This is a genomic window from Falsiroseomonas sp. HW251, assembly GCF_050563545.1.
Classification (GTDB): domain Bacteria; phylum Pseudomonadota; class Alphaproteobacteria; order Acetobacterales; family Acetobacteraceae; genus Falsiroseomonas.
Map to the genome: position 1 here is coordinate 1 of NZ_JBNXUM010000031.1, position 82,070 is coordinate 82,070.

The following is an 82,070-nucleotide window of genomic DNA, read 5'->3' on the forward strand; positions in this document are numbered from 1 at the left end:
CCGCCGCCCGCGCCGCCGCCGCCGCAGCCCACCCAGACCGCGGGCACGGGCCAGACGCCCCCCACGGCCCGCCCGCAGGAGGACAGCCGCAGCGTGCTCAACACGCTGGAGCGCCTGCGCCAGCAGCAGGCCCAGCAGACGCCGCCGACCGCGCGGCCGAACCCGCAGCAGGGCCGCCCGACCGCCGGCGGCGGCGCACCGAACGGCACCGCGCCGCTGACCCAGGGCGAGATCCGCGGCCTGGCCGAGCAGGTCTCGGAATGCTGGTCGGTGGATGGCGGGATGCTGAACCTCGACCAGATCGTCGTGGAGCTCCGCGTCCAGCTCGACGGGCAAGGAAACGTGCGCAACGTGGTGCCCGGAGAGCGCGGCATGCCGAGCGACCCGCGCGCCCGGGCGGTCTATGAATCCGCGCGCCGCGCGCTGATGGCGCCGCAGTGCAACCCGCTGCGCGTCCCGCCCGACAAGATCCAGACGCTGATGGCGTCCACCTTCCGCTTCAATCCCAGGGGACTCGTCCGATGACCCTCAAGCTGCCTTCGGTCATCACCCGCCGCCATGCGCTGTTCGGCGCCGGCGCCGCGATGGTGGCACCCGGAATCCTGACCTGGCCGCTGATGTCGCGTTCCGCGATCGCGCAGGGCGCGGTGATCGACATCACCCGCGCGCGCACCGATCCGATCCCGATCGCGATCCCGGCGATGGCCGGCGCGGGCGGCGAGGCACAGCGCTACGGCCGCGACATCGCAGGCGTCATCCAGGCCAATCTCCGCAACTCCGGCCTGTTCCGCCCGGTGGAGCGCCAGGCCTTCATCCAGTCGCCGGAAGCCGCGGCCGAGCGCCCGCGCGCGCAGGACTGGCGCGTCATCGGCGCGCAGGCCCTGACCACGGGCCGCGTGGATGCGCAGGGAGACCGGCTCCGCGTCGAGTTCCGGCTCTGGGACGTGCTGGCAGACACGCAGCTCCAGGGCACCGCCTTCACCGCGCCCGCCGCGCAGTGGCGCCGCATCGCGCACCTGATCTCCGACGTGATCTATGAGCGCATGCTGGGCGAGAAGGGCTATTTCGACACCCAGCTCGTCTACATCGCGGAAAGCGGGCCGCGCGACCGGCGCAACCGCCGCCTGGCGATCATGGACCAGGACGGCGAGAACCACCGCTTCCTGACCGATGGCAGCTTCCCCGCGCTCACGCCGCGATTCCACCCCTCAGCGCGCCAGATCGCCTTCATGAGCTACAACCGCAACGAGCCGCGGGTCTACCTGTTCAACCTCGACACCGGGCAGCAGCAGATGCTCGGCAACTTCACGGGGATGACGCTCTCGCCGCGCTTCTCGCCGGATGGGCGGGGCGTGGCGCTGTCGGCGATGCGCGGCGGCAATGCCGACATCTTCGTCGTGGACCTGGCGTCGCGGCGCGAGAGGCAGCTGACCAATGGCAGCTCGCTCGACGTCTCGCCCTGCTTCTCGCCCGACGGGTCGCAGATCGTCTTCAACTCCGACCGTGGCGGCGACCAGCAGCTCTATGTCATGTCGGCGGATGGCGGGAACGTCCGGCGCATCTCCTTCGGCAACGGGCGCTACGCGACGCCGGTCTGGTCGCCGCGCGGCGACCTCATCGCCTTCACGCGGATGAGCGGCGGGCAGTTCGCGATCGGCGTCATGCGCCCCGATGGCGGCGGCGAGCGCATCCTGAGCGAAGGCTGGCAGATGGAAGGGCCGACCTTCGCGCCGAACGGCCGCGTGCTGGCCTTCTACCGCGAGACGCGGGCGCGCGATTCGCGGGGCTCGGGCTACAGCTCGCGGCTCGCGCAGATCGACATCGCGGGCTTCAACGAGCGGCAGATGGTCACGCCGACCGACGCGTCGGACCCCGCCTGGTCGCCGTTGCTGTCGTAACGAATCAGCGAAGCGCGCCATGCCGGCCCCACGAAGCGTCGGCACTTTGCTTGACCTTGCGACGGGGGGCCGTTACGGCCCCGCCGTCATGACGAATACAGGGGGAATGATGAACATCCGGATGCTCGGCCTGATGGCCGCTCTCGCGCTCGGCGCCTGCTCCTCGAATTCCGATCAGAACGCGAATGCCGACGGCGCCGGCGGCGCCGGCAGCGGCTCCGGCTCGGTCCGGCCGGGCAGCCAGGAGGACCTGGTCGCCAATGTCGGCGACCGCGTGCTGTTCGACTTCGACCGCAGCAACATCCGCGCCGACCAGCGCCCGATCCTGGAGCGCCAGGCCGCGTGGATGGGCCGCTATCCGCAGGTGCAGGTGATGGTGGAGGGCCACACCGACGACCGCGGCACGCGCGAATACAACCTCGCCCTCGGCCAGCGCCGCGCCAATGCGGCGCGCGACGTGCTGGTCGCGGGCGGCGTCGCGTCGTCCCGCATCAGCACGATCTCCTACGGGAAGGACCGCCCCGCGGCGCTCGGCTCCGACGAGCAGGCCTGGGCGCAGAACCGCCGCGCGGTCACGGTCGTCCGTTGATGCAGCGGTCAACGTCGTTGACCGCTGCATCAACGTCCTTGTGCCCTCAGGCGCCGGGCGCGGCCTCCGGCCGCTTGGCTCGCCGGACTCCCGGCGGACCGCATTCGCGGCCCCGGCCCGCTTTGCGGGCGGCGTATGCGTAGCAACTGCGGAGGAACCGCCATGCGACGCCTCGGCGTCGTCCTCGCCCTGATCGTCGCGCTGCCCGGCGTCGCGCTGGCGCAGATGGACAGCCGCGAGGGCATCGCGCTGCAGAACCAGATCCTGCAGCTCCGCCAGGAGATCGAGGCGCTGCGCCGCGGCGGCGTCGCTGTCGCGCCTACGCCGTCGCGCCCGTCCTCGGGCGGCGGCGGATCGAGCGAGATCGTGCAGAGCCTGCTCGACCGCGTGCAGCGCATGGAGGAGGAGGTCCGCGCCATCCGCGGCCGCGCCGAGCAGGCCGAGTTCGCCCAGCGCCAGCTGCGCGAGCGCGTGGAGAAGCTGGAAGGCGACGTGGATTTCCGCCTGCAGCAGGTCGAGGGCCAGCGCGGGGGTGGCACGCCCGCCGTGCCGCCGCGCGGCGCGCCGCCCCCGCCGCCGCCCGTTGCCCCGCCGAGCCAGCCCGCGGCCAACGCGCCGCGCACGCCGCAGCAGGCGCTCGCCGCCGGCCAGGCCGCGCTCGGCCGCCGCGAGTTCCAGGCCGCCGAGGCCGCGGCGCGCGAGGTCATCGCCAGCCGCGACGCACCGCGCCAGGTGGATGCGCAGATCCTGCTCGGCGATGCGCTGATGGGCCGGCGCGACTTCTCGGCCGCGGCGATCGCCTATGACGATGCGCGCCGCCGCAGCCCGCAGGGCAGCCGCGCGCCGGAGGCGACCGTCGGCATCGCCAATGCCTTCATCGGGCTGAACAACAACCGCGACGCCTGCACGCTGCTGAACGAGCTGCGGAGCGCGAGCCCGAACTTGGCCGGTGCCGTCGCGGAGCGGGCTACTGATGCCAGGCGGCGGGCCCAGTGCCGCTGATCTAGCCCTCTCCCCCGCTTATGGGGGAGAGGGTTGGGTGAGGAGGACATCGAAAAGGATGTCTGGCTCCGCGGCTCGGCGCGCCCCCGTCACCCATCCCTCTTCCCCCTGCGGGGGGAGAGGGCTTGTCCGCTAACCCGCAATGGCGGTCCCGCTGACCCAGGACGACTTCGCGGCGCTGATGGCGCCGCTCGGGCCGTTCGGGCCGCAGCCGCTTCTCGTCGCCGGCGTCTCCGGCGGGCCGCACAGCCTGGCGCTTGCGCTGCTCGCCGACGGCTGGGCACGTGCGCAAGGCGGGTCGCTTCTTGTCGTGATCTGCGACCATGGGCTGCGGGCCGAAAGCACCGCGGAGGCCGCCGGGGTCGCCGCGCTGCTGGCGGGGCAGGGGATCGCCGCCCGGGTCGTCCCGCTCCGCCTGTGCCCCGGCGCGGGCATGCAGGCCCGCGCACGGGAAGCCCGCCTCGCCGCCTTGCTGGAGGTCTGCGCCGACAGGGGCGCGCCCTGGCTGCTGCTCGGCCATCACCGAGCCGACCAGGCGGAGACGGTGCTGCTGCGCGGCCTCGCCGGCAGCGGGCCGGCGGGGCTCGCCGCCATGGCGCCGGCGCGGGCGCAGGGCCCGGCGCTTGTGCTGCGGCCCCTCCTCGGCGTCGCTCCGGCGCGGCTCGAGGCCGTGCTGGCCGCGCGCGGGATCGTTCCGGTCCGCGACCCCTCCAACCGCGATCCCCGTTTCGAGCGGGCGCGGCTCCGCGCGGCGCTCGCCGACCCCGACGGGGACGGCGCCTCCACGGCCGCCCTGGCCGAGGCCGCGTCCCGCCTGGGCGCTCGCCGGGCCGGGTTCGCCCGCGACATCGCCGTTCGCCTGGCCAAGGCTTCGCTCCTCCACGAGGCCGGCTTCGCCCGGCTGGACCTTCCCGCCCTGGGCAGCGACGGGGTGGCCGCCGCGGCGCTCGCGCTGCTGATCCGCGTCATCGGCGGCGGCGCGCACCTGCCCGCCGCGGCGGCGGTCGCGCGGCTGCTGGCGGCCGGGCAGGGGACGCTCGGCGGCGCCGTGCTGCGCCGCTCCGGCCTGCTGCTGCGGGAGGAAGCGGCGCTCGCTCCGCCCGTGCCCGCCGAAGGCGGCGCGCTGTGGGACGGGCGGTTCCGGCTGGAAGCCGCCGGACCCGGCCTCGATCTCGGCCCCGCTGGGCCGGCGGCGCGGAGGCTGCCCCGGCCCGCCTGGATGCCGGCCGGCGTCGCGCCGACGCTGCCCGCCCTGCTGCGCAACGGAGAACTGGCGGTCGTGCCCGCCCTGGCCTATCCTGATGCGACGATCGCCGTCTGCCATGCGTTACGTTTCGCACCGCTGGCCGGGCCGGGCGCCTGATCCGACCGGAATGCTGGGCCGGGCGCCGTGATTTGCCGCGTGCGGGCCGGATGGAAGAAGGCCCGGGGCGCACTATCTGTGAGGAGGCGCCGCCCCCGGGGGCGGCGAGGCATGGGAATCACCAGGTGAACAATTTCGGCCGGAACCTCGCGCTCTGGGTCATCGTGGCGCTGCTGCTGGTGGCGCTGTTCAACCTCTTCCAGCCCTCCACCGGGCCGCGCAACGCGCAGCAGCTCGCCTATTCCGACTTCCTGAACGAGGTGAACGCCGGCCATGTCCGCGACGTCACCATGACGGGACGGCAGGTGAGCGGGCAGCTCAGCGACGGGCGCAGCTTCACGACCTATACGCCGGAAGACCCGACACTCGTCAGCAAGCTGACGGACAAGGGCGTGCGCGTGGTCGCCCGGCCGGAGGACAGCGAGGTGAACCCGCTCTTCCACTACCTCCTCTCCTGGTTCCCGATGCTGCTGCTGATCGGCGTCTGGGTGTTCTTCATGCGCCAGATGCAGGGCGGCGGCGGACGCGCCATGGGCTTCGGCAAGTCCCGCGCGCGGCTGCTGACGGAAAAGCAGGGCCGCGTGACCTTCGACGACGTCGCCGGCATCGACGAGGCCAAGGGCGAGCTCGAGGAGATCGTGGACTTCCTGCGTGACCCGCAGAAGTTCCAGCGGCTCGGCGGCAAGATCCCGAAGGGCGTGCTGCTGGTCGGCCCCCCCGGCACCGGCAAGACGCTGCTGGCGCGCGCCATTGCCGGCGAGGCGAACGTACCCTTCTTCACGATCTCGGGCTCCGACTTCGTCGAGATGTTCGTCGGCGTCGGCGCCAGCCGCGTCCGCGACATGTTTGAGCAGGGCAAGAAGAACGCCCCGTGCATCATCTTCATCGACGAGATCGACGCCGTCGGCCGCCATCGCGGCGCGGGCCTGGGCGGCGGCAATGACGAGCGCGAGCAGACCCTGAACCAGATGCTTGTCGAGATGGACGGCTTCGACGCGAACGAGGGCGTCATCATCATCGCGGCGACCAACCGGCCGGACGTGCTGGACCCGGCGCTGCTGCGCCCGGGCCGCTTCGACCGCCAGGTCGTGGTGCCGAACCCCGATGTTGTGGGGCGCGAGAAGATCCTGCGCGTGCACATGCGCAAGGTGCCGCTGGCCTCCGACGTCGATCCCAAGGTCATCGCGCGCGGCACGCCGGGCTTCTCGGGCGCCGACCTCGCGAACCTCGTGAACGAGGCCGCGCTGCTCGCCGCTCGTAACGGCCGCCGCACCGTCGGCATGCACGAGTTCGAGATGGCGAAGGACAAGGTGCTGATGGGCGCCGAGCGCCGCTCGCTCGTGATGAGCGAGGACGAGAAGCGGATGACGGCCTATCACGAGGCCGGCCACGCCCTGGTCGCGCTGCACGAGCCGGAATGCGACCCCGTACACAAGGCCACCATTATCCCGCGCGGCCGCGCGCTGGGGCTCGTGATGTCCCTGCCGGAGGGCGACCGCTACTCCAAGCACAAGTCCAAGCTGAAGGCGGAACTCGCCATGGCGATGGGCGGCCGCGTCGCGGAGGAGCTGATCTTCGGCGCCGACAAGGTCTCCAACGGCGCCTCCGGCGACATCAAGATGGCGACCGACCAGGCTCGCCGGATGGTGACGGAATGGGGCATGAGCGAGAAGCTCGGCATGATCGCCTATGGCTCGAACGACCAGGAGGTCTTCCTGGGCCACAGCGTGACCCAGTCGAAGAACCTGTCGGAGGAGACCGCGCGGCAGATCGACGCAGAGATCCGCGGCATCATCGACGGCGCCTATGACCGCGCGAAGAAGACGCTGTCGGAGAACATCGACGAGCTGCACCTGCTGGCCAAGGGCCTGCTGGAGCACGAGACGCTGTCCGGCGACGAGATCCGCAACGTCATCCGCGGCGAGCCGGTCGTGCGCAACCGTCCGGACGAGCCCGCGCCGCAGCGCGGCAGCGTGCCGTCCTCGGGCCGCGCGCCGCGACCTTCGGCCGGCCCGTGGTCGGGCGCCCCGGCCCCCGGGACGTAACAACTTCGCTCCCCCGCTTGCGGGGAAGCGCCAGTGCAGGGAAAACCGCAGGGCGGGGACGAGCCATCGTCCCCGCCTTTTCCTTGCCTGCACGGGGACCGCCATGCCCGACACCTGGGTCGAGCCGATCGGGCTGTTGCGGGGCCGCGATGCCGCCGCGGCCATCGCCGCCGACCTCGCCTTGCCGCTGGGCGGCGGGCCTGCCGCCTTCACCATGGTCCGGCTGATCGGCCCGGGCGCACCCCAGGCGCCGCTGCCGCTGGCCGACGTGCCGGAGGAATGGCAGGCGCAGGTCATCGCGCTCACCAGGGGGGCGGTAAGCTTCGCGGGCTTCGAACTGACGCGGCCGCTGGTCATGGGCGTTCTCAACGCCACGCCGGACAGCTTCAGCGATGGCGGGCGGCATCTGGACCCGCGCGCCGCCATCGCCGCGGGGCATGCGATGCTGGAAGCTGGCGCCGACATCCTCGACATCGGCGGCGAGAGCACGCGGCCCGGCGCCGAGCCCGTCGGCGCGGAGGAGGAAGCCGAGCGCGTCCTCCCCGTGATCCGCGAACTCGCCAAGGCCGCGACCGTCAGCGTGGACACGCGCAACGCCCGGACCATGCGCCTGGCGCTGGAAGCGGGGGCGGAGATCATCAACGACGTCTCCGCGTTGCGCCACGACCCCGATGCCGTGCGCGTCGCCGCCTGGTCGGAATGCGGCGTGATCCTGATGCACATGCTGGGCGATGACCCCCGTACCATGCAGCAGGACATCCGCTACGACGACGTCGCGCTGGAGGTCGCGCAGTTCCTCGCCGAGCGCGTGGAATGGGCCGAGGCGAACGGCATCGCGCGATCGCGGATCGCGCTCGATCCCGGGATCGGGTTCGGCAAGCGGCTGAAGCAGAACCTGGAGGTCACGCAACGCCTGCCGCTGCTGGCCGGGCTCGGCCGGCCGGTCGTCTTCGGCGGCAGCCGGAAGCGCTGGATCGGGGAGCTTTCGGGCGTCGAGGCCGCCGAACGCCGCGTTGCCGGCAGCGTCGGCGCGGCCGTCGCCGCCGCGCAGCGCGGCGCGTCCATCCTGCGCGTCCATGACGTCGCCGAGACCATCCAGGCGCTCGCCGTCCTGGGCGCGGCGGAGGCCGGCGCGGTCCAACCGGTGGACGCAGAGCCGGCGGAGGAATAATCAGCGTCCATGAGCACGCGCCGCTATTTCGGCACCGATGGCATCCGCGGCACCGCCAACCGCCCTCCGATGGATGCCGCGACCGCGCTGCGTCTCGGCCAGGCCGCCGGGCGCTTCTTCAACAGGGGTGCGCATCGTCACCGCGTCGTGATCGGCAAGGACACGCGCCTGTCCGGCTACATGCTGGAGCCCGCGCTGACCGCAGGCTTCATCGGCGCGGGGATGGACGTGATGATCGTCGGGCCGATGCCGACGCCGGCCATCGCGATGCTGACGCGCAGCCTCCGCGCCGATCTCGGCGTGATGATCTCGGCGTCCCACAATCCCTATGAGGACAACGGCATCAAGCTGTTCGGCCCCGACGGCCTCAAGCTGTCGGACGACGAGGAAGCCGCGATCGAGGCGATGATGACGGCGCCCGACAGCTGCGAGGGCTTGGCCGCGCCATCGAAGCTCGGCCGCGCCAGTCGGATCGAGGACGCGCCAGGCCGCTACATCGAGGCGGCGAAGGCCAGCTTCCCCAAGGGCCGCAGCCTGGAAGGGCTGCGCATCGCCGTGGATTGCGCGCATGGCGCGGCCTACAAGGTCGCGCCGACCGTGCTGTGGGAACTCGGCGCGGAGGTCGTGCCGGTCGGCGTGACGCCGGACGGGCTCAACATCAACCGCGAATGCGGCGCGACGGCGCCGGGCAAGCTCGCGGAGCTCGTGCGCGAACGCCGCGCGGATCTCGGCATCGCGCTGGATGGCGACGCGGATCGCCTGGTGCTGGCCGACGAGCAGGGCGGCATCGTGGACGGCGACCAGATCCTGGCGCTGATCGCGGGGTCCTGGCACCGCGACGGGCGGCTGCGCGGCACCGGCGTGGTCGCGACAGTGATGTCGAACCTCGGGCTCGAGCGGCATCTCGGCGGCATGGGGCTTGCGCTTCACCGCACCAGGGTCGGCGACCGCTACGTCGCGGAGCGCATGCGCGAGAGCGGCTGCAACCTCGGCGGCGAGCAGTCCGGCCACATGATCCTCTCGGATTTCGCGACGACAGGCGACGGGCTGGTCGCGGCGCTGCAGGTCCTCGCGCTGCTGGTCGAGGAGAAGCGCCCGGCGAGCGAGGTCTGCCGCCGTTTCGCGCCGCTGCCGCAGAAGCTGGTCAACATCCGCTACGCCGGCGCCTCGCCGCTGAACGACGAGGAGGTCGCGGGCGCGATCGCGGCGGCGGAAGCGTCGCTCGGCAGCCGCGGCCGCGTGCTGGTGCGTGCGAGCGGGACCGAACCGCTGATCCGCGTCATGGCGGAAGCCGAGGACGAGGCCGAGGTCACCGCGACGGTCGAGGGCATCGCCGGCGTCATCCGCGCGCGCGCCGCGGCGCTGGCCTCGCGCAAAGCCGCCGAGTGATGCCCGGCCAGGGGCGCGTGCTGATCTGCGCCGGATCGGATTCCGGCGGCGGGGCAGGCATCCAGGCCGACATCAAGGCGGTGACCGCGCTCGGCGGCTTCGCGATGACGGCGGTGACCGCGCTGACCGCGCAGGACACCACCGGCGTGCATGGCGTGATGGGCGTGCCGGGCGACTTCATCCGCCTGCAGATCCAGGTCGTGCTGCGCGACCTCGGCGCCGATGCGATCAAGACCGGCATGCTGGCAGACAGCGCGACGATCGCAGCGGTCTGCGACGCGCTGGCGGCGTTCGGCCCCGGCATTCCGCTCGTCGCCGATCCCGTGATGGTGGCGAAGGGCGGCCATCCCCTGCTGGCGCCGGAAGCGGTCTCCACCCTGACGGCACGGCTGCTGCCGATGGCGGCTGTCATCACGCCCAACATCCCGGAAGCCGAGGCGCTGTCCGGCGTCGCGATCGGCGATGTCGCTGGCATGCACCGCGCCGCGGAGAGGTTGCTCTCCATGGGCGTGCGCGCCGTGCTGCTGAAGGGCGGCCATGGCAGCGGCGAGGTGCTGACCGACCTGCTGGCGACGCCGGACGGCACAGAAGCGTTCGAGAGCGCGCGCCTCGTCACGCGCCACACCCATGGCACGGGCTGCACGCTCGCCTCCGCGCTGGCCTGCGGGCTTGCTCAAGGCATGGCGCTGCGCGACGCCGTGATCCGCGCGCGCGCCTATGTCCGCGCCGCGATGATCGCAGCACCGGGCTTCGGCAGCGGGCACGGGCCGCTCGGCCATGGCGTCACCGTCGATCCCTCGCGCATCGAGAACCTGTCTTGAGAACCTACCGCTTCGTCACGCTCGACGTCTTCACCGACACGCGCTTCGGCGGCAATCCGCTCGCCGTCTTCCCGGATGCACGGGGCCTGAGCGACGCCGAGATGCAGAGCCTCGCGGCCGAGTTCAACCTCAGCGAGACCACCTTCGTCCTCCCGCCAGAGGACCCCGCCAACACCGCCCGCGTGCGCATCTTCGCGCCGAAAGTGGAACTGCCATTCGCGGGCCATCCGAATGTCGGCACCGGCTTCGTGCTGGCTACCGAACGCGGCGGCGACACGCTGCGCTTCGAGGAGCTCGCGGGACTGGTCGAGATCCGCATTGCGCGCGACGCCGCCGGCGCGGTGACGGAAGCGATCATCGCTGCACCTCAGCCGCTGACGCTGGCGGAGGAATTCACGCCTGTCCAGCTCGCGGCCTGCGCGGGGCTCGAGCCCTGGGAGGTCGTGACGGAGAACCACCGCCCCGTCCGTGCCAGCGTCGGCAATCCCTTCGTGCTGATGGAGGTGACGCCGGCCGCGCTGACCCGCGCGGCGCCGGACAGCGCCGCCTTCCGCCAGGTCGCGCAGGCCATCCCGGCGCTCGCCAGCCGCGCGGCGATCTACCTCTATGCCCGCGACGGCGCGGGCGTGCGCGCGCGGATGTTCAGCCCCGCGCTCGGCGTCGGCGAGGATCCCGCGACGGGTTCCGCCGCCGCGCCGCTCGCTGCCCTTCTGCTGCACCTGTCGGGCGCGGAAGAGGGCGCGTGGGACATCCTGCAGGGCGTCGAGATGGGACGGCCCAGCGTTCTGCGCACCACCGCCCGGCGCACGCCCGGCGGCATCCGCGCGACCGTCGGCGGCGGCTGCGTGCCCGTGCTGGAAGGCGAGGCGCGGCTTTGAACCACGCCGCGCGCGTCGCCGCGCGCCCGACGCTGGAGCATCTGCCGCTGCCGCTGCTGGCGATGCCGATGGGCACCGGCGGCGTTGGCCTGGCCTGGCGCCAGGCGCATCACTGGCTTGGCGCGCCGGAACCGATCGGCGAGGCGCTGCTGGCCTTCACCACGCTGCTCTGGATCGGCCTTGTCGCGCTGCAGCTCCTGCGCCTGGTGCGATACCCGGAAGCCGTTGCCGCGGAGTTGCGGCACCCCGTTCGCGTCGCCTTCGGCGCGGCGCCGACGGTCGGGCTGATGATCGTCTCGGCGGCGCTGTATCCGCATGCGCCGGCGCTGGGTGCCGCGGTCTGGGTGGTCGCGGTCGCGGCTCATCTGATCCTGGCGACCATGCTGCTGCGCCGCGTCGTCGCGGGACGCGGCGAACCCGCGATGCTGGCGCCGCCGCTGCTGATCCCGCTGGTCGGCAACATCCTGGCCCCCGCGCTCGGCGCGCGGATGGGATTCGTGGATGCGTCCTGGATGATGTTCGGCGTCGGGCTGATCCTGTGGCTCGCGATGCTGCCGCTGCTGCTGCACCGGCTGCTTGCAGGGCCGCCGCTGCCCGAAGCGTTGCGGCCGACGCTCGTGATCCTGCTGGCCCCGCCCGCCGTCGCCGCGCTGGCGGTGGAGGCGCTGACGGGGCGCGCCGATGCGGTGGTGCTGTCCTTCGCCGGCGTCGCGCTGCTGATCGCGGCGGTGATGGTCTCGCTGGCCGCGGAGTTCGCGCGCGTGCCCTTCGGCCTGCCGTGGTGGGGCGTCACCTTCCCGACCGCGGCCTTCGCGGTGATGCTGATGGCGCTGGGCGCGCCGGGCTGGATCGCTTGGCCGGCCCTGCTGGCGACGACGGCGCTGACGGGCTGGGTGGCGTGGGGGACAGTTGGGATGGCCCGGGCCGGCGTGTTCTTCCGGCCCGAGCACTAACCTACCGCTACTGCGGCTGGATATTCGCCGCCCTCACCAGCGCGGCATACCGTTCGCTCTCTTCCCGCAGGAACCCCGCCATTGGCCCCGGCCCCATCGTGGACGGCGTCTGGCCGAGGTCGCGCACCCGCTGCTGGAAGGCCGGCTGGGCCAGCGCCTCGGCGGCCGCGGCGGAGACGCGCGCGACGAAGGCGGGGTCGGTGCGCGCCGGCGCGAACAACCCCTGCCACACCTCCATCACCAGGTCGGTGCGGCCGGTCTGCTCGTTGAAGGTCGGCGTCTCCGTCAGGAAGGGGCTGCGCTGCGCGGTCGAGATGCCGAAGCCCTTCACCTTGCCGTCCTTCACCAGCGGCGCGGAGCTCGTCAGCGTGCTGACCGCGAGGTCGAGCTGGTTGCTCATCACCTCCGTCAGCATCTGCGCGCCCTGGCGATAGGGCACGTGCTCCATCCGGATGCCGGTCTTCTCCACCAGCAATTCGCCGAACAGGTGCAGCGAGGTCCCGGTGCCGGAGCTGCCGAAGCTGAAGGGGTTGGCCGCCGCCTTGCTCGCGGTCACCAGCGCACCGTAATTGGCCGCGGCCAGGGCGGGCTTGCCGATCAGCAGCAGCGGCAGCGTGGCGACCATGTGGATCGGCACGAAGTCGCGCAGCCCGTCGTAGCGGACAGTGGACGGCGTGACGAGCTGCGCGACGTTGATCGTGCTCTCGACCGCGAGCAGCAGCGTCGTGCCGTCCGGCGTCGCGCGCGCCGCGCGTTCCGTGCCGATGGTCCCGCCGGCGCCGGTGACGTTCTCGACCACGACCTGCACCCCGAGCCGCTGCCCAAGCTCCGGCGCGATCAGCCGCGCGATCGCGTCCACGTTGGTGCCCGGGCCGAAGGGGCAGATCAGGGTGATGGTGCGGCCCTGTGCCCTTGCGAGCTGCGGGGCTGCCAGCAGCCCGGCGAGGGCGGCGCGGCGGGTCAGGGTCGTCATGGGTCGGGCGCTCCGTTGCGGACTTGCGCAGCCTGCCATGCACGCCGCGCGCCAGCCCAGAGGCTTGCCGCGGGAAGGACGGCTCGCTAAGGCTTGTGGCGGGCCACGCCCCCCCACCGGGGCGCATCAGCTTCTGGAAGGGAGCACTCATGGCGATCGCCACCAGGCCGGACATCCGTCCGGCGAACCCCCGTTTCTCCTCCGGTCCCTGTGCCAAGCGTCCGGGCTGGACGCTGGAGGCGCTGTCGGGCGCGCTGCTCGGCCGGTCCCATCGCGCGAAGGACCCGAAGGCGAAGCTTGCCGAGGTCATCGACCGGTCGAAGGCGATCCTCGGCATGCCGGCGGATTGGCGGCTCGGCATCGTGCCGGCCTCCGACACGGGTGCCGTCGAGATGGCGCTGTGGTCGCTGCTCGGTGCGCGCGGCGTGGACATCCTGGCCTGGGAGAGCTTCTCCAAGGACTGGGCGACCGATGTCACGAAGCAGCTGAAGCTGGCGGATGCGAGGGTGATCCCGGCGGGGTATGGGAAGCTGCCGGATCTGGCGCAGGTCGATCCTCACCGCGATGTGGTCTTCGTCTGGAACGGCACGACGTCCGGCGTGCGGCTCGCCAATGCCGACTTCATCAGGGCGGACCGCGAGGGGCTGGCGATCTGCGACGCGACCTCCGCCGCCTTCGCGATGGAGCTGCCCTGGGACAAGCTCGATGTCGTGACGTGGTCCTGGCAGAAGGTGCTCGGCGGCGAGGCCGCGCATGGCATGCTCGCGTTGTCGCCGCGCGCGGTGGCGCGGCTTGAATCCCACAAGCCGTCCTGGCCGATGCCGAAGATCTTCCGCATGACCAAGGACGGGAAGATCAACGAGGGCATCTTCAGGGGCGAGACGATCAACACGCCCTCCATGCTCTGCGTCGAGGATGCGATCGACGGCCTTCGCTGGGCGGAATCGGTCGGCGGACTGAAGGGCCTGGTCGCGCGGTCGGAAGCGAACCTCGCCGCCATCGCGCGCTGGGTGGACCGCACGCCCTGGGCGGCCTTCCTGGCCGAGGATCCCGCCACGCGCTCCTGCACCTCGATCTGCCTGAAGATCGTGGCACCCTGGTTCACCGCGCTCGACGCGGACGGCCAGGCGGCGGCGGCGAAGAAGCTGGCGTCCTTCCTGGAGAAGGAAGGTGTTGCGCTGGATGCCGCGGCCTATCGCGACGCGCCCCCGGGCCTGCGCATCTGGGGCGGCGCCACCGTCGAGACCGCCGACATCGAGGCGCTGCTGCCCTGGCTCGACTTCGCCTTCGCGCAGGTCGAGGCCGAGTTCAAGAAGAAGGCGGCCTGAGCGATGCTGAAGGTCCTGATTTCCGACAAGCTCTCGCCCGCCGCCGTCCAGATCTTCCGGGACCGCGGCGTGGACGTGGATTTCAAGCCCGGCCTCAAGCCCGCCGAACTGCGGGAGATCATCGGCGAGTATGACGGCCTGGCCGTCCGCAGCGCGACGAAGGTCACGCGCGAGCTCTTCGACGCCGCGCCTCGGCTGCGCGTCGTCGGCCGCGCCGGCATCGGCGTGGACAACGTGGACGTCACGAGCGCCACCGCGCGCGGCGTCGTGGTGATGAACACGCCCTTCGGCAACGCCATCACCACCGCCGAGCACGCGATCGCCATGATGTTCGCGCTCGCCCGCCAGATCCCCGAAGCCAGCGCCTCGACCAAGGCCGGCAAGTGGGAGAAGAACCGCTTCATGGGCGTTGAGCTCACGGGCAAGACGCTGGGCCTGGTGGGCTGCGGCAACATCGGCTCGATCGTCGCCGACCGCGCCAACGGGCTGCGCATGAGGGTCGTGGCCTACGACCCCTTCCTGTCGGAGAAGCGCGCGCTCGAGCTCGGCGTGGAGAAGGTGGAGCTGGATGCGCTGATCGCGCGGGCCGACATCGTGACCATCCACGCGCCCTATACCGAGCAAACCCGGAACATCCTGAGCCGGGAGCGGATCTTTGCAATGAAGAAAGGGGCGCGCCTCATCAACTGTGCCCGCGGCGGGCTGGTGGACGAGGCGGCGCTGTACGACGCTCTGAAGTCCGGCCACCTCGCCGGCGCCGCGCTCGACGTCTTCGAGACGGAGCCCGCGACCGAATCCCCGCTCTTCGGCCTGGAGAATGTGGTCTGCACGCCGCATCTCGGCGCCGCGACGACCGAGGCGCAGGAGAACGTGGCCCTGCAGGTCGCGGAGCAGATGGCGGACTTCCTGCTGACCGGCGCGGTGTCCAACGCCATCAACATGCCCTCTGTCACCGCGGAGGAGGCGCCGCGCCTCAAGCCTTACATGGAGCTCGCGCGGCTGCTCGGTGCGCTCGCCGGCCAGCTCACCGCCGCGGTCGGCGACGAGATCCGCGCCATCCGGGTGGAATACGAAGGCCACGCCGCGGAGCTGAACCACCGGCCGCTGACCGCCGCCGCGCTGGCCGGCGTGCTCGCGCCCATGATGGGCGCGGTCAACATGGTCAACGCGCCGGCGCTGGCGAAGGAACGCGGCGTCGACGTCGCGGAGACCACGCTCGAGCGCAGCGGTGACTATGCCACCCTGGTGCGCGTCACGCTCGAGACCTCGGCCTGGACGCGCAGCGTCGCGGGCACGCTGGTCGGCCACGGCAAGGCGCGGCTCGTGGAGGTGAAGGGCATCCCCGTGGAGGCGGAATTCGCGCCGCACATGCTGTATGTCACCAACCAGGACAGGCCGGGCTTCATCGGCCGCTTCGGCACGACGCTGAGCGAGGCCGGGATCAACATCGCGACCTTCCACCTCGGCCGCGACAAGCCGGGCGGGGATGCGATCTGCCTGGTGGGCCTGGACGGGCCGGTGCCGGAGGCGGTGCTGGCGAAGGTGCGCGCGCTGCCGCTGGTGGTGCGCGCGGTGCCGCTGGCCTTCTGACTAAGGCCCGTTAGACAATGCCCGCGGCTGAGGGCTGGCGAGGGATTTTTCTTCCTGGGCAGGAAGGCGGCGCAGCCGATGGTTGTTTCATCGGCAAGCTGGCTGACGAACCCAGGGCGGAAAAGACCTGTCAGGCCGACCCGCGCGGCGTTGTCTAACGGGCCCTAGAGGCTTCGCCGGTCCTGCGTGATCGCCTGGTTCGCGGCGCCGGCGGCGTCGCGGACGCGGGGCAGGGACGGCAGGCTGGACAGGCGCCGCAGCGTTGCCTCGCCGCCGAGCGGGAACATCGGCCCGCTGAGCGCGGCGTCGGCGCGGGCCATGCTGCCGGCCTGGATCTCCGCCGCGGCTTCCCGCAGTTGCGCGATGACCAGCTCGGGCGGCGCATCCCGCGCGATGCCGATGGCGGCGCGCATCTCCGTCCGCCCCGCGCGGACGGTGGCCAGCGTCGGGCCGGTGACGCCGTTCATGTAGAGCGGGTTGATGCGGAACTGCTGGTCCAGGAATTCGAGCTGCACCGCGGCCAGCGCCGCGCCGGCGGGGTCGCCGCGATACCGCGCCATGTCGCCGAGCAGCCGCGGCGCGTTCAGCGCGGCGCCGCGCACGGGATCGCCGATGCCGCCGACCCAGCTGGCCGCGGGATCGGCGACGCAGCCCGCGAGCGGCAGGAGCAGCAGGAGGCGGCGGCCAATCAATGCCTGTCGCATGGCGGGAGAATAGCCCCCCGCCCGTCGCGCGTCGCGGTTCCGGCGGCCGCCGGAACGCTTCGTCACTTGCGGGATGGCGCCGCGGTTCGGCAGATCTTGGGCATGAAGAACACGCGCGCCGCCCTCCTCCGCCGTCCCCTGCTGTTCGCCCCGGCGCTGCTGGTCCTGCCGGCGCATGCGCAGGCGCCGCGAACGCCCGCGCAGATGGAGGGGCCCTACTACCCCCAGGCCATTCCCGCCGATGCCGACGCCGACCTGCTGCAGGTCGCGGGCCAGCCGAGGCCGGCGCGCGGTATCCCGTTGCTCCTGACGGGCCTGGTGCGCGGGCCCGACGGCGCGGGGCTGGCCGGCGCCCGGATCGAGATCTGGCAGGCCGATGCGCAGGGCATCTACCTCCATCCCCGCGACGCGCGCCTCGATCAGCGTGATGCCGGCTTCCAGGGCTATGGCCGCGCGGTCGCTGACGGCGCCGGGCGCTATGCCTTCCGCACGATCCGCCCCGGCCTCTATCCCGGGCGCACGCCGCATATCCATCTGCGGGCTCAGCCCGCCGGCGGGGGCGCCGCGCTCACCACCCAGATCTATTTCCCGGGCGAGCCCCGGAACGAGACCGACGGGCTGCTTCGCTCCATGCCGCCGGCCGCCCGCGCGCTGCTGATCGCCCGGGTCAGCGCGGTCGATGGCGGGCAGCGCGCGGAGTTCGACCTCTTCCTCGCCTGAGGCATTCGCCGCTTGCGGGTTGCCCGGGGCGGCCTGGGCTGGCAGGACTGCCGCCCGCGATGACCGACGACCCGCCCAGCCCGGCCCTGCTGCCCGCCGGCCTTGCCGACCTGCTCCCGCCCGAGGCGGAGCGGGAGGCCGCGCTCGTCGAGGCGATGGTCGAGGTCTTCGCCCGCCACGGCTACGAACGCGTCAAGCCACCGCTGCTGGAGTTCGAGGACAGCCTGTTTGCCGGTTCCGGCGCGGCGCTGGCCGACCAGACCTTCCGGCTGATGGACCCCGTGAGCCAGCGCATGATGGGGCTGCGGGCCGACACCACGCCGCAGGTCGCTCGCATCGCCGCGACCAGGCTCGCACGCACGTCGCGGCCGTTGCGCCTGTCCTATCACGGCCAGGTGCTGCGGGTGCGCGGCACGCAGCTCGCTCCCGCGCGCCAGGTGCCGCAGGCCGGCATCGAGCTCATCGGCCCCGACCTGCCGGAAGCCGATGCCGAGGTCGCGGCGGTGGCGGCTGAGGCGCTGGTCGCGCTTGGCGTGACCGACCCCTCGCTCGACATCACGCTGCCCCGGCTGTCGCCGGCCCTGCTGGACGCGGCTGGCGTCGAGGGCGAGGCGCGGCGCCGCCTGGCCCGCGCGCTGGATCGCAAGGACGCCGCGGCCGTGGCGGAGCGCGTGCGCGACGCCGGCCGGGCCGCGCATGTGCTGCCGGCGCTGCTGGCCGCGGCGGGGCCGGCCGATATCGCGCTCGAGGCGCTCGAGGAAGCCGATCTGCCGCCGGCCGCACGCGCCATCGCCGACAACGCGGCCGCGGTGATCGCGGCGATCCGCGCGCGGGCGCCGGTGCTGCGCATCACGCTCGATCCCGTGGAGTTCCGCGGCTTCCGCTACCACACCGGCGTCGCCTTCACTGTGTTCGGCCCCGGCGCGACGGGCGAGCTCGCGCGAGGGGGGCGCTACATGTCGGGCGAGGAGCCCGCAACGGGCATGACGCTCTATCCCGATGCGGTGCTGCGCGCGGTCCCCGCTGCGCCGCGCCGGCCGAGGGTCTTCCTGCCGGCGGGCGCCGATGCTGCCGCTGCGGCAGCCTTGCGCGCGAAGGGCATGGCGACCGTCGCGCAGCTCTCGCCGGACGACACCGCCCGATCGCTTCGCTGCACGCATGTCCTGGACGCGGCCGGCGTGCCGCGTCCGATCAAGGAGTAGGGTCTTCTGGCTTGCGTTGCCGCGTCGCGGCAACGCTCTCAGACGCCGGCGCGGCGCATTCGCGCCGCTTTGCTTCGCGGCATTCGCCGCGGGCCGCAGGTCGCAAGGAAGGGAGTAGGTCGTTATGGCCAACGTCGCCGTCATCGGCGCCCAGTGGGGCGACGAGGGCAAGGGCAAGGTGGTGGACTGGCTGGCCTCGCGCGCCGATGTCGTGGTGCGCTTCCAGGGCGGCCACAATGCCGGCCATACGCTGGTCGTCGGCAACCAGACCTACAAGCTGTCGCTGCTGCCCTCGGGCGTGGTGCGCGGCAAGCTCGGCGTGATCGGCAACGGCGTCGTGCTCGACCCCGAGCACCTGCTGGTCGAGATCGAGAAGGTCGGCGCGCAGGGCCTCAAGGTCGGCCCCGACAACCTCCGCATCGCGGAGAACGTGCCGCTGATCCTCCCGCTGCACCCCGCGCTCGACAAGGCGCGGGAGGCCGCGCGGGGCGAGAACAAGATCGGCACCACAGGCCGCGGCATCGGCCCGGCCTATGAGGACAAGGTCGCGCGCCGCGCCATCCGCCTGTGCGACCTGGCCGAGCCAGAGGTGCTGTCGCGCAAGCTCGACGAGCTGCTGCTTCACCACAACACGCTGCTGAAGGGCCTCGGCGCGCCGACCTTCGAGAAGCAGGCGCTGCTCGACCGGCTGCTGGAACTCGCGCCGCAACTGCTGCCCTTCGCCGAGCCTGTCTGGGAACGGCTCGACGAGGCCAGCCGCAGCGGCAAGCGCGTGCTGTTCGAGGGCGCGCAGGCCGTGATGCTCGACGTGGATCACGGCACCTATCCCTACGTGACGTCGTCGAACACCGTCGCGGGCAATGCGGCGGCGGGCGCGGGCGTGGGCCCCAACCGCATCGGCTATGTGCTGGGCATCGCCAAGGCCTACACGACGCGGGTCGGCAGCGGGCCCTTCCCGACGGAGCTGCACGACGACACCGGCCGCCTGCTCGGCGAGCGCGGGCGGGAATTCGGCACCGTCACGGGCCGGCCGCGGCGCTGCGGCTGGTTCGACGCGGCGATGGTGCGCCAGGCCGTGAAGGTCGGCGGCGTGGACGGGCTGGTGCTGACCAAGCTCGACGTGCTGGACGGGCTGCCGATGCTCAGGATCTGCACGGGCTACCGGGTGAAGGGCCAGGTCCTGAAGAGCCTGCCGGCGTCCATCGGCGCGCAGGCCGCGGCGGAGCCGGTCTATGAGGAGATCCCGGGCTGGCCTGGCTCCACCATGGGCGCGCGCAGCTACGCCGAACTCCCGGCCGAGGCCGTGAAGTACATCCGGCGCATCGAGGAACTGGTGGAGGCGCCGGTGGTGCTGCTCTCCACCTCACCGGAGCGCGACGACACGATCGTGCTGAAGGACCCCTTCGCGGGGTGAGCGACGGCTGCGCGGAGCGGCAACGGGCGACGTCGGCTGCTGAGCGTGACGCCCGGCTGAAGCGCGCCAGTTGGGCCGGTCATCCGGTTGCCGATCGGCCTGGGCCTTGCGAGGTTCGGGCATGGCCAGCCTCACGATCCGAGATTCCCGTCCCGACGACATCCCGGCGATCGCGCCGATCTACGGTCACTGGGTCGAGACGGGGCTGGCGAGCTTCGAGCTCGAGCCGCCCGACGAGGCCGAAATGGCGAAGCGCCGCGAGGCGGTGCTGGCCAACGGCTTCCCCTACATCGTGGCGGAAGCCGAGGGCGGGCGCGTGCTCGGCTATGCCTACGTCTCGCACTGGCGGACGCGGCCAGCCTATCGCTTTGCCTGCGAGAACTCGGTCTATGTCGCGAAGGACGCAAACCGCGGCGGCGTGGGGCGGGCGCTGCTGGAGGCGCTGATCGAGCGGTGCACGGCGCGAGGCCTCAGGCTGATGGTGGCGGTGATCGGCGACAGCGGCAACGCGGCGTCCATCGGGCTGCACAGGTCCTGCGGCTTCGCGATGGTCGGCGTGCTGCCGGCGGTGGGCTGGAAGCATGATCGCTGGGTGGACAGCGTGCTGATGACGCGGGCGCTGGGCGAGGGGGCGGCGACGCCGCCGGTTTAGGGTTTTGGCGCTTTAGGCTTTTAGCCCTAAAGAGGTCGTGGGCTTCGGACAAATGCCCGGCCCCGGGCAGGTCAACGCGGCAGCGGATTCACGGCTTCAAAGAGCGGCGGCCTCCTCGACAGAGACGATATTCCTATACTACGGACGCCCGGACTGCGACGTCCAGCAAAACCCGTGGGCTGCCCGCAGCGGCCTGGGACCGTCGGGCCGGGGCCTCACATGCCCGCTTTGTGGGCGTCCCTGGGCGAGGTCTGCATCGGTTGTGGGCGAGGTCCCGCTGACGTGCCCAATCCATGCGCGCATCGCCCTTGCGGCGGCCGCCCCACGCGCGCGAGATCGGCGCCATGCCGGAGAGCCCGCAACGCTCGCATGACATCGCCGCGCTGAAGGCCGCGCTGCCCGGCCTCGCCTTGATCGAGGACCGCGCCCTCGTCCGCCAGCGCTCGCGCGACTTCTTCTGGTTCAGCCCGATCCTTGAGCGCGCGCTCAGGCATAAATCGGCCGACGCGGTCGCCCTGCCCAGGTCGGAGGAGGAGGTGCTGGCACTCGCCTCGGCCTGCGCCAGGTTGCGCATTCCGGTCACCGTGCGCGGGGCGGGCACCGGCACCTATGGCCAGGGCGTGCCGGAACGCGGCGGCGTGCTGCTCGACATGACGGGGCTCGACCGCGTGGTCTTCGCCGACCGCGAACGGGGGCTCCGCGCGCAATCCGGCATGCGCATGATGGCCGCCGAGGACGCCGCGATCCCTGCGGGCGGCGAGCTTCGCATCCATCCCTCGACCAAGCGCATGGCGACCCTCGGCGGCTTCTTCTGCGGGGGGTCGGGGGGCATCGGCGCACTGCTCTGGGGCGGCCTGCGGGAGCCCGGGAACATGAGCGGCGCGCGCGTCGTCACGCTGGAGGAGACGCCGCGCGTGCTGGAGCTGCGCGGCGCCGAGTGCAACCTGGTCAACCGCACCTACGGCGCGACGGGCATCGTGACGGAGGTCGAGGTGCCGCTCGCGCCGCATCGCGACTGGCGCGACGCCGCCGCCGCCTTCCGCGACTTCATGGATGCAGCGCGCGCCGGCGATGCGCTGGCGCGCAGCGGTCTCGGCGCGAAGTTCTGCGACGTGCTGGAGGACACCGCGGCGATCGGCCTGCCCGCTGTGGTCGGCAGGGACGCCGCGCCGCCGGGCGCGCATCTGCTGATCGCTATGCTGCCGGCCGAGCAGGAGGCCGCCTTCGCGGCGCTGATGGCCGCGCATCATGGCCGCGTCACGCTCTGGGCCGGCAGCCGCGCGCGGGAGGCCGACCCGGACGCGACGCCGATCTACGAATGCGGCTGGGGCCACGCGACGCTGCACGCGCGCAAGGTGGACCGCACGCTGACCTACCTGCAGACGCTGAACCCGCCCGGGCGCGTGCTGGAGAGCATCGAATGGTCCTGGCGGCATTTCGGCGGGCGCGAGATGCCGATCCATCTCTGCTTCATCCTGTATGAGAACGAGGTCGCGGCGAACGGCGCGCATCTGCTGCGCCTGCCTGCCGAGCCCGAGGCCGCGCAGGCCAGGCTCGATGCGATCATCGCCGCGCATGAGGCGGCCGGCATTCCCGTCGCCAATCCGCATGTGAACACCGTGGAGGCGGGCAGCCGGCACAAGCGCGTGCCCGGCGACCAGCTCGGCTTCAAAGCGGAGGTGGATCCGCACGGCCTGCTGAACCCCGGAAAACTCGAGAGCTACGTGCCCGTGAGGCCATGAAGAAGGAGACGACGATGACCGTTCTTTCCCGCCGCCAGGCGCTGCTCGGCGCCGGTGCGCTGCTCGCGGCACCACGCATCGGCAACGCGCAAGCGCTGCCGCGCGTGCGCTTCACGCTGGACTGGACCTTCCACGGCTCCTACGCCTTCGCCGCCGCCGGCGAGCGCAACGGCATCTTCCGCGACCACGGCATCGACTTCTCCATCAGCCGCGGCTTCGGCTCGGGCCGCGTGCCGATCGACATTGCCGCCGGCACCTACGACATCGGCATCGGCGACATGACGCCGGCGATCCGCTTCATGGCCGAGAATCCGCAGCGCGACGTCGTCGCCGTCGCGATCGTCTACGACCAGTCGCCTGCCTGCTGCACCGTGCGTGCCGACGGCCCGATCACCGAGCCGAAGATGCTGGAAGGCAAGACGCTCGCGGCGCCGGAATTCGACGGCGGGCGCCAGATCTTCCCGGTCTTCGCCCGCGCCGTCGGCTTCGACGCGTCGAAGGTGAGCTGGAACTCCATCTCGCCCGAGCTCCGCGAGCCCATGCTGGTGCAGCGCCGTGCCGACGGGATCACGGGCTTCATCACCTCCACCGGGCTGAGCCTGAAGGCGCTCGGGATGGATTGGCCGCAGCAGCGCATCTTCCGCTACAAGAACTACGGGATGGATTTCTACGGATCGGGCCTGCTGACGACGCGGACCTTCCTGCGCGAGAAGCCGGAGGTCGCGCGCCAGGCGATCGCGGCGCTGCTGAAGGCGCAGATCTGGGCCTATCGCAATCCCGACCAGGCCATCGCCTTCCTCAAGCAGCGCGAGACGCTCACCGACGTCGCGATCGAGACCGAGCGCCAGCAGGTCACCTTCAACGAGATGATGGTCAGCGACGTCGTGAAGCAGCATGGCATGAGTCATTTCGAGCCTGCTCGCGCGCAGAAGCAGATAGACGCGGTGGTCGAGACCTTCGCGCTGCCGAACAAGCCGAGCGTGGACCAGGTCTATGACGGCCGCTTCCTGCCGCCGGCGAACGAGTTGCGGCTGACGGCCGGCGCCTGACGCAGGCAGCCCCCTCTCCCCGGTCGGGGCAGGGCGATCGCATTTGGATCTGGCGCGATGTCGCCCGCCCAGGACGTTCCCTCTCCCGCCTTGGCGCGGGGCCGACGCGCTGCGTCGGCGCCGGAACGGTTGGCTTCAGCCGACAATGCGAGGGCTGGTCAGGGTGGGGGTAGGGCGCGAAGCGTTGGCCGCGATGGTCTGACCAGCTTCGCGACCCCCTCACCTAACCTCTCCCCCTTCCAGGGGGAGAGGCAAAGAAAGGGGCAGCGCCGCCATAAGCGATTGCCCTGCGCCGCGGCGGGAGGGGCGAGCCCCGCCTCGGGTCAGCCGGCCTCGGCCAGTAGCGCGTTGAGGTCGAGCCGCTTCGTGACCATCGCCAGCGTGCCGTCGGCCTCGCGCGGCCAGTCCTCCCGCGGGCGGTCGCGGTAGAGCTCGACGCCGTTGCCGTCGGGATCGCGGAGATAGAGCGCCTCGGACACGCCGTGGTCGGACGCGCCTTCCAGCGGCCAGCCCGCCTCCACCAGGCGCTGCAGCGCGCGGGCGAGGGCAGGGCGGTCGGGATACAGCAGCGCGACGTGGTAGAGGCCCGTCGTTCCGAAGGGCGGGGGGCTGCCGCCGGCGCTCTCCCAGGTGTTCAGCGCGATGTGGTGGTGGTAGCCGTCGGCCGAGAGGAAGACCGCGTGGTTTCCCATGCGCTGCTGCTCCTCCAGGCCGATGAGGTCGCGCCAGAAGGCGAGCGCGCGGTCGAGGTCGGCGACTTTGAGATGGACATGGCCGATGCGCAGCCCGGTAACGGAAGGCGCGCGGGCAGGCGGGCTCAGGGGGGTGCGATCGAGGACGGCGGACATGGCGGGGCTCCTTGCGTGCTGGCGATGAGATGGAGCGGTGTCGCGCGCGCTTCCAATCCATTCACGGGATCGGGGCCATCACGGCGGCCGATGGCGATAACGTTCGCCGGCATCGCCGGCCGCGGCGGGGGTCCGAATGGCATGCGCCCGCGGGAGATTAGGCGCTTGCCGGACGACACTTCCGTGAGCGATACGACCGGGATGCGGGAGAAAAATAGGAGGCGCCGGGATGCGCGGTCGCCAGGGGCGGCGGCGTGAGCGAAGGCGAGCCGCAGACCGCCAGCGTCATCCTCTGCCTGCGCTGCGACACCGCGAACCGGGTGCCGGCGGCGCGCCTGGCCGAGCAGCCGCATTGCGGGACGTGCAAGCACCCCCTGTTCGAGGGGCGTGCCGTGCGGCTGAGCGAGCCGCGGGCGCGCCGGCATATCGCGCGCAGCGGCATCCCGGTGCTGGTGGAGTTCTGGGCAGCCTGGAACACGCGGTGCTGGTGGATGGCGCTTGACATCGCGCAGGCCGCCCGCCGGATCGAGCCGGGGATGCGGCTGGTGAAGGTCTCGGTGGAGGATGCGCCGAAGTTGGCGAAGGAGCTCGGCATCGTGGCCGTGCCGACGCTGGTGCTGTTCCGCGACGGGCAGGAGGTGAAGCGGAGCACGGAGTCGATGAAGGCGCCGCAGATCCTGACCTGGGCCGGCGCGGAGGATTGAAGGCCGTCGAGGATCGGGTGCGGGCAAGGAAAAGGGCCGGCGGATCGCTCCGCCGGCCCTTCGCCATTCGATGGTGCGCGATCAGCCGACCGCGAGCCTTCGCGATCAGCCGACCGCGAGCCGTCGCGATCAGCCGACCGCGAGCCTGCGCTCGACGATCTGCGTCTTCATGCTCTTCTGGAGCTTCTCGAAGGCGCGGACCTCGATCTGGCGGACGCGCTCGCGGCTGATGTTGTACTGCTGGCTCAGCTCCTCGAGCGTGGTAGGCTCGTCCTTCAGGCGCCGCTCGATCAGGATGTGGCGTTCCCGGTCGTTCAGCGTCTTCAGCGCCTCGCCCAGAAGCTGGCGGCGGTTGGACATGTCCTGCCGCTCGGCCAGCTCCTCCTCCTGGCTTTCGCTGTCGTCCACCAGCCAGTCCTGCCACTCGCCCTCGCTGTCGGCGCGGACGGGGGCGTTCAGGCTGTTGTCGGGCGAGGCCAGGCGCCGGTTCATGCTGACCACGTCGGCCTCGGGCACCTGCAGGGCCTTCGCGATCTTCTCGACCTGCTCGGGCTTGAGGTCGCCTTCCTCCAGCGCGCTCATCTGGCCCTTCAGCCGGCGCAGGTTGAAGAACAGCTTCTTTTGCGCCGCCGTCGTGCCCATCTTCACGAGCGACCAGCTGTGCAGGATGTACTCCTGGATGGCGGCACGGATCCACCACATGGCGTAGGTGGCCAGGCGGAAGCCGCGGTCCGGGTCGAACCGCTTCACCGCCTGCATCATGCCGACATTGCCTTCCGAGATCAGCTCGCCGACCGGCAGGCCGTAGCCGCGGTAGCCCATGGCGATCTTGGCAACGAGGCGAAGGTGGGACGTGACCAGCTTGTGCGCGGCCTGCTCGTCGCCTTCGTCCTTCCAACGCTTCGAGAGGGAAAGCTCCTCTTCCGGCGTCAGCATCGGGAACTTGCGGATCTCCTGGAGGTAGCGGGAGAGGTTGCCCTCCGGGGCGATCGGGATGGACATGGAAGCCATGGAGAGTATCTGCCTCCTGGGCCGGCCGTGCCCCCCGTGACGGCGGGGATCGGTGCGGCGATGTGGTCCGCCAACGTCATCCGGGCCCTCTCGTGCAATCCCCCTCCCGGTCACGACGGGGAGAGACGGCGCGAGGCCTTCCGTGGGCTGCGGGACCGTTTCGGTCCCGGCTTCGACAGGCGCAGCGGCACCCGTCTGTCGTTGACGGCGGCGGTTATAGACGATTCACGACCGCCGGTCCAGTAAAACCCGACTGTCACACTCGGTTTAGGTTTCGTAACCTTTGGATACGAAAGCGGCAAGCGCGTCGAGCAGGCCCGCCATGTCAGGCGGAGGTGCCGCGCGGAAGGACAACGCCTCGCCCGTCACTGGGTGCCTGAAACCGAGTGTTTCGGCGTGCAGCGCCTGGCGGGGAAAGGCGAGCAGCGCGTCGCGCAGCGCCTCCGGCAGGAGCTTCGCGGCGGCGGGGGTGCGCCGGCCATAGACGGCGTCGCCCACGATGGGGTGCCCAATATGGGAGAGGTGGACCCTGATCTGGTGTGTCCGGCCCGTCGCCAGCCGGCAGCGAAGGAGGGAGACGGCGGCGCCATGGGCGCGTTCCAGCTTCCAGCGGGTCAGGGCGTGCTTGCCGCCCCTCGTCACCACCGCCATGCGCTTGCGGTCGGTGGGGTGGCGGCCGATTGGGGCCTCGACCTCGCCGGCCGCGGTGGCGGGCAGGCCCCAGGCCAGCGCCAGGTACTCGCGGTCCAGGTCCCGGTTGGCGAAGGCGGCCGAGAGGGCGGTGTGGGCGCGCTCGGTCTTTGCCACGACCATCACGCCGGAGGTGTCCTTGTCCAGGCGGTGGACGATGCCGGGCCGGGCCTCGCCGCCGATGCCCGAGAGTTCCTCCCCGGCATGGGCGAGGACGGCGTTGACCAGCGTGCCGTCGAGGTTGCCCGGGGCGGGATGGACAACCAGACCCGCGGGCTTGTCGAGCACGATGAGGTCGCGGTCCTCGAACAGGATGGTCAGCGGGATCGCCTGGGCCGTCGGCGTCGCCGCGGCGGCCGGAGGGATCACCACGGCATAGGTCGCGCCAGCGCGGACGGCTTCCGAGGGGTCGGACAGCTTCGCGCCGTCGCGGGTCGCAGCGCCGGCCTCGATCAGCGCCTTGACCCGGGAGCGGGAAAGCCCCTCAAGGGCGCCGGCGAGGAAACGGTCGGCGCGGGTGCCGGCGGCTTCGGGCGGGGCGGTGACCTGGCGAAGGTCGCCTGCCGCGGTATCGGCGGGGGATGGCGTGGCGGCGCTCAAATGGCTTGTCGGCATCATGGGGGCGTTGATCGTCGCGGGGACCTTGGCCCTGGCGCTGGTGATCGTCCAGCGCGTCGGCGCGGCGGGGGAGACGGATGTCGGACTGCGGGCGCTGGGGCAGCCCGCTGGGACGCGGATCCTTTCGGTCGCATCCGCCGAGGGCCGGATCGCGGTGCTGGTGCAGCGCCCGGACGGGGAGCGCGTGCTGCTGGTGGACCCGAAGCGCGGCCGCGTGGTCGGCGAACTGCGCGCGGCGGACTGAGGCATGGCGCACCGCAAGCCGAACCTGCCGGAGAAGCTGTGCGCGGCCTGCGGGCGTCCCTTCGCCTGGCGGAAGAAGTGGGCGCGGGATTGGGAGCATGTGCGGTACTGCAGCGATGCCTGCCGGACGGGGCGGCATGGGGCTGCGCGAGAGATGCCTGCTTCGCCGCTTGATCCCGCGCGGAAGCGGGGATAGAACCCGCGCCTCGCCGCCGGTCCGCCGGAGGCGCCAGGCCAGGGTCCCATTCGTCTAGAGGCCTAGGACACCGCCCTCTCACGGCGGCAACAGGGGTTCGAATCCCCTATGGGACGCCAGTCTTTTCAAGCACTAAGCGGGCCCTGAGCGTCAGCGGTCCAATGCGGCGTCCAATATCGCCCCGGCAGGTGTCATCGCGACCGCGCTAGAATGCGCTCCTCCCCTGCCAACCAGATTTCGTCGTGCTGCTCCATCTGCGCTTCCCACGCGGGGAATAGCCGCGCGTAGGTGCGGTGCCGCGTCCATTTCCTTCGGGGCGGCGGCGGCTCGAGGCTTGAAGCCGGGTTGCCGCCCATCTTCCGGTTCAGCTGTGTCAGCCGGTCGTGGCTCCGCTTCAGCGGGCCGCCGTTCTGCGAAGAGGCCGGAGTGCGGTCCGGACCCAACGATATCGGCGTGACGCGTGCCTCCTTCGTGAAGTTGATCCGCCTCACCGTTGTACTGCAAGGACGTGCTGCCGTGCTGAGTCCATCACCTTGGCCGTGCTGCCAGCGCCACACCAACGATCGCCGCCAGTAGCCCCAGGCTCGCGCCGAAGTCCGGCCACTCACCCAGCAGCGCCAGGCCGAAGCCGCTCGCTGCCGCAGGGCTCAAGGCGCCGAAGGACGCTGCCCGCGCCGCTCCAACCCGCGCGACCGCGAACGCAAATGCTGTCGGCGCGAGCAGCCCCGACAGCACGCCCTGCCAAGCCAGCTGCCCTGCGATGTGCCCCCACCCTACGGCGCCCAGCCCCGGCTCCAGCACCGTCAGATACAATGGTGCGAAACCCAACATCGAGAGCAGACTGACCACCGCCGTCGCTTCCAGCGCCGAGATCCCGGCACCGCGCAGCGTCAACGTATAAAGCGCGGCGAGCCAGGACGCGCAGAGCAGCAGCGCCGGCCCTTGCCACCCCTCGCCCGCCACCAACGCCGGCCCCGCTGTCACCACCACCGCCGCGACGATCATCCCTAGCCCGAGCCCCTGCACCGCCCCCAGGCGCACGGCCCCATGGCTGGCCAGCATCGACGCCGCTGCCACCCAGAGCGGCACCGTCCCAGGGAGCAACGCGCCCGCCTGCGCTACCCCTGCCTCGCGCAGGCCCGCACCCGCTATCAGCAGGAAGGGCGCACCGCCGCCGGCAACCAGCATCAGCAGCCGCAGCCACTCCGTGCGCCCGAGGCGCACCACCACTCGCCACCCGATCGGCGCCAGCAGCGCCGCCGGCGGCAGGAAGCGCAGCAGCACCATGTCGTGCAGGCCGAGCGCTCCGGTCTGCTCACCGCCCGCCGCCACGCCGAGCCGGGTCATTGCCAGCGCCCCACCCCAGATGCTGGCGGCAGCGAGCCCCGCGGCAATGCCGGAGATTTCGTTGGACACGAGCAGCCTCGGCAACGCCCGCGGCGGCGAGCGCTTCAGCAGCCGGTACATTGGTTGGGTCTCCTCGCCCGCGCCTCGTGCCGCGGAGGCGTTAAGCCGCTCCGGAAGGGTTTCAGCGCCTCAGCACGCGCCTCATCGGGGGAGAGCCCGCTGTCGCGCAGCTCGCGGTGGTCCATCAGCGCGAGCGCCCGCCGCTCCTCGACACGGGCGTGCCAACGTCCAATCGCATGCCGCAGGCGCAGATCCAGGCGCCGGGTGCTCTTCGCATACGTAGTCATCGCCAGCTTCTCCTTTGCATCGTCGCCGCGCGATCGCGGAGGCCGCCTTGTGCCGCGACAGCGCTGGCGATGCTTGGCGACGACCTGGGCGTGGTCTTGAGATCTGCTGAATTTCCCGCATGGCTTCACGGCCGCGTTGCGGTGAAACGGCTCGTCAACCGCAGCAGCGAGCCGAGGTAGCCGCGCTCGATCCTCTCCGCGGGCGCCATTTCGGTGACGGCAGCGTAGCCCCCGGCGTCCAGTAGCCGCTGGTGTCGAAATGCGCCCGCCAGCGGCCGCGGCCATGATGGCGCGGCCAACTGGGATCCCGACCGGCCGTTCTTACGGCAATGGGTCGGCGAGAGCGCCCGCCCGTCCACGCCGAAGATCAGCCCTTTCAGCAGCGCCGACGCGTGATGCCGGTTCTGGCGCGGTCCTGGCCCGCGGGCTGACCTGTAGGACGGCATGCGCCTTGTCCCAAAGGTCGCGTGGCACGATTGCCCCGCGCTCGCCGGGATAGGCGCTGCCCTTATCCGTGACCTCGCCGACATAGGTCCGGAGGTTCAGGATCTTGTAGACGTCGCTTTTGTCCAGCAGCCGGCCGGACTTCGCCGTGATGCCTTCGGCTTGCAGGCGACGCACCGTCTCGACGCCGGAGCCGGTCTCGATGAACGGGTCGAACACGCGCCGGACCCGCGTGGCCTCGGCATCGTTCACCACCACCGCAGTCGACGGTTGCGACCAGGCTGTTCTTCAAGAGCGACTTCGCTACGGCTTGCGGCGCGGGGATCGGCAGGCGCTCGGGCGGGAGGGCGAGCTTGTCGGGGTGCGCTGGCCGGGCGCTACCAACCCGAGCCCCGCAGGCCCGAGCCTGTCAGGGCGGCGCCTTACCTGCCGACGCAGGACGATTCGCCCTATTCGCCACCGATGCCGAGGCGATTGTGCGCCGGCGCGCGAGATCGGCCACAGCAGCCGAGCGGCCGGCGGATCGGCCGCGCGACTCCGGCGTTCTGCCCAGCGAAAGCCCAGGAGGCGCTAATGTATCTCGCCCGCTTCTCCTACGACCTGTTGCCGGTCAATCGCGACCGCGCCCTGCAGTTCATCCAGCGCGAAGTGCAAGCGGCGCAGCAGAAGGGGCTGAATGCCCGGCTGCTTGTGCCGCTCACCCGCGGCGACGGCGGAGCTGCGCTGCAGTTCGAGGTCGAGCTGACTAGCCTCGATGACCTCGAGGGGCTTCGCCACCGCGCCGGCCCGGCGGAGGACACTCGCGAGTGGATGCGCGCGTTCAGCGAGATCCTCCTGCGCCCACCGGCCGTCGAGATCCTGCGAGTTCAGGAAGCGGAGGCGGGAGCTGGCCCTGCGGCGTGAAGCGGGGCCAAGCGCTTCGTTATCGGGAGCCGGTCGGCACAGAGGCACACAAGCAGGCGACGCTCGCCACATGCGCGGCGGCGCGGTCTGGATGCAGCGGGCCACGCCTCGCTGCCTCCGGCCGCATGCCAATGCGACCTACTCACCCTTCTTCAACAGAGCGCGGATGCGAGGTACGAGAGTCTCCATGGTGAAAGGCTTTGTCATCAGCCCCATGCCCGGCTCGAGGGAAAAGCTTCCGATCGCGGCGCTCTCAGAGTAGCCGGTGATGAACAGGACTTTGAGCCCGGGCCGGTATTGGCGCGCCGCGGCGGCCACTTGGCGGCCAGTCAGGCCTCCAGGAAGGCCCATGTCTGTGATGAGCAGGTCTACCCTAGTGTCTGATTGCAGCAGGCTTAGTCCGGCCGGACCGTTGCCCGCCTCCAGCACGAGGCAACCCATTTCCTTCAGCGCCTCGACGATCAGCATGCGCACGATGGTCTCGTCCTCCACGAGGAGCACCGTTGTGCCAGCATCTGCACCCGCTAGGGATTCGCCTGTAGCGATGCTGGCGGTCGGCGTTGTCGAGTCCCGCCTGCCTACGTGCCGCGGCAGGTAGATCCGTACCGTCGTACCTCGACCCACCTCCGAGACGATCCTGCTGTGCCCGCCGGACTGCTTGACGAAGCCGTAGATCTGGCTGAGGCCGAGGCCTGTTCCCTGTCCGATCGGCTTCGTCGTAAAGAAGGGATCGAAAGCGCGCGCCACGACGTCCGGCGGCATCCCGACTCCCGTATCAGTCACGCTGAGCCCCACATAATCACCGACGCTCATCTCGTGCTCGGCGGCAGCGTCGCTGCCGGCAAAGTGCAGGTTTTCGGTCTCGATCGTCAGCCGCCCACCGCCGGGCATCGCGTCACGGGCGTTGATCAAAAGGTTGAGGAGCGCGCTCTCAAGCTGGTTAACGTCGCAATAGGCAGGCCAAAGATCGGCCGCCAGCACAGTCTCCATTTCAATGGCCGGGCCGATCGTCCGGCACGCCAATTCTTCCATCGACGCGACGAGCTCATTGACGTCGACCGGCTTCGGAGCCAACGGCTGTCGCCTGGCGAATGCGAGGAGCCGGTGCGTCAGCCCGGCGGCGCGTCCGGCGGAGGTGATCGCTGCGTCAATATAGCGGTCCACCTCACTCGTCCGCCCCTGCTCGATTCTCGTCTTCAAGAGCCCGAGGCCGCCCACGATGCCCGTGAGAAGATTGTTGAAATCGTGCGCGAGGCCACCGGTGAGCTGCCCGATGGCCTCCATCTTATGGCTCTGGCGCAGGGCCTCCTCTGCCCGACGGCGCTCTTCCATCTCGGCGCGCAGCCGTTCATTTGCTGCGGCGAGTTCCGCCGTCCGCACCCTGACGCGCTCTTCAAGCGTCGCATTGAGGCGTCTGAGCTCATCCTCGGCACGACGCAGCCGCAGCAGGGCCCTGACGGCGGCGACGAGCTCAGACGGCTCGACCGGCTCCGTGAGATATGAGTCGGCGCCGCTCTCGAGCCCCCGGATGCGGTCGGAAGTCTCGACGAAAGATGCCGACGTCTGAAGCACCAAGGTGCCAGGAAAGTCGCGCTTGATCGCCTTGCAGACCTCGAGCCCGCTGATATCGGGCAGCTTGACGTCGAGCAGTGCCAGCGCCGGAAGGCCTTCGGCAACCCGCATCAGGGCCTCTGCGCCGGTGCCTGCCTCAATGACGGTAAAGCCCGCGCGCCGCAGCGTCCGCGTCTTCGCGTAACGTATCGCCTCGGTGTCGTCCACGTTCAGGATGATCTCGGGCGAGCCGCTCATTGCGCCTTTTCACTCCGCGCCAGCGCCTCGCCCAATGCCGAATGGAGTGTCTCCTGCGAAAGTGATGATTTCGCAATTACTGTCGCTGCCCGTGCAAGCCTTCGCCGCTCTGTGCTGCCCAGCACCGAGGAGGTGCACACGACGACCGGGATGGAGCGTGTTGCTTCGTCTTCGCCAAGCCGCTGCAACACCTCGAAGCCGTCCGGACCGCCTGGCATCCGGAGGTCGAGCAGGATCAGGTCAGGCCGGTCCGCCTGCGCTCGCCGCAGCCCCTCGGCGCCGTCGCTCGCTTCGATCAGCTCGACCGCTCCATAGCCGCTCGCCAGATGCCGCAGCACGTACCGGGATGGCTCTTCGTCGTCGACGATGAGGATCCGCGGCCCGGATCGTGCTGCTTCGGCGGGGCCAGGGGAGCGCTCGGCACCCGTCTCGGGCAGCTGCGCGGGAATGGTCAGGGAGAACACGGAACCTTTGCCGAGTTCACTCCGCACCGTCAGCTCGCCTTCCAACAACCTGGCCAGTTTGCGCGACAGCGACAGGCCAAGTCCGGTGCCCTTCACGCGCAGCTGCAGACGGGTCTCGACCTGGGCGAACTCTTCGAAGATGCGCTCCTGGTCCTCGGGCGCGATACCGATCCCGGTGTCGGTCACTGCGAAGGTGACAGATGAGAGGGTTGCGTCGCGATGCGCCGTGACGCGGACGGAGCCGCGCTCCGTGAACTTCAGCGCATTGGAGATGAGGTTGCGCAGAATCTGTGAGAGCTTGCCCTCGTCCGTGAACAGCGGCGCAACGTGATCGTCGTCATCGAAGACGAGCTCAACCGCATCAGTGGTCTGCAACGGCTTTAGCACGCCGCGCAGCGCGCCGAACAACTCGGCCACCGTGAACCTGCGCGGCCGCAGCTCCACCTTGCCGGCTTCCACCTTCGCAATGTCGAGCAGATCGTTGACCAGGTCCGTGAGGCTTTGTGCCGAGCGCCTGATGTAGCCGACCTGCCGCTCCTGCTCCGGCGTCAGCTCGCCATCGGCCCGTTCAAGCAGCAGGCGCGACAGGGCAAGGATCGAGTTCAGGGGTGTGCGGAACTCGTGGCTCATGTCGGAAAGAAAGCGGCTCTTCATCTCGCTTGCGCGCCGCAGTTCTTCGGCACGCTCGTCCAGCTCCGCGTATAGCGCGACGACCCCACGGTTGGTGTCCTCAAGTTCCGCGTTCAGTCGGTTTAGGTCGTCCTGCCGTGCACGCAGCTCGGAGAGGCTGGCGAGGAGTTCGCGATTCTGCTCGCGCGCCTCCGCGAGCGGGTCCGGTACGCCGTCCGCAGCAAGCGCCGCGGCGAGGCTGGCCAAGCTCTCCCGCCGAATGGCAGAGCCGCGAGGCAGTCGCTTGGCAAAGCGCACGACGGTCCCGCCGCCGGGATTGGGTTCGACCAGGAACCCGTCCATCAGGCGCCGAGTGCCGACGAGCCCGAGCCCCATCCCGGTCGGCGACGCATAGCGACCTTCAAGCACGGCATCGAGGTCGGCGATGCCGGGCCCCCGATCCGACACGCGCACCTCGAGCGCCTGCGCTCCTCCGGCCTCCTCGAGAGCGAACGCGACCTTTCCGCCGCCCGCATACACCACCGCGTTGCGCGCGATCTCGGAAACCGCCGTCGCGATGCGGGTCTGGTCCTGCGCTTCGAAGCCGAGGAGTCCCGCCAAGCGCCGCGCCCGCTGCCGTGCTGCGACAACGTCCTCTTCGCGGTCCAGTGTCAGCGTCAGCAGCGGCCGCGTCATGGCGCCGCCGCCTTCAGCACGGCGACGGTCACGTCGTCACGGCCGCGGCTGAAGTCGCGGTAGAGAAGGCTGGCGATCAGGAGAGGATCGCGTCCCATTACGCCGGGGTAGCGGTCCAGCGACCACGAGGTGAGCAGGCCGTCGGAGCAAAGCACGAGCAGGAAGGTACCGGCGACCGGATACCGGAACTCCCGCATGCGAGGCGCCGTGTGGCCCGCGGTGCCGCTCAGCGAGACCATGCGGCGGACCTCGCCCCCGCTCAGGATCGTGCCCGCGATGTTGCCGATCCCGCCGAACACCACTTCGCCGGACGGCAGGTCGAGCCGCGCGACGGCGACCGCAGCACCGCGCGTCGCCCGCAGGCCGCCATGCACGGTCTTCAGCACTTCCGCCGGAGGCCCGAGTGGCGCGCGCCGGAAGAGACGCACGGCTTCGCGTGACGCTGTCGCTGCGAGCGGACCGTGGCCGAGGCCGTCGGCGACGAACAGCGCGGCAGTGCCCGGGCCGGACACAAAACCCCAGGAATCGCCGGAGACCTCCTCCCCTGGTTTGGGGAGGTTCACCGCTCCGCACGACGCGCCGTTGTTCACGGATTGCACGACGGCGAGGCGCCCGCGCCGCAGCCGCGCAAGCACGGCCGTTCCCAATCCGGGCACCGACTGGATATCGAACGCCTCTGACTGGCGCTGAATTGCGCCGAGGCCATTGCCGGGCGTGCCAGCTGTGGAGAAGCCATCGCGCATGCACGCCGAGATGTCCGCCATGCCCGGACCACGGTCCAGGGCCAGGAGATCGACAGTGGGTACTTCGTCCTCGCTTCGCTGGATCAGGAACTCGCCACCCCTGCCGTGCCGGACGAGGTTGCCGGCCAGCTCAGTCGCGACCAGGGCTACGCGGCCTTCGTCGACATCGCCGAAGCCGGCCGCGCGCGCTGCCGAGGCCGCCACGCGGCGGGCGGCGGCAACGTCTGACTGGTCGGCAACCGGGACGCTCTGCATTGCCTAGCGCCAACGTGCGATGGTGATGCGCGTCCCTTTGCCGAGTTCGGTTTCTATGCGGAATTCGTTGCAGAGCCTCTTGGAACCACCCAGACCAAGGCCAAGGCCCCTTCCGGTCGTGAATCCGTCGCGAAGCGCCTGCTCCACATCGGGAATCCCGGGACCCTGATCTTCAAAAATCACCCTTACACCGCGACGTGCGCCCTCCTGCAGCAGCATGATCCGTGCAGTGCCGCCGCCGCCATAATCCAGCGTGTTTCGTGCCAGCTCGCTCGCTGCGGTCACGATTTTGGTCTGATCGACCAGGCTCAGCGCCGCCCGCGTCGCCATGGCCCGCACCTCCTGCCGGACGCGGACGACGTCATCCCCCGTCCGGATTGCGACGATGTCACTCGCTGTCGTGGACATCGGTGGCGCCCGCCGCTGCGTCCCCGTCCACGTCGGCCACGCTGCGATCGATCAGGGCCATCCCGCGCTCGGCGTTCAGCGCGGTACGAACCCCGGGAAGCGACAGGCCCAGTTCGACAAGCGTGATGGCGACCGCAGGCCGCATGCCCACGACCACCGTGTCAGCATCGAGCATGCGCGAGACGCTCGCGATGTTCGCAAGCGTGCGGCCGATGAAGCTGTCCACCACCTCCAGTGCCGAGATGTCGATCAGCACACCCTTTGCGCCGGCCTGCACGATCCGTTGGGTCAGGTCCTCCTCGAGCGCCATGGCCAGGCGGTCGTGCATGTCCACTTGGATCGTGACCAGCAAGGCATGACCGAGCTTTAGGATGGGGATGCGGTCCATGGCGGCGCTCGGCGGTTCAGGCCGTGCCGTTCGGACGCGGGCCGGCGACGGACCTGGCTGGCACCACGGCGCGGCCGATGCGCGCGAGCGCAAGGGCAAAGGCGTCGGCGAGGCTAGCTTTGGACACGACGTTCAGCTCGACGCCGAGATGGACCATGGTCTGCGCAATCTGCGGCCGGATGCCGCTGACAATGCAATCGGCTCCCATCAGCCGTGCCGCGGCGACGGTCTTGAGCAAGTGCTGGGCGACGAGGGTGTCGACCGTAGGCACGCCAGTGATGTCGATGATCGCGATCTCGGCACCGTTGTCCACGATGCTCTGCAGCAGGTTCTCCATCACGACCTGGGTCCGTGCGCTGTCCAGCGTGCCGATCAGTGGCAGTGCGAGGACGCCGTTCCAGAGTTTGACGACAGGCGTGGACAGCTCGGAGATCTCCTCCTGCTGCCGCGCAATGACCTCCTCGCGGCTCTTTTGGTACGCTTCGACGGTGTGCAGGCCAAGTTGGTCCAGAAGCTCCGTCACGGCCCACGTGTCTCGACCCACTGCATCCCCGTCCTTGCCATGCATCTCGCGCAAGCGGGCAAAGAGAGGCTGCTTGAGCGAGAAGACGAAGATCGCGGTCTCGGAAGGCGAAAATCCTTGTTGCGCTCGGGATCGGGAGATCGCGCCCAGCACGTCGCGCAGCCGCACGAAGGGGGCGCTTTCCATGCTGTTGAATGCATCGTCGCTAGCAGCCGCCTCGCGCAGCGCACGGAGAAAGTCGCGCGTTTGCGCCTCCAATTCGCCCCGGCCGATGCGGCCGCTAGTGTCTGCTTGCGATAGCAGCGCCAGCCACTCGGCAAGAATGCCCGTCTCATGCGAGCTAAGTAGCTCGGAGATGGCCGAAGCCGTCGTTCTTGCCATGCCTCGGCTTTCCCCCACTGAACGCAGGTCATTAAGTTAGGGACGGTTGAGCTTGCCGTGTCTGCTGTCAACCTGCCGATCATGCTTTGATGCATCAAGATGGCCGCCGAGCGAGGCTGGTGGGAGGACTGCCCTCACTGCTGCTTCTGGCGCGCCTTCGTCCCAGCCCGGCTGCTTCAACTTTCGTTGTCATGCTGTAGCGGCCGCGGTTTGAATGATGGCTGCCCAAGTCTTGGCGGCCCCAGTGCCTTGCAACCTGTCTTTTGGATGCGCCGCCTTCGCCGCGCCACGAGTTGCGCTTGCCCTTCGGCCGAGCGAGCGGAAAATCGGGAGGAGCATCAGGACATGAGGGGCCAGACCGCGTGCATCGTACCGTCCGCGCATCGCGCATTTCGCGCATTCGCGTTGCCCTGGTCGGCGTGGCGGCTGCCATGTTGGCCGCGCTGCTGCCCGGTAGCGCGCCGGCCCAGACGACCGTCGACACCATTGCGGCGATCCGCGCCCGCGGGCAACTCGTCTGCGGCGTCGGCGACGCCGCGGGCTTCGCCAGGCCGGACTCACGCGGCGAGATGCGTGGCCTCGATGTCGATGCCTGTCGCGCCGTCGCAGCCGCGATCCTTGGCGATGCCAACAAGGTGCGCTTCGTTCCGACAACCACGCAGATGCGCTTCACCGCGCTGCAGTCAGGCGAGGTGGACATGCTGGCGCGCAGCACGACCTGGACGCTGGGACGAGAGGCTCAGCTCGGCCTGGCCTTCGCCTCGATCAACTTCTACGACGGCCAGGGCTTCATGGTGAAGCAGTCCTCCGGCATCACCTCGGCGCGCCAACTCGACGGCGCGACGATCTGCGTGTCGCCTGGCACGACGTCGGAGCTGAACCTCGCTGACTTCTTCCGCACGAACAACATGCGCTTCACCCCGGTGGTGATCCAGCAGCCGGAGGAGATCCGCGCCGCCTTCATCGCGGGTCGCTGCGATGCTCTGACCAACGACGCTTCGGTGCTTGCCTCGCTCCGCGCCAGCCAGGGCGCGACAGGGGAGCAGTTCATTTTGCTGCCGGAGATCATCTCCAAGGAGCCGCTGGGCGCGGCGGTGCGTAAGGGCGACTGGCGCTTCTTCGACGTGGTGCGCTGGAGCCATTTCGCCATGGTGAGCGCCGAGGAACTCGGCATCACCGGCGCGAACATCGACAGTCACATGGGCAGCCAGAATCCCGACGTGCAGCGCCTGCTTGGTCGCAGTGCCGATTTCGGCCGCGCCATGGGGCTCGACAACGAGTGGGCTGTCCGGATCATCCGCCAGGTCGGCAACTTCGGTGAGAGCTGGGAGCGCAACATCACCCCGCTCGGCGTGCCCCGCGGGATCAACAACCTTTGGACCCGCGGCGGGCTCCAATACGCGCCGCCGATCCGGTAGGAGCGAGAAACGGGGCGCGGGGACCGGACCGCCCTCCCGCCATCCGCTGCCTGTTGCTCTCGTCGTGAAGCCGGTTCCGGCCGGGTGGCCGCAGCACGAGATTCTTGCCAGGGCCGGCAACGCGTCGGCATCATCGAGCTGTCGACCGGGAGAACAGAAATGCAGCGCCGCGCTCTCCTCGCTTTTGCAACCGCCGGGCTGGCTGCGCCTACTCTGGTGCGTGGCGCGGCCGCGCAGGGCCAGCGCCCGGCCGCCGAAGCCCCACCCGGCTTCCGCGTCACCTGGTACGACGCCAAGGCTCCGGGCCGCACCGGGCGCGTCGGCTCCCGCGACGTCACTGCCGCCGGCGACGGCACGTTCTGGTTCTGCGGTCAGCGCGACGGAACGCTCAACAGGCTTGATCCGCGCGACGGCTCCATCCGCGTGGTCGAGCTCGGCCAGGGCGCGGCGCCGCACGGCGTGATCCGCGGCCCGGATGGCGCGGCATGGGTGACCGAGGGCGGACAGAACGCCATTGCCCGCGTGGACCCGCGCGACCACCGCCTACAGCTCTGGAAGCTGCCGGATCGCTTCGCCAACGCCAACCTCAACACCGGCGTGTTCGACGATCGCGGCACCTACTGGTTCACCGGTCAGAACGGCATATACGGCCGCTTCACTCCCGCAGCCGAGCGGATGGATGTTTGGGAGGCGCCGCGCGGCCGCGGTCCCTACGGCATCACAAGGACCCCGCGGGGCACAATCTGGTACGTATCGCTGGCCGGCAACCACCTCGCACAGATCGAGGATCTGGACACGGGCCGCGTGCGCATCCTGGAGCCGCCAACGCCGAACCAGGGAGCGCGGCGCGTCTGGTCGGACAGCCAGGGCCGGCTTTGGATAAGCGAGTGGAACAGCGGCAACGTCTCGATGCACGACCCGCGCGACGGGTCATGGCGGGCCTGGAAGCTGCCTGGCGAGCGTCCGCGTGCCTATTCGGTTTGGGTGGATCCGCAGGACAAGGTCTGGCTGACTGATTTCCCGGCAAACGCCATTGTCCGCTTCGACCCTGCGGCGGAGCGCTTCGTGTCATTCCCGTCGGATCGGGCCAACGCGAATGTCCGCCAGATGGACGGCGTCGCCGGTCAGGCCTGGGGCGGGGAGAGCGGCACGGATCGGATCGTCCGGATCGAATACGGGCTGTGAGGCGCGTCATCGCCTGCGCCCTCCTGCTGGCGGCGCCGGCAGCAGCGCAGGACGGGCGGTTGGTGTTCGAGCGGAGTTGCGCGTCCTGCCACGCCGTGGCGAGCGACGCGCCACCCATGGCAGGGCCAAACCTGCAGGGCGTCCTAGGCCGCCGCGTCGCGGGCGATGCGGGCTTCGACTACTCGCCCGTCCTGCGCGAGGCGGGTCAGGCCGGAGACACTTGGGATACGGCGCGCCTCGCTCGCTTCCTGGAGGATCCGGAGGAGATGTACTCGGGCCTGTGGATGGGCGGGAACGGCCTCCGATCGGAGGCCGAGCGGCGGGCCGTGGTGGAATGGCTCACCACCAACGGCGGAGCGCGCTAACTTTGTCCCCAAGCGGCCACCGCCGTACCGGAGGCTTCGACAGGTGACAGCTCTCCCGGCCGTCCCCACGCGCAAGCCCTCTACACGCGTGACGCGCTTGCCGTGTTTCTATTACGCTGCGGTGACGTTCAGCTTGTAGCCGCCTTTCGTGGTTACCAGGAGAGCCGGCGTATTGGGGTCTGGCTCGATCTTCTGGCGCAGCCGGTAAATATGCGTCTCGAGCGTGTGGGTCGTGACCCCGCTGTTGTAGCCCCAGACTTCATGGAGGAGCTGCTCGCGCGGTGTGGTCTGGCCACCAGCGCGGAAGAGGAACTTGAGGATGCCGGTTTCCTTGCTGGTCAGGCGTATCTTGCGGTTGCGGCCGGGCTCATGGACAAGCTTCGCGCTTGGACGAAACACGTAGGGCCCGATGCTGAAGACGGCATCAACCGACTCGTCGTAGGTTCGGAGTTGCGCACGCACACGGGCCAGCAACTCTGGCACGCTGACTGGCTTCGCGATGTAATCGTTTGCGCCAGAGTCGAGTCCATGCACGACATCGGACTCGCCATTTGCACCGGTCAGCATGATGACGGGCATGTTTTTGCCCTCGCGGCGCAGCTTGGCGCAGAGGTCGCGTCCATCACCGTCTGGTAGCCCGACATCGAGCAGAATGGCGTCGAAGCGAGCGCTGCCGTCACCCAGCTTGGCTTCCGCTTCAGCAGCACTCTCAGCCTCCTCGGCCAGGAACTCGCCTTCAGAAGTCAATTGCTCGGCTAGAGTGGCGCGGAGCGCGGCATCGTCCTCGACAATGAGGATCGGGCGGGATTGAGCCATGGTGACCTCCGACGGTGTTGCAGCGCGATCCGCTCCCTTCGGAGACGTTACGGTCCGTATCCGACAAAACCGCCGATTGACGCGACGCGCAAGTCAGTGATGAATCGACACGATTCCGTGTGCCGATTTGTCGCAGTCTGCAGTCACAGATCAGCATCGCACCGCGCTGTGCGCGACATCCAATCCGCGGTGCAAATCTAGTCCGGCAAGTGATCTTGTTCGAACGCCTGGGCGGCGTCGGTGCCGACCAGTCGGTTCCGATCGGTCATGGTCGCCATCGCGCCGAAGCCCTCTGCCGTGCCGTGGTCCCGGATATGCGCTAGTATCGAACGGACGGCATGCATGGCGGCAAGCTGGGCATCCGCGGGAAAGATCACCACCCGGAAGCCCAACTCGCCGAACTCGCGCACTGTCAGCGGCGCGGTCTCACCCCGCGTCACGGCAATGAGCTTCGGCGCGGCGACGCGGCGCGCCACGGCCTCGATCTCCTCGCGCGCCTTGATGAACTCAAGATAGACGAGGTCGGCTCCGGCATCGGCATAGCGATTGACGCGGTCGATCGCGGCGTCCAGGCCGAGCGCCGGCCGGCTGTCCGTACGCGCGATCACCAGCGGGCCTTCGGCGCCACGTGCATGCAGCGCGGCGCGGATGCGGCCTTCCATCCGAGCCGGTTCCATGATGTCGGCGCGCGGGTCGAGGGAGCGGCGTGGGACCTCTCGGTCCTCCACATGCACCGCGGCGGCGTCCACGCGCGCCAGCAGGCGGACGGCGCGGGCCAGCGGGAGCGGGCCGCCGAAACCGCTGTCCACGTCCACGATGATGGGCAGGTCGCAGGCCTCGGTAATCGCGCCGATGCGGGCGACCAGCGTCTCGAGCCCGAACTGGCCGAGATCGGGCTGGCCGAGGCTGCGCACGATGCCGCCGCCGGTGCCGTGCAGCGCGGCGAAGCCCGCCTCTTGCGCGAGAAGCGCGGTCAGAGGATCCGGTGCGCCGGGCGCGACCACGGGATCGGGCTGCGTGAGAAGCGCGCGCAGGCGCTGGGCGGCGCTGGTCAATCGCGTTCCCCCGCGACGGCGCGGGCCTCCTGGCGGACGAGGGTGAGGACGTCTCGCTTGTAGGCGGTAAAGGCGGGCTCGGTGAGCACCTCGAAGGAGCGAGGGCGCGGCAGGTCGATCGTCACGTCCGCCATGATGCGGCCGGGCGCGCGGCTCATGACGATCACGCGGTCGGCAAGGAAGACCGCCTCCTCCACGTCATGCGTGACGAACAGGACGGTGCGATGGTGGCGTTCCCAGATCGCGAGCAGCAGTTCCTGCATCATGGATCGCGTCTGTGCATCCAGCGCGCCGAAGGGCTCGTCGAGCAACAGCACTTCGGGGTCGTTGACCAGGGCGCGCGCAATGGCGGTGCGCTGGCGCATGCCGCCAGAAAGCTCGTTGGGGTAGTTGTCGGCGAAGCGTGCGAGCCCGACCTGTTCCAGCAGCGCCCGCGCCGCAGGGATGTAGCTTGAGCGCGGGACGCGGCGCCGGCGCGGGCCGTAGCACACGTTGTCGAGCACGGTGAGCCAGGGGAACAGCGCGGCTTCCTGGAACACCACGCCCCGGTCCGGCGCAGGGCCGCGCACGGGCCTGCCGTCCAGCAGGACCTGCCCGGCGGTCGGTTTCTCGAAGCCCGCCAGAAGGTTCAGCAGCGTGCTCTTACCGCAGCCCGAGGGTCCGACCAGGCAGACGAAGGACCGATCCGCGATGGCGAGTGACAGTCCTTCCAATGCGGTGACCACCGACCCGCCGCGCGTCGGCTCGAAGCGTTTCCCGACGCGGTCGAAGAGGATGCGGTTGGCCACCGCTCAGCCCGGCCGGAAGCCCGCGGCGACGTCGCGTGCGATGAACTCGGCGGGGCGCTGTGCGGCGTCGCCATAGCCCGCGCCACCCGGTGTGCGGATCACCAGGCAGTCGCCGGGCTTGAGCATGGTGTGACCCTTGGATCGCGCGGGCTCGCCGGACTCCAGGAAGACCTCGCCTTTCGCGCCCTCGCCCCCGCCATCCAGGCCCTGCGGCGCGAAGCGGTGGCGGTCGGTCAGCATGGAGACGGTGATCGGCAGGTCGGAGACGTTGCGCACACGGACCTCCTGCCCGAAGCCGCCGCGGGTGCGCCCGGGGCCGGCTGAGTCCAGGCGGTATTCCTTGCGCTCGATGCGGACGGGGGCGGCTTCCTCCGCGACCTCGGCCGGAACGTTGGTGACGGTGGCGGGGAAAGCGACGGTGCTGACGCCGTCGCGCCCGTGCCGCGCGCCCATGCCGCCCGCGAGAAAGAGGTAGATCACGAAGCCCTCGCCATCAGGCTTGCGACCGGACAGCACTGCGATGGCGGAAGGCGATCCGCTGGCCGCGATCACGCGCTCCGGCATCACGGGCTGCAGCGCGCGGTAGATCATCGCCTGCAGGAGCTGCCCGTTGATGTGCCGCAGCCCGACCGGCGCGGGGTGCTTGCCATTGAGCACCGATCCCACTGGCGCCTCCACGCGGAAGGGCCGCAGCGTGCCAGAGTTGTTCGGCACCTCTGGCGCGATCGCGCATTTCAGGGGATAGACGGTGTAGGCGTATGTGAAGTTGTGTACGCCGTTCAGCGGCCAGGGCACCTGCGGCGACGATCCCGTGTAGTCGATGACGATGTCCTCGTGGGACACTGTTATCTCGCACTTCAAGGGGATCGGCTCGTCGTAGCCGTCGGCCGTGACCTCGGCGCGGTAGGTACCGTTCGGGATGCGGCGGATCGCGTCTCGCATCGCGATCTCGCAGCGATCCTTGACGTAGGCGCCGAAGGCGTCGAGATCCTTCAACTCGCCTTCGTCCAGCAACTGGCAGACGCCGCGCGCGGCGGCGTCGTTGGCCGACATCAGCGCGTGCAGGTCGCCGATCACCTCGTCCGGGACGCGCGTGTTGGTGCGGATGATGCCGAAGAAGGTCTCGTTGGGGCCTTCCGCGGTCTGGATCAGGGTGGGCGCGAAGCGCAGCCCTTCCTCGAAGATCTCGCGGGTCTGGCCGCCGAACAACGTGCCGCCGACATCAGAGATATGCGTGATCGCGCCGGCGAAGCTGACCAGCCGGTCGCGCCAGAAGACGGGCTGCACGATCGTCACGTCGGGCAGGTGTCCCGCACCGAGCCAGGGATCGTTGGTCAGCATCGCATCGCCCGGCCGCCATTTCTCCTTTGGCCGGACTTCCAGGATCGCCTTGGTCGTCAGCGGCAGCGTTGAGAGGAAGGACGGGATGGATTGGATGGATTGCGCGACGGAATCGCCATGGGTGTCCATCAGGCAGGCCGCGAAGTCGTTGGACTCCCGCGTGGGGAAGGAGAAGGCAGTGCGGCGGAGCGTGGCGCCCGCCTCGTCCATGAGCGCGCGAAGCCGCGCCCACAAGACCTGGTTGACCAGCGCCTGGTCGGTGTCGATGCGGTCACCGTCCATCACGCCGCCTCCTTCGCGCGGGCCGCGGGTGGCTGCACCACCAGCGTGCCGTACTCGTCAACGCGCACCGTCGCGCCGGGACCGACGACGAGCGTCGATTCCCGCTCCTCCACGATCGCCGGGCCCTGCAGCGCGGCGCCCGGCGCCAGCGCATAGCGGTTGTAGACCGGCGTAAGGACGTAGCCCTCGGCTTCCGGGAAATAGGCCAGGCGCTCGCCCTTCTGAGCGGCGCCCGCGGCGGGCTGTCGCAGCACGAGGTCGAGCGGCGGTGGCGGTGCACTGACCGTGACGCGCCAGTTCAGCGCTTCGACCTGCAATTCGGCGGTCCGGTGGAACAGGTCGCGATAGCGCGAGAAGAAGGCCGCGCGTAGCCTCGGGTAATCAGCCTCCGTCAGGTCGCCATCCGGCATGGGCACGGAAATGTCGTGCATCTGTCCGACATACTGCATGTCCGCCGACCGCGTGACGACCATGTCGGCCTGCGCGACGCCGGCGCTGGCCAGGAATTCCCGCCCCTTCGCCTCCATCTCCGCGAAGAGCCCGCGCAGCCGCGCGTAATCGATGCGATCGAGGCGCGTGACATAGGCACGCACCGCTTCCGACGCGATCGGCGCGACCAGGAAGCCGAGCGCCGAGGCGACGCCGGCGCGCGACGGCGCCAGCACGGCGGGGGAGCGCAGGATGCGCGCCACGCCATAGGCATGCACGGGCCCCGCGCCGCCGAAGCTCAGCAGGGCATAACGGCTGGGATCGCGGCCGTGTTCCATTGCATGGATGCGGAAGGCGTTGGCCATGTCCTCATTCGCTACGCGATGGATCCCCCAGGCGGCCTGGGTCACGCTGAGGCCGAGCGGGGTCGCGACATGTTCCTCGATCGCGCGGCGCGATGCCTCGATGTCCAGCGTCATCTCGCCGCCGAGGAAATAGCCGGGGTCGAGATAGCCCAGCACGAGGTCGGCGTCGGTCACCGTCGGCTTCGTGCCGCCGCGCCCGTAGCAGGCCGGCCCCGGCATGGCGCCGGCGCTGCGTGGCCCGACCTGCAACTGGCCGAGACGGTCGATCCAGGCGATGGAGCCGCCGCCGGTGCCGATCTCCTCGATTTCCACGCAGGGCACGCGGACGGGAAAGCCGCTGCCGCGCTTGAAGCGGTCGAGCCGCGCGACCTCGAATTCGCGCGCCACCGCGACTTCGCCGTGATGGATCAGCGACGCCTTGGCCGTGGTGCCGCCCATGTCGAAGGCAATCACGTCGCTCTGACCGGTCAGCCGCCCGAAGCGCTCTGCCAGCTTCACGCCGCCGGCGGGCCCGGATTCGATCAGCCGCGTCGGGAAGCGCCTGGCCTGTTCCGACGTCGTGAGCAATCCGCTGGAGAGCATGAGGTGCAGATCACAGCGCACCCCCATCGCCGCCACGCGTTCCGCCAGCCGCGCGAGGTAGCGGTCCATCAGCGGCTGGAGATAGGCGTTGATGACGGTCGTCGAGGTCCGCTCGTATTCCCGGATCTCCGGTGCGACCTCGCTGGACAGGCTGACATAGATGCCGGGCGCCATCGCCGCGATGGCCTCGGCCGTCGAGGCCTCATGCGCGCCGTTCTTGTGGGCATGCAGGTAGCAGACCGCGATGCTGGCGACGCCGGCCTCCTTCAGCGCCGCGATCTCCGCGGCCAGCTGGTCGCGGTCCAAAGGCTTCGCTTCGTTGCCGTCGCGGTCGATGCGTTGCGCGACGCCGCGGCGCAGCGGGCGCGGCACCAGCGCCTCCGGCAGTTCTATCTGCAGGTCGTAGTAGTCGTAGCGGGCCTCCCGCCGGATCGCGAGGACGTCGCGGAAGCCTTCGGTCGTCAGCAGTCCGGTCTTCGCGCCGGTCCGCTCGATGACCGAATTGGTGCCGAGCGTCGTTCCATGCACGATCTGCGTCAGCCCCTCTGCCGCGCAGCCGCTGGCCTTCAGCAGGCCGGCCAGACCCTCGATAACGGCGTCCGAGGGATCGGTCGGCGTGGTCAGCGTCTTGCCGAGATGGATCCGGCCCGTGCCGACCTCCTCCAGAACGAAGTCGGTGAACGTGCCGCCGATATCGACGCCCAGCCGGTAGCCCGCCATGGTCACCTCACATCCATCCGGAACACGCGCCGCATCAGCTGCAGCATAGGCCAGTCCGTCAGGACGCCGAGCGCGCCGATGATCACCATCAGCGCCATGATGAGCTCGGTATCCAGCGTCTCGCGCGCCTGCAGAAGGGTGGCGCCGAGGCCGGAGTTCACACCGGTGAACTCGCCCAGCACCATGTAGATCCAGGAATAGGCCAGCCCGATCCGGAGCCCGCTCAGCACGCCCGGGAACGCCGCGGGCAGCACGACGGTGCCGAGCAGCGCGGCTTGCGACGCGCCAAGGCTCCGCGCCGCCCGCAGCAGCACGGGATCGACGTATTTCACGGCCTGCAGCGTCGCCAGGAACACTGCATAGAAGGATCCCAGCGCGATCAGGAAGATCGCCGACGGCGTGCCGATGCCGAACCAGATCAGCGCCAGCGGCAGCCAGCAGATGCCGGGGATCGACCGCATAAGCTGCAGCGTCGGCTCCACGAAGGAAGCCGCGCCGCGGTAGTAGCCGAGGAGGATGCCGATCGGCACGCCGAGGCCCGATCCCACGAGGAAACCGCCCAGCACGCGCTTCAGGCTGGCCCAGAAGTGGATCAGGAAGGTGCCGGAATACGGCCCGGGCCCGTCGCCGAAGAAGAAATCGAGGGCCGCGTCCCACACCGCCCCCGGCGGCGGCAGCAGGTAGCGCGGTACTATGCCGCCATCGGTCAGCCCCGACCAGAGCGCGAGGACCCCCAGCGGGATGACCAGCGCGCGCCAGGGAAGGCTGGCGCGCCACACGACGTCCATGCTCAGACCCTGACGCCCTCCACGAAGGACTTCACCAGCAGCTTCGACATGTCGGGCTTGCGGGTGATGACGCCGAGCTCCTGCAGCCGGTCGATATACGCGCCGAGCTGGCTTTCAAAACGCGCATCGATACGCCAGCCCAGCTCGATGTTGTCGATCGAGCGTCGGGTCGCGGTGCGATCGTAGCCCCATTCGCGCGCGACCAAGTCGGCCCAACCCTCCGGGTCGGCCGCCAGCCTGTCGGTCGCCTTCGCATGTGCCTCCGCCCAGGCGCGCATCAGCTCCTGTCGTTGCGACGTGACGCGATCGCTGGACAGCACGCCGACATTGATGGTGCCGACGGGATTGTCATAGGGAAACATCAGCACGCGGCCATAGCCGCCCATCACGGCGAGCGTCGCGTTCGGCTCGTTGCCGGCGAAGGCATCGATCTCGCCGCGCTGCAGCGCGCCCGGCATGTCCGCGGGGCCGAGGCGGATCAGGTTGATGTCCTGGATCCGCATGTTTGCCTTGCGAAGTTCCTCGCGCAACAGGATCTCGTGGATCGCGAGCGGGATGTTGCCGACCCGCTTGCCGCGGAGGTCGGCGATGCTGCGGATGTCACTGTCTGCGCGGACGATGATCGCCGTGCCCTTGCCCGCGCCATTCGCGACGATGGAGATCGGCTGCTCGCGCGACCGTGCCACGATGCCGATGGTCAGGCCGATATACGCGAGGTCCACGCTGTCGGTGAGCAGCGCGTTGGACATGTCGCCGGGCGCGACGAAGGGCGTGAGGTCCGTCCGCCAGCCCGCCGGGAGAAACTGCTGCACCAGCAGCGCGGGCGCGAGGACCGTGGCGCGCACCACGGCGATGCGGATGGTCTGGCCGGCGCCCTGGGCGATTGATGGTGCCGGCAGCATCGCGACGGCCGCGACGAGCATCGCTCGGCGGCCGAACGGGGCGGGAGGGATTGGCTTCGTCATGACGCACGTCCTCCGTGATCGGATCCAGGTTCCGGCCCGACCAGGCCGGATGATGCGCGTAAGCGCGAAACCGCCGCAAGCGCACGAAAATCAGGTAGGCCTGATGCCGGCGGCGCGGGCGACCTCGCCCCAGCGGACAGTCTCTTCCTCGATGAAAGCGCGGAACTCTGCGCTGGTGCTGCCGATGGGGTCGAAGCCACGCTTGGCCAGTTCCTCCCCGACGCCGGCGGCCATCGCGGCGCGCACGTCTGTCTCGAGCCGCGTTGCGATCGGCGCCGGCAGGCCTGCCGGACCGAGGAAACCGGCCCAGCCGCCGCCGACGAACCCGGCCAGTCCGAGCTCCGCCAGTGTCGGGATGTCGGGCGCCTGCGGGCTGCGTGTGGCGGTCGCGACACCGATCGCGCGCAGCCGCCCGGCCTGGACCTGCGGCAGCACGGCGGAGACCGCGTCGAAGGCAATCTGCACGCGACCCGCCGCCAGGTCGGCCTGAAGCTGCGCCGTGCCGCGATAGGGCACGTGCTCGATATCCGTGCCGGTGCGCAGCTTGAACAGCTCCGTCACGAAATGCGTCGTGGTGCCGACGCCGGAACTCGCATAGCTCAGCGGCTGCCGCTTCGAGAGCGCGATCAGCTCATCGAGCGTGCGCGCGGGCAGGCTCTCGGTCACCACCAGCGCGAAGGGATTGCGCGCGATCAGGCTGATCGGCGTGAGGTCCGTGCGCGGGTTGTAGGCGAGGCCGGCCTGGGTATAGGGCGCGACAACCACCTCCGCTGCGGAGGAGACGAGCAGCGTCGTGCCGTCGGGCTCGGCGCGCGCGACAGCCTGGCCCGCAATGGTGCCGCCGGCGCCGGCGCGGTTCTCAATCACGATGGGCTGGCCCCAGCCCGGGGAGAGCTTCTCGCCGAGCAGGCGGGCCGCGATGTCGATCGTGCCGCCGGCCGCGAAGCCCACGAAGAAGCGGACGGGCTTGCCGGGCCAGGCCTGCGCCACGGCGGGCAGCGGCAGCGCAGCGCCGGCCAGCGCGACGAGGGAACGGCGACGCATCATGGTCCTGCTTCCTTCCTCATGCCCAATGCGCCCGATTTGCGCAGGGCGGCGATCTCCGCCGGAGCCAGGCCGGCCTCTGTCAGGATGGCGTCGGTGTTGGCGCCGAGCGCGGGCGGCGGCCGGTCCATCGCAGGGCCGTCGGCATCCGCGCGCCAGGCCGCGACGGGAATGGCGATCCGGCCGCCGGCGGAAGGCCAGCCCACCTCTGCCACCACGCCACGCGCGGCGGCGTCGCTGTCGGACAGCGCCTCCGCCAGGTCGCGCACGCGCACGGCCGGCACCTGGTCCGCCAGCAGCGCTTCCCAGGCCGCGGCGGGCCGGCGTCGCATCTCCTCGGCCAGGATCGCCGACAGCGCGGCACGATGCGGGTCCTGCCGACGCACGTCGGCGAAGCGCGGATCGTCCAGCAGGTCTGCGCGCCCGATCAGCCGGCACAGCGTTTCGAACTGTCGCTGCGTGCAGGCGCCGAGCATGATGAGCGCGCCGTCCGCGGCCTCGTAGCAGGACGCCGCGGCCAGCGCGTGTTCGTTCGCATGCGGCCGCGGCGCGCGCCCGCCGTTCAGCAGCGAGGAGATCACGGGCCCCATCAGCATAAAGGCGGTGTCGAGCATCGAGACCTCGATGTGCTGGCCCTGCCCGGTGCGTTCGCGCCGCAGCAGCGCCGCGGCCAGCGCGAAGGCCGCCATGGTCCCCGACGCGTAGTCCAGGATCGGCGCGCCGGCCTTCAGCGGGCCGGAGTCGGCCGTGCCCGTCATCGCCATCAGCCCGCACGCGGCCTGGACGACGTTGTCGTAGGCCGGGCGCCCGGCGAAGGAGCCGGCTTCGCCGAAGGCGTTCAGCGAGCACATCACCAAGCGCGAATTCGTCGCCGACAGCGCCGCGTAGTCGAGCCCGAGCCGCGCCATCACACCGGGGCGGAAGTTCTCCACCACCGCATCAGCGCGCAGCGCGAGCCGGCGCGCCAGCGCACGGCCTTCGTCCGTCTTCAGGTCGATCACGATGGAACGCTTGTTTGCGTTCTGCACGGCGAAGTGGTCGCCCATGCCCGCCCGCCGCAGCGCATCGTCGCCGCCGCGGCCGCGCATGTAGTCGCCGCCGGGCTCCTCCACCTTGATGATCTCGGCGCCCAGCAGGCCCAGCTGCGCCGTGCAGAAGGGGCCGGCGATGACATGGCTGAAGTCGAGGATCCGGATGCCCTCGAGCGCGCGCATCAGAAGCGCCCGCAATCCACGCGGATGCGTTCGCCCGTGACCGCGGAGGACGCGTCGGAGGCGAGGAACAGCGCGGCGTCCGCCACTTCCTCCGGCGAGAGCCAGCGACGCAGCGCGGCACTGTCGGTGTAGTCGCGGCGGATGATCTCCTCGGGCGGGCGGCCTTCCGCCGCCGCGCGCGCCGCGATGACGCGCTCCATCAGCTCGCCGCTGACCGCGCCGGGGCAGAGCGCGTTGACGCGCACGCCGCGCGGCCCGACTTCCCGCGCGACGGCTTCCGTCATGCCGATCAGGGCGAACTTGGTCGCGCTGTAGGCACTGCGCATGGGATAACCGTGCAGCCCCATGCGCGAGGACATGTTGATGATGGAGCCGCGCCCCTGCGCCGCCATGATCCTCGCCGCCACGCGCAGCCCGTGCATCGCCCCGAACAGGTTCACCTCGATGCAGGCGCGCCAGGCGTCGAGGTCCACCTCGGCCAGCGCGCCCACGGGGCCGGTCTGACCGGCATTGTTGACGAAGACGTCGCAGCTTCCGCCCCAAGCGAGCGCGCGAGCGAACAACGCTTCCACGTCGTCGAGCCTCGTCACGTCGCAGGTCACGGCGATGCCGTGTGTTTCCGCCGCCACCGCGGCAATCGCGGCCTCTCTACGGCCGGCGACGACGACGCGCGCGCCCGCCCTGGCGAAGCGGCGCGCGATGGCGCGGCCGATGCCGCTGCCGCCGCCGGTGACGACGGCGACGCGGCCCTGAAGCGCCGCGTCGCTCACAGCAGCCCGAGCTCCGCCAGGGTGCGGCGGAGCCTGTCGAGGTCCGCACCCGCCAGCGGCAGGACGGGATCGCGCGGCACGCCGGCCGGCCAGCCCAGCAGGTTCAGCGCCGCCTTCAGCGCCGCCGGCCAGGTGCCGGTGCCCATCAGCAGCTGGTACAGCACCGTCAGCTTCCGGTGCATCGCGCGGTATTCGTCGCAGGGCGCGCCCGCGCCGAGCGCCATGATCTCAGCGCATTCCGTCCCGAGCAGCTCCGGCCCCGTCGCGATGAAGCCGCGCGCGCCGAGCGCGACGCAGGGCAGGATGTAGTGCGACGGGCCTGTCAGCACGGAGATCCGGTCGCGCAGCCGGTCCAGCAGATGCGTGTGGTGGAAGAAGTCGCGGCTGCTTTCCTTGATCGCGACCACGGGCGCCGCATCGCAGATCGCCGCTATGTCGTCCACCGTCAGGTCGATGCCCGACCGGCGCGGCGTGTTGTAGGCGACGATGGGCAGGTCGACCGCGGCGGCAAGCGCGGCGAAACGGCGCAGCAACTCGTCCCGCGTCGCCTTCAGCACATAGGGCTGCGGCATGACCAGCAGCCCCGCCGCCCCGGCCTCCTGCGCCAGGCGGGCATAGGCGATGGTCGCCTTCGCGGTCGCCGCAGAGGCGCCCATGATCACCGGGACGCGCCCGCGCGCCTGCTCCACCGCCAGCCGCGTCAACCGCCCCCGCTCGGCGCCGTCCAGCGTCCAGGATTCGCCGTTGTCGCCGGCCACGCAGATGCCGCCGGCGCCGATTGCGATCTGGCGCTCCACGACGTCACGGAAGGCGTCGTCCATGATCTCGCCGGCCTCGGTGAAGGGCGTGACGACCGCGGGGATCGGCCCGACCGCGGTTTCGCGGGTCAGCTTCGCCATGGCGTCCTCAATCGATGCGAAGGTTCGTCTCGCGCGCGACGCGCTGCCAGACCTCGGTGTCGTCGGCGAGCAGCTTCGCCTGTTCCGCCGGCCCGCCGACCAGCAACGGCGTGCCCTGTTCGACGTAGCGCGCTGTCAGGGCGGGGTCGGAGGTTCCGGCTCGCAGCGCCTCTGCCAGGCGCGCGATGATCGGGGCTGGCGTGCCGGCGGGCGCGAACAGCCCTTGCCAGAACGTCACGTCGAAGCCCGGCAGCGTCTCCGCCACGGCGGGCACGTCCGGCAGCTGCGACATCCGTTCCTTCGACGACACCGCGATGGGCCGCGTGATCCTTTCCTGCATCAGCGGGCCGCCTTCGAGCAGCGAGGTGAACATCGCCTTGATCCGCCCGCTGCGCAGGTCGAGCAGCGCCGGGCCGGTGCCGCGATACGGCACGTGTTCCAGCTGGGCGCCGGCGCGATACGCCAGCAGCTCCACCGCGAGGTGGTTGAGCGATCCGATGCCGGCGCTGCCATAGGTGATGCCGCGCGGATCGGCCTTGGCCAGCGCGAAGAACTCCGCGAGCGTCGTCGCGGGCAGGCTGTTGTGGACGTGGAGGACGAAGATCGAGCGGTACATCGGCCCGATCGGCGCGAGCTCCCGCATCGGCTCCTTCGGCGTCAATTGCGGCTGCAACGCGGGATTGATCGCGAGCGGCGTCGCCCCGGCGAGCAGCGTGTAGCCGTCGGGCCTGGCCTGCGCGACATAGGTGCTGCCGATCGATGTGCCGGCCCCCGCACGGTTCTCCACCACGATGGGCTGGCCGAGCACGCGTTCCATGATCGGCCCGACCGCGCGCACCGCGGCGTCCGATCCGCCGCCCGGCGCATAGGGCACGACGATGGTGATCGGCCGCGTCGGCCAGGCCTGCGCGGCGGCGAGGCGCGGCGCCGCCAGCGCGGCCGCGGCCGCGAGCAGCGCGCGGCGGCCCAGGTCGTGGGTCATCGGTTTCCCCCTTCCTCGATCCTTGCGCGGGATGATGACTCCGGACCGTCCACCCCGCCAGCGTCCATCACGCCGCGGCCGCGACAGAGTTGAAGCGGCCGGGATCGAATAGCGGCAGCTCCGGCTCGCCGCCCAGGATCCGGGTGGCCAGCAGTTCGGAGATGCACGGCCCGATGGTGTAGCCCCCGCGCACGCAGGCCAGCAGCCAGGCGTCCGGCACGCCCGGCATGGCGCCGGCGAGCGGCAGGAAATCCGGCACGTGCGCCTCGTAGCCGATCCAGCTGCGGACGATGCGCGAGCCCCTGAGCGCCGGCACCGCGGTTGCCGCCAGGCGCAAATTCATCAGGAAGTTCTCCGGCACGATTGCGGTCTCGCCGCGTTCCGGGTCGCCGCGGCCCTGCCAGCCGCCGCCGATCAGCATGGTCCCGTTGTCCGACTGCTTGAGCGTCAGCAGGCCCGTGGCGTGGCCGATGGTCATCGTCGCCAGGCGCCGGATCCGCTCCGTGACCGAGACCATGTTGAAGCGCACCACGATCGGGAGTTCCACCCCGAGCATCCGCGCCAGGCGCTGCGTCCAGGCGCCCGCGGCGAGTACCAGGCGGCGCCCTTCGAAGCCTGCGCCGGATTCCGCCCGCAGCGCGAAGCCGGCGCCCGTGCGTTCCAGCGCGGCGACGCCGTCGCCTTCGAGCAGCGTCACGCCGGCCGCGACCAGCGCGGCGCGATAGGCACGGCCCGTCGCGGTGCTGTCGGCGTAGCCGTCGATCGGGCAGTAGGAGGCGAGCAGGGCGCGCGGCCCGATCGCGGGCTCCATCGCCCGCGCGCGGTCGGCCGGGATGATCTCCAGCGGCACGCCGGCCGCCTTGCGCTCGGCCATCCGCGCTTCGAGGATCGTGGCCTCGGCGTCGGTGAAGGCCAGCGTCAGGCCGCCTGTCATGTGGTAATTCACGTCCACGCCGAGCAGGCGGTGCGCGTCGGCCCAGCGTTCACGCCCGCGCAGCGCATAAGGGACCAGCGACGCCCGCTTGATCTGAAGGGACAGCGTGCCGGCGTTGACGCCCGACGCACCAGTGCCGAGCCCCTTGCGGTCCAGCAGCATCACGCGCATGCCCCCGCGCGCGAGGGCGAGCGCTGTGCCCGCGCCCATCACCCCACCGCCGACGACAAGCGCGTCGAACACGGCGCTACTCCGCGGCTTGCGCCTGGTCCAGCAGGCCCGCGCCGACCAGCGCGGCGCGGATCTTCGCCCTCTGCGCGGCGTCCAGCGACCGGATCGGCGGCCGCGTCGGCCCGCCCGGCCTGCCAAGCATGTCGAGCGCCGCCTTCACGCCGGCGGGGAAGGTGCCGATGCCGAAGAAGCCCTTCGTCAGCGTGACCATGCGAGTCTGCAGCGCGCGCGCGGCCGGCAGGTCGCCGCCCATCGCCGCCCGGTAGAAATTCGCGGACAGCCGCCCCATCACCGGCGTTGTGCTGTCCATGTAGCCCACGGCGCCGCAGGCCAGCGCGCCCAGCCCGAGCAGCGACGCATAGCCCGCGAAGACATTCGCGCGGTCGCCCACCGCGCGGATGATCTCCTGCAGCAGCAGGAAATCCTTCGATGATTCCTTGAAGGCCACGACCTTCGGATGGTCCGCGAGCCGGTCGCACATCTCCGGCGTCAGGTTGATCCCGGTGCGGCGCGGGATGTTGTAGATCACCACCGGCAGCGGGGTTTCCTTCAGCACCGCCGCGAAGTGGTCCATCACCTCCTCGAGGCCGGGCAGGATGTACCAGGGCGGCTGCACCAGCGCGAAGTCGCAGCCCGCCTCCGCGGCGTCGCGCGTCTTCTTCACGGATTCCGCTGCGAGCATGTGCCCGCAGCCCGCGACGACCGGCACGCGACCGCGCGCGGTCTCCACGGCGGTGCGGTAGACTGCGCGCCGTTCCTCGTCGGTCAGCGCCCAGCTCTCGCCGGTGCAGCCATTGACGAGGATCCCGTCCACGCCGTCGCCGATCACCGCCTCGATCAGCCGGGTGAAGGCCGGGAGGTCCAGCGACAGGTCCTCGCGGAACGGCGTGGTGATGGCGGGGACGACGCCCGTGATCCGGGACATGGCAGCGTTCCTCCTTCAGCTCGGGGCGGGCGCGGGAAGATCCAACGCGTCGTAGTCGAAATCGCCGATCAGCAGGTCGTAGGGCAGGGGCCGCAGGGGCGGACGACCAGTGAGCTGGCCCGCCGCCTCGCGCCCGGTGCCGCGCATCGCGACGAGTTCGCCGAGTGTCTCGCCGCACAGCCGGCCCTGGCAAGGGCCCATGCCGCAGCGCGTCCAGGACTTGGCCTGGTTGACGTCGCGGGCGCCGGCGTCGAGCGCCTGTTCGATCGTCGCGCGCGTGATGTCCTCGCACCGGCAGACCACCGTCTCCGGCGGGATCGCGGCATAGGCGCCGGAGCGCGGCCGCATCAGCGTCGAGATCGCCGCGCCGAAGCGCTCAGCGCGCCGGCGCGCGGCACGCGGCGCGGTCGCGGCGGCGGCATGGGCGGCGTCGCCCAGCCTTCCCGCATCCCGCGCGGAGGCCAGCCCGGCAAGCCGGCCACGCTCCTCCGCCGCGGCGGCGCCGCCGATGCCCGCGGCGTCGCCCGCGAGGTAGAGGCCGGGAAGGTTCGCCCGGAGATCCTCGTCGGTCGCCGCGATCCAGCCGCCCGCCTCGACGCGGAAGACATGCCGGGCCTGCAGCAGCCGCGTGACGGCGGTATCCGGCACCAGCCCATGCCCGAAAGCGCAGGCATCGGCCGCGATCCGCCGTCGAACCCCGGCGAGCGGGCGCCAGGTCGCGGCGTCCACCGGGGCGACCTCGACCTCCTGCAACTCGTCGGTGCCGTGCAGCGCGACGACGGCATGGCCGTGCAGGACTGGTACGCGCGATGCTGCGAGCCTCGCGCGCCAGGCGACGCCGCGCGCCAGCAGGTCTGGCCGCGAGGCCAGCGCGCCGAGGTGCGCGAGCCAGTCGCCCTGGCGCGCCAGGTCCACCACCGCCGCGACCTCGCCGCCCGCCTTCAGGATCCCCGCCGCAACGGCGAACAGCAGGGGCCCGACGCCCGCCACGACCGTGCTCCGCCCCGGCAGCACGGCCTCGGCTTTCAGCATCACCGTCGCGGCGGCGAGTCCGACGACGCCGGGCAGCGTCCAGCCCGGCGCAGGGATCACGCGCTCATGTGCGCCCGTCGCCAGGATCAGGCGCGGCGCCTCATGCACCTCCGGCCCGTCTGGGCCGACGGCGTGCACGCGGTAGCCGGGCTCGACGAACCAGGCGCAGCGCGACGGCAGGTGACGCGCGCCGCTGGCGGCCAGTTCGGCGCGGAGCGCATCGCCGCGCGCCTGCTCCACCGAGGGAGGCATGGTGAATACCGGGGCGCGATAGACCTGGCCGCCGGGTTTCGCCTGCTCGTCGAGCAGCGCGACCGCCAGGCCGCAGCGCGCGGCCTGCGTCGCCGCCGCCGTCCCGGCGGGGCCGGCGCCGAGCACGATGACGTCATGCCCGTGGCTCGCCGTCGCGTTCATCCCTGGCGCAGCCGCACGACGAGGCCCTCGGCCACGCGCGCCTGGCAGGACGGCACGGTGGCACCGTCGACCTCCACGACGCATTCCTGGCAGATGCCCATGCCGCAGAACATCCCGCGCGGGCCGCCGCCGGGGCTGCTGCGCAGGCGCCTGATGCCGTCGGCCCAGAGCGCCGTCGCGACGCTCTCGCCCGCGAAGGCCTCGACCGCGCGCCCGTCCACCGTGATTGTCACCGCCTTGCCGCGCGCGGCACCGGCGATGCGGAGAGAGTCAGTGGGCATGATCGCAGTCCGGCATCGCTGCTCGCGTCACCTTGGCATCGCCCCTCGAACCGTGGTTCCCATAACAACGCCAACACGGCGGCAGGACAAGACAGCATGACCTTCGACGCTCGGCGGGCTTCCGCGGTGCTGCATCGCGATCTCCGGCACACGCCGCCTGTCGCGGTGGCCGGCGAGGGCAACTGGATCATCGACGCAGAGGGCAGGCGCTACCTCGATGCCAGCGGCGGCGCGGCGGTGTCCTGCCTCGGCCACAACCATCCTCGCATCGTCGCGGCGGTGCGCGAGCAGCTCGGCCGGCTCGAATACATCCACACCTCCTTCTTCACCAACGAGCCGAGCGAGGCGCTGGCGCAGGCGCTGGTGGACCGCGCGCCGGCGGGCTTCGGCCAGGGCCGCGTCGCCTTTCTCGGCAGCGGGTCGGAGGCGATCGAGGCCGCGCTGAAGCTCGCCCGCCAGTATTTCGTCGAGCGCGGCGAGCCGCAGCGCGGCCGCTTCATCTCGCGTCGCGGCAGCTACCACGGCAACACGCTCGGCGCGCTCGCGGTCGGGGGGCATGCCGGGCGACGGAAACTCTACGCCCCGATCCTGATCGAGACCTCGCAGATCGCGCCCTGCTACGCCTACCGCGGCCAGCGCGAGGACGAGACGCTGGAGCAATACGGCCTGCGCGTCGCCGACGAACTCGACGCGGAGATCCGCCGGCTCGGCCCGGAGACGGTCGCCGCCTTCCTCGTCGAACCCATCGGCGGCGCGACGCTCGGCAGCGTGGTGCCGGTGCCGGGCTACCTCGCGCGCATCCGCGAGATCTGCGACCGTCACGGCGTGCTGCTGATCGCCGACGAGGTGATGTGCGGCATGGGGCGCTGCGGCGAGTGGTTCGTCTCCGGGCAGGAAGGCATCGCGCCCGACATGATCACCGTCGCCAAGGGCCTCGGCGCCGGCTTCCAGCCGATCGCGGCGATGATGGCGAGCGAGCGGGTGGTGCGCGCAATCGAGCAGGGCTCCGGCCTGCTGGCCCATGGCCATACCTATATGAGCCATGCCGTGGCCTGCGCGGCCTCGCTCGAGGTGATCCGCATTATCGAGGACGAAAGCCTGCTCGAGGCCGTGCGCGACCGCGGCGCCCTGCTGTCGCGCCGCCTGCACGAGGCATTCGGTCAGCATTCACATGTCGGCGAGATCCGCGGCCGCGGCCTGTTGCAGAGCCTGGAACTCGTTGCCGACCGCGAGAGCAAGCGGCCCTTCGACGCGCGGTTGCGACTGGCCGCGCGCATCAAGGCGACGGCGCAGGAGAGCGGCCTGATCTGCTATCCCTCCTCCGGCACGGCGGATGGCACCAATGGCGACCACGTCCTGCTGGCGCCGCCTTTCACCGTGACCGAGGCGGAGGTGGAGGCCATTGTCGCGATGCTCGGGCGTGCCATGGAGCGCAGCCTGCGCGCCGCCATGCAGGGCTGAAGCCCGCCAGCGGGCTGCCTCGATTCAAGGCGTGAACTCGTTGCACTCCGCCACCATCTCGCCGGAGGTCACTGCCGACCAGGTCTTGCGGATCGCGGCGACGTAGGCCGGGCCGACGGGCGACCGGATCACTTCGACCTCCCGTCCGTCCAGCGCCACGACGCGGCCGATCGGCTGGTCCTTCGCCACGATCGCGCCCGGGCCGATGAAGGCCTCGAACAGCCCGCCGCGCGTGTTGTTGACCAGCGTGCAGCGGTCCACCACGGCGCGGGCGCGCCGCACCGGCCGGCCGGGCAGGATGCCGATCGCGGCGGCGATGCTGCGGATGGACCGCGCAAAGAGATCGGCATGCTCGTCGCTGACCTGCGCGGCGCCGCCGCATTCGACGATCACCATCGGCACGCCGCGCCGAGTGGCCTGCGCCATCATGGAGTTCTGCAGCCAGATGTCCGTCGCCGCCCAGACGGTCGCGACGTCGGCCGCCCCGGCCAGCGCGAAGGCGCGCTTCGCGGCGTCCGACCCGTCGGCCCAGCAGAGCGAGTAGTGCGGCACATGCGACCGGTCGCCGCCGGAATGCAGGTCCAGGATGGCGTCGGATACGCTGCACGCAGCCTTGATCAGGCGATGCGCGACCTGGCGGGTATGCGGCCCGTCCTCGGCGCCGGGAAAGACGCGGTTCAGGTTCTCGCCGTCGAAAGGCGTGTTGCGCTGCTGAGCGAGGAAGGCGAGCGGATTGGCCGTGAGGACCCCGATGATCGTCCCGCGCATGCTGCCGAGATCCAGCGCTTCGATGAACCGGTGCAGTCCGACGATGCCGCCGACCTCCGCGCCGTGCACGCAGCACTGGATCCAGAGCGTCGGCCCGTCCTGCGCGCCGCCGAGGACGATCACGGGCGAGCCGATCGGCATGCCATCGGGCCCGTAGCCCAGCGTCAGTTGGCCATCCGTCCGCGCGCCGGCGCGGCGCTCCAGCCCCAGCGCGGCGATCGCGGCGTCACGCATCGGACCCCTCCCAGCCCAGCTCGTCGTTGAGCTCGCCGATCAGCGCGCCGGAATGGACGGGCAAGTAGGGCCGCCCGATCGCGGCGACGAAGGCCGGCTTCTTCGCGCGGATCACCTCGCGCTCGTCGCCGAACGCGTCGATGATCCGGCCGAAGACCGCGCCCTCTGCGAGCGAGGCGCCCACAGCGCATCCCGGCACGAAGAAGCCGCCCTGGCGCGAGAAGACCAGGTCGCAGGATCCGATGCGGCGGATGCGCTTCGCGCGCGGCGCCGCGCCGGGCAGGATAGACAGCGCGCGGGCCGCCCCCTCGATCGAGGTCGCGAAGGCCTCCACGTGCTCCTCCGGCATCGCGCCGCCGCCGCCGCATTCCACGATCACGGCCGGCATGCCGCGCGTCGTGAGCTGCACCATCATCGCGCCCGACAGCCAGGCGTCGGTGGCTTCCCACACCGTGTCCGCGCCGATCGCTCGTGCCAGGTCGCCGGCGCACCGCGACGCGTCGGATCCGTCGGCCCAGTACAGCGCGTAGAACGGCACCACGCATTCGACGCCGCCGGAGTGGAAATCCAGCACCGCAGCCGCGACGGACTCCGCCGCCGTCAGCAGGTGATGCGCCATCTGCCGCGTGACCGCGCCGGCGGGCGCGCCGGGGAAGACGCGGTTCATGTTCTCACCGTCCTGCGGCGTATTGCGGAGTTGCGCTCGGAAGGCCAGCGGGTTCGCCGCCAGCACCCCGACCACCGCGCCCGACATGCGCGCCAGGTCCATCCGCCGCAGCGCCCGCGCGATGCCCAGCGTGCCGCCGGTCTCGCCGCCATGGATCGCCGCCTGCACCCACAGCACCGGCCCGGGCCGCGCGCCGGTCGCGACCATGACCGGCGAGGCGATCGGGCCGGCGATGTGATCGCCGAGCCGAAGCTCGCCGCGCGTCACCTCGCCCGGCACAAAGCGCGCGGTGCCGACGCCCTCGGCGCGGAAGCCGGCGACCATCCTCAGACCTCCCTGGGGTCGAGGCCGATATGCACCAGCGTGTCGCCGGAGGAGACGACCGGCCCACCATTGACGGACAGCACGATCCCGGGATGCGGCGCGGTCGCCTGGCCGTCGATGTTGCCATAAGCGTCGTAATAGGTGCCGATGACCTGGCCCTTCTCCAGCCGATCGCCGCAGGCGACGCTGCGCTGGAACAGCCCGCCGCGCTGGAAGGTCACCCAGGCGAACGTGGAGAAGTAGTAGAGCTTGCCGTGGTCCTTCACGGTCCCGTCCAGCATGCCCAGCGCGCGCATCGCGTTGCGCGTGCGCTCCGCCGCGTCGGTCACGGCGTCGTCGGTGAAACCGCGCAGCTTGCCCCCGCATTCCGCGATGTAGGAGGCGATGCCGTCGCGCGCCGCCACCATCATCGCGGAGCCCGCAAGCAGCGTCGTCGGCGTCGGCAGCGTGGCGCGATAGCCGAAGGCGCGCGCGACGCGCTCAGACAGCGCCTCGACCTCGCCGCCGACCTTCGGGAACAGCGCCCAGCGCACATCGGGCGTGGAGGCCGTGTGGAAGTCGATCAGGACGTTGGCGTAGCGCTTCAGCGGTTCGTAGATGCGGTGCGCCATCTGCTGGGTGAAGCTGCCATTCGGGTCGCCCGGGAACTGCCGGTTCAGGTCGCCGCCGTGATAGATCTCATAGGGGCTCATCCGCTGGCGCGCCTGCGACGCCGAGATGTTCAGCATGGGCAGGGCGACGACCGTGCCCTTCAGCGTCTTCGGGTCGAGCGAGCGCAGCACCTCGTGAATGATGTAGGTGCCGCAGAATTCCTGGCCGTGCACGCAGCCATGCAGCCACAGGACGGGGCCGTCCGTCTCGCCCTGGACGATGACGACGGGTGCGTTGAGCGGCGACCCGTCCGGCGCGTCGGCGATGTGCAAGAAGCCCTTCGCGACGCCGGGGGCGGCGGAGCGGGCGGTGCCGACAATGATCTCGCGAGCCATGGCGTGCCTCCCTCAGGCCTGACGGGGATCGAGGCCGATATGCACGAGCACATCGCCCTGCGGGATGATCGGTCCTGGGTGGCATGCCAGCACGATGCCGCTGGCCGGCGCGCGGGCCTCCCCGTCAGGGTCGCCATGCAGCGTGCGGTAGAGGCCGACGACGTCTCCCTTCTCCACGCGCTGGCCGCATTTCACCGTCGGCGCGAAGATCCCGCCGCGCGGCGCGGTCGCCCAGTGGAAGTTGGAGAACAGCGTCAGCGGGCCATGGTCGGCGACGGCGCCGTCCAGCAATCCGATCGCGCGCGCGACGTTGCGCAGTCGCTCCGCCGCTTCCTTCACGATCTCCATGCTGAAGGTGCCGCCGATCCCGCCGGCCTCCACGATGAAGGCGGGAATCCCGTCGGCGCCGGCCGTCATCATGGCGGAGCCGTTGAGCGTGCCCGGCGGCGTCGGCAGCGTATGCGCATAGCCGAAGGCGCGCGCCATGACCTGCCCGACGCGGCTGACCTCCCCGCCGTGGTCGGCATAGAGCGCCCAGCGCGTATCCGCGGTGAAGGCGGTGTGGAAATCCACGAGATGCGTCGCGTGAGCCTTGAGGGGAGCGTAGATCGCGGCCGCGATCTGCTCCGTCGTGCCGCCCTCGGCGCGGCCCGGGAAGCAGCGGTTGAGATCGCCGTTGTTGAAGCCCTCGAAGGGGCTGACGCGGCGCAGCAGGCGGAAGCCCGACAGGTTCAGCATCGGCAGCGCGACGACCGAGCCCTTCAGCGTCGCGGGATCCAGGCTGCGCAGGAATTCGTGGATGATGTAGGTGCCGCAGTATTCGTTGCCGTGCACGCAGCCATGCAGCCACAGCACCGGCCCGTCGGCCGGTCCGCGCAGGACCACGACGGGGATGTCCACCGGCGCGCCATCGGGCATCCAGCCCGTGGTCAGGCGGCCTTCGTAGCGGCCCGCTGCGTCCGCGCGCACGGTGCCGACCTCGATGGGCTTCATGCTTCCTCCCTCTTCCCTTGCGCGGGCCCGCGTCACAGCCGCATGGCGGTGCGCAGGCCGACCAGTCTTTCGACCACCAGGCCGAAGACGATGATGAGCAGGATCTGCAGCGTGGTGATCGCCGCGACCACCGGCGAGCTCTCCCAGGAGATGAAGGCGAAGATCTCGACCGGGAGCGTGGTCATGTTCGGCCCCGACAGGAACAGCGCCATGTAGACGTCGCCGAAGGAGATGATGAAGGCGAAGATCAGTGCGGAGAGCACGCCCGGCGCGATCAGCGGCACCGTGACCTCTGCCAGGACGCGCAGGCGCGAGGCGCCGAGCGTATGCGCCGCGGCCTCCAGGTCCGGATCCACGCTCTCTAGGCTCGCGATGATGCCCGCGATGGTGAAGGGCAGGCAGATCATCACGTGCCCGACCACCAGCACCCACAGCTCCGGCACGGAGACGAAGTTCAGCGCGAAAAGCAAGGAGAGGCTGATGATGATGTGCGGCACCATCATCGGCAGCATCGTCAGGGACTGCGCGACGTTCCGTGCGCGGCCGAGATGCCGCACCAGCGCATAGGCCGTGAGGAAGCCGATCGTCGTCGCCAGCACCGCCGCGACTGCGCCGAGCCAGAGGCTGAACTTGAAGGCGGACAGGAACGAATCGTTCTCCAGGAAGTCGCGATACCAGCGCAGCGAGGCCTGGCTGATGGCGTAGGTGCTGCGCTGGTCGGGACTGAACGACGCGAAGACGACGATCAGGATCGGCAGCAGCAGGAAGACGTAGAGCAGCGTGATGAAGAGCCCGTAGCCGTAGCGCCAGGCCGGACCGAGGTTGACGCGCGGCTCCTCGATGCGGGGGATCGCGGTGGCCGCGACGGCGCTTCCATCATCGGGCACGGCCGGTTCTCCGGAAGTAGAGGAAGATGACGGAAAACTGGCAGGCCAGCAGCACGGCCGCGACAGCGGATCCGAGCGGCCAGTTGAAGGTGGACAGCACGAGTTCGTAGATCTGCTGCCCCATCATGCGGAAGTTCCGCCCGCCGAGCAGCGCCGGCGTCACGATGGAGCCCGCGGTCAGGGTGAAGACCAGCGCCGAGCCCATCACCATCCCGGACCGGCTGAGCGGCAGCGTGACTTCGAGGAAGGCGCGCCAGGGCCGCGCGCCGAGAGTGGACGCCGCCGGCACCAGCGAGGGATCCTGCGCGACGAGGGAGGAGAAGATCGGGAAGGTCATGTAGGGCAGCATGATGTGCACCAGCGCGACAATCACCGTGCCCTCGGTGTTCAGCAGCTGCAGCGGCTTGCTGGCGATCCCGAGCCCCACCAGCACCTTGTTCACCAGGCCTTCCGAGCCGAGCAGCACGATCCAGCCATAGGTGCGCACGATGACGCTCGTCATCAGCGGCGCGATCACGAGGAAGAGCAGGAAGCCGCGCAGCGCGGCCGGCGCGCGCGACAGGAAATAGGCCAGCGCATAGGCCAGCACGAGCGTCGCGACGGTGACAATGGCCGCGACCCGGAAGGTGTCGAGGACGATGCCGCGATAATAGGCGTCGAGGAAGAGCCGCGCGTAGTTCTCGCCGGTGAGGACCGGCACATAGAGCTGCGCCGGCGCGAATTTCATCAGGCTGACCGACAGGAAGTAGCCGAGCGGGGCGAGCAGGAAGACCGCGTAGATCAGCCCGATCGGCGAGAGCAGCAGCGCCGCGAAGCCGGCCGTGCGCGCTTCCGGATCGCGCGTCATGCGCCGCGCGCCGGTATGGCGCGGCTTTCGCGGAAGCGCGCACCGATCCGCGCGCCAGCGTCGATCGTGCGCGTCGCCTCCAGGTTCGGGACGGCGCAGTGGAAGACCTGGCCGGAACCGCCGGAGAGACCCAGCAGGATGCGGTCGCCCTGGAAGACGCGCCGCGTGACCGTGACGTCGGTCGTCTCCGGCGCGCCGGGCGGCGTGATCTCGATGCGCTCCGGCCGGATCATCAGGATGGCGCGGTCGCCGGCGGCGAGCCCCGGTCGCACGGGGCGCGCCGGCACTTCCAGCCCGCCCGCGGCGATGACCACGTCCTCGCCCTGCAGCCGCGTGACGGCTCCTTCGATCAGGCTGGCCTCGCCTATGAACTCCGCGGCGAAGCGGGTCTGCGGGGCGTCGTAGAGCTCGTCCGGCGATCCCACCTGCTCGACATGGCCCGCATTCATCAGCACGACGCGGTCCGACATCTCGAAGGCCTCGTCCTGGTCATGTGTGACGAAGATCGTCGTGATGCCGAGGCGCCGCTGGATGTCGCGCAGCTCGAGCCGCATGCGCTTGCGCAGCAGGGCGTCGAGGTTCGACAGCGGCTCGTCCAGCAGCAGGATGGACGGCTCGATCACCAGCGCGCGGGCCAGCGCGACGCGCTGCCGCTGCCCCCCCGAGAGCTGGTGGGGATAGCGTGCCTCCACGCCGGGCAGGCCGACGATGTCGAGCATACGCCGCACGCGCTCCGCGATCTCGGCCTTCGCGACCTTCCGCATGCGCAGGCCGAAGCCGACATTCTCCGCGATGGTCCGATGCGGGAAGAGCGCGTAGTTCTGGAAGACCAGTCCCATGTCCCGATAGGGCGGGGCGAGGCGCGTGATGTCGCGCCCGTCCAGCACCAGGCGCCCCTCGCTCGGCGTCGTTAGCCCCGCGATGATGTGCAGCGTCGTCGTCTTGCCGCAGCCGGAGGGGCCGAGCAGCGTCAGGAACTCGCCCTTCGCGACCTCGATGTCCACGGGCCCGAGGGCAGTGACGGGCCCGTAGCGCTTGACGACCTGCTGCAGGCTGAGGATCGGCTGCACTGCGCTATCCTCAGCGGGCCTGCAGCACCTCTCGGTTCCAGCGTTCCGCATACTGGTCGCGATAGGCGAACATCGTCATGTAGTCGGTCTGGCGCTGCAGCTTGCCCAGCAGCTCCAGGTCCTGATCCGTCATGCGCATCCGCGCGAGGTCGGGCGGCAGATTGCGCATCGCCTCCATGTTGGTGGGCGGATAGCCCGTGAGGCGCGAGAACTCGATCTGCCTCTCCGCATCCAGCGTCACGTCCAGGAAGCGCTCGGACAGCGCGATGGAGCCGGGCGGCCGGTTGGCGATCAGCGCGGTGTTCCAGATCCAGGACAGCCCGCCCTCCTTCGGAATGCGGAACTCCACCGGCGCGCCGGCGGCGGCGGCCTGTTCGATGCGGGCGCCGAAATGCGGACAAATCCAGACCTCGTCGGCCAGGATCAGCTGCCGCGCATGCTCGACGTTGTTCATGATCTTGACGTCGTTCTGCGCGAACAGCGCCTTGAAGCGCTCCACCCCGGGATCGATGTTCTCCAGCGTGCCGCCGATGGCGATGTTGATGGCGTGGAACACCTCCTCGCCCACCCAGTTCCAGGCGGGGAAGCCGACCTTGCCCTTGAAGGCGGGATCCCAGAGGTCGTTCCAGGAATCCACGTTCCGCCGGATCTGGCGCGTGTTGACCATCATGCCGTAGGGCGTGTGCACCTTGCCGACGAGGTGTTCGTAGCGGAAGGCCGGGTGGATCTTTGCGGTGTTCGGGATGCGGTCCGACGGCCAGGGCAGGTAGATGCCCATCGCGCCGAGCTGGCCGCTGCGCGTCTGGCTGGAATGGCTGACATCCCATTGCGGACGGCGCTGCTGCGCCATGATCATCGGCTCCTGCGCGATGCCGAGGCGCCAGACCAGCTCGATGCGCTGCTGAGCCGCGAAGGGCTCTGCGAAGGTCTTGCTGACGAAGTCCTTCCAGCTGCCGCCGGCCATGACGATGCGCAGCTCTCGCGCGAGCTGCTGCGCGAGGGCGGGTCGCGACAGGCCGGCGGCGCCGATCGTGGCGGCGCCCAGCAGCGTGCGGCGCGACAGCTTGTCAGGCGGGTTCTGCATGATGCGCTCCGTGATCCTGGTTTTCGGGAATCGGGTTGCGGTGCGCCGGCGCGCCGCGCGCCAGCCAGTTGCGGTCGCCGAGCATGGCGCCGATCGCATGCGCTTCCGCGCGCAGCCGTGCCGCGATGCGCGCGCGGGTGACGCCGTCCGCCGCAGCGGCCGGAAAGGAGACGGAGAACGCGACGGTCTCGCCGCTGGTGCTGTCGCGCACCGCCGCCGCGGTGGCCATGACTCCGGGCGTGCTGGTGCTCAGCGAGTTCGCGCAGCCGCTGCGCCGGATCTTGGCCAGCTCGTCCAGCGCCTCCGCCGCTCGCGGCGCCCATTCCTGGTCGCGCGCGATGACGGCCAACGCGCGCTCATCCGTGCCGTAGGCCAGCAGCACGCGCCCGGCGGAGGTCTGGAAGGCCGGCACGCGCTCGCCCACGTCGCGCACGAGGCGGAGCGGGTAGTGCCCGTGTCGGCGCCGCAGGATCAGCAACTCGTCCGTGTCGAGCTTGCAGATGTAGCCGACGAAGCCGAACTCGCCGACCAGCCGCTCGACCGCGGCGTCCACCTGGTCGAGCAGGCTGTTGCAGGAGAGATAGAGGCCCGCGAGTTCGAAAGCGCGTGGCCCCACGACATAGCCCGCCCCCTGGCGCTCCGGCGAGAGCATGCCGTGATCGGCCATGGCGCGCAGCAGGCGCGAGGCCGAGCTCTTCGGGATGTCGAGCGCGCGGCAGACCTCGCCGACGCGCAGCACGGGCCGCCGCTTGTTCAGCAGCCCCAGCACGCGCAGGCCCTTGTCCAGCGAGCTCATGCGGCAGATCGCGCCTCTCTATGGTGTTCCATATAGAGCAACGGGATTGACACATATGGTGCGCATCATCTTCGCTGTCGGTCAACGGCAGGGATGCGTGCATGCTCAGGATCGGCATCGACATCGGCGGCACCTTCACGGATTTCGCGATCTGGAACGACGAGGGCGATGGGTATGTCCTGATCGACAGCCGCAAGGCGCCGACTTCGCGGCCGAACTTCGCGGAAGCCGTGACGCGCGGCATCGAGGAGATCGTGACGGCTGCGGGCCTCACGCGCGACGATCCGCTGCTGGTGGTGCATGGCACGACGGTCAGCACCAATGCGGTGATCGAGCGGTCGCAGGCGCCGATCGCGCTGATCACGACGCAGGGCTTCCGCGACATCCTCGGCGTGGCGAGGCTGAGGCTCGACAAGCCCGTCGATCTCTTCAACCGTCGCGTCGTTCCGCTGGTCCCGCGCGAGCGCGTCTTCGCGGTGAGGGAACGCGTGCTGGCCGATGGCAGCGTGGACACCGCGTTGGACGAGGCCGAGGTGCTGGCAGCCGTCCGCACCGCGCTCGATCGCGGCGCCCGCGGTGTCGCGATCTGCTTCCTGCACGCGCACCGCAACCCCGTGCACGAGAAGCGCGCGATCGAGATCATCCGCGCCGCGCATCCCGGGCTGGAAATCATGGCCTCGCACGAGGTCTGGCCGCAGCAATCCGAATACGAACGCGCGGTGCTGACGCTGCTGAACGTCTATGTGAAGCCGCTGATGCAGAGCTACATCGCAGAGATCGACGGCTTCCTGCGCGACCGCTTCCCCAACGCCAAGCTCTACATCACGAAGTCGAATGGCGGCGTGATGTCGGCCGAGGAAGCGCGCCGCCTGCCGATCCACACGCTGCTGTCGGGTCCTGCGGCCGGCGTGACGGCGGCGCAGACGCTCGGCGGCTATCTCGGCCTCGATCAGATCCTGACGCTCGACATGGGCGGCACCTCCACCGACGTGTCGCTGATCGACCGCGGCCGCCCGCTGATCACCGGCCAGGCGGAGGTCGGCGACTTCCCGCTGCTGATGCCGGTGACCAGCGTGGAGGCGATGGGGGCGGGCGGCGGTTCGATCATCTGGCTCGATGGCGGCATCCTCAAGGTCGGGCCGCGCAGCGCGGGCTCGAAGCCCGGCCCCGCCTGCTACGGCATGGGCGGCGAGCAGCCCACGCTGACCGACGCCTATCTCCTGGCGGGCTATCTCTCTCCGGATGGCCTGCTCGGCGGCAGGCTGAGGCTCGATCGCGGCCTTGCGGAGGCTGCCTTCGCGCCCCTTGCCGCGGCGCTCGCCATGGACATCGTCGCCGTCGCGGAAAGTGCGATCGACGTCGCGACGTCGAACATGCTGGCGAAGATCAGCCCGTTTCTCGCGCGCATGGGGGTCGGGGCGAGCGACCTCACGCTGATGATCTTCGGCGGCGCCGGTGGCGTGCATGGTCCGATCCTGGCCGACGAGGTCGGCATCCGCCGGATGGTGGTCCCGCGCGTGCCCTCCGTCTTCTGCGCCTTCGGCGGCCTGGTGTCGGACCTCGTGCACGATGCCGTGCGCACGGTGCAGGGCGACGCGCTGGACGGCGACGCGCTGCGCACTGCCTATGCCACGCTGGACGAGGAGGGCCGCGCCTGGCTGCGGCGCCAGGCCCATGCCGGCCAGATCCTGGCGACCGAGCAGCTGCGCCTGGCGGAGATGCGCTATGCCGCGCAGTCCTTCACGATTCAGATCGACCTGACCGAGGCCCTGCGGGGTGGCGAGGCCGCGATGCTGGAAGCCTTCCACGTCGAGCATGAACGCCTCTTTGGCCATGCCAATCGCGAGGCGCCGGTCGCCATCGACACGCTGCGCGTGCGCACCACGGGCAGGCAGGCCAAGCCCTCCGGCGATCCGCTGCCGCCGGCCGACATCGCGCCGCCGACGCCTGTCACGCGCCGCGCCCTGCGCTTTGGGCGCGCCTGGGTGGACGACGTGCCGATCTACGACTGGGGTGACCTGCCGCGCGGCTGGCAGGCGCAGGGCCCGGCGATCGTCCAGCAGGACCTCGCGACCATTCTGGTTCCCCCCGGCTATGCCGTGCAGCTCGGCCTGCGCGGCGATCTCGAACTGGCGAGGCAGTGACCATGGATCCCGTCCAGACCGAGATCATGAAGAACCGCTTCACTGCGATTGCGGAGGAAGCCTCCACGGTCGCCTACCGCACGGCGCACACCACCTTCGTCAAGCAGACGCAGGACTTCCAGGTCGCGCTCGCCCGCGTCTCCGGCGAGTTCTTCGCCTTCCCAATGATGACCGGCGTCACCTCCGGCAGCGGGCAGACCATCGTCGGCCTCACGCAGCACTTCCCGCTCGAGGAACTGCGCGAAGGCGACGTGCTGATCTCCAACGACCCCTTCAGCACCTGGGGCGTGGTGACGCACATGATGGACATCCATCTCGCCCGCCCGATCTTCGTGGATGGCGAGTTGACGTGCTGGGCCTGGTCCTTCGTGCACGCCTCCGATATCGGCGGCGCAGTGCCGGGTTCGATCTCGCCCGATCTCTACGAATGCTTCCAGGAAGGCCTGCGGCTGCGCCCGACCAAGCTGGTCCGCGCCGGCGTGCTGAACCAGGACGTCGTTAACATCCTCAAGGACAACAGCCGCATCGGCGATGCCGTCTGGGGCGACCTGGAGGCGCTGATGGCCGCGATGCGCCTGCTCGACAGGCGCATCAACGAGCTCTGCGTCAAGGTCGGCAAGGAAGTCTTCCGCCGCGGCGTCGACGACGTCATGGCCTATACCGAAATGCGCGCGCGCCGCGTGATCTCCGGCCTGAAGGATGGCACCTATGCCTTCGCGGATTATGTCGAGGGCGATGATTCCGGCGAGGCCGTGCAGATCCATTGCCGGCTGACCATCAAGGGCGACCAGGCCGAGATCGATTACACCGGTTCCTCGCCGCAGGTGCATGCGGCCTTCAACTTCACCTGCGGTGGCCGCACGCATCCCTTCCTGACGCTGGGGCTCACCAACTACATCCAGACAGTGGAGCCCGGCATCCCGATCAATGGCGGGATCATGCGGCCGATCAGTGCCCATGCGCCGGCTGGCACGGTGATGAATGCGGAATTCCCGGCGGCGATGGGCAACCGCTTCGTCGCAGTGATGCGGACCTACGACACGCTGATCGGCTGCCTCAACCAGGCGATCCCGGGCGGCATCGCGGCCTGCGGCGCCGGCCAAGCCGGCATCATCGCGACGGGCTGGATCGAGCCCGACACCGGCCGCAACCGTGTCGCGGTGGTGGAGCCCTTCTGCGGCGGGTCCGGCGGCCGCGTGCGGGTGGATGGCGTGGATGCCACCGACACGATGATCGGCTTCCTCAAGAGCACGCCGATCGAGCATGTCGAGACCGAGACCCCGCTCGTCGTCCGCCGGCACGAACTCGTCCCCAGCCGCTTTGGCCATGGCCGCTACCGCGGCGGCGCCTCCATCGCGATCGAGTTGCAATCCATGGCGCCGGAAGCCCGCATCACCTGCCGCGGCCTCGATCGCTTCCGTTTCCAGCCCTGGGGCGCCTTCGGCGGCCATGCCGGCACCAACACCGTCACCACCCTGAACCCGGATGGCAACGCGCAGAACATAGGCCGCGTGAAGGTGCTGACGCTGCAGCATCGCGACGTCCTGCGCATGGTTTCCTCCTCCGGCGGCGGCTTCGGGCCGCCGGCGCTGCGCGATCCCGCGCTGGTGCTGCGCGACGTGCTCGACGACATGCTGACGGCGGAGGAGGCGCGCGCGATCTATGGCGTGGTGATCCGCGACCGCGCCGTCGACACCGCCGCGACAGAAGCGCTGCGCGAAACCCTGCCGCGCGACGCCGGCTATGCCGTGAAACATGGCCCGGCGCGCCAGGCCTATGAGAAGGTCTGGCCGGTCGAGCGGAGCGTGGCGCTGGCGAAAGAGGTGCTCGCCGCGCCGCCCGGGCTCCGCCGCGCGTTGCTCGCCCGCAGGCGCCGCGAGGCACTCGCCGCGGATTGAGGAGCCTGAGTCCGCGTCTCTGGAATCGCGGCGGATCGGTCTGCTCAACGCGCATCAAGAAAGCCGGATCGCGCCAAACAGACGCGATTCGGCCCACACTTCTAGGCACTTCGTGGCATCTGCCGTGCCGGATGGCGGCTAACGGCAAGTGGTGATCAGACGGAACACTACATGTCGCACCAGGCAAGTGCGCAGGTCTGCGGCCATGACCCAGCGAACACCGAGGCGCGAGCGCGCCACCGGTTTGAGCGCCGCGCCCAAGGGCGCGCCCCTGCTTGTTCTCGATCCCTGACCATCGACCGCGCCGGGCCGACGGGGCATGCTGGTGGCGATGCTGCTCGAGATCTGCGGCCTGACCACCGAGATCGTTACAGGACGGCGAGGGGTGCGCGCGCTGGCCGGCATCGACCTGTCCGTTGCGCAGGGCGAGGCGGTCGGTATCGTCGGTGAATCCGGCAGTGGGAAGAGCATGCTGGCGCTGGCGTTAATGGGCCTGCTGCCGCCGGCGATCCGCGTGACCGCGGGGCGCATCCTCTTGGATGGGAATGACCTTCTGACGCTGGGCGAGAGAGGCATGCGCGCGGTCCGCGGCGCGCGCATGGGCCTGGTCTTCCAGGAACCGATGACCGCCCTGAACCCGCTGCAGAGCATCGGCACGCAGGTCGCCGAGGTCCTCACCACGCATCGTCGTGCGAAACGCGCCGAGGCTTGGCGGCTGGCGGTCGCGCTGCTGGATCGGGTCGGCATCCCCGACGCGGCGCGCCGCGCCGGCGAGTATCCGCACCGCCTCTCCGGCGGTTTGCGCCAGCGCGCCGTGATTGCCATGGCGCTGGCCTGCGATCCCGCCTTGCTGGTGGCGGACGAGCCGACGACGGCGCTGGACGTCACGATCCAGGCGCAGATCATGGATCTGCTGGCCGATTTGCGACGTGAGAGGGGGCTCGCCGTGATGCTGATCAGCCACGACCTCGAACTCGTCGCGGGCTTCGCCGACCGCGTCGCGGTGATGTATGCCGGTCGCATCGTGGAGCAGGGACCGGCGAGGGAGGCGCTGACCGCCCCGCGGCATCCCTACACGCGCGCGCTGCTCGGATCGATCCCGCGGATCGACGGTGATGAGGCGCGGCTGCCAGCAATTGGGGGCCTGGTGCCGCGGCTGGATGACCTGCCGCCGGGCTGCGCCTTCGCACCGCGCTGTGCGCTCGCGATCGAGGCCTGCGGCGCGGCCCCGCCGGCGCTGACCGGCAGCGCAGTTCACCAGGCCGCCTGCATCCGCGCGGCGGTGCCGGCATGACGCTTCTGCGGGCGGAGGGACTGACCAAGAGCTTCCCGGCCGCACGGGGCGTCCTCGACGCGCTGGCACGTCGGCCAGCCCGCGAACTGCGCGCGGTGGATGGCGTGGACCTCGAACTGAAGCGGGGGGAGACGCTAGGCCTCGTCGGTGAGAGCGGATGCGGCAAGTCCACGCTGGGGCGGCTCATGATCCGGCTGACCGAACCCAGCAGCGGCCGCGTCTGGTTCAATGGCGAGGACCTCACGACCTTCGACGATGAGAAGCTGCGCCGCGCGCGCCGGCGTTTCCAGCTTATATTCCAGGACCCCTACAGCTCGCTCGACCCCCGCATGTCCGTGCGCGACAGCCTGTCAATACCGTTGCGCTTCGCTGGCGTGGCTCAGGCGGAATGGGGGCCGCGACTGACGGCGCTGCTCGGCAAGGTCGGCCTGCCCGTGGAAGTGCTGGACCGCTATCCTCACCAGTTTTCGGGCGGGCAGAGGCAGCGCATCGTGATCGCGCGGGCGCTCGCGACCTCTCCCGACCTTGTTGTATGCGACGAGCCCGTCAGCGCGCTGGATGTCTCGATCCAGGCGCAGGTGGTGAACCTGCTGAGGGACCTGCAGGCGGAACTCGGCCTGACCTATCTCTTCATCTCGCACGACCTGCGGGTGGTGCGGCACATCTCGGACCGGGTCGCAGTGATGTATCTCGGCCGCATCGTGGAGAGCGCGCCGAAGCGAGAGCTCTTCGCCGCGCCGCGCCATCCCTACACCCGCGCGCTGCTCGCCGCCGTGCCGCGCGCGGATTCCACCGGGCGCCGTGCGAGCCTGTCGGGGGAGGTGCCGTCCGCCGCCGCGATCCCGTCGGGCTGCCGCTTTCACCCGCGCTGCCCCCGCGCCACGGCGCTGTGCCGCGAGGAGGATCCGGCGCTGCGGGAACTCGCACTCGGGCAGGTGGTCGCCTGCCATCATCCGCACGATTCCTGATCAGTCCCTGGGGTCGAAGTGTTCCCGCAGGCCGTTGCCCAGGAAGTTCACGCCCCAGACCAGCAGCACGATCGCCGCCCCCGCGAGGTTCGCAATCCACGGCGCGACAAACAGGCGTTCGCGCCCCTCGGCCAGGATGTTGCCCCAAGTCGCGGCCGGGGGCGCCAGGCCGAGGCCGAGGAAGGACAGCGCGGTCTCCTGCAGGATCATCTGCGCGACCTGCAGCGTGGCGACGACACTCATCACCGGCAGCAGATGCGGCAGGATGTGGCGGGCGACGATGAAGCGGCCCGTCGCGCCCTGCGACACCGCGGCCTCCACGAAGGGACGCTCGCGCAGGCTGCGCGTCAGGCCGAAGACGACGCGGGCATGCACCATCCAGCCTGAGACGCCGAGCACCAGCACTAGGTTCAGCGCGCTGCCGCCGATCGCGGCGACCACGAGGATGGCCAGCAGGATCTCGGGGACCGCTAGCTGCGCGTCGGCGAGGCGCATGATCAGCGCCTCCGCCCGGCCGCCGCGCCAGCCCGCGACGAGGCCCATCGTGGTCCCGATCGTCGCAGCCAGCAGCATGGACGCCACGCCGACCATGACGGACAGGCGCGATCCGAAGACGAGGCGAGACAGCAGGTCGCGGCCGAAGTTGTCGGTGCCGAGAGGATGGTCGATCGACCCGCCATTGTCCCAGGCCGGCGGCTTGAGCCGTAGCATAAGGTTCTGGCGGTAGGGATCGTACGGCGCGATCAGGTCGGCGAGCAGCGCAACCGCAACGATGCCGCCGACGATGATCCCGCCGATCCAGATCTTGGTCCGGCCCTTCACACCCGCACCCGGGGATCCAGCAGAGCCTGCACCACATCCACCAGCAGGTTGGTAACCATGATGACCAGGCTGACGATAACGACGCCGGCCGCCACGATCGGCACGTCGCGCTGGTAGATGCTGCCAATCATCAACCGTCCGATGCCGGGCCAGGCGAAGATGGTCTCCGTCACGATGGAGCCCGCGATGAGGTGCCCGATCTGTAGCCCAAGCAGCGTGATGATCGGGTTCAGCGCATTGGGCAGCACATGCCGCAGCAGCACGCCGAGCGGCCCGACGCCCTTCGCCCGCGCCGTGGTCGAGAAGGGCTCGCGCTTCGCCTCCAGCACGGCGCTGCGCGTGACCAGGATGAAGTTAGGCAGCAGATAGGCGGAGAGGGTGACCGCCGGCAGCACGAGATGCGCCGGCGTCCCCGAGCCCGAGGTCGGCAGCCAACCAAGTTCCAGGGCAAAGGCCTGAATCAGCAGCAGCCCGAGCCAAAAGCTTGGCATGGACTGGCCAAGCACGGCGAGCGCGGACACCACGTGATCCGCCAGCCGGTCTTTCAGGCTGGCCGCGACCAGCCCGCCAGAGACGCCGAGTACCACCGCGATCAGCAGCGCCACCGAAACCAGTTCCAGCGTCGCGCCGACGCGCTCCAGCACGACGGGCAGGGCGGGCTGCTGGTGCGACAGGGACAGGCCGAAATCGCCGTGCAGCAGGTCCCAGACGAAGCGCAGGAACTGCAGCGGCAGCGGCTGATCGAGCCCCAGTCTCTCCCGTAGCGCGGCGACATCCTGCGGCGTGGCGTTGACGTCGAGGAACAGTTCGACGGGATCTCCGGTGATCCGCAGCACCACGAAGACGACCAGCAGCACCAGGCCCAGTGTCGGGACCATCAGCCCGATGCGGCGAAGAACATAGCGCGCCATGGCGCACTCAGATCACCAGGATCTCCTCGTTGTCAAAGGCGGTGGAGCGCAGGATCGGGCCGCCCGCGGTGATCTCGTAGATGTCCTCGATGTGGTAGCCGAATTTGTCGGGCACGCGGTAGCGCGTCTCGCAGGTCGAGACCATGCCGACCTCATAGGGCGTGTCGTCGTGCGGGCCGAGGATCGGCTTCTCGTGCACGTTCAGCCCGATGGAATGGCCGTTATGGGCGTAGGGGAAGGGAATGCGGTGCTTTTCGTGCAGCTTCGTCGCCAGGGCGAAGGCCTGCCGGCCGGTGTTGCCGGGGCGCAGCATGTCGGCAACCGCGTGATGGATCTCCCGCAGGCGATTCCAGATGTCCTTATCCTCGTCGGTCAGCTTCCCGAGCTTCGCGGTGCGGCCGATGTTCGAAAAGTACTCGTGGTAGAAGCCGCCGACGTCGGCCTTCACGAGGTCGCCGGGCTTCACCTGGTAGAGCGACGGCGTCATGTGCGGGAAGCCGGTGTTGGGGCCAGCGTTGATGTGGGCGAAGGCGACCGCATCCGCGCCCTGGCGAAGGATTGCCGAGGATAGCCGCTCCATCATGCTCCGCTCGGTCTCGCCCTCGGCAATGGTCATGTATGTCGCCATCAGGGCCTTGCCGGTCTGGTTGTAGCCGCCGAACAGCGTGTCCATCTCGCGCCGCGTCTTGAACATCCGCGCGCGGGCGAAGAGCTCGTCACACGGCTCGAGCGTCAGGCCGGGCAGCCGGCCCTGCAACTTGCGCAGATAGCTGCCGGCGAGGTAGTCCAGTTCGGTCCCGACGCGGCCATTGGCGAGGCCGAGTTCCGTCAGTACATCGGCCAGCAGGTCGACCGGCGAGACCACGAATTCCTTGTAGGATCGGATGTCCTGCACCCAGCTGTTGGCCCGGACATAGCCTTCCTCCACCAGGCAGAGCACGAAGACCGGTGCGCGGCCCTTCGCCCAGACAACGATGGCGAGGCGGTCGCGGATGCTCTGCTGCGTGGAGATGTGGACGTCGGCCGTGTAGCGGACATTCTCGGGCGAAAGCGCGACGACGGCGTCGTAGGGGCTTTCGGCGATTAGGCGCTCGAGCAGGGGCAGGTTTCCAATGGCGTCCTGCATGGTCTTGGGCATGGTGCGCTGGTCTCGCTTCAGTTCAGCTCGGCCCGGGTGAGCCGGAGGATCGTGTCGGAACTCGGCCGCCAGCCTGTCAGGCGGCGGGACTTGCCGTTGATGCTGGGCAGGCCGAAGAGGAAGACCGACGGCGCTTCCTCGTTCAGTATTTCCATCATCCTGTGATAGGCCGCGAGTCGGCGGCTCTCGTCCACGGTGGAGCGCGCCTCGACGAAGAGGCGCTCGTATTCCTCGTTGGACCAGAACGCGCGCTGGCCGCCTCGGGTGAACCAGACCGTTGCGAAATCCGCATCGCCGAGGCTGAACCAGCCGACGAGATGGGCGGGACCCATGTCGCCGGCGGTGGCCTGCCGCGCCCAGACGCCGCCTTCCATCACGTTGACGGTCGCGCGCACGCCGACTTCCTGGAACATGCCGACGAGTGCGTTGGTGATGTCCACGTCGGAGAGGTAGCGGCCCGATCGCGTCGCGATGGTCGTGGTGAAGCCGCGGGGATAGCCGGCCTCCGCGAGCAGGCGGCGCGCCATGGCGGGGTCGTAGGGGCGCGGGCGGATATTGGGGTTGAAGCCGAAGGTGTTGGCGGTCAGCAACTGCCCCTGCAGCAGCGACCCCTGGCCGCCCAGGATCTGGTCTAGAATCTGCTGGCGGTCGACCGCATAGTCCATGGCCAGGCGCACCCGCCGGTCGTTGAAGGGCGGCTTGGTCGCATCGAACGTCAGCACCAGCCCGACGGAGGTCTCAACCGACGCAATCTCCGCCGCGCGGCTGTTGCGGACGCGCGGGATCAGGTCGATCGGGACTTCCTGGATGATGTGGGTCTCGCCCGCCAGCAGCGAGGCCACTCGGGTGGACGCCTCGGGGATCTGGCGCAAGAGCAGGCGCTCGATCCTCGGCGCACCGCCCCAGTAGTCGGCATTGGCGGTGAGTTCATAGCGGTCGCCGGCGACCCAGCGGGCGTAGCGCCAGGGGCCCGTTCCCATCGGCGGTCGTCCGGCGGGGCCGGATGTGCGGTAGTGCTGGCTCTCGATCGGGATGTCGGACAAGCCGTTGATTAGCGTGGGGAAGGGGGCGGCCGTCCTCACCTCGACCTCATGCGGGCCGATGATGCTGACGCTCTCGATCCCGGCTATGCGGTTGCGCGTGCCGTAGACGGACCTCGGGTCCAGCACGTAGTCGATCGTGCCTTTCACGTCCTCGGCGGTGAAGGGCGTGCCGTCATGGAAGCGCACATTTTCCCGCAGGCGGAAACGCCAGGTGCGGTCGTCCGCCGCGCGCCATTCCGTCGCTAGGCCCGGGATGACCTTACCGTCTTCGTCGCGCAGGAACATCGGGTCCATCGTCTGGAAGGACATGGTCAGCGAAGTGAAGCTGCTGAAGCCCGGCGTCAGTGAGTCCGGGAAGGCCGGGATGCCGACGACAAGCTGGCGCTGCTGCGCGATGGCCGGCGTGCCGGCGCTCGCCACGGCGGTAGCCGCGGCGAGGATGGATCGGCGCCTCATGGCGTCACGCCGCCACGATGAGGTCGCGCGGGCAGTTCGCGGTCCAGTGCTCGACGCCCTTGTCGGTCACCAGGAAGGTGTCCTCGGTGTGATGGCGCACGCCGTCGTGGTAGTAGCTATATTCGATGCAAACGACGGTGTCGGGCTCTAGCACCGTGCGGTTGACGCGGTTCATGCGGGGCTGCTCGTGGCTGCCGAGGCCGATGCCGTGGCCCACGAATTCGCGGGGAAAGTTGTTGAGGTAGCGGCTGATGTGGCTGTAGCCGCGCTCGAAGATCTCGCCGCCCGTCACGCCGGGCCTCAGCCACAGTCCGAGCTCCACCTGTACTTCGTTCAGCCGCTTCCAGATCTCCTGCTGGCGCTCGCTGGCTCCGCCGACGAAGTAGCTGCGCACGAAGTCGGCGGAGTAGCCCAGGACCTGCGCGCCCATGTCCACCTTCACGAAGTCGCCGCGCTGCATCACATAGCCCCGCGGGAACGGCGCATGCGCCGCGAAGGAGTTTGCCGCGCCGGCCGCGATGTTGATGAAGTTCACTGCCGTCGCGCCTTCTTGCAGAATGCGAATGGAGGCGGCCTTGTGCAGGTCCTCATCCGAGTTGCCGGGCTTGATCGCCGCACGGAAGCTTTCATGCGCCTTGACCGTGATCTCCGTCGCGCGCTTGAGCCGTCGGATCTCCTCCGGCGTCTTGACCATGCGAACCAGCTCCATCTCGAAGGAGATGTCGCGGAGCTCGTTGCCCTCCAGCAGCGTGTCCAGCTTCTGGCGGAAGCCGGAGGTCAGGTTTTCGCCTTCCGTGCCGACGCGCATGCCCTTGACGCCGCGCTCCTGCAGGATGGCGGACGCGGCGCCGAAGAAATCGTCGTAGAAGTGGACCTCGAGGTCGGTGAAGAACTCCGCCATGGCATAGGCGCGGACGTCCTCGATCCAGGTCTGCGTCATCGCGAGGTGCAGGTCCACTGCGGGCACGACGAAGGCCGGCTTCTTCGCGGGATCGCGGAAGTAGAAGGCGCAGAAGGGGCGGTAGCCGAGGTTGCCACCGTTGTGGAAGAACTCGCTGACGTATTTGCTGTTCTCGACCCCGCGCACGATGACGAGGTCGAGGCCCTCGCGCTCCATCATCGCGCGCATGCGGGGTTCGTTGAAGATCGTCGGGCTGCGCGGCATGCGTGACGTTTCCCTGGTTGCTTACTGGTCGAGGCGGAGGCCGGTCTGGCGCACGACCTCGCGCCATTTTGGGATCTCGGCGCTGATCAGCGCGCCGAGCTGTTCGGGCGTGCCGCCTACGGCGACGAAGGCTTGGCTGCGCAGGAAATCCTGCACGGCCGGCAGCGCGATGACGGCGGTGATCTCGGCGTGCAGCTTGCGGACGATGTCGGCGGGCACGCCTGCGGGCAGCAGGAGGGCCTGCCAGCTGTCCACCACGATGCCAGGCAGCACCTCTGCCATGGTCGGTACGTCGGGCGCGAAGGGCGAGCGCTCGGACGAGGTCACGGCCAGTGCGCGGACTTGACCGTCGCGGATGAAGGGCAGCGCGGCGGGCAGGGTCATGATGCCCCCCGTGATGTTGCCGGCGACGGTGTCCTGCACAGCCGGCCCTCCGCCGCGGTACGGGACATGCGTCATCGGGATGCCCGCCGCGTTCAGTTGCGCCACCGCCATGTGCCCGGGGGAGGCGGTCCCTGCCGAGCCGATGTTGATCTCCATCCGGCGCGACTTCGCGAGTTCCACGAATTCCGCGAAGGTCCTGGCCGGAACGGCGGGATGGATTACCAGCACCTGCGACAGCGTCGCGATCAGCGTCAGCGGGATCAGGTCGCGCAGCGGGTCGAAGGGCAGGTTGGCGTAGAGGCTCGGATTGACGGTCAGCGGCTCGCTCGCGATCAGGAGGGTGTAGCCGTCGGGCCGTGCCTTCGCCACGGCGTCGAAGCCGATATTGCCGCCGCCGCCGCTGCGGTTCTCCACCGCGACCTGCCAGCCTCGGCGCTCGCCGAGATGGCGGCCGATCAGGCGGGCGAGGATGTCTAGGCTGCCGCCCGGTGCCGAGGGCACGATCACCCGGATCGGGCGGGAGGGGAATTCCTCTGCCTCGGCGTGTCCGACGCCGAGCGCCAGGGCCACGCCCCACATGCCGCGTCGCGAGATGCGCATCGTCGCCCTCCTGCACATGCCGGATTGACCGCCGGCGATCTTCCGCCCGGCCATTCGTGTGCGAACAGGCCGAAAATCTCGGTGCTGGGCGATGCCGAAGTGGCATTGATGGCCGGCACTGCCGGCCATGGCGGCACACCGGCGGAGGGATGATCAAGCCGGCGGCATCGGCGGCCCCGTTACATCGAAGTTCAGCAAGAAAAAGCGTGCGCGTGATGCCGGCCTGGGATCATGCTGACCGGGGCAAGGAAGCGGGGAAAGGCTATGCTGAAGACCTCCCTCCGGTATTTCGAGGCGATCGTGCGGCTCGGTTCGATCCGCGCGGCGGCGCACCATCTACGCATCGCGCAATCGGCCGTCAGCCGCCAAGTGCAGAGCCTGGAGGAGGAAGTCGGCGCGCGGTTGTTCGAACGCAGCCGCCGCGGCGTGCAACTCACCCCGGCCGGGCTAACGCTGCGCGACTACGTGAAGGAGGCGAGCTTCCAGGCGGAGCGCCTGCGGTCGGAACTCGATGCGCTGCAGAATTTGCGCCGCGGCACGGTCCGGCTGCACGTCGCGGAGACCGCGATCCCGCATCTGGTGCCGGCCGCCATCGCCGATTTCCGTGCCGAGCATCCCGGCATCGCCTTTTGCGTCGTCGTCGCCAGCAGCGCCCAGGTCGTGGCCGCGCTGCGCGGGGGCGAGACCGACATCGGCATCGCCTTCGGCCGCAACGCGGAGCCGGAACTGCTGGTCATGGGCAGGGCGGCGGAGCCGCTCTGCGCCGTGATGTGCGCGAGTCATCCGTTGGCGACGCTGCCGAGCGTGACGATCCGTCAAACCCTGCAGTGGCCGATCGGCATCGCGCTGACCGGCGGCAGCACCCATGCGCTGGTCAGCGCGGCGCTGGCTTCATCCGGCTTGCGGCTGACGCCGGCGCTGGAAACGAATTCGATCGACCTGCTGCGGCGCTTCGCGCTCAACAGCGTCGGCATCACCTTCCTCCCGCGGCTGATGGTGGCCGGCGAGGAACCCGACGAGCGGCTGGCCATCGTTCCGGTGGAGGACGCGCCGCTGCGCGAGAGCCATGTCGAGGTGCTCGCGCTGCGCGGCCGATCCCTGCCGCTGGCGGCGGAGGCTTTCGCTGCGCATCTCGTGCGGCACCTTCACCGCGCCGTAGTGGCGCCGGAGCCGCCGAGCTCCGCGCGGGCGTCGCGCGGGTCTGGCACGCTGAGGCATTCCTCTGCTTGACGGATGGCGAGCGCTGCGGCCCGCTGGCCGACATGACCGTGCCGCCTCTTCTCGCCGCACCAGCGTAAGCAGGACGAGACGGCACGGAGGTCGCGCTTCGCGGTGATGGCCATAGCGGCGGCAGCGTGATGATGGTATCGCGGAAGATGTCGGCCAGCGTCTGTGTGTTGGCCGGCAGGACTGCGTACGAGCCGAGCTCGGCGGGGCAACCGCGATCTTCATCACCTCCAACAGCCCGGATTTCGTGAAGGCCGTGCGGATCTGCTCAGCGTGTTTTCCGCTTGCGACCAAGCTGTCGATTTCATCGGTCGGCCCGTTCAGCAGCACGCATTGAGCAGGCAGGCCCGGCCAGGGTCAACGGGCCCAGAGGCGGGCGGCGGCGAGGTGTAGTGCGGCGAGGTAGTTCCAGGCGAGCTTGTCGAGCATGGTCATCTCCTCTCCGCCGAAAGCCCGGCAGCCGCGGCGTGCCATGAGACTGGATGGGCCTACCCATTGGAGGGAACACAGAGCGGTGCAGAGGCGGGATGCGGGAATGCGGTAGCCTGCCCGCAGCCGACTAGCTCACCGCCAGATTGCGCCGGTACAGCAGCAACGGATCGAGCTGCTTCAGGGCGTCAGACGCCGCTCGGTCAGCTGTCGCACGCGCGAGGGTGCCAACCTCCGTCGGGGCGGCCAAGGCCGCCACCTGCACCTCTGGAAAGGAGGCTCGGCGGCGGTTGGCCCGAACTGCCAGTTCTGCTGGCCAGTGGCTACACGACGGAAAGCCTCGTCGCGGAGAGCGACTTTCCACTGCCGCACAAGCCATTCACCGCGCTCGAACTCATGACGGAGATCACAGCACTGCTTCCGAGATCGCCTTCCACCGCCTGAAATTTCCCGAGTACGACGCGAGAGCCGCGGCTTTGCTCGACTGACCCGCCGTGATTAAAGCATCGTGCCGTTAATCCGGTGCGTATCCTGCGGTG

Annotated in this window: 77 protein-coding genes, 1 tRNA gene and 1 pseudogene; 33 read left to right on the top strand and 46 right to left on the bottom strand. The window is 70.2% G+C overall.

Going from position 1 to position 82,070, the window contains the following annotated elements; genetic code table 11:
- From ACLF3M_RS27855 to ACLF3M_RS27905, 11 genes and pseudogenes are all read left to right on the top strand, one after another.
- Window positions 1-525, top strand: a pseudogene (locus tag ACLF3M_RS27855) (hypothetical protein); the annotation flags it as partial.
- Complete coding sequence (tolB, locus tag ACLF3M_RS27860) at window positions 522-1,898, top strand: Tol-Pal system beta propeller repeat protein TolB (RefSeq protein ID WP_430660273.1); 1,377 nt, start codon at window positions 522-524, stop codon at window positions 1,896-1,898. The pseudogene ACLF3M_RS27855 and the gene tolB, both read left to right, overlap by 4 nt.
- A 109-nt stretch (window positions 1,899-2,007) precedes the next feature.
- Window positions 2,008-2,487, top strand: a complete 480-nt coding sequence (pal, locus tag ACLF3M_RS27865) for a peptidoglycan-associated lipoprotein Pal (protein ID WP_430660347.1) — start codon at window positions 2,008-2,010, stop codon at window positions 2,485-2,487.
- A gap of 162 nt (window positions 2,488-2,649) precedes the next feature.
- Window positions 2,650-3,489 carry a tetratricopeptide repeat protein gene (locus ACLF3M_RS27870; RefSeq protein ID WP_430660274.1) on the top strand — a complete coding sequence of 280 codons (840 nt, stop codon included), beginning with the start codon at window positions 2,650-2,652 and terminating at the stop codon, window positions 3,487-3,489.
- 142 nt (window positions 3,490-3,631) lie between these two features.
- Window positions 3,632-4,852 (top strand): tRNA lysidine(34) synthetase TilS, encoded by a 1,221-nt coding sequence (tilS, locus tag ACLF3M_RS27875; protein WP_430660275.1) that lies wholly within the window; start codon window positions 3,632-3,634, stop codon window positions 4,850-4,852.
- A 125-nt stretch (window positions 4,853-4,977) separates the two neighbouring features.
- Window positions 4,978-6,897, top strand: a complete 1,920-nt coding sequence (ftsH, locus tag ACLF3M_RS27880; protein ID WP_430660276.1) for an ATP-dependent zinc metalloprotease FtsH — start codon at window positions 4,978-4,980, stop codon at window positions 6,895-6,897.
- Window positions 6,898-7,000: 103 nt separating this feature from the next.
- Entirely contained in the window at window positions 7,001-8,068 is a 1,068-nt protein-coding gene (gene folP / locus ACLF3M_RS27885; RefSeq protein ID WP_430660277.1) for a dihydropteroate synthase, read from the top strand.
- A gap of 9 nt (window positions 8,069-8,077) precedes the next feature.
- A complete protein-coding gene (gene glmM / locus ACLF3M_RS27890; RefSeq protein WP_430660278.1) occupies window positions 8,078-9,457 on the top strand; it encodes a phosphoglucosamine mutase in 1,380 nt (459 codons plus the stop codon).
- Window positions 9,457-10,278: a bifunctional hydroxymethylpyrimidine kinase/phosphomethylpyrimidine kinase gene (thiD, locus tag ACLF3M_RS27895; RefSeq protein ID WP_430660279.1), complete on the top strand. Its 822-nt coding sequence runs from the start codon at window positions 9,457-9,459 to the stop codon at window positions 10,276-10,278. The genes glmM and thiD overlap by 1 nt, the downstream gene beginning before the upstream one ends.
- The gene (locus ACLF3M_RS27900) at window positions 10,275-11,156 is read left to right on the top strand and encodes a PhzF family phenazine biosynthesis protein (protein WP_430660280.1); all 882 of its coding nucleotides are present in this window, start codon (window positions 10,275-10,277) and stop codon (window positions 11,154-11,156) included. Before thiD ends, ACLF3M_RS27900 begins: the two co-directional genes overlap by 4 nt.
- Window positions 11,153-12,109 (top strand): hypothetical protein, encoded by a 957-nt coding sequence (locus ACLF3M_RS27905; protein WP_430660281.1) that lies wholly within the window; start codon window positions 11,153-11,155, stop codon window positions 12,107-12,109. Before ACLF3M_RS27900 ends, ACLF3M_RS27905 begins: the two co-directional genes overlap by 4 nt.
- Window positions 12,110-12,116: 7 nt before the next feature.
- On the opposite strand, the gene ACLF3M_RS27910 is transcribed toward ACLF3M_RS27905, so the two are convergent.
- Window positions 12,117-13,082, bottom strand: a complete 966-nt coding sequence (locus tag ACLF3M_RS27910) for a Bug family tripartite tricarboxylate transporter substrate binding protein (protein ID WP_430660282.1) — start codon at window positions 13,080-13,082, stop codon at window positions 12,117-12,119.
- 149 nt (window positions 13,083-13,231) lie between these two features.
- Here ACLF3M_RS27910 and ACLF3M_RS27915 point away from each other — a divergent pair, with 149 nt between their 5' ends.
- Together ACLF3M_RS27915 and serA are read left to right on the top strand one after the other, a co-directional pair.
- Window positions 13,232-14,410 carry a phosphoserine transaminase gene (locus tag ACLF3M_RS27915; RefSeq protein ID WP_430660283.1) on the top strand — a complete coding sequence of 393 codons (1,179 nt, stop codon included), beginning with the start codon at window positions 13,232-13,234 and terminating at the stop codon, window positions 14,408-14,410.
- 3 nt (window positions 14,411-14,413) lie between these two features.
- Complete coding sequence (serA, locus tag ACLF3M_RS27920; RefSeq protein WP_430660284.1) at window positions 14,414-16,000, top strand: phosphoglycerate dehydrogenase; 1,587 nt, start codon at window positions 14,414-14,416, stop codon at window positions 15,998-16,000.
- A gap of 164 nt (window positions 16,001-16,164) precedes the next feature.
- Here the strand turns inward: serA and ACLF3M_RS27925 are convergent, their stop codons facing one another.
- On the bottom strand, window positions 16,165-16,704 hold the full coding sequence (locus ACLF3M_RS27925) for a hypothetical protein (protein ID WP_430660285.1): 540 nt from the start codon (window positions 16,702-16,704) through the stop codon (window positions 16,165-16,167).
- Window positions 16,705-16,806: 102 nt separating this feature from the next.
- Between ACLF3M_RS27925 and ACLF3M_RS27930 the strand changes: the two genes are divergently transcribed.
- The 6 genes from ACLF3M_RS27930 to ACLF3M_RS27955 all read left to right on the top strand — a co-directional run bounded on the left by ACLF3M_RS27930 (window position 16,807) and on the right by ACLF3M_RS27955 (window position 23,483).
- The gene (locus ACLF3M_RS27930; protein WP_430660286.1) at window positions 16,807-17,424 is read left to right on the top strand and encodes a hypothetical protein; all 618 of its coding nucleotides are present in this window, start codon (window positions 16,807-16,809) and stop codon (window positions 17,422-17,424) included.
- Window positions 17,425-17,483: 59 nt separating this feature from the next.
- The gene (locus ACLF3M_RS27935) at window positions 17,484-18,626 is read left to right on the top strand and encodes an ATP phosphoribosyltransferase regulatory subunit (RefSeq protein ID WP_430660287.1); all 1,143 of its coding nucleotides are present in this window, start codon (window positions 17,484-17,486) and stop codon (window positions 18,624-18,626) included.
- A 124-nt stretch (window positions 18,627-18,750) separates the two neighbouring features.
- Window positions 18,751-20,040, top strand: a complete 1,290-nt coding sequence (locus ACLF3M_RS27940) for an adenylosuccinate synthase (protein WP_430660288.1) — start codon at window positions 18,751-18,753, stop codon at window positions 20,038-20,040.
- Between the two features lie 121 nt (window positions 20,041-20,161).
- Window positions 20,162-20,692 (top strand): N-acetyltransferase family protein, encoded by a 531-nt coding sequence (locus ACLF3M_RS27945; protein WP_430660289.1) that lies wholly within the window; start codon window positions 20,162-20,164, stop codon window positions 20,690-20,692.
- Between the two features lie 293 nt (window positions 20,693-20,985).
- Window positions 20,986-22,434, top strand: coding sequence for an FAD-binding oxidoreductase (locus ACLF3M_RS27950; RefSeq protein ID WP_430660290.1), 1,449 nt, complete (start codon window positions 20,986-20,988; stop codon window positions 22,432-22,434).
- A 14-nt stretch (window positions 22,435-22,448) separates the two neighbouring features.
- The gene (locus ACLF3M_RS27955) at window positions 22,449-23,483 is read left to right on the top strand and encodes an ABC transporter substrate-binding protein (RefSeq protein ID WP_430660291.1); all 1,035 of its coding nucleotides are present in this window, start codon (window positions 22,449-22,451) and stop codon (window positions 23,481-23,483) included.
- Between the two features lie 323 nt (window positions 23,484-23,806).
- Here ACLF3M_RS27955 and ACLF3M_RS27960 read toward each other — a convergent pair whose 3' ends face one another.
- Window positions 23,807-24,331 carry a VOC family protein gene (locus ACLF3M_RS27960; RefSeq protein WP_430660292.1) on the bottom strand — a complete coding sequence of 175 codons (525 nt, stop codon included), beginning with the start codon at window positions 24,329-24,331 and terminating at the stop codon, window positions 23,807-23,809.
- A 254-nt stretch (window positions 24,332-24,585) separates the two neighbouring features.
- Between ACLF3M_RS27960 and ACLF3M_RS27965 the strand changes: the two genes are divergently transcribed.
- Complete coding sequence (locus ACLF3M_RS27965; RefSeq protein WP_430660293.1) at window positions 24,586-25,035, top strand: thioredoxin domain-containing protein; 450 nt, start codon at window positions 24,586-24,588, stop codon at window positions 25,033-25,035.
- A 129-nt stretch (window positions 25,036-25,164) separates the two neighbouring features.
- Here the strand turns inward: ACLF3M_RS27965 and rpoH are convergent, their stop codons facing one another.
- Window positions 25,165-26,037: an RNA polymerase sigma factor RpoH gene (gene rpoH, locus ACLF3M_RS27970; RefSeq protein WP_430660294.1), complete on the bottom strand. Its 873-nt coding sequence runs from the start codon at window positions 26,035-26,037 to the stop codon at window positions 25,165-25,167.
- A gap of 276 nt (window positions 26,038-26,313) precedes the next feature.
- Window positions 26,314-27,336, bottom strand: coding sequence for an RluA family pseudouridine synthase (locus ACLF3M_RS27975; RefSeq protein WP_430660295.1), 1,023 nt, complete (start codon window positions 27,334-27,336; stop codon window positions 26,314-26,316).
- Between ACLF3M_RS27975 and ACLF3M_RS27980 the strand changes: the two genes are divergently transcribed.
- From ACLF3M_RS27980 to ACLF3M_RS27990, 3 genes are all read left to right on the top strand, one after another.
- Window positions 27,323-27,598 carry a DUF6476 family protein gene (locus ACLF3M_RS27980; protein WP_430660296.1) on the top strand — a complete coding sequence of 92 codons (276 nt, stop codon included), beginning with the start codon at window positions 27,323-27,325 and terminating at the stop codon, window positions 27,596-27,598. The genes ACLF3M_RS27975 and ACLF3M_RS27980 overlap by 14 nt on opposite strands.
- 3 nt (window positions 27,599-27,601) lie before the next feature.
- Entirely contained in the window at window positions 27,602-27,793 is a 192-nt protein-coding gene (locus ACLF3M_RS27985; protein ID WP_430660297.1) for a DUF2256 domain-containing protein, read from the top strand.
- Window positions 27,794-27,836: 43 nt separating this feature from the next.
- Window positions 27,837-27,912: transfer RNA gene (locus tag ACLF3M_RS27990), tRNA-Glu, on the top strand.
- A 409-nt stretch (window positions 27,913-28,321) separates the two neighbouring features.
- On the opposite strand, the gene ACLF3M_RS27995 is transcribed toward ACLF3M_RS27990, so the two are convergent.
- Genes ACLF3M_RS27995 through ACLF3M_RS28005 form a run of 3 tightly spaced genes read right to left on the bottom strand, consistent with a single transcriptional unit; the run spans window position 28,322 to window position 30,186 of the window.
- The gene (locus tag ACLF3M_RS27995) at window positions 28,322-29,260 is read right to left on the bottom strand and encodes an EamA family transporter (protein WP_430660298.1); all 939 of its coding nucleotides are present in this window, start codon (window positions 29,258-29,260) and stop codon (window positions 28,322-28,324) included.
- Window positions 29,245-29,772, bottom strand: coding sequence for a DUF1127 domain-containing protein (locus tag ACLF3M_RS28000; RefSeq protein WP_430660299.1), 528 nt, complete (start codon window positions 29,770-29,772; stop codon window positions 29,245-29,247). The genes ACLF3M_RS27995 and ACLF3M_RS28000 overlap by 16 nt, the downstream gene beginning before the upstream one ends.
- Before the next feature lie 36 nt (window positions 29,773-29,808).
- Entirely contained in the window at window positions 29,809-30,186 is a 378-nt protein-coding gene (locus ACLF3M_RS28005; RefSeq protein WP_430660300.1) for a recombinase family protein, read from the bottom strand.
- 318 nt (window positions 30,187-30,504) lie between these two features.
- Between ACLF3M_RS28005 and ACLF3M_RS28010 the strand changes: the two genes are divergently transcribed.
- Entirely contained in the window at window positions 30,505-30,834 is a 330-nt protein-coding gene (locus ACLF3M_RS28010; protein ID WP_430660301.1) for a hypothetical protein, read from the top strand.
- Window positions 30,835-30,972: 138 nt separating this feature from the next.
- On the opposite strand, the gene ACLF3M_RS28015 is transcribed toward ACLF3M_RS28010, so the two are convergent.
- Genes ACLF3M_RS28015 through ACLF3M_RS28040 form a run of 6 tightly spaced genes read right to left on the bottom strand, consistent with a single transcriptional unit; the run spans window position 30,973 to window position 37,110 of the window.
- Entirely contained in the window at window positions 30,973-32,643 is a 1,671-nt protein-coding gene (locus ACLF3M_RS28015) for a response regulator (RefSeq protein ID WP_430660302.1), read from the bottom strand.
- Window positions 32,640-34,412 (bottom strand): ATP-binding protein, encoded by a 1,773-nt coding sequence (locus tag ACLF3M_RS28020; RefSeq protein ID WP_430660303.1) that lies wholly within the window; start codon window positions 34,410-34,412, stop codon window positions 32,640-32,642. The genes ACLF3M_RS28015 and ACLF3M_RS28020 overlap by 4 nt, the downstream gene beginning before the upstream one ends.
- Window positions 34,409-35,410, bottom strand: a complete 1,002-nt coding sequence (locus tag ACLF3M_RS28025) for an ATP-binding protein (RefSeq protein WP_430660304.1) — start codon at window positions 35,408-35,410, stop codon at window positions 34,409-34,411. The genes ACLF3M_RS28020 and ACLF3M_RS28025 overlap by 4 nt, the downstream gene beginning before the upstream one ends.
- A gap of 3 nt (window positions 35,411-35,413) precedes the next feature.
- The gene (locus ACLF3M_RS28030; protein WP_430660305.1) at window positions 35,414-35,818 is read right to left on the bottom strand and encodes an anti-sigma regulatory factor; all 405 of its coding nucleotides are present in this window, start codon (window positions 35,816-35,818) and stop codon (window positions 35,414-35,416) included.
- The gene (locus ACLF3M_RS28035; protein ID WP_430660306.1) at window positions 35,799-36,206 is read right to left on the bottom strand and encodes an STAS domain-containing protein; all 408 of its coding nucleotides are present in this window, start codon (window positions 36,204-36,206) and stop codon (window positions 35,799-35,801) included. The genes ACLF3M_RS28030 and ACLF3M_RS28035 overlap by 20 nt, the downstream gene beginning before the upstream one ends.
- A 16-nt stretch (window positions 36,207-36,222) precedes the next feature.
- Window positions 36,223-37,110: an STAS domain-containing protein gene (locus ACLF3M_RS28040; RefSeq protein WP_430660307.1), complete on the bottom strand. Its 888-nt coding sequence runs from the start codon at window positions 37,108-37,110 to the stop codon at window positions 36,223-36,225.
- 431 nt (window positions 37,111-37,541) lie between these two features.
- On the opposite strand from ACLF3M_RS28040, the gene ACLF3M_RS28045 reads away from it, so the two are divergent.
- From ACLF3M_RS28045 to ACLF3M_RS28055, 3 genes are all read left to right on the top strand, one after another.
- Window positions 37,542-38,528 (top strand): amino acid ABC transporter substrate-binding protein, encoded by a 987-nt coding sequence (locus ACLF3M_RS28045; protein ID WP_430660348.1) that lies wholly within the window; start codon window positions 37,542-37,544, stop codon window positions 38,526-38,528.
- 84 nt (window positions 38,529-38,612) lie between these two features.
- Window positions 38,613-39,713: a virginiamycin B lyase family protein gene (locus tag ACLF3M_RS28050; RefSeq protein ID WP_430660308.1), complete on the top strand. Its 1,101-nt coding sequence runs from the start codon at window positions 38,613-38,615 to the stop codon at window positions 39,711-39,713.
- Complete coding sequence (locus tag ACLF3M_RS28055; protein WP_430660309.1) at window positions 39,710-40,078, top strand: c-type cytochrome; 369 nt, start codon at window positions 39,710-39,712, stop codon at window positions 40,076-40,078. The genes ACLF3M_RS28050 and ACLF3M_RS28055 overlap by 4 nt, the downstream gene beginning before the upstream one ends.
- Window positions 40,079-40,189: 111 nt before the next feature.
- Here ACLF3M_RS28055 and ACLF3M_RS28060 read toward each other — a convergent pair whose 3' ends face one another.
- The 16 genes from ACLF3M_RS28060 to ACLF3M_RS28135 all read right to left on the bottom strand — a co-directional run bounded on the left by ACLF3M_RS28060 (window position 40,190) and on the right by ACLF3M_RS28135 (window position 56,935).
- Window positions 40,190-40,894, bottom strand: a complete 705-nt coding sequence (locus ACLF3M_RS28060; protein ID WP_430660310.1) for a response regulator transcription factor — start codon at window positions 40,892-40,894, stop codon at window positions 40,190-40,192.
- Window positions 40,895-41,091: 197 nt separating this feature from the next.
- Window positions 41,092-41,949: an isocitrate lyase/PEP mutase family protein gene (locus ACLF3M_RS28065; protein WP_430660311.1), complete on the bottom strand. Its 858-nt coding sequence runs from the start codon at window positions 41,947-41,949 to the stop codon at window positions 41,092-41,094.
- Window positions 41,946-42,737 (bottom strand): ABC transporter ATP-binding protein, encoded by a 792-nt coding sequence (locus ACLF3M_RS28070; protein ID WP_430660312.1) that lies wholly within the window; start codon window positions 42,735-42,737, stop codon window positions 41,946-41,948. Before ACLF3M_RS28070 ends, ACLF3M_RS28065 begins: the two co-directional genes overlap by 4 nt.
- 3 nt (window positions 42,738-42,740) lie before the next feature.
- Window positions 42,741-44,360: a hydantoinase B/oxoprolinase family protein gene (locus tag ACLF3M_RS28075; protein WP_430660313.1), complete on the bottom strand. Its 1,620-nt coding sequence runs from the start codon at window positions 44,358-44,360 to the stop codon at window positions 42,741-42,743.
- On the bottom strand, window positions 44,360-46,456 hold the full coding sequence (locus ACLF3M_RS28080) for a hydantoinase/oxoprolinase family protein (RefSeq protein ID WP_430660349.1): 2,097 nt from the start codon (window positions 46,454-46,456) through the stop codon (window positions 44,360-44,362). Before ACLF3M_RS28080 ends, ACLF3M_RS28075 begins: the two co-directional genes overlap by 1 nt.
- Before the next feature lie 2 nt (window positions 46,457-46,458).
- A complete protein-coding gene (locus ACLF3M_RS28085; protein WP_430660314.1) occupies window positions 46,459-47,244 on the bottom strand; it encodes an ABC transporter permease in 786 nt (261 codons plus the stop codon).
- Window positions 47,245-47,246: 2 nt separating this feature from the next.
- Window positions 47,247-48,209, bottom strand: coding sequence for an ABC transporter substrate-binding protein (locus ACLF3M_RS28090; protein WP_430660315.1), 963 nt, complete (start codon window positions 48,207-48,209; stop codon window positions 47,247-47,249).
- A 90-nt stretch (window positions 48,210-48,299) separates the two neighbouring features.
- The gene (locus tag ACLF3M_RS28095; protein WP_430660316.1) at window positions 48,300-49,256 is read right to left on the bottom strand and encodes a Bug family tripartite tricarboxylate transporter substrate binding protein; all 957 of its coding nucleotides are present in this window, start codon (window positions 49,254-49,256) and stop codon (window positions 48,300-48,302) included.
- Window positions 49,253-50,467: a CaiB/BaiF CoA transferase family protein gene (locus tag ACLF3M_RS28100; protein ID WP_430660317.1), complete on the bottom strand. Its 1,215-nt coding sequence runs from the start codon at window positions 50,465-50,467 to the stop codon at window positions 49,253-49,255. Before ACLF3M_RS28100 ends, ACLF3M_RS28095 begins: the two co-directional genes overlap by 4 nt.
- Window positions 50,467-51,237: an SDR family NAD(P)-dependent oxidoreductase gene (locus tag ACLF3M_RS28105; protein WP_430660318.1), complete on the bottom strand. Its 771-nt coding sequence runs from the start codon at window positions 51,235-51,237 to the stop codon at window positions 50,467-50,469. The genes ACLF3M_RS28100 and ACLF3M_RS28105 overlap by 1 nt, the downstream gene beginning before the upstream one ends.
- On the bottom strand, window positions 51,234-52,136 hold the full coding sequence (locus ACLF3M_RS28110) for a dihydrodipicolinate synthase family protein (RefSeq protein WP_430660319.1): 903 nt from the start codon (window positions 52,134-52,136) through the stop codon (window positions 51,234-51,236). The genes ACLF3M_RS28105 and ACLF3M_RS28110 overlap by 4 nt, the downstream gene beginning before the upstream one ends.
- Window positions 52,137-52,143: 7 nt before the next feature.
- Window positions 52,144-53,118 carry a Bug family tripartite tricarboxylate transporter substrate binding protein gene (locus ACLF3M_RS28115; RefSeq protein ID WP_430660320.1) on the bottom strand — a complete coding sequence of 325 codons (975 nt, stop codon included), beginning with the start codon at window positions 53,116-53,118 and terminating at the stop codon, window positions 52,144-52,146.
- A 67-nt stretch (window positions 53,119-53,185) separates the two neighbouring features.
- Complete coding sequence (locus ACLF3M_RS28120) at window positions 53,186-54,295, bottom strand: NAD(P)/FAD-dependent oxidoreductase (RefSeq protein WP_430660321.1); 1,110 nt, start codon at window positions 54,293-54,295, stop codon at window positions 53,186-53,188.
- A gap of 4 nt (window positions 54,296-54,299) precedes the next feature.
- Window positions 54,300-55,208 (bottom strand): 4-hydroxy-tetrahydrodipicolinate synthase, encoded by a 909-nt coding sequence (gene dapA / locus ACLF3M_RS28125; RefSeq protein ID WP_430660322.1) that lies wholly within the window; start codon window positions 55,206-55,208, stop codon window positions 54,300-54,302.
- Window positions 55,209-55,223: 15 nt separating this feature from the next.
- Window positions 55,224-56,654: an FAD-dependent oxidoreductase gene (locus ACLF3M_RS28130; protein ID WP_430660323.1), complete on the bottom strand. Its 1,431-nt coding sequence runs from the start codon at window positions 56,652-56,654 to the stop codon at window positions 55,224-55,226.
- Window positions 56,651-56,935 carry a (2Fe-2S)-binding protein gene (locus ACLF3M_RS28135; RefSeq protein ID WP_430660324.1) on the bottom strand — a complete coding sequence of 95 codons (285 nt, stop codon included), beginning with the start codon at window positions 56,933-56,935 and terminating at the stop codon, window positions 56,651-56,653. Before ACLF3M_RS28135 ends, ACLF3M_RS28130 begins: the two co-directional genes overlap by 4 nt.
- Before the next feature lie 96 nt (window positions 56,936-57,031).
- Here ACLF3M_RS28135 and ACLF3M_RS28140 point away from each other — a divergent pair, with 96 nt between their 5' ends.
- Window positions 57,032-58,396 (top strand): aspartate aminotransferase family protein, encoded by a 1,365-nt coding sequence (locus tag ACLF3M_RS28140; protein WP_430660325.1) that lies wholly within the window; start codon window positions 57,032-57,034, stop codon window positions 58,394-58,396.
- Window positions 58,397-58,420: 24 nt separating this feature from the next.
- On the opposite strand, the gene ACLF3M_RS28145 is transcribed toward ACLF3M_RS28140, so the two are convergent.
- From ACLF3M_RS28145 to ACLF3M_RS28185, 9 genes are read right to left on the bottom strand one after another with little or no spacing between them, the layout of a single operon-like run.
- A complete protein-coding gene (locus ACLF3M_RS28145; RefSeq protein ID WP_430660326.1) occupies window positions 58,421-59,398 on the bottom strand; it encodes a succinylglutamate desuccinylase/aspartoacylase family protein in 978 nt (325 codons plus the stop codon).
- Complete coding sequence (locus ACLF3M_RS28150; protein WP_430660327.1) at window positions 59,391-60,389, bottom strand: hypothetical protein; 999 nt, start codon at window positions 60,387-60,389, stop codon at window positions 59,391-59,393. The genes ACLF3M_RS28145 and ACLF3M_RS28150 overlap by 8 nt, the downstream gene beginning before the upstream one ends.
- A 2-nt stretch (window positions 60,390-60,391) precedes the next feature.
- Entirely contained in the window at window positions 60,392-61,375 is a 984-nt protein-coding gene (locus tag ACLF3M_RS28155) for a succinylglutamate desuccinylase/aspartoacylase family protein (protein ID WP_430660328.1), read from the bottom strand.
- A 12-nt stretch (window positions 61,376-61,387) separates the two neighbouring features.
- Window positions 61,388-62,368, bottom strand: a complete 981-nt coding sequence (locus ACLF3M_RS28160) for a succinylglutamate desuccinylase/aspartoacylase family protein (protein WP_430660329.1) — start codon at window positions 62,366-62,368, stop codon at window positions 61,388-61,390.
- Window positions 62,369-62,400: 32 nt separating this feature from the next.
- Window positions 62,401-63,255, bottom strand: coding sequence for an ABC transporter permease (locus tag ACLF3M_RS28165; protein ID WP_430660330.1), 855 nt, complete (start codon window positions 63,253-63,255; stop codon window positions 62,401-62,403).
- Window positions 63,245-64,102: an ABC transporter permease gene (locus ACLF3M_RS28170; RefSeq protein ID WP_430660331.1), complete on the bottom strand. Its 858-nt coding sequence runs from the start codon at window positions 64,100-64,102 to the stop codon at window positions 63,245-63,247. The genes ACLF3M_RS28165 and ACLF3M_RS28170 overlap by 11 nt, the downstream gene beginning before the upstream one ends.
- Window positions 64,099-65,172 (bottom strand): ABC transporter ATP-binding protein, encoded by a 1,074-nt coding sequence (locus ACLF3M_RS28175; RefSeq protein WP_430660332.1) that lies wholly within the window; start codon window positions 65,170-65,172, stop codon window positions 64,099-64,101. The genes ACLF3M_RS28170 and ACLF3M_RS28175 overlap by 4 nt, the downstream gene beginning before the upstream one ends.
- A gap of 10 nt (window positions 65,173-65,182) precedes the next feature.
- Entirely contained in the window at window positions 65,183-66,256 is a 1,074-nt protein-coding gene (locus tag ACLF3M_RS28180) for an ABC transporter substrate-binding protein (protein ID WP_430660333.1), read from the bottom strand.
- A complete protein-coding gene (locus ACLF3M_RS28185) occupies window positions 66,240-67,052 on the bottom strand; it encodes an IclR family transcriptional regulator (RefSeq protein WP_430660334.1) in 813 nt (270 codons plus the stop codon). The genes ACLF3M_RS28180 and ACLF3M_RS28185 overlap by 17 nt, the downstream gene beginning before the upstream one ends.
- A 101-nt stretch (window positions 67,053-67,153) precedes the next feature.
- On the opposite strand from ACLF3M_RS28185, the gene ACLF3M_RS28190 reads away from it, so the two are divergent.
- From ACLF3M_RS28190 to ACLF3M_RS28205, 4 genes are all read left to right on the top strand, one after another.
- Window positions 67,154-69,196 carry a hydantoinase/oxoprolinase family protein gene (locus tag ACLF3M_RS28190; RefSeq protein WP_430660335.1) on the top strand — a complete coding sequence of 681 codons (2,043 nt, stop codon included), beginning with the start codon at window positions 67,154-67,156 and terminating at the stop codon, window positions 69,194-69,196.
- Between the two features lie 2 nt (window positions 69,197-69,198).
- Window positions 69,199-71,094: a hydantoinase B/oxoprolinase family protein gene (locus ACLF3M_RS28195; protein ID WP_430660336.1), complete on the top strand. Its 1,896-nt coding sequence runs from the start codon at window positions 69,199-69,201 to the stop codon at window positions 71,092-71,094.
- A gap of 331 nt (window positions 71,095-71,425) precedes the next feature.
- The gene (locus tag ACLF3M_RS28200; RefSeq protein ID WP_430660337.1) at window positions 71,426-72,388 is read left to right on the top strand and encodes an ABC transporter ATP-binding protein; all 963 of its coding nucleotides are present in this window, start codon (window positions 71,426-71,428) and stop codon (window positions 72,386-72,388) included.
- Window positions 72,385-73,356, top strand: coding sequence for an ABC transporter ATP-binding protein (locus ACLF3M_RS28205; RefSeq protein ID WP_430660338.1), 972 nt, complete (start codon window positions 72,385-72,387; stop codon window positions 73,354-73,356). Before ACLF3M_RS28200 ends, ACLF3M_RS28205 begins: the two co-directional genes overlap by 4 nt.
- On the opposite strand, the gene ACLF3M_RS28210 is transcribed toward ACLF3M_RS28205, so the two are convergent.
- The 6 genes from ACLF3M_RS28210 to ACLF3M_RS28235 are packed head-to-tail and all read right to left on the bottom strand — an operon-like array spanning window position 73,357 to window position 79,875.
- On the bottom strand, window positions 73,357-74,178 hold the full coding sequence (locus tag ACLF3M_RS28210) for an ABC transporter permease (protein ID WP_430660339.1): 822 nt from the start codon (window positions 74,176-74,178) through the stop codon (window positions 73,357-73,359). It lies immediately after the preceding gene.
- On the bottom strand, window positions 74,175-75,089 hold the full coding sequence (locus tag ACLF3M_RS28215; RefSeq protein WP_430660340.1) for an ABC transporter permease: 915 nt from the start codon (window positions 75,087-75,089) through the stop codon (window positions 74,175-74,177). Before ACLF3M_RS28215 ends, ACLF3M_RS28210 begins: the two co-directional genes overlap by 4 nt.
- Before the next feature lie 7 nt (window positions 75,090-75,096).
- Window positions 75,097-76,227 (bottom strand): M24 family metallopeptidase, encoded by a 1,131-nt coding sequence (locus ACLF3M_RS28220; protein ID WP_430660341.1) that lies wholly within the window; start codon window positions 76,225-76,227, stop codon window positions 75,097-75,099.
- A gap of 17 nt (window positions 76,228-76,244) precedes the next feature.
- Entirely contained in the window at window positions 76,245-77,726 is a 1,482-nt protein-coding gene (locus ACLF3M_RS28225; RefSeq protein ID WP_430660342.1) for an ABC transporter substrate-binding protein, read from the bottom strand.
- Window positions 77,727-77,730: 4 nt separating this feature from the next.
- Window positions 77,731-78,891 carry a M24 family metallopeptidase gene (locus ACLF3M_RS28230; protein ID WP_430660343.1) on the bottom strand — a complete coding sequence of 387 codons (1,161 nt, stop codon included), beginning with the start codon at window positions 78,889-78,891 and terminating at the stop codon, window positions 77,731-77,733.
- A 21-nt stretch (window positions 78,892-78,912) separates the two neighbouring features.
- A complete protein-coding gene (locus tag ACLF3M_RS28235) occupies window positions 78,913-79,875 on the bottom strand; it encodes a Bug family tripartite tricarboxylate transporter substrate binding protein (RefSeq protein ID WP_430660344.1) in 963 nt (320 codons plus the stop codon).
- 264 nt (window positions 79,876-80,139) lie between these two features.
- Between ACLF3M_RS28235 and ACLF3M_RS28240 the strand changes: the two genes are divergently transcribed.
- A complete protein-coding gene (locus tag ACLF3M_RS28240; protein WP_430660345.1) occupies window positions 80,140-81,105 on the top strand; it encodes a LysR family transcriptional regulator in 966 nt (321 codons plus the stop codon).
- A gap of 749 nt (window positions 81,106-81,854) precedes the next feature.
- Here the strand turns inward: ACLF3M_RS28240 and ACLF3M_RS28245 are convergent.
- On the bottom strand, window positions 81,855-82,070 hold a 216-nt coding region (locus ACLF3M_RS28245; protein ID WP_430660346.1), incomplete at its 5' end, for a hypothetical protein.

What these genes read in the sequence shown, in the direction of transcription:
- ACLF3M_RS28220 (WP_430660341.1), bottom strand. Translation starts at nt 76,227, where the DNA reads ATGCCCAAGACCATGCAGGACGCCATTGGAAACCTGCCCCTGCTCGAG.
- folP (WP_430660277.1), top strand. Translation starts at nt 7,001, where the DNA reads ATGCCCGACACCTGGGTCGAGCCGATCGGGCTGTTGCGGGGCCGCGAT.
- tilS (WP_430660275.1), top strand. Translation starts at nt 3,632, where the DNA reads ATGGCGGTCCCGCTGACCCAGGACGACTTCGCGGCGCTGATGGCGCCG.
- ACLF3M_RS28060 (WP_430660310.1), bottom strand. Translation starts at nt 40,894, where the DNA reads ATGGCTCAATCCCGCCCGATCCTCATTGTCGAGGACGATGCCGCGCTC.
- ACLF3M_RS28135 (WP_430660324.1), bottom strand. Translation starts at nt 56,935, where the DNA reads ATGCCCACTGACTCTCTCCGCATCGCCGGTGCCGCGCGCGGCAAGGCG.
- ACLF3M_RS27955 (WP_430660291.1), top strand. Translation starts at nt 22,449, where the DNA reads ATGACCGTTCTTTCCCGCCGCCAGGCGCTGCTCGGCGCCGGTGCGCTG.
- ACLF3M_RS28185 (WP_430660334.1), bottom strand. Translation starts at nt 67,052, where the DNA reads ATGAGCTCGCTGGACAAGGGCCTGCGCGTGCTGGGGCTGCTGAACAAG.
- ACLF3M_RS28140 (WP_430660325.1), top strand. Translation starts at nt 57,032, where the DNA reads ATGACCTTCGACGCTCGGCGGGCTTCCGCGGTGCTGCATCGCGATCTC.
- rpoH (WP_430660294.1), bottom strand. Translation starts at nt 26,037, where the DNA reads ATGTCCATCCCGATCGCCCCGGAGGGCAACCTCTCCCGCTACCTCCAG.
- thiD (WP_430660279.1), top strand. Translation starts at nt 9,457, where the DNA reads ATGCCCGGCCAGGGGCGCGTGCTGATCTGCGCCGGATCGGATTCCGGC.
- ACLF3M_RS28195 (WP_430660336.1), top strand. Translation starts at nt 69,199, where the DNA reads ATGGATCCCGTCCAGACCGAGATCATGAAGAACCGCTTCACTGCGATT.
- ACLF3M_RS28160 (WP_430660329.1), bottom strand. Translation starts at nt 62,368, where the DNA reads ATGAAGCCCATCGAGGTCGGCACCGTGCGCGCGGACGCAGCGGGCCGC.
- ACLF3M_RS27915 (WP_430660283.1), top strand. Translation starts at nt 13,232, where the DNA reads ATGGCGATCGCCACCAGGCCGGACATCCGTCCGGCGAACCCCCGTTTC.
- ACLF3M_RS28180 (WP_430660333.1), bottom strand. Translation starts at nt 66,256, where the DNA reads ATGCAGAACCCGCCTGACAAGCTGTCGCGCCGCACGCTGCTGGGCGCC.
- ACLF3M_RS28020 (WP_430660303.1), bottom strand. Translation starts at nt 34,412, where the DNA reads ATGACGCGGCCGCTGCTGACGCTGACACTGGACCGCGAAGAGGACGTT.
- ACLF3M_RS28190 (WP_430660335.1), top strand. Translation starts at nt 67,154, where the DNA reads ATGCTCAGGATCGGCATCGACATCGGCGGCACCTTCACGGATTTCGCG.
- ACLF3M_RS28230 (WP_430660343.1), bottom strand. Translation starts at nt 78,891, where the DNA reads ATGCCGCGCAGCCCGACGATCTTCAACGAACCCCGCATGCGCGCGATG.
- ACLF3M_RS28000 (WP_430660299.1), bottom strand. Translation starts at nt 29,772, where the DNA reads ATGGCCGCGGCCGCTGGCGGGCGCATTTCGACACCAGCGGCTACTGGA.
- ACLF3M_RS27910 (WP_430660282.1), bottom strand. Translation starts at nt 13,082, where the DNA reads ATGACGACCCTGACCCGCCGCGCCGCCCTCGCCGGGCTGCTGGCAGCC.
- ACLF3M_RS27930 (WP_430660286.1), top strand. Translation starts at nt 16,807, where the DNA reads ATGAAGAACACGCGCGCCGCCCTCCTCCGCCGTCCCCTGCTGTTCGCC.
- ACLF3M_RS27945 (WP_430660289.1), top strand. Translation starts at nt 20,162, where the DNA reads ATGGCCAGCCTCACGATCCGAGATTCCCGTCCCGACGACATCCCGGCG.
- ACLF3M_RS28225 (WP_430660342.1), bottom strand. Translation starts at nt 77,726, where the DNA reads ATGAGGCGCCGATCCATCCTCGCCGCGGCTACCGCCGTGGCGAGCGCC.
- tolB (WP_430660273.1), top strand. Translation starts at nt 522, where the DNA reads ATGACCCTCAAGCTGCCTTCGGTCATCACCCGCCGCCATGCGCTGTTC.
- ACLF3M_RS27870 (WP_430660274.1), top strand. Translation starts at nt 2,650, where the DNA reads ATGCGACGCCTCGGCGTCGTCCTCGCCCTGATCGTCGCGCTGCCCGGC.
- ACLF3M_RS27950 (WP_430660290.1), top strand. Translation starts at nt 20,986, where the DNA reads ATGCGCGCATCGCCCTTGCGGCGGCCGCCCCACGCGCGCGAGATCGGC.
- ACLF3M_RS28110 (WP_430660319.1), bottom strand. Translation starts at nt 52,136, where the DNA reads ATGGCGAAGCTGACCCGCGAAACCGCGGTCGGGCCGATCCCCGCGGTC.
- ACLF3M_RS28090 (WP_430660315.1), bottom strand. Translation starts at nt 48,209, where the DNA reads ATGACGAAGCCAATCCCTCCCGCCCCGTTCGGCCGCCGAGCGATGCTC.
- ACLF3M_RS28215 (WP_430660340.1), bottom strand. Translation starts at nt 75,089, where the DNA reads ATGGCGCGCTATGTTCTTCGCCGCATCGGGCTGATGGTCCCGACACTG.
- ACLF3M_RS28150 (WP_430660327.1), bottom strand. Translation starts at nt 60,389, where the DNA reads ATGGTCGCCGGCTTCCGCGCCGAGGGCGTCGGCACCGCGCGCTTTGTG.
- ACLF3M_RS27995 (WP_430660298.1), bottom strand. Translation starts at nt 29,260, where the DNA reads ATGTACCGGCTGCTGAAGCGCTCGCCGCCGCGGGCGTTGCCGAGGCTG.
- ACLF3M_RS28200 (WP_430660337.1), top strand. Translation starts at nt 71,426, where the DNA reads ATGCTGCTCGAGATCTGCGGCCTGACCACCGAGATCGTTACAGGACGG.
- ACLF3M_RS28205 (WP_430660338.1), top strand. Translation starts at nt 72,385, where the DNA reads ATGACGCTTCTGCGGGCGGAGGGACTGACCAAGAGCTTCCCGGCCGCA.
- ACLF3M_RS28080 (WP_430660349.1), bottom strand. Translation starts at nt 46,456, where the DNA reads ATGGCGGGCTACCGGCTGGGCGTCGATATCGGCGGCACGTTCACCGAC.
- ACLF3M_RS28100 (WP_430660317.1), bottom strand. Translation starts at nt 50,467, where the DNA reads ATGCGCGCGCTCGAGGGCATCCGGATCCTCGACTTCAGCCATGTCATC.
- serA (WP_430660284.1), top strand. Translation starts at nt 14,414, where the DNA reads ATGCTGAAGGTCCTGATTTCCGACAAGCTCTCGCCCGCCGCCGTCCAG.
- glmM (WP_430660278.1), top strand. Translation starts at nt 8,078, where the DNA reads ATGAGCACGCGCCGCTATTTCGGCACCGATGGCATCCGCGGCACCGCC.
- ACLF3M_RS28085 (WP_430660314.1), bottom strand. Translation starts at nt 47,244, where the DNA reads ATGGACGTCGTGTGGCGCGCCAGCCTTCCCTGGCGCGCGCTGGTCATC.
- ACLF3M_RS27960 (WP_430660292.1), bottom strand. Translation starts at nt 24,331, where the DNA reads ATGTCCGCCGTCCTCGATCGCACCCCCCTGAGCCCGCCTGCCCGCGCG.
- ACLF3M_RS28115 (WP_430660320.1), bottom strand. Translation starts at nt 53,118, where the DNA reads ATGACCCACGACCTGGGCCGCCGCGCGCTGCTCGCGGCCGCGGCCGCG.
- ACLF3M_RS28035 (WP_430660306.1), bottom strand. Translation starts at nt 36,206, where the DNA reads ATGGACCGCATCCCCATCCTAAAGCTCGGTCATGCCTTGCTGGTCACG.
- ACLF3M_RS28130 (WP_430660323.1), bottom strand. Translation starts at nt 56,654, where the DNA reads ATGAACGCGACGGCGAGCCACGGGCATGACGTCATCGTGCTCGGCGCC.
- ACLF3M_RS28030 (WP_430660305.1), bottom strand. Translation starts at nt 35,818, where the DNA reads ATGTCCACGACAGCGAGTGACATCGTCGCAATCCGGACGGGGGATGAC.
- ACLF3M_RS27925 (WP_430660285.1), bottom strand. Translation starts at nt 16,704, where the DNA reads ATGCGACAGGCATTGATTGGCCGCCGCCTCCTGCTGCTCCTGCCGCTC.
- ACLF3M_RS28045 (WP_430660348.1), top strand. Translation starts at nt 37,542, where the DNA reads ATGTTGGCCGCGCTGCTGCCCGGTAGCGCGCCGGCCCAGACGACCGTC.
- ACLF3M_RS28040 (WP_430660307.1), bottom strand. Translation starts at nt 37,110, where the DNA reads ATGGCAAGAACGACGGCTTCGGCCATCTCCGAGCTACTTAGCTCGCAT.
- ACLF3M_RS28095 (WP_430660316.1), bottom strand. Translation starts at nt 49,256, where the DNA reads ATGATGCGTCGCCGTTCCCTCGTCGCGCTGGCCGGCGCTGCGCTGCCG.
- pal (WP_430660347.1), top strand. Translation starts at nt 2,008, where the DNA reads ATGAACATCCGGATGCTCGGCCTGATGGCCGCTCTCGCGCTCGGCGCC.
- ACLF3M_RS28240 (WP_430660345.1), top strand. Translation starts at nt 80,140, where the DNA reads ATGCTGAAGACCTCCCTCCGGTATTTCGAGGCGATCGTGCGGCTCGGT.
- ACLF3M_RS28235 (WP_430660344.1), bottom strand. Translation starts at nt 79,875, where the DNA reads ATGCGCATCTCGCGACGCGGCATGTGGGGCGTGGCCCTGGCGCTCGGC.
- ACLF3M_RS28015 (WP_430660302.1), bottom strand. Translation starts at nt 32,643, where the DNA reads ATGAGCGGCTCGCCCGAGATCATCCTGAACGTGGACGACACCGAGGCG.
- ACLF3M_RS27940 (WP_430660288.1), top strand. Translation starts at nt 18,751, where the DNA reads ATGGCCAACGTCGCCGTCATCGGCGCCCAGTGGGGCGACGAGGGCAAG.
- ACLF3M_RS28155 (WP_430660328.1), bottom strand. Translation starts at nt 61,375, where the DNA reads ATGGCTCGCGAGATCATTGTCGGCACCGCCCGCTCCGCCGCCCCCGGC.
- ACLF3M_RS27935 (WP_430660287.1), top strand. Translation starts at nt 17,484, where the DNA reads ATGACCGACGACCCGCCCAGCCCGGCCCTGCTGCCCGCCGGCCTTGCC.
- dapA (WP_430660322.1), bottom strand. Translation starts at nt 55,208, where the DNA reads ATGTCCCGGATCACGGGCGTCGTCCCCGCCATCACCACGCCGTTCCGC.
- ACLF3M_RS28010 (WP_430660301.1), top strand. Translation starts at nt 30,505, where the DNA reads ATGTATCTCGCCCGCTTCTCCTACGACCTGTTGCCGGTCAATCGCGAC.
- ACLF3M_RS28025 (WP_430660304.1), bottom strand. Translation starts at nt 35,410, where the DNA reads ATGCAGAGCGTCCCGGTTGCCGACCAGTCAGACGTTGCCGCCGCCCGC.
- ACLF3M_RS28145 (WP_430660326.1), bottom strand. Translation starts at nt 59,398, where the DNA reads ATGCGTGACGCCGCGATCGCCGCGCTGGGGCTGGAGCGCCGCGCCGGC.
- ACLF3M_RS28170 (WP_430660331.1), bottom strand. Translation starts at nt 64,102, where the DNA reads ATGACGCGCGATCCGGAAGCGCGCACGGCCGGCTTCGCGGCGCTGCTG.
- ACLF3M_RS27985 (WP_430660297.1), top strand. Translation starts at nt 27,602, where the DNA reads ATGGCGCACCGCAAGCCGAACCTGCCGGAGAAGCTGTGCGCGGCCTGC.
- ACLF3M_RS28075 (WP_430660313.1), bottom strand. Translation starts at nt 44,360, where the DNA reads ATGGACGGTGACCGCATCGACACCGACCAGGCGCTGGTCAACCAGGTC.